The 89,264-nt window shown below is 45.5% G+C and carries 74 protein-coding genes; 37 read left to right on the top strand and 37 right to left on the bottom strand.

Translation table 11 applies throughout. The annotated features are described in order from the left end of the window. The first annotated feature begins 212 nt into the window (after positions 1 to 212). The 3 genes from B9N89_RS26980 to B9N89_RS26970 all read left to right on the top strand — a co-directional run bounded on the left by B9N89_RS26980 (position 213) and on the right by B9N89_RS26970 (position 2,355). Positions 213 to 968 (top strand): hypothetical protein, encoded by a 756-nt coding sequence (locus B9N89_RS26980; protein ID WP_132324672.1) that lies wholly within the window; start codon positions 213 to 215, stop codon positions 966 to 968. Between the two features lie 41 nt (positions 969 to 1,009). Then, entirely contained in the window at positions 1,010 to 1,705 is a 696-nt protein-coding gene (locus tag B9N89_RS26975) for a type 2 periplasmic-binding domain-containing protein (protein ID WP_143478287.1), read from the top strand. A 128-nt stretch (positions 1,706 to 1,833) separates the two neighbouring features. Further along, a complete protein-coding gene (locus tag B9N89_RS26970; protein WP_132324668.1) occupies positions 1,834 to 2,355 on the top strand; it encodes a hypothetical protein in 522 nt (173 codons plus the stop codon). Between the two features lie 9 nt (positions 2,356 to 2,364). Here the strand turns inward: B9N89_RS26970 and B9N89_RS26965 are convergent, their stop codons facing one another. Next, positions 2,365 to 5,193: a 7TM diverse intracellular signaling domain-containing protein gene (locus tag B9N89_RS26965; protein WP_132324666.1), complete on the bottom strand. Its 2,829-nt coding sequence runs from the start codon at positions 5,191 to 5,193 to the stop codon at positions 2,365 to 2,367. Between the two features lie 237 nt (positions 5,194 to 5,430). Next, positions 5,431 to 7,044: a phytoene desaturase family protein gene (locus B9N89_RS26960; protein WP_132324664.1), complete on the bottom strand. Its 1,614-nt coding sequence runs from the start codon at positions 7,042 to 7,044 to the stop codon at positions 5,431 to 5,433. A 126-nt stretch (positions 7,045 to 7,170) separates the two neighbouring features. Here B9N89_RS26960 and B9N89_RS26955 point away from each other — a divergent pair, with 126 nt between their 5' ends. Then, on the top strand, positions 7,171 to 7,770 hold the full coding sequence (locus B9N89_RS26955; protein ID WP_132324662.1) for a TetR/AcrR family transcriptional regulator: 600 nt from the start codon (positions 7,171 to 7,173) through the stop codon (positions 7,768 to 7,770). Here B9N89_RS26955 and B9N89_RS26950 read toward each other — a convergent pair. The 3 genes from B9N89_RS26950 to B9N89_RS26940 form a co-directional block, all read right to left on the bottom strand. Further along, complete coding sequence (locus tag B9N89_RS26950) at positions 7,764 to 9,089, bottom strand: response regulator (protein WP_132324660.1); 1,326 nt, start codon at positions 9,087 to 9,089, stop codon at positions 7,764 to 7,766. The two genes, B9N89_RS26955 and B9N89_RS26950, sit on opposite strands and share 7 nt — an antisense overlap. Positions 9,090 to 9,325: 236 nt before the next feature. Beyond that, the gene (locus B9N89_RS26945) at positions 9,326 to 10,507 is read right to left on the bottom strand and encodes an ATP-binding protein (protein ID WP_132324658.1); all 1,182 of its coding nucleotides are present in this window, start codon (positions 10,505 to 10,507) and stop codon (positions 9,326 to 9,328) included. Beyond that, on the bottom strand, positions 10,401 to 11,252 hold the full coding sequence (locus B9N89_RS26940) for a 7TMR-DISM family protein (RefSeq protein ID WP_132324656.1): 852 nt from the start codon (positions 11,250 to 11,252) through the stop codon (positions 10,401 to 10,403). The genes B9N89_RS26945 and B9N89_RS26940 overlap by 107 nt, the downstream gene beginning before the upstream one ends. A 344-nt stretch (positions 11,253 to 11,596) precedes the next feature. Between B9N89_RS26940 and B9N89_RS26935 the strand changes: the two genes are divergently transcribed. The 3 genes from B9N89_RS26935 (at position 11,597) to B9N89_RS26925 (ending at position 15,530) form a co-directional block, all read left to right on the top strand. Then, positions 11,597 to 12,046: a CBS domain-containing protein gene (locus tag B9N89_RS26935; RefSeq protein WP_159455665.1), complete on the top strand. Its 450-nt coding sequence runs from the start codon at positions 11,597 to 11,599 to the stop codon at positions 12,044 to 12,046. Positions 12,047 to 12,180: 134 nt separating this feature from the next. Then, positions 12,181 to 12,951 carry a hypothetical protein gene (locus tag B9N89_RS26930; RefSeq protein ID WP_132324652.1) on the top strand — a complete coding sequence of 257 codons (771 nt, stop codon included), beginning with the start codon at positions 12,181 to 12,183 and terminating at the stop codon, positions 12,949 to 12,951. Positions 12,952 to 13,067: 116 nt separating this feature from the next. After that, positions 13,068 to 15,530 carry a hypothetical protein gene (locus B9N89_RS26925; protein ID WP_132324650.1) on the top strand — a complete coding sequence of 821 codons (2,463 nt, stop codon included), beginning with the start codon at positions 13,068 to 13,070 and terminating at the stop codon, positions 15,528 to 15,530. Positions 15,531 to 15,545: 15 nt separating this feature from the next. Here the strand turns inward: B9N89_RS26925 and B9N89_RS26920 are convergent, their stop codons facing one another. Together B9N89_RS26920 and B9N89_RS26915 are read right to left on the bottom strand one after the other, a co-directional pair. After that, positions 15,546 to 16,205 carry a ZrgA family zinc uptake protein gene (locus tag B9N89_RS26920; RefSeq protein WP_234996174.1) on the bottom strand — a complete coding sequence of 220 codons (660 nt, stop codon included), beginning with the start codon at positions 16,203 to 16,205 and terminating at the stop codon, positions 15,546 to 15,548. Positions 16,206 to 16,325: 120 nt separating this feature from the next. After that, the gene (locus tag B9N89_RS26915) at positions 16,326 to 17,000 is read right to left on the bottom strand and encodes a hypothetical protein (RefSeq protein WP_132324646.1); all 675 of its coding nucleotides are present in this window, start codon (positions 16,998 to 17,000) and stop codon (positions 16,326 to 16,328) included. A gap of 444 nt (positions 17,001 to 17,444) precedes the next feature. On the opposite strand from B9N89_RS26915, the gene B9N89_RS26910 reads away from it, so the two are divergent. The 4 genes from B9N89_RS26910 (at position 17,445) to B9N89_RS26895 (ending at position 24,333) form a co-directional block, all read left to right on the top strand. After that, positions 17,445 to 17,870 carry a c-type cytochrome gene (locus tag B9N89_RS26910; protein WP_132324644.1) on the top strand — a complete coding sequence of 142 codons (426 nt, stop codon included), beginning with the start codon at positions 17,445 to 17,447 and terminating at the stop codon, positions 17,868 to 17,870. 591 nt (positions 17,871 to 18,461) lie between these two features. Then, positions 18,462 to 21,221 (top strand): hypothetical protein, encoded by a 2,760-nt coding sequence (locus B9N89_RS26905; protein WP_132324642.1) that lies wholly within the window; start codon positions 18,462 to 18,464, stop codon positions 21,219 to 21,221. A gap of 196 nt (positions 21,222 to 21,417) precedes the next feature. Beyond that, positions 21,418 to 22,494, top strand: a complete 1,077-nt coding sequence (locus tag B9N89_RS26900) for a hypothetical protein (protein WP_132324641.1) — start codon at positions 21,418 to 21,420, stop codon at positions 22,492 to 22,494. Positions 22,495 to 22,527: 33 nt separating this feature from the next. Next, positions 22,528 to 24,333, top strand: a complete 1,806-nt coding sequence (locus B9N89_RS26895; protein ID WP_132324639.1) for a TIGR02147 family protein — start codon at positions 22,528 to 22,530, stop codon at positions 24,331 to 24,333. Here the strand turns inward: B9N89_RS26895 and B9N89_RS26890 are convergent. Both B9N89_RS26890 and B9N89_RS26885 read right to left on the bottom strand, forming a co-directional pair. After that, entirely contained in the window at positions 24,330 to 25,181 is an 852-nt protein-coding gene (locus tag B9N89_RS26890; protein ID WP_132324637.1) for a hypothetical protein, read from the bottom strand. The two genes, B9N89_RS26895 and B9N89_RS26890, sit on opposite strands and share 4 nt — an antisense overlap. 15 nt (positions 25,182 to 25,196) lie before the next feature. Next, positions 25,197 to 27,230 (bottom strand): methyl-accepting chemotaxis protein, encoded by a 2,034-nt coding sequence (locus tag B9N89_RS26885; RefSeq protein ID WP_132324635.1) that lies wholly within the window; start codon positions 27,228 to 27,230, stop codon positions 25,197 to 25,199. A gap of 406 nt (positions 27,231 to 27,636) precedes the next feature. On the opposite strand from B9N89_RS26885, the gene B9N89_RS26880 reads away from it, so the two are divergent. From B9N89_RS26880 to B9N89_RS26865, 4 genes are all read left to right on the top strand, one after another. Beyond that, positions 27,637 to 28,431: a hypothetical protein gene (locus B9N89_RS26880; RefSeq protein ID WP_132324633.1), complete on the top strand. Its 795-nt coding sequence runs from the start codon at positions 27,637 to 27,639 to the stop codon at positions 28,429 to 28,431. A gap of 124 nt (positions 28,432 to 28,555) precedes the next feature. Then, on the top strand, positions 28,556 to 29,755 hold the full coding sequence (locus B9N89_RS26875; RefSeq protein ID WP_132324631.1) for a pyridoxal-phosphate-dependent aminotransferase family protein: 1,200 nt from the start codon (positions 28,556 to 28,558) through the stop codon (positions 29,753 to 29,755). Positions 29,756 to 30,032: 277 nt separating this feature from the next. Further along, positions 30,033 to 30,872 (top strand): hypothetical protein, encoded by an 840-nt coding sequence (locus B9N89_RS26870; protein WP_132324629.1) that lies wholly within the window; start codon positions 30,033 to 30,035, stop codon positions 30,870 to 30,872. Positions 30,873 to 31,064: 192 nt separating this feature from the next. Beyond that, positions 31,065 to 31,442 carry a hypothetical protein gene (locus B9N89_RS26865; RefSeq protein WP_132324627.1) on the top strand — a complete coding sequence of 126 codons (378 nt, stop codon included), beginning with the start codon at positions 31,065 to 31,067 and terminating at the stop codon, positions 31,440 to 31,442. 14 nt (positions 31,443 to 31,456) lie between these two features. Here B9N89_RS26865 and B9N89_RS26860 read toward each other — a convergent pair whose 3' ends face one another. Further along, a complete protein-coding gene (locus B9N89_RS26860) occupies positions 31,457 to 32,686 on the bottom strand; it encodes a GGDEF domain-containing protein (RefSeq protein WP_132324625.1) in 1,230 nt (409 codons plus the stop codon). A 150-nt stretch (positions 32,687 to 32,836) separates the two neighbouring features. Further along, positions 32,837 to 33,451, bottom strand: coding sequence for an HD domain-containing protein (locus B9N89_RS26855; protein WP_132324623.1), 615 nt, complete (start codon positions 33,449 to 33,451; stop codon positions 32,837 to 32,839). A gap of 35 nt (positions 33,452 to 33,486) precedes the next feature. On the opposite strand from B9N89_RS26855, the gene B9N89_RS26850 reads away from it, so the two are divergent. Then, entirely contained in the window at positions 33,487 to 34,146 is a 660-nt protein-coding gene (locus tag B9N89_RS26850; protein ID WP_132324621.1) for a hypothetical protein, read from the top strand. 142 nt (positions 34,147 to 34,288) lie between these two features. After that, positions 34,289 to 35,296, top strand: a complete 1,008-nt coding sequence (locus B9N89_RS26845) for a nicotinate-nucleotide--dimethylbenzimidazole phosphoribosyltransferase (RefSeq protein WP_132324619.1) — start codon at positions 34,289 to 34,291, stop codon at positions 35,294 to 35,296. 45 nt (positions 35,297 to 35,341) lie between these two features. Here B9N89_RS26845 and B9N89_RS26840 read toward each other — a convergent pair whose 3' ends face one another. Further along, positions 35,342 to 35,740, bottom strand: coding sequence for a hypothetical protein (locus B9N89_RS26840; RefSeq protein WP_132324617.1), 399 nt, complete (start codon positions 35,738 to 35,740; stop codon positions 35,342 to 35,344). Between the two features lie 316 nt (positions 35,741 to 36,056). On the opposite strand from B9N89_RS26840, the gene B9N89_RS26835 reads away from it, so the two are divergent. Both B9N89_RS26835 and B9N89_RS26830 read left to right on the top strand, forming a co-directional pair. Further along, the gene (locus tag B9N89_RS26835) at positions 36,057 to 37,058 is read left to right on the top strand and encodes an SGNH/GDSL hydrolase family protein (protein ID WP_132324615.1); all 1,002 of its coding nucleotides are present in this window, start codon (positions 36,057 to 36,059) and stop codon (positions 37,056 to 37,058) included. Between the two features lie 136 nt (positions 37,059 to 37,194). Beyond that, complete coding sequence (locus tag B9N89_RS26830; RefSeq protein WP_132324613.1) at positions 37,195 to 37,413, top strand: hypothetical protein; 219 nt, start codon at positions 37,195 to 37,197, stop codon at positions 37,411 to 37,413. 16 nt (positions 37,414 to 37,429) lie between these two features. Here the strand turns inward: B9N89_RS26830 and B9N89_RS26825 are convergent, their stop codons facing one another. After that, positions 37,430 to 38,215, bottom strand: coding sequence for an MBL fold metallo-hydrolase (locus B9N89_RS26825; protein ID WP_234996173.1), 786 nt, complete (start codon positions 38,213 to 38,215; stop codon positions 37,430 to 37,432). A 158-nt stretch (positions 38,216 to 38,373) separates the two neighbouring features. Between B9N89_RS26825 and B9N89_RS26820 the strand changes: the two genes are divergently transcribed. Together B9N89_RS26820 and B9N89_RS26815 are read left to right on the top strand one after the other, a co-directional pair. Next, on the top strand, positions 38,374 to 38,622 hold the full coding sequence (locus B9N89_RS26820) for a hypothetical protein (protein WP_132324609.1): 249 nt from the start codon (positions 38,374 to 38,376) through the stop codon (positions 38,620 to 38,622). A 206-nt stretch (positions 38,623 to 38,828) separates the two neighbouring features. After that, entirely contained in the window at positions 38,829 to 40,175 is a 1,347-nt protein-coding gene (locus tag B9N89_RS26815) for a hypothetical protein (RefSeq protein ID WP_132324607.1), read from the top strand. Positions 40,176 to 40,185: 10 nt separating this feature from the next. On the opposite strand, the gene B9N89_RS26810 is transcribed toward B9N89_RS26815, so the two are convergent. Further along, positions 40,186 to 42,489, bottom strand: a complete 2,304-nt coding sequence (locus B9N89_RS26810; RefSeq protein WP_132324605.1) for an efflux RND transporter permease subunit — start codon at positions 42,487 to 42,489, stop codon at positions 40,186 to 40,188. 132 nt (positions 42,490 to 42,621) lie between these two features. On the opposite strand from B9N89_RS26810, the gene B9N89_RS26805 reads away from it, so the two are divergent. From B9N89_RS26805 to B9N89_RS26790, 4 genes are all read left to right on the top strand, one after another. Continuing rightward, positions 42,622 to 43,569, top strand: coding sequence for a UbiA prenyltransferase family protein (locus B9N89_RS26805; RefSeq protein WP_132324603.1), 948 nt, complete (start codon positions 42,622 to 42,624; stop codon positions 43,567 to 43,569). Then, positions 43,569 to 44,339, top strand: a complete 771-nt coding sequence (locus tag B9N89_RS26800; protein ID WP_132324601.1) for an outer membrane lipoprotein-sorting protein — start codon at positions 43,569 to 43,571, stop codon at positions 44,337 to 44,339. Before B9N89_RS26805 ends, B9N89_RS26800 begins: the two co-directional genes overlap by 1 nt. After that, a complete protein-coding gene (locus tag B9N89_RS26795; protein ID WP_132324599.1) occupies positions 44,329 to 45,597 on the top strand; it encodes a hypothetical protein in 1,269 nt (422 codons plus the stop codon). Before B9N89_RS26800 ends, B9N89_RS26795 begins: the two co-directional genes overlap by 11 nt. Positions 45,598 to 45,918: 321 nt before the next feature. Then, complete coding sequence (locus tag B9N89_RS26790; RefSeq protein ID WP_132324597.1) at positions 45,919 to 46,956, top strand: M48 family metalloprotease; 1,038 nt, start codon at positions 45,919 to 45,921, stop codon at positions 46,954 to 46,956. Between the two features lie 23 nt (positions 46,957 to 46,979). On the opposite strand, the gene B9N89_RS26785 is transcribed toward B9N89_RS26790, so the two are convergent. The 11 genes from B9N89_RS26785 to B9N89_RS26735 form a co-directional block, all read right to left on the bottom strand. Beyond that, entirely contained in the window at positions 46,980 to 47,771 is a 792-nt protein-coding gene (locus tag B9N89_RS26785; RefSeq protein WP_132324595.1) for a class I SAM-dependent methyltransferase, read from the bottom strand. A gap of 57 nt (positions 47,772 to 47,828) precedes the next feature. Continuing rightward, on the bottom strand, positions 47,829 to 49,490 hold the full coding sequence (locus B9N89_RS26780) for a nitrilase-related carbon-nitrogen hydrolase (RefSeq protein WP_159455662.1): 1,662 nt from the start codon (positions 49,488 to 49,490) through the stop codon (positions 47,829 to 47,831). 98 nt (positions 49,491 to 49,588) lie between these two features. Next, entirely contained in the window at positions 49,589 to 52,315 is a 2,727-nt protein-coding gene (locus B9N89_RS26775) for a phosphotransferase (RefSeq protein ID WP_132324591.1), read from the bottom strand. A 17-nt stretch (positions 52,316 to 52,332) separates the two neighbouring features. Beyond that, positions 52,333 to 53,910, bottom strand: coding sequence for an AMP-binding protein (locus tag B9N89_RS26770; protein ID WP_132324589.1), 1,578 nt, complete (start codon positions 53,908 to 53,910; stop codon positions 52,333 to 52,335). Continuing rightward, complete coding sequence (locus B9N89_RS26765) at positions 53,907 to 56,612, bottom strand: phosphoenolpyruvate synthase (RefSeq protein ID WP_132324587.1); 2,706 nt, start codon at positions 56,610 to 56,612, stop codon at positions 53,907 to 53,909. Before B9N89_RS26765 ends, B9N89_RS26770 begins: the two co-directional genes overlap by 4 nt. Then, the gene (locus B9N89_RS26760; RefSeq protein WP_132324585.1) at positions 56,609 to 57,694 is read right to left on the bottom strand and encodes a DUF3419 family protein; all 1,086 of its coding nucleotides are present in this window, start codon (positions 57,692 to 57,694) and stop codon (positions 56,609 to 56,611) included. Before B9N89_RS26760 ends, B9N89_RS26765 begins: the two co-directional genes overlap by 4 nt. Position 57,695: 1 nt before the next feature. After that, positions 57,696 to 59,048, bottom strand: a complete 1,353-nt coding sequence (locus tag B9N89_RS26755) for a cytochrome P450 (RefSeq protein WP_132324583.1) — start codon at positions 59,046 to 59,048, stop codon at positions 57,696 to 57,698. 112 nt (positions 59,049 to 59,160) lie between these two features. Then, a complete protein-coding gene (locus B9N89_RS26750; protein WP_159455661.1) occupies positions 59,161 to 60,420 on the bottom strand; it encodes a tetratricopeptide repeat protein in 1,260 nt (419 codons plus the stop codon). Positions 60,421 to 60,571: 151 nt separating this feature from the next. After that, entirely contained in the window at positions 60,572 to 61,291 is a 720-nt protein-coding gene (locus B9N89_RS26745; protein ID WP_132324579.1) for a hypothetical protein, read from the bottom strand. 173 nt (positions 61,292 to 61,464) lie between these two features. After that, the gene (locus B9N89_RS26740; protein WP_132324577.1) at positions 61,465 to 61,749 is read right to left on the bottom strand and encodes a hypothetical protein; all 285 of its coding nucleotides are present in this window, start codon (positions 61,747 to 61,749) and stop codon (positions 61,465 to 61,467) included. 285 nt (positions 61,750 to 62,034) lie between these two features. Then, complete coding sequence (locus B9N89_RS26735) at positions 62,035 to 62,628, bottom strand: hypothetical protein (protein WP_132324575.1); 594 nt, start codon at positions 62,626 to 62,628, stop codon at positions 62,035 to 62,037. A 298-nt stretch (positions 62,629 to 62,926) separates the two neighbouring features. On the opposite strand from B9N89_RS26735, the gene B9N89_RS26730 reads away from it, so the two are divergent. Continuing rightward, positions 62,927 to 63,586 carry a PA14 domain-containing protein gene (locus B9N89_RS26730; RefSeq protein WP_132324573.1) on the top strand — a complete coding sequence of 220 codons (660 nt, stop codon included), beginning with the start codon at positions 62,927 to 62,929 and terminating at the stop codon, positions 63,584 to 63,586. 36 nt (positions 63,587 to 63,622) lie between these two features. Here B9N89_RS26730 and B9N89_RS26725 read toward each other — a convergent pair whose 3' ends face one another. From B9N89_RS26725 to B9N89_RS26715, 3 genes are all read right to left on the bottom strand, one after another. Further along, positions 63,623 to 64,450, bottom strand: coding sequence for a class I SAM-dependent methyltransferase (locus B9N89_RS26725; protein WP_132324571.1), 828 nt, complete (start codon positions 64,448 to 64,450; stop codon positions 63,623 to 63,625). Next, the gene (locus B9N89_RS26720; RefSeq protein WP_132324569.1) at positions 64,447 to 65,010 is read right to left on the bottom strand and encodes a hypothetical protein; all 564 of its coding nucleotides are present in this window, start codon (positions 65,008 to 65,010) and stop codon (positions 64,447 to 64,449) included. The genes B9N89_RS26725 and B9N89_RS26720 overlap by 4 nt, the downstream gene beginning before the upstream one ends. 229 nt (positions 65,011 to 65,239) lie before the next feature. Next, positions 65,240 to 66,406: a tetratricopeptide repeat protein gene (locus B9N89_RS26715; RefSeq protein WP_159455660.1), complete on the bottom strand. Its 1,167-nt coding sequence runs from the start codon at positions 66,404 to 66,406 to the stop codon at positions 65,240 to 65,242. A gap of 462 nt (positions 66,407 to 66,868) precedes the next feature. Here B9N89_RS26715 and B9N89_RS26710 point away from each other — a divergent pair, with 462 nt between their 5' ends. Then, positions 66,869 to 68,632, top strand: a complete 1,764-nt coding sequence (locus tag B9N89_RS26710; RefSeq protein WP_132324565.1) for a lipoxygenase family protein — start codon at positions 66,869 to 66,871, stop codon at positions 68,630 to 68,632. An 11-nt stretch (positions 68,633 to 68,643) separates the two neighbouring features. Then, complete coding sequence (locus tag B9N89_RS26705) at positions 68,644 to 68,919, top strand: hypothetical protein (protein WP_132324563.1); 276 nt, start codon at positions 68,644 to 68,646, stop codon at positions 68,917 to 68,919. Positions 68,920 to 68,978: 59 nt separating this feature from the next. Here B9N89_RS26705 and B9N89_RS26700 read toward each other — a convergent pair whose 3' ends face one another. Further along, a complete protein-coding gene (locus tag B9N89_RS26700) occupies positions 68,979 to 69,626 on the bottom strand; it encodes a hypothetical protein (protein WP_132324561.1) in 648 nt (215 codons plus the stop codon). A 337-nt stretch (positions 69,627 to 69,963) separates the two neighbouring features. Between B9N89_RS26700 and B9N89_RS26695 the strand changes: the two genes are divergently transcribed. Both B9N89_RS26695 and B9N89_RS26690 read left to right on the top strand, forming a co-directional pair. Then, positions 69,964 to 70,620, top strand: coding sequence for a TVP38/TMEM64 family protein (locus B9N89_RS26695; protein WP_132324559.1), 657 nt, complete (start codon positions 69,964 to 69,966; stop codon positions 70,618 to 70,620). Continuing rightward, the gene (locus B9N89_RS26690) at positions 70,613 to 71,341 is read left to right on the top strand and encodes an endonuclease/exonuclease/phosphatase family protein (RefSeq protein ID WP_132324557.1); all 729 of its coding nucleotides are present in this window, start codon (positions 70,613 to 70,615) and stop codon (positions 71,339 to 71,341) included. The genes B9N89_RS26695 and B9N89_RS26690 overlap by 8 nt, the downstream gene beginning before the upstream one ends. On the opposite strand, the gene B9N89_RS26685 is transcribed toward B9N89_RS26690, so the two are convergent. Continuing rightward, positions 71,338 to 72,174, bottom strand: coding sequence for a phospholipase A (locus B9N89_RS26685; RefSeq protein WP_132324555.1), 837 nt, complete (start codon positions 72,172 to 72,174; stop codon positions 71,338 to 71,340). The genes B9N89_RS26690 and B9N89_RS26685 overlap by 4 nt on opposite strands. A 340-nt stretch (positions 72,175 to 72,514) precedes the next feature. On the opposite strand from B9N89_RS26685, the gene B9N89_RS26680 reads away from it, so the two are divergent. After that, positions 72,515 to 73,408: a mechanosensitive ion channel family protein gene (locus B9N89_RS26680; RefSeq protein ID WP_132324553.1), complete on the top strand. Its 894-nt coding sequence runs from the start codon at positions 72,515 to 72,517 to the stop codon at positions 73,406 to 73,408. An 82-nt stretch (positions 73,409 to 73,490) separates the two neighbouring features. Here B9N89_RS26680 and B9N89_RS26675 read toward each other — a convergent pair whose 3' ends face one another. Continuing rightward, a complete protein-coding gene (locus B9N89_RS26675; protein ID WP_132324551.1) occupies positions 73,491 to 75,041 on the bottom strand; it encodes a bifunctional GNAT family N-acetyltransferase/carbon-nitrogen hydrolase family protein in 1,551 nt (516 codons plus the stop codon). Between the two features lie 328 nt (positions 75,042 to 75,369). Between B9N89_RS26675 and B9N89_RS26670 the strand changes: the two genes are divergently transcribed. The 3 genes from B9N89_RS26670 (at position 75,370) to B9N89_RS26660 (ending at position 76,974) form a co-directional block, all read left to right on the top strand. Further along, complete coding sequence (locus B9N89_RS26670; protein WP_132324549.1) at positions 75,370 to 76,011, top strand: TIGR04211 family SH3 domain-containing protein; 642 nt, start codon at positions 75,370 to 75,372, stop codon at positions 76,009 to 76,011. Between the two features lie 10 nt (positions 76,012 to 76,021). Next, positions 76,022 to 76,438: a type II toxin-antitoxin system HicB family antitoxin gene (locus B9N89_RS26665; protein WP_132324547.1), complete on the top strand. Its 417-nt coding sequence runs from the start codon at positions 76,022 to 76,024 to the stop codon at positions 76,436 to 76,438. 185 nt (positions 76,439 to 76,623) lie between these two features. Continuing rightward, positions 76,624 to 76,974, top strand: coding sequence for an Hpt domain-containing protein (locus tag B9N89_RS26660; protein ID WP_132324544.1), 351 nt, complete (start codon positions 76,624 to 76,626; stop codon positions 76,972 to 76,974). A 23-nt stretch (positions 76,975 to 76,997) separates the two neighbouring features. On the opposite strand, the gene B9N89_RS26655 is transcribed toward B9N89_RS26660, so the two are convergent. Continuing rightward, on the bottom strand, positions 76,998 to 77,624 hold the full coding sequence (locus B9N89_RS26655; protein ID WP_132324542.1) for a leucine-rich repeat domain-containing protein: 627 nt from the start codon (positions 77,622 to 77,624) through the stop codon (positions 76,998 to 77,000). Between the two features lie 361 nt (positions 77,625 to 77,985). On the opposite strand from B9N89_RS26655, the gene B9N89_RS26650 reads away from it, so the two are divergent. Continuing rightward, entirely contained in the window at positions 77,986 to 79,824 is a 1,839-nt protein-coding gene (locus B9N89_RS26650) for a pyruvate kinase (RefSeq protein ID WP_132324540.1), read from the top strand. Between the two features lie 15 nt (positions 79,825 to 79,839). Here B9N89_RS26650 and B9N89_RS26645 read toward each other — a convergent pair whose 3' ends face one another. Both B9N89_RS26645 and B9N89_RS26640 read right to left on the bottom strand, forming a co-directional pair. Beyond that, positions 79,840 to 81,258 (bottom strand): YfcC family protein, encoded by a 1,419-nt coding sequence (locus B9N89_RS26645; RefSeq protein WP_132324538.1) that lies wholly within the window; start codon positions 81,256 to 81,258, stop codon positions 79,840 to 79,842. Positions 81,259 to 81,397: 139 nt separating this feature from the next. Further along, positions 81,398 to 83,392, bottom strand: a complete 1,995-nt coding sequence (locus B9N89_RS26640; RefSeq protein WP_132324536.1) for a 7TM diverse intracellular signaling domain-containing protein — start codon at positions 83,390 to 83,392, stop codon at positions 81,398 to 81,400. A gap of 129 nt (positions 83,393 to 83,521) precedes the next feature. Between B9N89_RS26640 and B9N89_RS26635 the strand changes: the two genes are divergently transcribed. After that, positions 83,522 to 84,832: a hypothetical protein gene (locus tag B9N89_RS26635; RefSeq protein WP_143478282.1), complete on the top strand. Its 1,311-nt coding sequence runs from the start codon at positions 83,522 to 83,524 to the stop codon at positions 84,830 to 84,832. A gap of 14 nt (positions 84,833 to 84,846) precedes the next feature. On the opposite strand, the gene B9N89_RS26630 is transcribed toward B9N89_RS26635, so the two are convergent. From B9N89_RS26630 to B9N89_RS26620, 3 genes are read right to left on the bottom strand one after another with little or no spacing between them, the layout of a single operon-like run. After that, on the bottom strand, positions 84,847 to 86,910 hold the full coding sequence (locus B9N89_RS26630) for an ATP-binding protein (RefSeq protein WP_132324532.1): 2,064 nt from the start codon (positions 86,908 to 86,910) through the stop codon (positions 84,847 to 84,849). A 6-nt stretch (positions 86,911 to 86,916) separates the two neighbouring features. Then, on the bottom strand, positions 86,917 to 88,134 hold the full coding sequence (locus B9N89_RS26625) for an ABC transporter substrate-binding protein (protein WP_132324530.1): 1,218 nt from the start codon (positions 88,132 to 88,134) through the stop codon (positions 86,917 to 86,919). Further along, entirely contained in the window at positions 88,131 to 88,592 is a 462-nt protein-coding gene (locus tag B9N89_RS26620) for a BLUF domain-containing protein (protein WP_132324527.1), read from the bottom strand. Before B9N89_RS26620 ends, B9N89_RS26625 begins: the two co-directional genes overlap by 4 nt. Before the next feature lie 375 nt (positions 88,593 to 88,967). Here B9N89_RS26620 and B9N89_RS26615 point away from each other — a divergent pair, with 375 nt between their 5' ends. Next, entirely contained in the window at positions 88,968 to 89,141 is a 174-nt protein-coding gene (locus tag B9N89_RS26615) for a MerR family DNA-binding transcriptional regulator (protein WP_143478281.1), read from the top strand. Positions 89,142 to 89,264: the final 123 nt, after the last annotated feature.

The following is an 89,264-nucleotide window of genomic DNA, read 5'->3' as shown; positions in this document are numbered from 1 at the left end:
GCGGCAATGGTACTGCTCTAATAAGAGTGGGAGAGTAGCTCGACGCAGCCTAAAAATATAAAAACCCTCTGGTCTCGCGATCAGAGGGTTTTTTGCGTTCACGAATCATCATTGATTAGGTCATTGTGATAGGCCTACCAGCCAGTTGCTGCATTTATTCCAAAAAATCGATAAAATGGTGAGACAAACTCAGGCCATGATGAAGGTTAGATATGAAACTGATCTGTGTACTGCTCCTAGTGTTCGCTAATGAAGTGTCTTATGCTCGGATCAAGCTGTTGGTGGGGGATGGCAATCAGAAGCCATTTATCCTGAAGAACCAGGTTGGGCTCACTCAGAGAACACTCCAGCTCTTTAATCGCCTCCAAAGCAAGTTTTTGTTTGATCATAGCCCCTTACCGGTAAAAAGGATGCGGGTGATGGCCAAGAACGAAGAAATCGATTTGGTAGCTTACGATAATCCAGCGTGGGGGTGGCCTAAGGGTAAGCTAGCCCCCAGCCAAGCACTTCTCCGCAACCAAGATGTATTCATTACAAACAAAAACTTTCAGGGTCGTGAGGTTTTTAAGCGCCTGGGGGAGGTCCCCATCGTTACAGTTAGTGGCTTTCATTATCGCTTCGCCAATTACCAGCATGGCCCCGACATCGTCGAAAAGTATAAAATGATTGAAGCTATTAGTGAGTCTAATGTCTTGAACATGATTTTACTCAATCGTGCTCCGCTCGGAATTATATCGACCTCCTATTTAAATTACACGAAGGTTTTCGAATCAAGCTCATATGAGCAGATCCTCATTGGCAAAAAAGAAGATCAATCATACAAAAGGTTTTTTAACGTGGTTGCGGGAGCTAAAATAAATCTTGAAGAATTAAATGCTATTATTGATAAAGCTATCGTTAGCGGTGAGTTTGAAAAGTTATTCCAATCATTTGGCTTAAAGGATGATTTTTTATCGCGAAACCTCTGATACATAATTTCACTATATACTCAGTCAGTGAAAGGATTTGAATGAAGCTTTGCTTTGGGTTGCTATTAACTTTACTAATGGTAGCGACAGTGAGCTTTGGATCAACCGAATTGGTCATGGGCTCGTCTTCAAGCGCAGCATTTTTTGGTCTTGAGGTGAAGATTTACAAGGCACTTTCGGATCGCCTCCCCAATATCAACTTTAAAGTAGTGCACTTGCCCTTAAAACGATCTCTATTTATGGCCAATCGAGGTGAGCTGGATGGTGATGCTGGTCGAGTCTCGGAAATTAAAAGAATATATAGTGTGCCTAATGTTATAGTGATTTCTGAGCCTATCTTGGAGCTGGGCTTATACGTGGTTAGGCGAAAGGACTCCTATCCTGTAGTTAGCTTGAATGAGCTGAAACGCTTCAATATTAGCTTCCTGCGCGGGATGATCTTGCTCGAACACGTGCTGGGCTCGAAAAAAGCCTACCTCGTGAATGACGCTAGCGATGGCTTACGAGTATTACGCGCTGGAAGGATCGATTACTATATCATCGATGGGATAAAGAAGCCGCCTTCGCGACCCGAGTTTGAGGGCCTAATTGTTGATCCAAAGCCAATCAAAGAGATACTCCTTCATCCCGTACTTCACGATAGCCATAAGGACAAGGCAGCAGCCATAACGAAGGCTATTGCCAATATGAGGTTGGACGGTAGCCTAGCCAAGATTATCGAGCAATCAAGTCTATAGAAACTGTTCGCCACAGGTGAACAAAAGATTTCCGAAAGTGCGAAACGTTTATTGTCTTTCTTGGTCTTCAATTGTTATGTTCCCCCCCTTGCAAATTTTGCCATAAGGCAAGCTAAAGGAGGAAGTCTATGAAATTGATGTCTGTAGCTCTAGGAGCGGTTCTATTTACTAATATTGCAGCTGCGAACACGGTACCATCAGAGAAGCTTCTAAATGTTGCATCTAGTCAGCAAGATGATGGCTTTAACCGTGAAACCATTTCAGCAAGTCGTGGATTCTATGTGAAAGCAGATTCCCATCGCATCCAATATCTAGGGCGATTGAGTCGAGACTATCAGGCCCTCGTCAGTATGAAACTCAAAAGCTTGAACATGAAAGCGATTTCTGAAGTTCCTGTGATCAAGAGTGACGTTGCACTCAAAATTCTGACTCCTGGCTGGGGCGGGACGCTTTATGAAAATGAATTCTTCTCTTGGACTACAACACCCGCATTTGAGAATAATGAACTTATTCTAAATGATGTTGAAAGTGTGTTTGGCAATAACCCAGGTGATGAAGTCGTTTCAGACGTATTTGTTTCGATCTCGACGACAGATATTCCCATGTATGTGAAAAATATCTCTGTTGAATTTACTACTTATACAGACTAATCTTGTCGCTTAATCAGTTCTGAGCTGTATCACGAAAGCAAGATGAATCTTAGCGGTTTTGTCTTGCTTTTGCAGCTCTACTGATATTGAAGCGCCAATATCTTGCAAAGCTGATTTAATGGCTGCGAGACCCATACCCTGACCAGAGATGGAACTAACAGTTTCTTTAGTTGTGAATCCAGGATGAAAGAGTAGATTCAAGATATCTTGTTCAGAGCGTTGACTGCCAGTTATAAGGCCTAGCTCATCCACTCTCGCTTGAAAACTAGCAAGATCTAAACCCTGACCGTCGTCTTCAAATCTGATCATGGTGATTCCTTGGTCCTTTGAAACCCGAATATGAATTTTTCCTATTCGGCTTTTGCCAGCCAGCAAACGAGTCTCATCAGGTTCGATACCGTGATCGAGTGAATTTCTCAATAGGTGGAGTAGGGCTCCTTTTAATACTTGAGCTTCCTTATTCCCAATTAAAATATGGCCGGAACTATCGATGACAATCTCTGATGGGGCCTTACCTAGCTCAGCAGATATTGAAGGAATCTGTTCAGCCACTTCATTGATAATCTTAGTGATGGCTTTGTTTGATCCAGATACTTCTGGAAGTTCGTGCTGCAACTCTCGAACTAAAAGATTAAGTTGCGGATCACCGAAATTTGATTTCTCCTCAAGAGTTTTGATTAGTAGGTGTATTTTCTCCAGAGCTTGACCTTTATCTTGTAAGCTATTGCGACGAGATAGCCCTAGTCGTTCTTCACTTAAGTAGCGATACCGCTCAATAATTTCTTGCACCTTCTGATAGGATGTTAGCATGTTCTCCTGATTCCATGAGTTGATGCTCTTGGTAACATCTTTGCAAATTTGCTCGGCTTGGTGAATTTGGTCGGTTAATAGCTTTAGTTGATGAGATCGAGCAAATGCTTTCAATGAATGATAATTGATAAAGATAGCCTTCAATACGTCATGGCCCCCCTTGGGGTTGTTTTTGATAAGCCTGAGAGTTTGCTTTTGGAGTTCAAAGCAGTAGTCGATGAATTCGAAAAATACGGGCTGCGGTATCGATAGTATTTCTTCGATACGTTCCATTTCTTCCTTGTGTAGGAGGGTCTCGTGCTCTAATTCCCTTAGTCCAGTGATATCTCTCACTACCACGAGGATTTTTTCGGTGATACTCTCTTGATTTTCGATGCTTTGCCAATTCAGCTCTAGTATTTTATTACGGTAGACGACCTCTGTTGGTAAGTGGCTACTGTTGATGGCAAAGTTCATGGAAAGCTCATTCAAGGAGCTCCGTAATACACTATCTATTTTAGCTAGTTCGTCGGATGATAAGTTGGTCTCCTTTAAGAAAAGCTCAATCGGTTCTCGCCCGCCTATATCCGAGTGACCTAGAACTGATTCCAGGTGCTTTGAATAGTGATCTTCGATAGTCCCATCAGGCAAGACAGTGAATATTCCATGATTGATGTGTCTCATCACTGAGTCTATGTGTCTTGTTTTTGATTCGACTAGCTCTTCCACAGTGCCTATATATCGCTCAAGGCTGATGTTTACGATTCTTAGTTTTTCTCCCATGGAAAGTGAGAGCAAGAACCCCTCAAGGAACGCGCCAATCTCTACGGCAAGCAGCAATGCGGGATGTTTGGTGATAATCCCAAGTGCTGATAAGGCAAATAGTATAGTGGCTATCAAAATCGCTGAAAACGCGATCAGGTAGAAAATAGCTTCTTTTCGTTTTTGGCTGGCTAGATAAGTGGCGATAATCAACTGACAGATATAGATGGACAAGGATAGGAAAGTTAGCACAAATACTGGATCAGAGCCGGAACCTTCTAAGTAGAGAAACACTGTGGCAACTAAGATCAAGCAAAATTTAACAAACCGATCGGTTCGCGGAAAGCTCGAAAGCCTTAAAAAGTTGCGAAAGAATAGTAAGCCAAACACAAGACAGAAACAGATGCTAATATTGAATATCGGCTTCCAAAGCACAATATTGTCATCAGGAAACAAGGCAACCCAAAGGTGATTTTTAAAAAGAAGAAATAGAAATGCGAACATCATATAGCCAACGTAGTAGAGATACGTTAACTCTTTGGATATAAGAAATATGCAAAAGTTATAGAGAATTAGAGCTATAAAAGACCCAAAGTAGACTGCATATAGAAGATAGTAAACGTTCTTCTGTGCCCTGAATTCACCGTTTCTGAAAATCTGAAAGTTCAGGGAATTTGGTGAGCCGTTATTGCGAATAAAGATAGAAACTTCCCCTTGGTCGGAGCGAATCTCAAGTGGAAAGACGAATTCGATGCTAGGGTCAGGGTTGGGGCGCGTGGATAGGGGATAGACTGTTCCTGAACGCATGGTTTTTAAAAGTGTCCTGGAACTATCTAAGACATAGATTGTGATGTCATGAAGAAAACCTTCAAAGTACAGCTCGACGAGTTTTTTTTCAGCATTGCCCGTGTACTGGAGCCGAGCATGGTACCACACTGGGGTGCCTATGACTCCAAAATTTGGAATGGCCTCATCAGACAGGGTGAATTTGCCATCATTCTCGGCCGAAATAATATCGGTGAGCGTAGGCTGGCCGGTTTTTAGATACTGTTGATCATAACGATCTCGTAGGAATTGGAACTTTCTTTCTGTAGTTTCTAAGGCGAAGAACTCCCCTGTGTCAACTGCCATGGGCTTCACTTGATGAGGGGATACAAAGTAGGCCAGATCACCTGCCTGGGCTTCATAGTGGTGAAGACTATCGTCAATTTTGATCAGCGTTTGTGCAAAACTTGAGGTGGACTTTCCCCAAAGAATCAGACAGACGATTGGGATCAGGTGTTTCATGGCTTTCTCTCAGGTCGAACGGCGCCCATTCTCACTGTCGGAAAAAATGCTCAAGAACAGGCCTACAAAATTTGCCTAGTACACCATATGAATCGCCTTCTGACTAGTGCCTAGTCGATTTGAAGCCTCGGCGTTGTTGACTTTGTCACTCGCTCGCCACCGTACCCAGCATGTACTGTCTCCTTGCTCGCTTCTTGTCGCCTAGCCGAGAATTTAAATCGACTAGGCGCTAGTATCTTAAGATTTGGATTTTTGAGGGCTCATAAGCTGTAAAAGAGGCATACCTTTCCGTGGTCCTAGCATCGCGATACTGGTAAGAACTCCTGCGCTCAATGCACCTCCCACGCCACAGGTAACGAGGTCCTGCCCCGTAAAGTACAGGTTTTTGATCGAGGGTCGTGCTCGGAGCCAACGCTGCTCAAAACGCTCGGGGGTATGATCGAGGCCATAGATCTCGCCCCGAGAATAGCTACAAAAATGTTCTGTTGATAAAGGAGTTGAAAGCTCAGTATAGTCAACTTTACCTTTTAACTGAGGAAGTTTTTCGTAAAGGGCGTCTAGTAACCGCTCTGTAATAGATGACTTAAGTTCGTTGTATTCTGCGCCACGTTTCTGCCAGTTCTTTTCCTTCCAAGGCTCGAACCATTCATAAGGCGCAGGAGCGACGATTTCAATCGTACTTCTTCCGGGGTAGTTCGTTTCCCAGTCTGGATCTTTGCTAGAAGGGAACGAGATGTAGACAATCGGAAATTCTTTGCTTGTCCCATTCTTAAAGGCTTGAACATTGCCGTCATGGTCGCGGTCTCGATAGACCCAAAGGTTAGCATTATCGAAGCCTAGTTCAGCTCCATTCGCTTTGATGCCGATATATAAACAAACATGGGAGAAGGATGGGCTAACACAGTCTTCCTTGTATGTGTAAGGGTTATCTTCTTGGCTTTTGGATTCGATCAGATTCGAATACGAGTTACTAATACCGATGGCGCTGACAACTCGTTTAGCCCTAATTTCCCTGCCATTTTCAAGAAGGACTCCACAAGCTCGGCCATCTTTTATCAAGACCTTTTCGACCCCAGCATTGGTGATCACCTGTCCTCCGCTTTTCTGGATGACAGGCTCAATGGTTCTTGCGATGGACGATGAGCCGCCAACAGGGTAGTTGCCGCCAGCTAAAAAGTGTTTGGCAACCGTTGCATGCATTGCAAAGCTAGATGCTTTGGGTGGGAGTCCATAGTCACCCCATTGACCAGTAAGGACGGCGATGAGCGTTTCGTCCTGTGTCATGCTTCGAAGAACATCATATGTTGATCGCTTGGCAAGCTTCAGGTAGTCCCTAGTGAGTTTGTTATATAGAATCTTACTGAGCCAGATAGGAAGTGTCTTTTCCATAAAGTAGCCAGAGGATACCCGACTTACTTGCCGAATCATGTCAACATATTGCTCAATAGCTCGCTCCTCCTTGGGAAAGTAGCTCACCATACGCTCTTTGAATTGCTGGGGGCCAGCAACATAATCATAGGCATCAGGACCTAGATAGATTCGGTCGTAAACAGGCGGCATCTCAGACCACTGAAGGGCTCCATCAGAAACGTAGTCGAAAACTCTTCTCATGACAGAATGCTTTCGATGGACCTCGCCAATATAGTGAACACCAACATCCCACTCATAACCTTTCCGCTGGAATGTATGGGTGAAACCTCCGGCCGTGTAGTGTTTTTCAAGAACTAAAACTTTCTGCCCCGCCTTGGATAGGCAGGCGGCAGTCGCAAGCCCTCCCATTCCCGAACCAACCACAATACAATCGTATTGGTCATCGATTGAAGCTCGATGCCATGCTGTTCCAACATTCATCCCTGACCCCTTTCCCGTAGGCGCTAGAGTTCTTCTTTGATTGACTTGCCTACGAAATAGCTACAAGATGATGTTGTCGGCGTCAACATAAGACTTGAATTTTTCATTTTAAACTCAGAGAAGATAATGCCCGAGCAATACCATCATGGTCAGTTGAGACAGGCCATGCTTCAAGAAACACTGAATATGCTAGCCCGTGACGAAGCTCACCTTATCGGCTTTCGCGAACTCGCAAGGCGCCTCGAAGTATCCCGTGCGGCACCCTACCGTCACTTTCAAAGTATTGATGAGCTTTTTGCGGTGGTTGCCGAAGAAGGCTTTACGACCTTTGTTGAAAGCTTAGAAAAGGTTCAGCAACATTCCTACGAAAGTTCGAGAGAAGCCCTTGCTTCCCTAGGGCAATGCTACGTACACTTTGCTCTCGATCATCCGGCCCACTATAGATTGATGTTTGATCAGCGCTTCTACCATTCAGATGACTACCCAAAAGTCAAAGCTCTTGCTAAGCGTGCCTTTTCAATTTTAAGGGATAAAGCAGTGGTTATGGCGCGAGACGATGAAACGGTGGATGAAGTTGAACTGGCCAGTGTAGCTTGGGCTTGTGTTCATGGTCTAGCGCAACTAGTAATAGATGGGCAACTTAGTCATATTCCACAAGTTAGACAATTCGTGAACCGTTCATGTCGTCGTCTTGCAGGTTTACCAACAGATCATTCAGCTCAATGATCTAGTGGGCTAAGTGATTCATCTTCAAACTCAGCTTGCAGGGTTTCATTTGGAAAGTCATCGTCGTCCCCAGCTGCTCCGTCATCGCAGTAAAGAGTTTTTTGGTTGTCGACAGCCAGGCACTTTCGAACTCGATCTAGATAGCAACGACATTTCTCATATTCAGGCCAGTGCTTCAGTGATTGATCTAGCCAATCCTTGGCATCATCGTATTGAGAAAACCGTAAGTAGCCAAGACCAAGATTGAAACAGACCAAGGCTTTTACATGGTGATCGGAGATGTAGCCCAGGGCTGCTTGGTAATGATTGATACCACCTTCGAGGTCGCCGCTTCTGATCAAACCGACCCCGATGGCATTGAGGAGACCAGCGAATGTTTCGGGAATATTACTTGGGTTGTTATGTTTGAAAAAATGATCAAGCTGATGGCTCAAAGTGAGTCCGTGTTGGGCATCCTCTGAGTCAGGATCGATTGCGGCGGCACGGTTGAAGTAGTGCTGGGCTTGATCGGTGTCTAACTCTTCCAAGTTGAGGCGGCCTAGATCGCAAAGACGTTCTAGGTTGTTGGGCGAACGATCAAAAGATCGCTTCAGGTGTTTTTCGGCCTGTTGCACATCGCCTAGGCCTAAGAAAATCTTCCCTAGCTCGCAGTCTACATTGAGAGCACCTGGGCGATACTGCTGAGCCCGAAAAGCAAATCGAGAGGCCTGTTCGAAGCTAAACATCTCTCTGAGGAGGCGCGAACAAAGTAGAAGCATTGGGACGGGCCTTGGGCAACTGTCGAGAAAAACTTCAATCTTCTGATCTAGGCGAACCATATCTTGTTCGTCTTTGAGATCCTGAAGAAGCTCGGCGACATTTTTTTGCTGCTGAAAAAACCATCTTGCCTCTGAAAACACATCTTTTACAGAACGAACAAGTAACTGAGCGCGAAATGGTTTAAGCAGTGGGCTCGTGAAATTGAACTCTTGCATAAGATTGAAGTCAGCTTCCTGAAGGTAACCGGAAATTATCAGCATGGGAATGTGACGGTAATGAGAATGAGATCGGAATCGGTTTACCAGACGAAGCCCGCTCAATTCCCCGGCGAGACGCCAGTCTGTGATAATGAGATCGAAAGTCTCTTGCTGCGCCTTCTGCCAAGCTTCCTCCCCTGACGTACAAAAATAGAAGCTCACATAGGGAAAGGTGTTTTTGATTGGATCAGCTATAACAGAGTGGATCGTCGGGTCATCTTCGATGATGAGTATTCGGCTAGGAGTATCTGAAAATTCAAACTTGGGGGGATTCTCCGTTATTTGGTTTTGGACCTCTGTCATAGCTAGTCCTCCTTCATTAGCCTATACTTCTCCATCGGATTCTTCAGGTATCCTTGAGTAGTATTCAAAAGAGGTTGAATTTTAGTGCCTTATGAAGACTATTACGATACTGATGAATTGCAAAAGCTTTAATTAAGAAATTTTAGGAGCTATAGATGATGTCTTGAAACAAAAATCTTACCAATGGTATCGATAAAGAGATGAGCGAGATGAACTGATATTCCGCCATCTCGTGTTTAGGACACACAATCCTGCAGAGCTGTCAGATCGATAAACTGGGCTGGAATTGAGAGAACGATTGAAAATTGGTAGAACTCCTGGTCTTCGATTGCTGGTGGCTCTAGCTTCAACGAGACCTGGCCACGGTTTTGTTCTAAATATTGTCGGACAGCGTTCATGCCGACGCCGCGGCCCGAGATCTGTGAAACCTTCTGAGCTGTTGAGAAGCCGTGGGAGAAAATAAGCTCTGCAATTTCATCTGCAGTAGAGCCGCTCTGAATCATTCCGCGCCGAAGCCCCCTATCACGGAGAGCAGTAATATTCAGACCTCGTCCGTCATCACGGAGTTGGATTGTTATGGTACCAGATTTTTCAGTTGCTTCGATATAGATTGCACCCTCTTCAGGCTTTCCAGCATCTAGGCGTTGAACTCGATTTTCGATCCCATGGTCGAGGCTATTTCTTAGGATATGAATCAGGCAGTTGCGAAGAAGAACATCTTGATCGTGGGTAATAAAAATATCGTCTGTCTGTATAGATATCTGGGGTGGTGACTTGCCAAGATCTTTGGCGATTTTTTCGGCTTGACCGGACAAATCCTGGAGCATCGAAGCGAGGGACATGAAAATGTGATTTGTCAGTTGATCGCTGTTTTCACGAATAATATCTCGCAGGGAGTCGGGCAGGACGACACCGGTTTCGATAAAGCGCAGCAGCCGAAAGCTATCTTCCAAAAATCGCCTATCGATCGTAACCTTCGACAGATCTTCACCCCGACCCAGGGTATCGCAATTGATCTTGAGATAGCGATGAAATAGGTCTTCTGCTTCCTTCATATCAGCTTCCAATTCAACCTGATCAGGGTTAAGCTGCTTTTTTAGGATTTCAGAGTAGCGTGTCTCTAGTACATGAAAGCGATCTGAAAGGTTCTTGAACTTTAGTGTTCGAGCGGCCCCTTTTAAAGTGTGTAAGTTTACAAAGATGATTTTAAGAGTATCGGGGTCTACGTGCCCACTACGCACAAGCCGGAGGTTTTCATCAATAAGAGTTTGCCCAGAGGCAAAGAACTGAGAGGCCCGCTTCGGGCCTGCTTCAACAAGTTGTTGGATGACTTCGAATTCTTGACAGGTATCGTGTCCATAGCAGCTCTGGGAGTCGCAAAAAACTCCGCGCGAATAGGCTAAACCAGAGGCAGGCATGACCCATGATTAAGCTGGGAAGAGGGTTGCTTTCCCGAATCGAAGTGTACTGAAACAAGACTTCATCATACCAGGCTTGAAAAATCCCTAATGCGGCCACGTAACCGATATATTGTAAATAGTAGGGCTCACGAAGGTTTAAGTAGATGAGAAAGTTGTAGAGTACCATTACGAAGACCGTTCCATAAAACCCTCCCATCAGAAACAGTTCAGCTAGCGCAAAGTTCATAAACGCTCTAGGTTCCCACAAATCTAAAGTCGCATGAAGTGCAATGGTTCTTCTGAGTCGGATATAGTGGGTTCGTTCTTGGCTCTGAATCGGGATATTAATGACGGGAAAGCGATAGTCAACCCCATTCATTTCGGACATACGAGAGTTGCGAATTTCAATCGTGTGATAGCTACCATCGCCTCTTTGAACGAAGTAATCGGTTTCATTGATAAAGCCCTTTCGCGTGACCAACATCATATTTCGGGGATGCTTGCTTCCTGAAACTTTGAATCTTAACCAAAAAGTTGATTCCGTTTGACCGAACGCATGTTGTGATTGGCGACTTTGCCGCCAAGTCTTAGCGGACTTGACTTCTTCAAAGCTAAGGGCTCCAGATGAATCCTCTAGAATTTCAAGGTAGTGACCAAGGCGGTAGAAGTCTTCCCCTCGGTCCACATCGAGCAACTGTGGATTTGCCCCCGCTATGCCGGCAATGGCCCAGTAGATAATGAAGCTGGGAAAGAGATACTTCAATTCTTATCCATTTTCCGTTTTTTAAAACTAGCCTTAATGCGGTCATCGGGTTCCAGGAGGCGAACTAAAGTAGAAAATTTGTAATAGTTATGTCTTATGGCTCATCTCTAAAGCGGGATTTAAATATTAATAAAAATAGATAGATATAGGTGTGTGATGAACAGATCAAGCCGCCTTTGCTTTGAACATGCGCATCCCAGCCGAGGGAGCTTTTGAGAGACGGCTTTGAGTTATTTAGCGCACTTTAAACTTGATGATTTGCAATTCCGCATTTGCTTGTAGTGCCCTTGACTTCAAGCTATAAAATATTGATTGAGATGATTCGAGAATGCGGGAGGATAGAGATGAAAACAAGCGATGTCATGACCAAAGATGTTATCACGATTGATAGCCAAGAAACAGTAGAAACAGCTGCGAAAACGATGCTTAAACACAACATTGGTGGGCTGCCCGTTTTGGAAAAAGGAAAAATAGTTGGCATCATCACGGAGTCTGACTTTATTGGTAAGCGTGTAGAGGTGCCTCACGCTATCGGCTCGATGCCGGAACTCCTGGGGCACTGGTTTGAAGGCGTTAGCGTGGAATCGGTCCTTCAGGATGCTCGCAAGCTGCAGGTTCGCGAGGTAATGACTAAGAACTTGGTATTTGTAGGGCCAGAAACACCCCTGACTCAGACAGTGAAGACCATGATGCAGCGTGATCTCACCCGCTTGCCAGTTTTGCAGGATGGCAAGTTAGTTGGGTTAGTTGCACGGCGGGATGTGCTGGGGGCGTTTGATAAACTGGCGGATTAGAATAGAAATAAGAGCCAGTGTGGATAGGCTTAGTATCAGTATTTATTGCATATAATAGAATTTCATTGCTAATATGACGTGGTTAATATAATCTAGCATCTAAGTTTCACCTTTGAATTCCAAAAAGGTCAAAAATGCTTCGATTTATCAGTCTGTTAGCGGTTCTTGCTTCCTGCCAATCCAAGGTAAACAATCAGTTTTCAGAAACTAAGCTTGAATGTGGTGCGATAGAAAACCAATCAGCATTTTGGATTCCCATCGTCGACGAGCAGGGTCGTAAGTTAGCAGGAGAGAATATATCGGCAAGGATTGATGGCAACGGCCAGAGTCAGCCCCTCCGCGTTTCTGATAAGGGTTGCGTAGGTTTTGAATTCGACCCCGGACATGGGGACGAGCTTATTATTGCAAGGGATAAACCTGGTGAGTTGAAAGGCTTTATCGGCCCAGCAAAAGAGGTGTTTGATTCCTATTCAAGTATCAGTATGGTTTCGATCCAACAAAAGGCTTTCGATTTTTCGTGCCCAGTGAACGGTGGTTTACAAAATCTTTTCATCACGTCCAAAGCTGTTCAGCTCAACTACAGAATTGATGAGGCTCTCAACCACTACGAGATGAAAATATATAGGGGCACAGACGAAGTGCTGAGCCCTCCAAAGCTATTGGCGGGCCCTTATCTCCTACCATTGGAGCAGCTGCAAGAAGGTGTGAATGATATAGTTATCGAACTGCGCTCAAAACTTAGTGATAGATATACTTACCAAAAAGTCTGCAAGGTGGAGAAAGACACTGTAAAGCCAAGAGTTACACTTACGACCAATAGTGAAAGTCTGGAGCTAAGGCCTGGTCAAAGCTTAGCCTTGACCATAGAAGGAGCAAATCGGTTCAGTACTGCTTCGCAGAGCTAGGGCAGGACCGATGCAATACCTACCAGAATGGCGACAATATTCTAACAGCACCTGCCTTTGGAGAATGGAATCTGATTGCTTATGCTGAAGATAGCGCTGGAAATGTTTCTGAGCCGTTGAATGTTCCAGTAACGATTCTCGAGGATGACAAGTACGGGCGGATAGAGAATCTGCTTGAATCGGCTGCTTTGCACCGTAGCTTGGGTAATCAAGTGGAGGCAGCTGTTAGTGCACTGGAAGCGGAAAGTGTACGTCGTTCACTGTTTTTAGAAGAAGATAAAGAATTGTATTGGAAGGCTACCTTAAATGCCCTTGTAAATGCTAAAAATAAGTTAACTATCAGAAACAAGGTTCTTGATAGGTCGGGAGGTAAAGGTAGGTCAGTATACCCTCTTCAAAACGGTGGCTTTATTTTTGTTCGCTATTCAGAGTTAAGTTCTTTGGTTAGAAGCTTTTCTAATACTGGAGAACTGAAAGCGACCTTAGAAGTCTCAAACCAATTGACTAGTGAGCAAGTCGTAAATAACCATATTCTTATCGGTACATCTAAAAATGAGTACTCGCTACTTGATTCGAATCTAAGAAAAGTACAATCTTGGATAGTACCTAGTAAATCCATGATAAAGATATCAGACGATCTATCAACCGTTATTGTTGTCTCCAAAACCATAGATATGATTCGCTCGGGGAGGAAGATTAAACTTGCTGAGTATCCAGGTCCCGTATTTGAAAAGTTCAAGAACCTAAGTATCCATCCGAATGGAGAGCGTATATACCTAGCAACCAAAAATGAACTTGTCGCTTTTGATAAGAACGGCCAGCGCATTTATACTCGGATGCTGAATGACAAGCATATTACTGAACTTACTCTTATATCATTTGATCAATACTCTAAAGACATTGTTTTTGTAAATGGAGTTCGCTCGACTGATACAGAGCTATTGGTTTTTAAAGAACTAAAAAGTGGATTGCTGGAGAAAACTACATCTAAAAAATTTCCGTCTAGAGTTTTTCATAGCGATCTAAAAAAAGGTAAGAACTTTTTTTACGGCCAGCTAGGGAAAAAGGTATTTCGCTTCGATCCTTCCATTGATGAAGTTTCTGAGCTAAATTTGCCAGAAGGATACCTGACATGGGCGTATGATGAACGTGTGGATGGCATATTTGTTCATTCAAGTTCTGAAAAGTACATTATTTCACCTGGTTTTGATCGATTTGATGTTAGTAGCTACAGTAATGGCTTTCCCGCTGGTCGAACTGTAGAAATAGTTAACTTACAGGGAGGTCAATTCTTTAAGGTCATTGACAGCGAAAATAGTCGATTTAGCATCATAGATCGGAATCTTAATAGATTATATTCAAGTAATCTATCCAATAGCGACTGGAGTATCGCGGTATCCTATAAAAAGGATTTTGCCTTAGTCTATGGTAAAAATAATCAGGAACTGTTTTTCGAAGATCTACAGCCATTCAAAAGTGTCACTACAGAGCTTGGAACGACTTGTGTCTCTCCTGATTCTGCGAGCAGTACAATGGACTACATAATTTTCAAGGACTGTAAAGGCCGGCCTTTTGTATACAACGCGAAGTCACGAGAAATGTCCTTCAATGGCAGCTTTTCAAAAGAAAGAGGCTTTTCAATTATCCAAGCTCAGAAAGGAAGTGGTCAACACTTACTAACAGTGTCAAATAATAAGCTGAGCCGATGGAAAATTAGCGAAGGGTTGCAAAAGGATGGAGAAATAAGCTTCGGTAGCAATATTAAGAAACTTCTTTCGTTAGGCGAAGATTTTCATCTGGTGTTTCTTGTAGGGGGAACTGCTATCCGTATGAATAACAACCTTTCCAAAGTAGAAACATTGGTTGAAGGGTTGCCAGTTTTTTACTTTAATAGCTCAAGCTCTAATGGCAATATTGTTTATGATTTTGATTCATCTAGCCAAACAGTTTATCTTTCAGCAGTTCTAGATGATCTTCCAGTATTAGTGGTCCATCGTCCAGGGAATACGAAACTAATACAAGTCCAAGACTATCTTCCTAGTACCGATACTCCTACTCTAGTTAATGCTACTATTGAATCTATTTCGGTTGAAGAGGTTGAAGAAAGAATAAATCTAGGATTCCATGATGGAAATGTTCTGATTCTCGATTTGCCTTCGAAAAGTGCAAGTGAAGTGGTTGCTCAGTCTGAGATTCTTTTCTCACTTGTTAGTTCAACGCGAGGGGTTGTTGGCTACAGTGAAGATCAAACTGTTGTTAGGTATAGCGAAGGTATGACAGAAATCTTGGATCGGTGTGAGGGCTGCTATTTTGTTAAGTACTATCCTGGAGTGAGCTACGTAACAACAAACGGGAGGCAGCCAAGCCTTCGTACTGCTGATGGAGAAGTTATTTTTGCACTGGAAGGCGAAAGAAGTCTAAAACAGCTCTTTTATCACGATCAAGGCGCAATTTTATTGAAGTCAGAATCGCTAGTACACTTAGACTTGAATCATACTAAGCTAGTCAAAGAAATGTGTGGCATTTTGAAGTCCTACCTTGTTCAGCACAAGCTTGAAAAGAAATTATGCTCAATATAATAGGCTACTATGTGCTTACTTCTCGATTGTAGTTTTTACTTTATTATTTTTAGCTTCTTTTGGTGCCAGATCCTTAGTGCTTGATTTTTCGCTAGAAACTGATGGGTTCTTTTTTTCAGAGCTTGATTTCTCTTGTCTAATTGTGATTTTCTTTATTCCTTCAGAGCGTGTGTTGAAAAATATATTAACCTCTTGGAGAAATGGTGCGAGAGTAAACGCTCTGAAATTCATCTTCTCAAATTTTATTGGTTTCTTACAAACTAGCTTGTACTGAGCTGTAATGCTAGCGAAGTATTCAGCATGCTTGTCTTGTTCTTTGATAGGAACTTCTTTTCTTGACATTTCTTGGCTGATAGTCCTCAGTTTTTTACCGTAGATAACTGTAGGTTGATTGGCAAGGGCACATTTGAAAGATTTCGTTGAGAAAATATGGGCGGGATTCTTTAGTTTTTCAATGATCGATTTCGTAATCTCGCTTTGACTCATAGCATGTTTATCAACTTGAGTAAAGTTGTAGAGAGGACTGATAAAGGAGACAAGGTAGTTTCCTGCTACTTCATTGATTTTTAGAGAAGCAAAACCTTTACTCTTTTCGAGCTCATACTTGGGAAGCTTGAATGTTTCATGCTTTCCTTTGTGAGCAAAAGATGCCGAACTTATCAATAGAATGATCATCACAGATAGAGTTGATCGCATCATTGAAACACCTCAGGAGGAAGCTAGGACTAAATATGCAAAAGGATCGGCTCACTAGAACCAATCCTTATCGGTATATTTTTCCCAGCTAATCAGTGCCTACTGAATGTACTCAACGAATACAGTTGAGCCATTTTCATTTCCATTGTGATTGTAAAGGTCGCCAGGTGCGCGGCCCACAGCTGCAGCCCCAATGACTTCCGGATAACCAAGGTTGAAACTACACTGCCCAGCATCCAATTGCTGTGCTCCACCCCAGTGATCGAAAACACCACCTTGAGCATGGATTCTTAAGCGTGCATTGGCGTCAGAAGAAGCATGATTACAGAAAACTAGCTTTTGGCCAGCCTTGATCTGGAGGAGATTATTTTGATCCATATCTCCGATAGCGTTGATAACTGCAGCGTTACTGATGTCGCCAGCAGCTGTGACTTTAGTCGCTCCAACGTCACTTTTAAAAACAACACTGTCGTCAGCAGCTACAAAAGCCGTAACAACAACAGTATCCATCGCAAGTAAGTCTGCATTAGTTAAAGGAGTCGGTGCCTCAACCACTGGAGTTTCTTCAACCGCTTCTTCCTCTTCAGCTTCATCAGCTACTGGAGTTTCATCGGCTGTGTTGTCAGCGCTTTGTGTGTTGTCACTAGAATCTTGAGCAGGTGTCGCATCTCCTGAAGTTGCAGTTCCTGGCTTCATCTCATACTCGAATGATTGTGTTTCACAACCAAACATGGCCATTAGAATGGCAACTAGAGAAACAGTGCTAAGTCTCATGTTAAGTACCCCTTTAGGTTTATCGTCCCTACCATCACAAGTAGGAGTTTAAGTCTCCGTGCTCTTTCTGTTGTGCAAAGAGCATTCCGCAAGTTTCTTACCAGTAAAGCACCAAAATTTTTGCTGTCTAGAGGTTGTTTGCGTGTCCAAGCGTTTGACGTTGCCTTCAACTTAGCCAAAAAAATTAGGTCCTTGGGCAAGGATACGGTTTTGTAATCCCACTGCCTTATCGGCAGATTTATGGCAATGTTTAGTGAAAATATTTAGACTCATAAATTAGTAGCTTAAGTCTAATGATTAGCTTGTTGTGAAGATAGAGCCCTAGAATTTAAAAGATAAACAAAATCGATAAATAAAAGATTAATAATCTTAGGCGTCGAGCCGATAGACAGTTATGGGCAAATCGCTTAGGCCTAGGCATATTAATATTTTGGGGATAAAGAGATGAAACTCACGGGGATCATTTGGAGTTTGTTCGCTGTTTCAATCTTAGGTAGTGCTTGTGACAGCAGTGAACCAGTCGCAACTCAGTATAAAAAGAATCTAGCAGCTGGTGATGCGACTACCGGTGGTGCAACCGATGGTGGTGGCGCGACCGATGATGATGCTGGAGCCGATGAAGGAAGCGCGCCCGATGGTGGTGGCGATGTAGACCCCGCTCTAGCGGAGGCTGGGCTTGCTTTTTTCAATGAGAACAATTGTGCTGTCTGTCATGTAGAAGGCGGTGGGGGAGCCGGACCCGACTTGAATGGAAATGTAGATCCAGATCCCGTACAGTTAAAGTCTAATTACGATGGAGAAGGATCACATACAAACTTTCCAATCTCCGACGAACAAGCACAGCAGCTAGCAGCAGCGTTCACTGGTTGATGTAATACTTATCCACCATAGCATGTTGGGTTACGATCTACTGCTATGGTGCCTGAAACACTAATCCCAGACTCAACCCTTTCAAGATATCTCTCTCTTTGACGAAAACTAAGGAAATATCGACAAGAGAGTGCGATGAAATACTTAGTTCTTTTACCAGTGCTGCTTTTTGCTTGTGAAAAAGTCTCAAATATTTACCACCAAGAGATTTATGACTGTGGAGAGGCCTCAAGCGAGAAAACTCGGCTTGTCTATCCTTTGATGAAGCTTGACCTAGATAGGTCTAAGGCCTTTATTGTCTCGAAATCAGAGATCAATCTACTGGAATTTAGCTCGAAAGGTTGTATCAAAGTCGACCTGGAAACTTATACCGAGGGAGAAATTGCAGCGGTTTTTCGAGAAGGCCCACTTGTATACTTTGGGCGTATCAGTGTTTCAACTGCAAAGTCGGCAAACCCTTCGATTGAACTAATAAAGTATGAGAGGGAAAATTTTTCCGAGCTTAAGTTGCCTCGATCAGGGGAACTAGTATTAGGCAACATTAGGGATAACTTAGGGCTTACTTTAGCGGGCCAAGGGTTTGCTGACAAAGTGCTGAGCCTTACCATAAAAGGGGAAAATTCTCCCAATCATGCTGTTTGGTTCGATGATTTTGAGCAGAAAACACTTAGCCTTTCAGCACAGCTAGCTGACGGAATCTACGATATCGAGTACTCCTTCATAGACCTCCTATCTGAGGATTCGGTTAGGGCCGGTCATTTTAAGTACAAAGTTCAACGTAATGCACCTACATTGCTTGCTAATGTGAGTCTTTTAGATGAAATCGTTAGATTGAACCCTCAGGAAGAAATTGTATTCTCATCATCTGAGGGTAAGGACCTTGAGTACTTTTATTGCTCAGCAGATGAAAACTTCGGTCTAGATGAGTGCAATTTTCGAGGCTTTTCAGGGGCACTGCAAGCACCTAAGAGAGGCCAGCACAACTTTTTCATCAAGGGAGTTGACAAACATGGTAACGAAACAGGTTTGGTTCGCCTGTCAATCGAGATATTCGATCAAAGAACTTTGGATGAGATCGAAGTTCTTTCAGCGCGAGCTTTGTCAGCATCTGAAGCTCACGATACCGCGGCAACCATAAGAATCTTAGAAGAACTTACACAACGTCTAGGTGGTTTAGAAGGCAATGAAATAGCTACAATCTATGAAAAGCTTAGCAATACCATATTTAAGGTTGGACAAAACCTACATATTCTTGGTGAATACAGATCATCTCAACTAAATTTAGACGGGATTATAAAGGGGAAATTAGTTTTCCACGAAAATGGGAAGTTGAAGTCAATTGATACAAAAAAGCCAGATGAAGTTGTCATAATTGGAGACGATACCAATTCATTTTATTCGTTCGTGGATGAAGAAGGGATTTTGGCAAATAGCGCATCCGACGGAGTTTGTAGATATCAGCTAGATCAGAAGCAAAATGAATGCATACTGCTTAACGCGAATTGTAAGCAGAAACTCTACGATGCCAATGTATACGAGATAGCGTGTATCAATAATGATTCTGATAGAATATATATTTCAAGCTTCGTTTCAAAAGTTGAAGCTAGTATGGCGATTCCTGGAGATTATAAAAGCCCAACTCCAGTGTTGTTTGATGGAGTCTCAGATGAAGTTTACATAAGTTACTATAGCCCTAGCAAGGAGCGATTGGTAGCAATATTCGACCTTAAAAATCAAGTTGTGGAAAACCTACCATTTCCAGCTGTTGGTGTCGGCGCCTTGAACTCATCATCAAGTATCGCTGTCTTAAAAGGAAAGGATGAGTTCAGCGATAGTGTTACCTATGTATTCGATCGAAATTCAAAGAAAGTCCTTAGAAAAATAGGACTAAAGAATCCTCAGTTCCCGCAGAAGTCTACTTTTTACAATGGCATGATTGGCGTATTAGAAGAGAATGGAATTTCTTACTTCTATAATGACACAGGAATTGTCTCCTACAAGCCACAAAATGGCTATAAAATGGCATTTTGGGATTTTGACCCGGGTCGACGTAAGTTTGTCTCTGGCCACTACTTAGGAGGAAGTATCGTGTGGTATGGAGAAGAACCCACTACTTTCATAGAGAGCGGAGGAGGGAGATTAGCAAAGGCGATGTTTGGACCGTTACGTGCCAATCCAGTTTTTTTCAGCCAATCTAAAGACTCAATAGTGGAGATAAAGGAAACAGACTTCCTGACTATTCAATCGCAACCGACTGAATTTAAATTTTCAAAAGCCCTAGGCCGAACTGAATCACTTCTGGGGAGAGGAATCAAATTCGTTTTGCTCGCTTCGGAAAAAAATAGTCTGTTTTCTATTTCTCTATCTGGGGATGTCGTTGAGGAATTTTCATTTGGTCAAAAAAAGGACCTAATAGTAGATGGTTGTATGCTTGAAAATGGACAAGTTGTGACACAGCATCAGGACGGGTCAATAAGTAGAGTCAACCTTACATCTAAAGAGTCTGAACTGATTTGGGCATCCTCACTCAAGGGAAGGAAAAAATCAAAACTCCCTCTAATGGAATGTAATGAAAAACATGTTAGCTATGAATTTGATGGGAAGTTGTGGGTATTGAACTTAAAATCTAAGAAAATAATCGAAAACCACGCACTTTCGAAAGGTGGCTACCTCTTCAGAGATTTTACAGATGGAATCGCTTTTATTAATGAAAAAGAAGAACTTGTCCTTAAGTACTACAAAAAAGAAGGCGTAGTAAAAATGCCAAGATTCCGAACAACGTCACGTGCGTTTCAACCCTTTTATGTTAACAAGAGCGATAAAACAATAGCGTATATCGCAGATATGAATTTTGTAAAGCTATACGATTTGCAAGAGGAAGAGCTTGTTGCAAGCCAGGAGCTGGAGACGGATTATGTATTGGGTGTTTGGAGTCGAAACCGTAAGATGAGCGCGGTAAACTTAAATGGCTTTCTTTTGAATGAGGGAGTTTCAGATAACTCTGCTATTGGAAAGCTGGGCCTAATTAAAATATTCGTTCATGACGATTTCCTAGGATTCTTAACTAGAAGTGATTTAACTCTTTATTCGAGCATGGGCAATCAATACGTTAAAATTGGCTACATCCCGAACGAACTGTTCGTGGACTGTACTGAGGTCTGCCAGGTTGTGGATGGAAAATACATGGTATTTGCTCACGAGATAGGAAAACGATCCAAAGTCTTACCCAGAGATCTAGGATCAAAGTCAGAAGTGCTGGTTTTTCCTCTGGACCTTGAAGCAGCATTGTCAACGATTCAAAGAACTTACTCGCTCCCAAACATTGGGGATATACAAAAGAAAGGACAGTAAAACGGTCCAAATCTTCATAAATAGCCATATAAAAGCCTAAAACATATAGATAAATTAGAAGTACTAAAGGACAAATAAATTCTCCCGATTAGTATTTATAACGGCGTCTTGATATATGATCTGTCAAGTCCTGCCCAGGAATATACCTAAAAATTGTGCTATATTAACCAAAGATATCTCAAACAAGGAATCCATCATGAAGAATCTGATCTCCGGTAGAGGCCTGAGCTTTCTATGTACTTGTATTCTTATGGTTCAATGTGGTGTCTTTGTGGGAAACCCAGCTGATGAAACTGATGGAGTGGAAGCTGATGGTAGTATACCAGACGACTCCACGGGAACATCGAGCTCAATGACGCTGACCTTATCAGCTGATAGCTCGGCAACCCTGCAGGGAGCGTCGACACCCTTGATTTTGCCGAATGGCTTGACTATAAATTACGGCCGCTTGACTGTGAGTCGCTTGAGAATGGTTCCTAGTGCTGAGGAGTCTGAGTTTGAGCAAGGCCTAGACGAACGCCTCTCTCAAATTGAAGAGCAAGAAGATCCTGGTAAAGCGACTACACGAGAAGAAAAGGAAGGCTCCATAGAAAGCATTGAAGCTGAGTATGATGAGCTTATTGCTGCTGCAGCGACTGAGGAAGAAAAAGAAGCACTTCGTGAGCAAGAAGATGAGGAGCGGGCAACTCATGAAGAGGAAGTCGCTAGTATTGAAAAAGAGTTGCAAGATGAGAAAGATGCATTGGAAGATACCGAAGATAGCTCCCTGAAACTTAAAGATAATGACTATGTTTATGATCTTCTTGCCAACACTGTTACACCAAGTATTGATTCATTCAGCGCACTCGATGGCTCCTACCAACGAGTCGAGTTCGAATTAAGACCCTTACGGGAATCAAGTGACCCTAAACTTCTAAATCGGGCAGCCTTAGTCGAAGGCGTCATCGAAATTGATAGCACTACAAGGAGGGTTGAAGTGGAAGTTAGGCAACTAACACCGATAAAACTCAAGGGTACTGGTGGTCTCCAGGTGGATGCAGACGATACCAACGACATGATCATCAAGTTTGCTTTGGGTGCTTGGTTTGTGGATGTCAATTTGAATACGGCTACGGTCAATACCCGAGGCGAAATCCACATCAATGAGAAAGAAAACCGGCCATTGTATGATGCGATCTTGCAGAATATCCGCCGCTCCACAAAGTTTGGAGAGGATCAAGATACAGATGGTCAATTGGACGACGACGAGCTGGTTGGCGATGGTGATGATTAGCAGAATAGCCTTCCTAAAGGATATGGAAGATCAATGGCAAGGCAGCCAAAACTACAAAAAGTGGAGAAGAGCCTTCATGTAGAACATGGGCTCGTCACTGTAACAATTGATCCTGAGATGGTCGAAATTCTTGAGAATGCTCCTCAGCAAGTGATGGGGCATGCTCGCTTGCTTCTGGCTGGTTTGAGAAGTGGGGGGAAGATCGATGCATTTGAACTGATGCCCGATGATCTCAAAGGCGTTTGGGATCTATTGAAGGTTAAAAACCTCCCCCGTCCTCTTTCAATTTTAATAGGCCTCGGTGGGCCGAAGATTCAAGAAATCAATATCGACCTAAGCCCAAAGCATAAAGATTATGCATTGGTGACTATTGATCTAAACAGTGAAGAAATGAAGAGGATTCACCCCTACTGGTTGGAATATTACTTAAACAAGCGGCTTGAAAAGAAAAATTGTGATTGGAAACTTGATCCGTCGTGCATTCAAAGCATCTGGGAACGCAAAGTTCACTCTAAGGAAGATATTCGAAATTATCCCCTTGCTAAGAAAACAGAGTACAATCCGCGCCGTCATGGAAAGCGGTTTGCAATTCGAATCAGGCCATACTCTCTCGATATCTATGTTATTCTTGGTGATCTGAAAGGCTACGAAGAAGAAGAGCTTAGCCAAGCAATTATCAAAGATATTCAAAAGGCCATATTCAAGCTATCCGTTGATCCTCGGAACTCAGGAGTATTTAAGGTGTTTGTTGGTCATATCCAAAAACAAATTCACCTTGCCTATCACGGTCCCGCCGCTATGGGGTATGGCTTTCCTATGACGTTCCTGGGTGGTTTGGCATTTACGCGAACTGTTAAGGTACAAGGCGTAGATCCCCTCCTTCCCATGGCCTATCTTAAAAGCTTGGAAAGTAAGCTTGATATTCGTGGGCAAAATCTTCTAGGGATCGCAAATAACGAGCTTGATATCGAGCGATGTGCAAAAGCACTTTTACGGAAACGGCTGATTCGTTTGAATAAGGAAAAGGATCTTCAAGTCATTACGGGGCGGGTTCTCCTCCGCGGCTTTATTGCAGCTCGGCAAGACCACGACTACTGTCGTCGCGGTATGGAGGTCGCACAGGAAGGGCTTACGGTAAAGAAAGCACATCGTGATTACAAGACTATGATGATTGGAGTTGCTAAGAATGCGATCCCAGAATATATGGAACTCTATCAAAATTTCAAACGAGAGGCTACCTTGTTGCTTCAGAAGAGCCGAGGGCGTGATCTCTACCACTTTAATCTACAGTTTTTTCCCTTGACTCGCATTGCTCCTAAGCCAGTGGAGCAACTTCGCGAAGAAAATGAAGATTTTCGCGATAGCCGTTGGTGCAATTTGCTGATACGTGAGATGGTGGGCTTGCCAGGAGTAAAAGATGATCCCACATGGTTCGGTTTGCATATGAACCCAGGAATTCCCATCAGTGATATCAAGTCTAGCCTATCAATGCTTAAACGCGGCGGGTTTCTGAAGTATGATCAGCTCAAAGGTCGACTAAGCCAAACGACGAAGGATATCATCGCTGAAGAGCCAAGCTATTTGCAGGGCATTCAGTTTCATACGGATGTATTGAATCTTGCCTTGCTTTCTGAAGCGTGGAAGCAGCCAGACCAAGGAGATTTTATTTCGATAAGCTTTACAACCGATGATGCTACAAGAAAAGAAATTCAAAAGGTGTATGACAGGTTTTTGTATCAAATTTTTGAACGAGCTAGCAAAACCTCAGAGCCCAACGGAATCTATCAGCTCAGTGTCCAGCTATTTCCCCTCATGAGAGGCTCTGACTTGCCAGGTTAGTTTTGGCAGGAACAGAGTCTTTGCATGCCGCCTTGGGAGGCGTTTGCATCAATATTCTGAACGGCTGCAACATACAAGATTCTCAAGTCCGGTCGGTACAGGCAAGCCCAGGGGCGATTGGCGAAGCTTAGAAGATCGACAGAGTCTACAGTCAGATTCAAACTCGTGAGTACCTGACTACAGAATTGAGCAGACGAGAAGTCTTCCATAGCCTGCTGGTTGACACCACCCCGATTTTGGCAAGTCGTCAGGCAGTTAATCCCTACGTCTCCCAAATACCAGGGTTGAGTGGCAGCCATAACAGCATCTTCCGTTGGTGCAAAACTCTCGTTGATGATCGATGGAATCTCGTCAGAAATACTCACAAACTGGTCTTGATTCGCCAAACCTTGAATCTGGCTGCTTGCTTTTACCTGTAGTGCCAACAGAGGAGTTAAGGAAACGTCTGTAAGCCAATGATAGTTTGGGTCTTGATTAGCAGCACGGAAATTGATCTGAACCAGAAGGCCACCTAAGTCGAAGGCTTGAATCTGCTGATCAGCTATCCCCGATAGGTTCTTTTTAGTATTCGTCTCTGGGTTATAAACTCCGCATCCGACTTGATTCTGAACACTTGGGTCGACGTAGCTACAATGAAGAAAACCACCACCTGCCATAACGGGCTCATTGACCTGAGTGTCGATCACAGCGCTTTCCGTTTCACTGGGGGATTCTGTAGGGCTTACACCTTTGGGCTTACTATTCTCATCGTTACGACTCACATTCAGTTGATTGCAACTCAAAAGAAGTGCAAAGCAAAGGGTGGAGTATCCTGAATGGTATAGTGCTGTTCTATCCAAGTTCATCATAGGGAGCCAATCGAATTATTCGTCGTCGAAACCGGGGTTGTCAGAAGATGGAATATCATCGAAACCAACCACCCGTTTTTTAGATGCGGCTTTGCCAGTTCCTTGATCACGACGAAGTTCATGAACGTTGTCATTGACATCGATCTCATCAAGGCTGTCTTGAAGATCGTCTTCAGCACTGCGCTTGCTATCATGCGCTGCAGGGCGGCTGCTGTTTGTCTTGCCCATGCCAAAAACTTCAGTATCGAGAAGCTCAACAGCACTAGCGAGTGAACGAGACTGAGTGGCTAGCTCGCTGGAGCAGCTTGACGTTTCATGAGCCATGTCGGAATTAGAGTGAGTGGCTTCATCCAGTTCGTTCATTGCGATTGAAATATTGTTCACACCTTCCGCCTGTTCTTTTGAAGCGTGGGAAATTTCGATCATAAGCTCTTTAACGTTGCTCACATGCTCAACAACTTCACCGAGAATCTCGTCACAGCGGTTGGCGATATCAACACCAACGCTCACTTTATCGCTACCTTCGTGAACCAAACGACCCATCTCTTCTTTGGAGCGCTTCACGATCTGCTGCACTCGTTCGCTGCTATTACCTAATAATTCAGAGATTTCCTTGGCTGCATTGCCACTCATTTGAGCTAGGTTACCAACCTCTTCTGCAACGACAGCGAATCCTTTGCCGTGGTCACCAGCACGTGCGGCCTCGACCGAAGCGTTGAATGACAGAAGCTTAGTTTGAAAGACGATGTCATTAATCACAGCTGTTTTGCTCGATATTTCGCTGATAATCCTGACAATATTTTCGATTTGTTCGTTGCTTTCTTCCACTTGGCTCATCATGTTGGTAATAGAAACTTCGATATCCTTCATAGACTGGCGCATATTGTTCACTGCCTCTCGCCCTTCCGTAGCGATCTCATGGGATAGGTTTGCTTTTTCGGTGGACGTGTTCGCATTGTCAACACTTTTGTTTACCATGGCCGTGATTTCGTTCAGTGTTGCAACGGTTTCTTGGATGGCCGAAGCTTGTTCGCTTGCTGCTTTAGAAACCTTGTCGGATGCACTTTTTAAGGTTTCGCTACTGACAAAGGTATCATGGCTAGATAAGCGAATTTTATTTGAAATATCAGTCATACTACGGGATAAATTGTTGAATAGGACAAAGGCTCCAGCAGTAATTAGAATTACAACGAAACTACCTATGATCATCCCAATTTCGATAAGGTCAGCCGCATCATTCATCTTTTGAGCCTGCTCCGTCGCTTTTGCCTTGAGCAGTTCAATACCCTTCAGAATACTTTCTTCGGCCTTCATAAGATGGAGCTGGATACTTTCTACATTGGAGGTCGCGGCATCGTGGAGCTGTGCGACTTCTTTGAGAAGTGATAGGTAAGCCGATGCCAACTCGTAACCTTCGCCGGATCTGACGGCTTCAGCAGTTTTTTCTGCTCGTTCGAGATATTCAGGATTAAAGCTGCCGAGGAAGTTGCTACCCTGAGCCTCTAGTTCGAGAAGCTTTACCGTTTCCTGATAGGTTGCAGCCGATACATTATTGCCACCACTGCGTTTAAGTGCGTACTCCTCTAAGCGACTTCCCTGGCGTCGAGTTTCGGATATCTTTTCTGTTTCCTCCATAGTGAGTTTCACGACGTCTTGAAAAGCGTTTCGGTACGCACTAATACTGGTTTTAATATTTTGTAGCATTTCAGCAGACACGACTTCCTGGTCGTTTTCCAACATTGCTGTGAATGCCTTATCAAAGTTGTCGAAACTTTCGGCCATGAGGTCCACAAAAATCTCATCTTTACTCGATATAAAGTCTTTCTCCGTTCGCGTCATTTCAAGCATTTGAATTCTAATAGTTCGGAAATCGCTTTCCATACGCTTGTAGTGGTCTAAGGTTCGTTGGTAACCGTTAGTAATGTAGTTCATGAGGGAAAAAACACTTATAGCACCCAGAAGAACGATGGTTGTGATGGTGCCGAGTATGAGCCAAACCCGTCCTTTAAGAGAAAGTCTTTTCAACGTTGTGTTGATACCAAAATTCATGGTCGATATCCTTTCAGCATTCTTCTGACGTCCAAGATATCGGCCCAACTCCTAGAGACCTAAGAATTTCTAACTGAAGATGCTCCAGTAGTTTAAAAATACTCAAAAATTTTCCCCTTATGATGACCGTCTGGCTTAAGGGATAAAAAATCACTTATGAATAATGATGCAAAATTAGTAAGCTACGCAAGTGAAGGGGATCTTGCTGTACCCTTAAAGGGGCACAATTCAAGCTTCTATTTCTTTTGTTTTGGTAAAGGTTTTGGAACTCTGCCACTGGCGTCTCAATTTAGCGTCCAGTTATGTCAACGACGACGCAGCGTGCAGGGCGTTTCTTCACAAGACTTTTATCTCCCCATGAAGTTCCGCCGATGACAGGCAGTCAAGGACGTTAAAGGAGACAAGCTTGGCTGTCAAAGCTAGGAAAACCTATCGCGGATGCTTCATTCTATACTGTACTACGATGTGGTACTACTTGAGTATCTTCCCCCCAAGCGCTTTGGCAAAGCCTTTAAAACCGGAAATACCAGCAACTCCTACGAAAAATCAGAATGTGAATTTCAAGGAAACCAAGGCTACCGCTGCGCCCAAGACTCCCAGAAGCAGAAAAAGTCGACTCAAGTCAAATCCAGTGGTCAGAGAAAAGAAATCAAAATTGAGAATGAAAAGTATGCATCTTCCCTATCGCTTAGGGTTTGCTGTGGGAGGAGCCGGGAGTCATGCATCGGGGCCAATGGTGGCAGGGCACTTGAACTGGCGACGCTGGCAATGGTTTGTGAATGGGTCTGCTCACCAACTTCAGCAATTGAATGGCCTGGGAGAGGTTGTTATCGCTCATAATCGCTATTCAGCTGCTACAGGTGGTCGGTATGTCTTCACGAGTGGGCTGAGTATTGGCCTAGGATACGAGGTCTCATGGTTATCATTCGAGTATCTAAATCCAAGAGCTGACCCCAATGCGGCTTTTACGTTTATCAGCTCCAGCCAATCAGCCTGTTTAGACTTTGCCTGGCAAAGCCAGGGATCGAGGTTTTATCTGATTGTGGGTATGAAGCCTTCTGTGCTTGTCAAGGAGTCAGATACCTTCGAATGGAGTCAGATTACAAGTGACGGTGACTGGCGCCAGTCAGCTGAAACACTATGGGATCGTAATATCGATCCATCTTACCTATACGTAGCAATTGGTTTCTATGTCCTCTAGTCTTGAAGTGATGTCTGGGAGCTGTTGAGAGGAATGGCTAAAAAAGATGTCGGCGTCCTAAAGAAAACGTAGTATCCTTCGTGCCGTCATCAATTGCAGATTTATCAAGACAACGGGGGATCATATGTCAATCCAACAAGCTCCACAGGTAAAGTCGCTCAACCCACCTCGCCGAGTTCTTATGGGACCTGGGCCTAGCGATGTTTCCGATCGGGTTCGGGAAGCTATGGCAAAGCCACTTGTAGGGCACCTTGACCCCGAGTTTTTAAGCATAATGGATGATAATCAGTCAATGCTTCGCTATGTTTTTCAAACAAACAATGAGCTGACGATCCCGATTAGTGCCACTGGCTCCGCCGGAATGGAAGCTTGCATTGTGAATCTAATCCAAGAAGGCGACAAAATCCTAATTGGAGTCAACGGCGTTTTTGGCAAGAGAATGGCCGATGTGGCGGAACGGGCAGGGGCAGAAGTTGTCACCATTGAAAAGCCCTGGGGCGAAGTCTTCTCATTGGCAGAGGTAAAGAATGCTTGGCAAACTCACAAGCCTAAGTTTTTAGGACTTGTACATGGGGAAACTTCAACTGGTGCATTGCAGCCTTTAGATGGCATTGGTGAACTCGTTCATGGAGACGATGGATTTTTGATTGTCGACGCAGTGACCTCGCTGGCAGGGGTGCCTGTGATGGTTGATGAGTGGGGAATCGATGCGGTGTACAGCGGATCGCAGAAGTGCCTTAGCTGTCCTCCTGGGTTAGCACCAGTTTCCTTTAGTCAGCGAGCGGCTGATGTCTTGAGTTCACGGAAGAGTAAGGTACAAAGCTGGTATCTCGACTTAAGTATGGTCATGGGCTATTGGGGAGGAGAACGGGCCTATCATCATACAGCTCCCGTGTCGATGAACTACGGTTTGCATGCAGCCTTGCAGCAGATCTGTGAGGAAGGATTGGAGACTCGTTGGCAACGGCACGACAATCTTCACCGTTGCCTCGCTGCAGGCTTGGAGGGCTTAGGCTTACAGTTCATGGCTGACAAAGCTCATCGGCTTCCACAATTGAACGCGGTGGCTATTCCTGATGGTGTAGATGATGCGAAAGTGCGAAGGCGTCTGCTACAAGATTTCAACATTGAAATCGGAGGGGGACTAGGTGCGTTTAAAGGCAAGGTCTGGAGAATTGGTTTGATGGGGGATGCCTGCGGGAAGAATCAGGTTCTCACTTTGTTAGGGGCCCTTGAGTACTGCTTGAAAGGCGAAGGTCAGAAAGTTGGGGCTGGTGCAGGGGTCGGCCCAGCATCTGACATGATGTTAGAGCTTGGTATATAACGGAGGGTCGGTGCCACCGGTTCTTCAGCTCCGATCACGTGGATGAATAAAAATCATAATCTTTTGATTTCTTTATAAGAACTTCGGGTAAATAAGTTTCCCAGAAGCAAGCTGTGTGAGGCTTGCTGATTTTTTCTCTTCAATCAGAATTGCGCTGTTCCGATAGACTGCTAAATTTCCTTACAAAATTGAAAAACTGCCATCGGTGACAAGGTTTCTTATTTTTGCCTCTTATCTTACCGAAAGACTTCTTGGTCATGAACTTGGAGGTCCTATCATGGCAGACTTGCGATTTAAAACTTACTCCATACTCGCAAAAGCCATCTTGCTGAATGGCTGCTCAGGCGATGGTATAGGGTTCTCAGGGGTTGATGTTGGTGGCGGCACCTTCAAAGGTGATACGAAGACCGAAGAGGTCGTCGTTGCTCCGTCATCCTCCGATGCTATTGTGGTGAATCCCTCTGAGGAAGCTGCCGAAGCTCTTGAGTCGGAAGGTTTAGTTGAAAGTCAGGATGTTGTCGATCTATGCTCTCAACTCACACAAAAAACTGTGGTGCAGACTCTTTCCTTCCCTGCAATTAGTGAGTGCGCGTTTGGCGAAGGTGAAAATTTAGGGCGTGTGAATGGCAGGATTCAAGCGGTGTCCCAGCAATTCTCTCAAATTGAACTGCCAGGAACGGAAGCACTTGTTTGCGGGCTTTCGATGACTTCACAAAGCTCGCAGCTCCAATACGACGATCTGCTAGTAATGACCTTGGAGAGTTTTGTGATCATGAGTAGCAATCGCAGCTTCTTCTCTCGTTTGAGCCAAAAAGAAGGACTCTACTTTTGGGAGTTTGAGTCAGTCAGGGGCATGGCTGTTGATTTTGATGCTGATCCATATTGCTTGGGAGCCAACTCTGGCTGCGAGATTCCAGAGACGGATACTTTTGGGCAGTTGGCAGTGCAATATTTTCCAGAGGATTTCGCGATACTATCTGCAAAGCTTTCTGGTCGCGAGACCTTAATGGTTTCATTGGTAGCTACTGGTGATAACGACAATGGAGACTGTATGCACAGTGATTTTTCCATGACTTATGCTGTCAGCTATGTGGATCTTGCAGTGGGTGATGAGTAGTTGTCTGGCATAGTATCGTAATTTTTAGGAAAATTTGATACCTTAGAATTCTTTGTATTTTCGGGTCTAAACTTCCGATACGGGTTTGTCCTAGGGAAAGCTGCGTTCTGCAGCAAATCAATTGTGGCTTTTAGTAGCTAACTTGGCCCTAGTTGTATCCTCTCCTAAAACTGACTGAGGAACCACTGTCCTATGAAGTTTAAGAGCGATCCCAAGAATGCAGGCAAGCTATTAAAGTTTCCAACAAACTATAAGCCCCCGGAAGAAAAGCCCAAAGAAGCAAACTTTGCGATGTTTGCCTTTGCCATTGTCGGAGGGCAGATTGGAATCGCGGCGCAGATTCTGGAGCAGATCTTGAATCTAGACGAGAAGAACGCATATCATGCAGCCGAGTATTATCATGCCTGCTATCAGAAAGATCATGGTATCCAAAGCCGGGCCATGCAAATCCGAATACTCATCCAACAAGGCGATAATAATGGAGCTCTCATGGCGATTCATGAGTGCTTTGGGCTCCAAGGGCCTCCTGCTATAACGGTGCTGGAGTCGATGCGCGCCATGCTTTCCTAGTATTTTTCGAAGGCTTAGCGGTATTTCTTGTGAGTTTTGTAGTATTCCTGCTTATCGAGTGATTCCCGATGATCTGCCTCAGCAAGAACTTTACTGGGCTCGAACTCGTCGGAGTCAGCCACACCCAAACTCATTCGAACTGAAACAGACTCAGTAGCCCCTGTCTCTTTGTGGGTGAACGTGAGCTTGGTCTCTTGCTCATATTTGCGAATTCGGTCCACGATTGCGATGGTTTTCTCAAAGTTGGTATTGGGGCAAAGAATGATGAACTCATCGCCGCCGGAGCGAGAGATCACATCTGTTTTGCGGCAGGAGCGTCTAAGGATATCACCTACGGTATTGATCAGCTTGTCACCTGCCTCATGGCCGAAGGTGTCGTTCACATACTTCAAACCGTTAACGTCAATGGCAATGATGGCAAATACAAACTCATCGGTCTCCCGAGCCATGTGCTTGTATTGCTCCATGGAGGCATCGAGTCCCCCGCGATTGACAAGCCCTGTGAGCGCATCGGTATTGGCTAGCTTTTCTAGCTTGTTCTGCAAGAGATGGTTATGAATCAATGCTGAAACCAGGCTTAGAAATAGACGAATGGTAGCGAGTGTTTCTGAGTCGATTGTTACGCCGCGGATAAATACCTTTAGTTCGTGTTCTTCTCCAATGTTACCCGGCATGACCATCCATTCAGCATCGCCATCAGGGGCAAGGATTTTAGAGACTGCTTCCTTATCACTACCATACACATAGTTATGATTATCTGTATCCTCGTCCACATCTACCTTGGGCTTCTTATCGTCTTCCGTTTCAGCAGGGCCTACAGTAAACATGAAGTCATCGTCTTTATCATCATCGAAGAATAAATCGATGTCGTCGTCGTTCATGCCGCCTGTTTTAGCGATGTCATTGGTGATGATCTCATGGTGAGAGAGTACCAATCTTTTGGAATCATTGCCTAAACCAAGAAAACCCATATATTCGATAACAGTGGGGCGGTCAGCGTTTTCTATAAGTAGGGCAAATCCCCATGGGCGATAGGTGTTGTAAAGTCTTTCCAAGACCAGCTGGATCATCTCGTTGAGACTTTCGATCTCGGTCATATCACGTGTTGTATAGAGCAGGTACTGGAGATTGGTACGATCGTTGATCGCTTTCTCTTCCCGTTCTTTGTAAGATTTCAGTTCTCTCCGGAGTTTCTCAAACTCATCCTCTGGAGGTAGATCTGTTTTTTTAGCCTGTGAACTCAATCTTTTTTCCTACGCAAATGACCGTGAAGTCAACTTCGGCGAGTCTTTGCAAAAACTTATGATTTGAGATTCAACTTATTGAAATAAAATATAAAATACTTACTTGTCGAGGCCTTAGGTAGTGGGTGATTCCATTTAAGAGGGTTTGATTTAGGTTTTATTTTCAAGGTATTGAATCACAGCTTCTATTTTTGGCCAATAGCTTGGGAGTCCTTTGGGGAGAGGTGGCCGACCACTCAAGTCAGCCTCAACAAGTACTTTGAGCAAGTGAAAGGGTGCTGGTTGCAAGCGGGAAAGCAAACGTCTTACAGCCCTCTCACTAGGGTCTTTTAGGTTTGCATGGCTAAGGTGCTCGCGAACCAATGGTACTACGAGGTCAATGGTCTCCTGGGGGCAATTAATTCGCTGTAGTAATAGTCGTGTACTGCGCTCACCTACGGGGCCATGTTTTGGTGAGCACCAGCGACCCTTCCAAAAGTGAGTGCAAGTTGCTTTGCCTAGATCGTGACAAAGAGCTGAAAGCAAAACAGCCTGAGTTTCCTCCTTGGAAAGACCGTAGCTTCTTGCCAGCCTTTCGGCCTCGATACACACGAGCTTGGTGTGGGTCCAGACGTCACCCTCTGGGTGCCATATGCTATCCTGGGGTACCTGGCGCAGGGCTCCAAGTTCCGGATAGTCGCGAAATCCGTTCGCTTCCACAGCATCAAAAAATTCCTGTGGCTGTTCAAAAAAGCCATGTTCTTGCCATGTAGCCCATTTTTTCATAAATTAATCTCTCCTTGAAGGGGGGCTTGTGTGCTATGAGTCAAAAATCATTATCGTACCATCAGTTTCATCAGTGGCTGTTGAGCTTTCCGCCGAAAGATGCGACTTATGATATTCACATTGATGAAATCATGATTAAAGATCAGGCTGGGGAGCACTGTCTTGAAGTGCCTGTGGTTCTCCGGACGGGGGAGCTAGCCTATCCGTCACGATTGCTTAAGCAAATCGAGGAAAACCAGCCATTTATCATCATTATCATGCAAGCTGGTCGTGCTGCAATAGGAATCGCAGAAGGGGACCGCTTGATCCGATCGAAGAATATCCAGAAGTATATGGTTCGTAAAAGTCAGGGCAAGTCTCAGCTCAGCTATCTGGCACAGAAAGGCAAGTCACGGCTCGGCTCACGGATTCGATTGAGGCAGGCGGCTGAATTTTTTCTGGACTTATCCCGGTATCTTCAACAATGCATCACAGAATGGCCAGATTCTCTAGTTTTTTTAAGCTGCACTCCACGTTTAAAGGGGGCCTGGTTTCAAAGCTCCGATCCCCCACCGCTAGAGCGCAAAGATCCTCGCTGGCGCAAGATTCCGTTCTACTGTCACAATGCCCGCTTGCAAGACTTAGAAGATATTCATGAGAAGCTGTCATCAGCTATACGGGTAAGCCGCAAGGTGTCACCTTCCACGGACAGTTGATTTTCCTTGTCAGACAAGGTTTATTTCTAGGAGTCAAAAGTCTTCGTTCTCACCCTGCTGTGCTACCGGCTCCGTGCAGCTATCTTTGCTGCTGTGGGTGTGAACCTTGTCTGAGATTGTCACCAAATAGGAATCGCAGATCATGAACATCCCATTTGAAATTGCAGCGATGAGCCGCTCGAAGCAAGAGCAGATCGAATCTTATATCGCTCATAAAGTCCCCCCCATGGGGGCGATGGGCGTCGTCAGGGATGTTGCCTTGCGCCTAGCCTTGATCCAAGGCACGCCAAAACCTTTCTTGAATCAACCGTCCCTGTTTCTTTTTGCTGGAGATCATGGAGTTGCAGAGGAAGCTATTTGCGCTACACCACAGCTTTGGTCACGACATCAAACCTTAAATGTTGCTCAAGGTGGAGCTTCCGTGTGTGCCTTTGCGAGATTGAATCGAATGATGCTGCGGGTTGTAGATGCTGGCTTGAAGCAGCCAGTCGACCATCCCCAGGTTTTGTCGCGGCGGATCGGTGCCAGCACAAAAAATTGCAAACGCGAGGCAGCGATGAGCCATGGACAGCTTGAACGAGCTTTGAGGCTTGGTGGAGATTTGGTGAGGGCTCGTTGTAAGGCTGGCACCAATGTCCTTGGGCTCGGAACCTGTGGGGTCGGTGGCAGGCTTTCCGCCGACTGTATCCTGGGCTATCTTCTGGGTGATGGAGAAGCAAACCTACTAAGACAAAACGAAGAAGATTACCAACTTTTCTTTAAAGACATCCAGCTGGTTCATGGCGATATCCAAGATCCATGGGAAATCTTGAGGCTGTTTGGAGGCTTTGAGTTTGCAATGATGCTTGGAGCCATGTTGCAGTGCGCTTCAAATCACATCACCATATTGGTAGATGGCTATATCGGTGCGGTGATGGCATTACTTGCCAGTAGGGTTGCCCCTGAAGTAGCAGACTTTGTCTTCGTTTGTCAGGATAGTGCCCACCCTGGGCAGGCTCTGGCACTCGATCAACTTGTTCAAGAATCACTCATGAGTCTTGGTCTGGACTTGGATGATGGCAGTGGAGTCGCACTAGCGTTCCCTCTGTTTCAAGCCGCTGTAACCTTCCTTAATGAAGTGGCGAGTTCTGATGATCGGCCTCTAAATTAGCGACTGTTCACGTGTTATTCGAAAGATATGCATTGCCAAAGAAGGCTATCGTGCTTTCTTTTCTTTGCAGCGAATGATGTCGTTGAACGTGCGTCCCTCGTGTTTGAATGTCACATGACCTTGCCCCGCTTTGTTTGGAAATTTGGCATTTTTCTCCACGAGCCGGATGTGAAAGCCCCCTCTTAAGGGGTTTCCAGACCTCAAGATTTTGCGAGACTCCCCAGCCCCACCTGGCTTATCAACGCTCTTGAAAGGTGATACTGTCCCCTGGCGAAGGAGAGTATTACCCTCATAGATTTTCCCGATTATCTTTCCAGAGTCGGAGCTAACCGTAACTTGTCGATTGGGATTCAGAGTTCCCTGACATTCCAAATTTAAGGCTAGGATTGGTGTGGAGAAGAGCCAGAAAAAACAAGCAACAAGGCCGATCGTATAACATGTCATAGTGGAGTCCTCCCCTGGTGTTTCTTCATTGATACCAGGGATACCAGCCTCCACTCGTAAAAATCAAGGCTCTGTGAAAGATGTGTTCTGTCGCTGTGATGCTTCAGTTTTAAAAAAATTAACTTCCAGAAAAAAATGTGTTCAAACTATATCCAGCTAATATTACTGCACAAAATTAGGCTGTAAACCTGGTATATCGTGACTCGTTTAGAATCCCAGCACAGGTGACGTGATGCACCAATTTTATTCGTTGTCATGGAGGGACTCGCGGTATAATTACAAGCACAGTTCAATATGGAATTACGGAGGCTAAAACATGATCAGGCAAATGTGCACAATTCTATTGTCTGTTGTTTTAGTGTGCCAGATTGCGGGCGCAAGTCAGCGTGTGGAAAGCATGGTATTCGAAGGCCAGGAGCTATTGCTCACCCCCTTCCCCGATCCTAATATCGCGAGTCGATACACATCGATTTTTGTCTTCGGTGATAGCCTGAGCGACGAAGGAAACCTCAATCGTCGGACGTTCGGGATATGGGCGCCGGGTTCGGTTTACTACAAGAACCGGTTCAGCAACGGTCCTATTTGGATCGATTACGTCAAGAGTGCTTTGAACGCCAAATCTCATAATTTTGCTGTGGGGTCTGCAGAGACTGGTGTCAAAACAGGAATCCGATCCTGGATCATACCAAGTACGGAGCAGCAGATTCGTCAGGCTAAAAGCAGGCTTGAAAAAGTGGATGTGAATCGATCCCTGGCGGTGCTATGGGTTGGCTCGTTTAACTATCGTAACTTCAACAACGATCGACCCCAGAAGGTGGTGGATCAGATATCGGAGCAAATTCAAACCATATTGGAGCTTGGATTCCGGACGGTCATGATTGGGACAATTCCCAGCCTAGAGCAAGGGCCAGGATTAAGCCATAAGGAACCAAGGCCAGATGCGACGATGAAAAGCCTTGTTGTGAAGCACAACGGCCAGCTCCGGCAAGTTGTTCGTGATTTTGCCAAGGAAAATCCTAGATTGAAAATTGGTGTATTCGAGGCGTTCGCACTTAACCAAGCCACTCAGAAGAAGCCAGGTTACTTCGGATTCTCCAATACGGAAGAGCCCTGTTATGATGGTGATCCTACTGGCTCTTTTTATGGTAATCAAAAAGACTTTTGCAATGACCCTTCCGGCTATAAGTACTGGGACTACTTGCACCCCAACTCTAAGATGCATTGCTATTACGCAAGTCAGTTCCTACTAGACCTTTCGACTCTCCACGATCTGGACTTTCTGTTCGAAGAATCTCTGCATTCGTGCATGTCGCTCTAGCAGTGAACGACCTGCAGCTCGCTCATAGGTAGGGCTGCTGTCGATCTATAATTCACTGAAATTCAACGAAAATATTTCTATACTGTAAAGTTTTCATAATATGTTCCGATTAACTTATTTGGAAGGGAGCATATTTATGAGCAAGGAAGTCGTTGAATATTTTGCATCAAAATCAGCCTTGGTGCTCTGGTTTGCTCTTTCGTCTGTGTTCTGCCTTCTCCTACTGATTCGTATCAGCACCTCCTCAGCTGAACTTTCGGTCGTGAAAATGATCTTTTTTGTGACCGATATGATTCACTTCTGGATTCCTATCTTTGCCTGTAAGTATCTTGACCGTATCAACAAGAATAAGTAGCTCGCTTATCCCTGAGTTACAAGTCAGGGTCGTGGGAACAAGTAACAAAGACATTGGCCTGGTCTTGGTGAAGTTTAGCGATGCGATTGACGTTCTGAAGCCTCGCCTGATTATCATAGGCCAGCTGCTCGGTGATGATTTTTTGAAGTTTTGGGATAGTGCGGCCTTCGATCTCTTGCTTTACGAAAAATGCGTCACCAGCATGGAAGTGCCAGGAATCCTCTTCGCGGACCGCAACTCCCATCGAGCCTGCGGTGTGTCCGATGAGTGGCACTAAGAAAATATCTTCGTCGACACCGTCTAGCTGGTGACAGGACTGGAACCCGAACCAGATGTCTCCAAAGTTGCTATAGGTTTGCCAAGTCTTGACATGCCCCCACTGTGTCGGCCGATAACGTCGATGACATGGCTGATGGCTGACCTCATCCCACTCTTTTTGGTGAATGTGAATGCGAGCACCAGGGAAGTCGCTGAGGCCCCCAGCATGGTCTGGATCTAAGTGAGTGACAATGATCTCGCGAACATCAGCAGCCTTATAGCCCATTCTTTCGATCTGACGAAGCGCAGATTGTTGGGGATCTAGCTTTGGACGCAAGGTGATGTGATTGTCGAGACCAAATCGCCCACGATAGACTTTAAGATCATCATGGCCAAGCCCTGTGTCCACGAGTATCAATCGATCCTTGCTTTCGATAAGAAAACAGCGACAAGTAAGACAGCCTGGGCTTACTAGACTCCCACGTCCCAGTAACAGCCTTTCGGTGACAGGCGGGCAAAGGCTACCACAATTGAGTCGAATCACTTTCAATATAAGTCCTCCCTAATAGATCATGCCTTATCAGAGGTCCACTTTCCAGCTTTCCAACCGGTTCTCTCTTGTGGCTGAAGAAGTCTCTGGCAAACAGTGCTCCAATCGCGTATTGATGTTTTGATTTGTAAATTTCGCGTGTAGGTCAGATTATGGATCTAAGTCAATATATTTCCCAGGCCCTTGCTTTGACAATCGAAAATCCAGCCTTCGTAGAGATGGATATGTCGGAGCTAGAGTTTGCTAAGCTTGTCAAAGAATCAGAGGCAATTTGCAAGAGCATTGCTAATGAGCATGGGCCAGAAGGGCTTGAAGAATTTTGCGCTCAGCTAGGTGACAAGGAAGAGTGGCTACAGGCTGCAGACTTTTTTGATTCTTTGTGCTTCGATGACGACGACTAGCTCTCAATTGGCGGCCTTTGGTACCGAAATCCTTCCCTAGCTTGGTCTAAGGGAGTCGCTATACTAACATTTAAGTTAACGTATTAACTGGACTAAATGGAAGTCCTTAAGAACTCTCTAAAGACTCCCGAAACGAAGGATAAGACAAGCAGAAAACCCTTCCCCAGATAGTCGCTAGATGATTACTGATTTCTTGGGGAACCATTATGAGACTTATACTCATCACATGCCTATTGCCTATTCTGGCTCTGTCCTGCGGCAAAAAAGGCGGAGGTGACGACACAAGCCAAGCCGAAGAAGTTCCGGTGTCTGGAAAAGCCCCGGAAGCACACTCGCCGGGAGAGCTAAAATCCCAGGCTGTTGATACTGATCCAATGGGAAGCACCGTGGGGAGCAGTGACCAAGAGCATCAAGAAAGTCCAGAAACAATTCCCGACAGCATAGTTGAGGCTATTGATCAGACAGAGATCCTTGGTTGTACAGACCCATTAGCATTTAATTATGATGCTGCTGCAACAAAAAATGATGATAGCTGCGTCGCCGTGCAGCTAGGTTGTATGGATGCTGCCATGTTCAATTTTAATCCCAATGCCAACATTGACGATGGTAGCTGCGTCGCAATTGCCTCCGGTTGTACCGATGCTGATGCCTTCAACTACAATTCCGCCGCGAATACAGATGATGGATCCTGTATGGCGAAGGTGATGGGTTGTACCGATTCCAACTATATAGAATTCAGCCCAGCAGCAAATACCGACAATGGCACTTGCCTAACAGCAATCGTGCAAGGTTGCACGGATGGGATGGCAAGCAACTATGATGCTCTCGCCAATGTGGACGATGGTAGCTGTAATGTGGTGGCTGTGAACCCCGCAGACTCTTTACCGGTAGCAAATATCGCTGGCACCAACAGTTCATTAAGTCTTGGTGAAGGGGATGCGACGGTAAGCGAAGGTGAAGAAGGAATTTTGGGCGGTCAACCAGCCTACACGATGGATGGTGATGACTTGCTTGTTATTAGCAACAGCAATACCTTCAATACTGGTGGTCCGTTCTATGGAAAGACGTTTGCTGTAGCTTTTCGAACCGGCAGCGATGTGACGAGTACACAAATGATCTATGAAGAAGGCGGGGCGATCCGCGGGGTGAGCCTTTATATCTCAGGGGGCTACCTTTACTATAACATCTACAACATCGTTAGCGATGGTGGTAATGCTCCTTGGGGACCAATCAGCGTATCTGTGGCACTCGAAGCCAATACAGACTACGTTGCTACTTTGCTCTACGATCAAAGCCAGGGCACTCTGGGTGGTTACTTGAACGGCATTGAAGCAGGACAGGCGACCGGTGTTGGAATTCTTTATGCACACTCCGATGGAATTGGTCTCGGTGCTGTGAATAGCGATACAGTCTTCGCCGATGGGTCCGTAGAATACAACGGTGGGTTTTACTTCACTGGCTTGATTGCAAGCTTCAAATACTACAATGAAGCTGTGTCTGCTACGAAGCTTGATGCTCTTCATCAAGAGATGTTGAGCACCTACCTTCCATAACTCAGCAGCCTCAGGTTTCTTGGGCCTGAGGGCGGGGTTTGTGAAAGAACTTCAGAATACATGGCAACATAAACAGATCGGCAAGTAAGGCTAGGAATGCAGCAGCACTTGTCAGAATGCCGAAGTACTGCACAGTTTTTACTTGGGCTAGAAGTAGCACAGGGTAAGACCCCATCAGGATCAAGCTGGTTACCAAGGCTGCTTTACCAGCATGAGCGAAGCTGTGATCCAGGCACTGTTCCCAATCTAGCCCCAATCGCTCTCCTTCGCGCCAGCGAAACATAAAATGGATTGTATCATCCACAGCGACCCCCATGACAATCGCGGCAATGGTTGCTGTGGCAATATCTAAATCGATTCCCAGAAGATGCATTAGGCTAAACATACCAAGCACCGGAAAAAGGTTTGGAATCAAACTGATCAAAGCGAGCCTCAAACTGCGAAGCCAAACAATCATGAGTAAAAAAATAAGGACTAGAGCCAAACCAAAACTGGAAATTTGTGATTCCATGGCATAGTCGATGATCTTGATGTAGAGGGGGGGATAACCGGCAGGCTTGAGGAGATAGTCGTCTCCAAACGACTTCTGACCTATTTTTAAGATCCGATTCTTTAACTGATCTGCTTGCTGAGCGCTTAGCATCTTACTTGTAAAGGTGATGCGAAGAAGGTCCCGATCGAAGTTGATCACAGGGGCCAAAATGTTGTCTAAATACTCATCATCATCCGGTTCCCAGACTCGGTGCTGACTATTTAGAACGAATTTGAGCTGGGCAATCTCTTCTTCACTCCAAGGGGATTTCGTGGGTATATTCATGACTTTTGCGAGTCGTTGATAAATGTCTAGAATCGAAAAGCTTCTAAAAATCTCATCTTGCTTCATGACTTCTGCTTGAAACCCAGCAACACGATTGAAGGTATCGGCAGTTTCGATGAAATCTTGGGATTTTAATCTGAGAGTAAATTCAAATGGCTGGTAATAGCCCCAACGAGATTCGATCGTCTCATGATCCTGAACTACTGAATGATCTGAAGGGAGGTAGCCCAGGGTGTAGGTGTCGATGTTTTGTTGTACGCTTAAGATCAAGGAAAGCAGAAATAGGGGAATGCAGATGATGCTGATTAGCTGAGGTCGTTGTTTCACCAGGCTCTTGATTTTATCCAAGACGTTCGAAAGAAACGAGTGTTCTCTAGGATCGGGGGCTGACTTAAGCTTCTTAAGGCCCAGATAAAAGATTGACATCAATAGCCCGCTCAGTAAGAAGGCTAGCAAAACCCCAATCCCTGCATAGATTCCGAGCTGCCTTACAGAACTCATGGGAGCTGAGGATAATGCAAAAAAGCCAACCGCTGTAGTCACACTTGTTAGAAGGCATGGAACTAAGATCGATTGTAGTGATTTAAAAACGATCTCGTACTTAGAGCTTTGGGGGTGTTCCATTTCCAGTCTGCGAAAGGTGCTTGGGAAGTGAATCGCATCAGCGATCCCCAGTACTAGGATCACCGTGGGCAGCACCACGGTTACCATATTGACCTGAACCCCAGCCAAGCCCATGAGGCCTAAGGTGATGCTGGTGCTGAGGCTGACAATCACCAGGGTGGCAAGAACATAGCGAACTGTTCGAAATGAAAATCCTAGAAATACGAACATTAAAAGATAACCCAACCCACCTACTGTTGCTAAGTCCTGAGCTGTGAGTAGGTTGAGGGCGCTGTATATGACGCCAATGCCCCCACGGGGAGCATCAGCGAAACCGTGTTTGGCTAGCAAATCGTAACAGTGAGCCAAGACTTGATCCCTAGCTTGATCGAAATTTTCCATGGCAGCCATCTGTGCCCAGACAAGTGTTTTTTGGCCATTGCTGTTGATCAAGCGGTCTTTGAAGTAGTCTGACTCCATCGCATAGGTTTGATAATCATCCAGGCTCAGCTGCTCGGAGGCCTTTCGGAAGATAATCCCCTCCTCTGTATCAAAGGCATCCTGTACATTGGCAATGGATGTGACTTGAAAGACACCTTCGAGGCTTTCCAAGTCCTGACTGAGAGCATCGATACGTTGAAAAAAGCCCTCGTCAAAAACGCTAGCGTTTTGATTTTCAAGTAGAATGAGCAAGACCTCGTCATTACCGAAGGTATCTTGAAAGTGTTCATAGTCGAGTAGCGTGGGGTCGTCTTCTAAAAACCAAACTTTAATCGAGTTATCAGGAACAAATGCTTTTTGTGCATATGGCCCTAGAATGAACGCAAGAGCTGCAAACACTAAAAATAGAAGCCAGCGAAATCGAATCAAAGCAGCGATAGACTTATTCAACATGACATGATGTCCTCGGGATCAAAAGTGAATCTCATCGGTAGGAAATCCTCGCATTCTAACGTTTCGTATTATCCTGTGTCGAGCTATAATTCCCGCGAAACACGATAAGATTCTTAACGGAAAGGTTACTTTGTGAGTCATCCCGAAAACCAAAAACCCCTCTTAGCCCGCTATCTGATTTGGTCAAAAACCCGGTATCCTTTCAAAAATTGGATATTCAGCACCCTCGTTTATATTGCTATTGCCATCTATGTACGGTCTCTAGCGTGGCAGGATCATCTAGTTCTTGGCTCAGATGCCTTAATGGCGCTGGCTGTAGGGTGCTTCTTCCTGCTCCTTCGCATTTATGATGAGCATAAAGACTACGAAATCGATCGAGAGTTTCACCCTGATCGCCCCGTGGCTCGTGGCGTTGTGAGTTTAACAGAACTTAAATATCTGTTTGCAGGGGCTTGGCTCGTTCAAGTTGCCATTACTATAGCATTCTATGGATACGACAGCCCTGCGTTTATGGCTTGGGCGATAGCCTTCGTCTGGTCTTTATTGATGGCTAAGGAATTTTTCTGCGGAGAATGGTTGCAAAAGCGACTGCTTCTCTATGCCTTGTCCCACATGATCATTATGATTCCTCTAGCTTATTGGATGATTTTTTTGGCGAGCCAGGCGCTGCCTTGGCAGAGACCCCAGGCTATCGTCTTGTCATTCATGGTTTTTCTTACAGGTGCTATTGGCGAAGTTGCTCGTAAAACCCGTTCGCCTCAAGACGAGATCTCTGGCGTCGATTCCTATACCTCGGTTTTGGGAGTGACGGGCACTGCAATTTTGCTTCTCATTCTTGACGGCTTGTTTTTTGCTGGGTTGGCTTACTTGCTCAACTGTTTGGCGCGAGCTTCTGGGTGGCTTGTCTGGGGGGGAGCCGCTCTTACAGGCTTGACAGCGCTGATGGTGATCGTCAAGCTACTAGGTTTTGTTAAGGAAACTGGGGATGGTCAGGGTAAGGCTGTAGAAGATAGCCAGGGTCTTTTGATCCTAGTGGTTTTCTTGATCCTCATTATCGTGGGAACAATTGGGGGATTGTGATGCGGATACTTTGGCTTTTGGTAAGTTTAATTTTTTCGGCTAACGCTCAGTTAATCGCTAAACCAAACGCTCAGACGATTGTTGATCGCTATACCGAACGAAATGCTCTCGGTATACATATTGGTGAGGCAAACCTCAGCATGTTAATTCGTGATCGAAAGGGGCGCGAAAAAAATCGCGAGATGACTCTGCAAGTCTTTGAAAATAGCGAGGAGCGAGCGAACCTGCTTCGCGTTATGGAGCCTTCCGAGCTAAAGGGAACCACGTTATTATTTCGCGAGCAGAGAAAGGTCGACCAGTCTCAGATGCATCTATTCTTACCTCAAGCTGGTAAGCCGAGGAGAATAGGCGATAACCAAAAAAAGAGCCCCTTCGTTGCTAGCGACTTTACCTTTGGTGATCTTGATAGTTCGTATCTGAATGGTGCTGCCTTAAAACTTCTAGGCAGCCACAAAGTAGATCAGAATGATTGCTATGAAATTGAAGTGCTACCTAAGCAGAACACGATCGCAAAGAGAATTGTGCTCTATATTCGAAAAGATAGCTATCTTGCTGAGGCAATCAAATACTACGATACCAAGAATCAACTTTATAAAGTATTTAAGCTGATTAAAAGTGAAAAAACGGGAGATCAGTGGCTGGCTCGTCAATCACAAATGTGGAATAAAAAGACCGGATCTGTGACCGCCGTGAAAATCACTAAAATTGATGCTAAAGCCAAACTTCAGATAGAGCTATTTACTCCTGAAAGGATGACTCGTGCTCTGTAAATTCAAACTTTACATCTATGCCTTATTCAGTTGTTTGACTTTTTCATCAGTGGCTTTTGGAGCTTCCGATCCTGACTTGGAAGGTATGCCCTTGCTGTCCATGGAATCCACAAAACCGTCGGAACCAGTAGCCTCTGACACTCTGATAAAGCTGGGCTGGAAAACTGGTGTTCGGCAAATGCGAGATAAGCAGGATGTTCTCGGGTCCCTTAAAACCAGTGCCGATGCCAAGCTGGGTGCGCATGCGTCAGCTCATTGGGATGGTGAGCTTCGCTATCAAAAGACGTCCACACCGAGCTGGCAAGATTTTATTCACGAGGCTGCAATCACGTGGCGCTCGACGCATTGGGATCTGAAAGTCGGCCAGCAGCGGCTTCCTTGGGGAGTGATGGACTTTACCAGCCCTAGCAATCGACAGAGTGCTCAAGATTTAAGCCAAGGGGTTTCGCCAAGCTTGGCAACATTGAATCGAGGTGCGCCGGCTGTGATGGTGCGCGGTACTTGGGGAGGGGCGTTTGCGGAAGGCTTCTATCGCCCGTTCACCACTGCAACTTTGCTACCCGATGAAGGGTCTCCGTGGGGACAGTTTTCACCAATTATCAGACTCTTACCGGAAGCAAAACCATATGCTCAGGATGAGCGATACCGCGGTATCGGTGGCCGGATTGGATTTCGACTCGGAGCTTTAGGCATGAGGCTTGGCTCATACTCAGGTTATGATCAATGGCGTATCAACGACCATCAGGCCTTGGCAAGTAAGCCGAGTCCTCTCCGTTATCATAGCATTGATTTTGATGTGAGCCTCGGCTCTTGGGTTCTAAAGGGCGATCTTGCCTGGGGTGAAGCCCGGCGGTATCAGCTGAATCCCATTGGCTTAATCGAAAGTTTTGATGATCAGTGGCTGGCATCCGCAATTGGCCTTGACTACCAGTGGCAAGACTTCTCTCTAGTACTTGAAGGAGCCCGGATCGAATGGGATCAGGAGATCGAATCCCTGACAAAAGCCCTTGATAGCAGGAGTACTGCATCGATGGCGATCCAGCAGTCTTTTCTTAAGAGCGACTTGGACATTCATGTTATTGCTCAATATGGACTCGATGAAGGGGACTGGATAAAAATTCTAAAACTGAACTACAAACTCATAGATCATATACTATTTGAGGGTGGGGTAGTTGATCTAGAAGGGCCGGTTGATAGTCTTGCCGGGCTTTACGCAGATCAGGATTACTACTACCTGGAAATTCAGCTCGCCTATTAATACCATAGAGCTTAATGGGACATAATCGCAACTTAGCGAAAGTCTGCTCAATTTCAGTAGTTTCTACGACAGTGTCTAAATTTTTTGGATGAGACACTAGCAAATTTGCCGTAAATAAGTGCGCATACTTCGATTTTTCCTATCTTATGATTATATCTATTAAAAAATCGATGGCAATCGAGCCAGTCGAGTGTCCTTAAAAAGAGATTTCCTTTCGGGATCTTAGTGGAAGAGCAGGTCAGCAAGGGGGGATGGGTATTCAAATTGCTTAGAGTCACCAAGAGCTGAACACACAAGGATTTGATTAATGAGGAGTCTCACATGAAAATTTTTTGGACCACACTAATGGCCTATATATTATGCGTATGGTCATGTAGTGCCAAACAAAGTGATCGAAGGGTTGATATTTCAAAACAAACTAAACCTGATAATCAAGTGGATACCGTAGACGAGCAAACTGAAGAACCTGCGTCAGAGACCAGAGACGAAGTTACATTACCAGATTTTGCATTTTCAATGGATGAAGTTAAAAGTCTTGGGCCGATATTTGAAGAACAGTTGAGTGAATCACTTGAGGAAAGCGATGATGGTCAGTTCCAGGATGTGGAGCTTAGAATTGAAGGTCTCATCAACCGTGCTCTAGAAGCCCCCGATTTACAGCCTGGGCGGCAAATGAAGGTCGTGATTCAGGAGAATGATTTCCCAGGAGCTAATACCCTCATCAATATTCTTACGATCCGCAGTGCTACGCTAAGTTCTAACTTTGATAATAAATCTCGGCTTGCTGTACTCTGTCATGAAATAGGGCACACAGCGAGAAATCACTCAGACAAGTATACGGATAAAGTGATAGAATCCGGCGGTGATCCCTACAATCGATTTAGTCAAATGCCGGACTTTACTAGCTATCAGCAGGCAACACTATCGGGAACAACCTATACGCACGACTCAGAGCGATATAAGAAAGTCATTGCTACTTGGGAAAATTTCTCGAAAGATCTTTCTGAGTTTAAACAGAGGCAAGAATTTGAGGCAGATATTATAGGTGCTGCTATTTGTGGAAAGATGGGTATGGATGCAGCTACTTACCATGCTTCAATCATCACATTTCTAAAGAAGGCCTATGATATCGCCTCAGGCGATTCCTCTTCATCATCTGAGCCAGAAGATTTTCAACTGGAACTAGAGTCACAAGAGCGGGTCGACCTTTATTATAGAACGCTTTTTGCAATCAAAAGCCACCCTTCCAATGAGGAAAGAGATCTCCAGCTCAAAGAGGTCGAGTCTGCATTAGATGGATATTGGGATGCTGATGCCCCGTTTTATGAGGAGTTTTTAGACCTAGATATTGATATCTAGGTCAGTGCTTTCGTCATATTAAATTATATCGCTCGACTAGGCTTCTGACAACGTGTTGCCATATAGCAGCTTAGAAACTGGTCAGCTGGGGACCCTGAATCATTCCAGTCGTCTTCATAAAAGTCGATCATCACAAAGCCAGCTGCAAGCTGGCCTCCAATCTGGTCTTGGAGGCTATGACCGAAGCTCAATGGTTCGTTTTCTCCAAAGTATTTTATCCGGTCTTCTTCTGAAATCGAATCTAGATCGCTGTACGGGATCTTATATTTTAATTGCGCAATGCCCTGCTTCTCTAATTCGGGATCTAATGTGAATATGATCGGGTTACAAAATCCAGATACCATAATTCCACCTGGTTTTAGCACCCTAAAGGATTCACGCCAAACGGGTTTAATATCAGGTACAAAACAATTTGAGCAGGGATGAAATATAAAGTCGAAACTCTCGTCAGGAAAAATCGAAAGATCACTCATATCCCCTTCTATTGTTTCTATGGTCAATTGATCTCTCGCAGCAACCATGCGATCTTGGTCCAACTGCATAGGAGAATTGTCGAACACCGTGACTTCCGCCCCAGCTGCTGCCATCAGTGGGACTTGCTGACCTCCTGCTGAAGCTAGTGCAAGGATTTTAGACGACTTCCAATCTGGGTACCAATTTTCAGGAACTGGCTTAGTTGGTGTTAAGACGATCTTCAGATCGCCGTTTGCGGCTTTCTGTACCTCATCGCTTGATACAGGCTTAGTCCATTGATTCTCTTCTTGAACCTGGATATTCCACGCTTCTTTATTAAATTTTACTGGATCGAGTCTCATATTCTATTCCTAAAATAAGTTCTATGACTGGGCTCAGGTTTAGTCGTGGGTGAGTCCTTAAAACCTCTGATAAATGACAAGGGAGTGGAGTTGACTGAACTGATTCTCCTTCCCGCCGTATATTTCATAATGTCCAGTTTCTTTGCGGTAGAAAAATTCATATTCATTCGCCTTGAGCAAAAGACCGCGGGACGTCGATACCATGGGTATCGTGGGATAGACGTCCGCAGGATCGCCTTTGAAAGACATCTGTAGTGAATGAATTGTGGAGTTGCGAGATATCCCACTCCAGTCAGGCAAGCAGTCGATGCTACCGTCAGCCAAAGTTTTTTTCCTGCAAAATATCAAGCCACAGCCCCTTGCAGACCAAGATGGTGTTGTAAACGGAGGTTGCCAGGTATTTTGAAAAGCTATTAAAGCGAGGCTTAACTCTTCGTTTTCCCCTGCTTCTAAGCCTAAACTGACCTTCACGGCACACCGGTCTGGGATGATAAGGTTTAAGCTTACCGAACCGATTCCAAGATCATCAATATTTTTGATCGCGCAGAGACCACTGAAAGTATCAGTATACCCCGATGCCTCGTACCAGGTCGTGCATTTCTGATCGACTGTGCTAGTAGCTGTTGTTAGCAGTTTGGGAACTGCGTTCGTATCGATGGGTTCTTTGTCCACCAATGAAATAGGAATGTCTGCTAGTAAAGGGCGGTCATTGGAGGCTTCGAACCCATAGTCAATGGCGATGCCGTTCACGAATATGCCACTGCCATTGTCAAAGCTATTGGCCCCAATAACAGCAACTTCAAGTTCACGTGATAGGCCTTGCAACAACATGGGCACATTGTACATGGGGGGAGAGGGAGTCCAGGCAGCAGAAAATGCGATGTGCCTGATTCCTTCTTCCTGCACGGAAGCCATGATTGGCTCGGAAAAGTAGAGATCGTAGCAGATCACCATTGCTATTGGGATATCATGGCTCAATCCATTGTTATCGAGGATGTTGATGGTAAATCTACCATCGTTCTGAAATGCGACAGGAGGTTGGTCTATTACAGTCGCCTCTCCATAGAGGTGGCGTTTGTGATAGAAGGCAAGGATGCTGCCATCTTTGGCGAATGCAACATTGGTATTGAATATGTAGAAGCCATCCGCAGGGCATTCTAGGCTATCGCTACAGTTGATCTTGCGAGCTGTGTTCACAACCAGGTTGATTTTGCCAGCCTGCGCTACACAGCTATAGGCAATCGAAGCTTTTATTACACTTCTAGCTTGCCAGGCATTACAGTCTTCTTCGGTAGCTTGCCATCCCTTTGCAGGCCATTCTTCAGCTAGCTCCAAAAGGGTTGTCCGAGACCATGCTCCCCACTGGTCTCCAGGAGACACTGCCCACCCCCATGTAGCAGTTTCTGATAGGACGGCCAGCTGAGCACCTTGTTTTGCACTATTGGTTATCAATTCTTCAAGATTCTCAAGATCCCAAGCGAGATTTTCACGGATGGGGAGCGCATAGTCCGCTGTGCTAGCATAAGGGATGACAGCACTTCGAAATGATGGAGGGCTACTGATGCTTAGCTCTGTATTGCTTGCTAGACTAGCTAAGTCGTTTAAAGATTCATCAGATTGTGCGGGCGTTTGATCTACTACAGCTGCATAAGATTTATCTATCTTTAACCCATGTGAGGCAGCGACAAATAAGCAGTAAAGGGTTAATAGTCTATTCACGAGGCGAATCTCCAGCAATGAGTCACAAAATAATCTCCCATTAAGAATACAAACCTTATAAAAGCTCTGATAAAAAGGCAACATAACCGTCTGCCTGATCAACTCCAATCTTTACGCTGAGGATTCTCTAGGATAAATCGACTGACGGACTGACAGAGTCTCTCTAGAAATGGGAAACGAGCGATGTTGTGAGCCAGGCAGTAAAGGTTGAGTCTCGTAAGCGCAAATACAAGACCGTTGTAGTACATAAGCTCGGCAAACTTAGGACGATCCAAATCGAATTGGATATATGACTCAAGATACCTACAATAATCGTCAACATAAGACTGCCAATCTTCTATAGGGCGATCCGGGCTAATGACAAAGCCAAGAAACTCAATAAGATCTCTCTGGGGGTTGTGAAACTGTGCTAGTTCCCAATCGAATAGGCAAAGGTTTAGCTCTCCTTCGGAACGCCTGAAGCAAAGATTCCGAGGGTTGAAGTCACCGTGGGTGAGTGTTTGATGGTAGCTCTGCATGATGCGCCCGAAAATATGGATACGCTCCAGAGATGCTCGCATGTGCTGGCTGAGGTCTCCCATAATATCAGGGTAACGTTGACCTACGTAGCGGGTTAGCTCGTCTAAGAAGGTTCGGCCATCAATGATGTGACTCGCATCAAAGTGCTCGATATGTCCCGGGGGAAGTGAGTCTGGTTGATTTAGATGTTTGCTATGAATATGCGCCATAGCCTTCAGGCAAGCCTGGATGTGATCTTCAGTCCATGAGTTCATTTCGTTTACCGAGTTCAATAACTCAAAAGACGACATGTCTTCCATGGCAATAGCATAAAGCTCACGCTCAGGCATGCTGATGCAGCCCAAAGTTTTAGGCAGATACTGCCTTATGTCCTGGTGAAGCCCTTGAAAAATTTCTATCTCGCGGAGGTGGCTGTGTTCGAAACCAAAAATGCGATAGTGCAGCTCAAATAATCCAGGTAGGCGATCTTCTCCAGAGAGGCGAATAAGATTGAGCCCAAGTTCCACAAGCTCATTGTCAGGGCTTTTGAGCTTGATCACAACAGGTACTTCTTCCCCAGATTGGGTATTGAGACGGAACTTAAACAATCCTTTCGAGCCCTGCCGTTTTTCCGACATAAGGCTGGCGGTAGCGCCACTATTGTTGGAAAACTCGACCTGTTCGCAGTGGGTAATGACATCGTTGGGCAATGGCAGCACGCTATTAAAAAATTCGGCACTGACTTCCGATAGCTTAAAGTATGCCTTGGGTCGGTTACGACCAAGCTTCTCATGGGCCGATACAAATTGTCCTGCTGCGATCGCTGCTCCTGTGGATAAATCGAGGGCGAGGCAGGTCGCGGCAATGATTTCTGCCATCCGAAACGCTCGATCTGTGCCCGCACAGTCCATCATTTTCAGACACTCTTGTTGAGTGGGCAGAGCGGTACCGCCGCCGACAGTTCCAATAACTAAGGAGGGAAGGTAAGCGCAGATATACAGGGCTTGATCCTTCTCTTTCATATTCAAAATACCAATAGAGGATTCATGGACGCTGGCGATGTCTTGGCCAGTAGCTGCAAATATCCCTCCCACAACATTGGCAAAGTTGATATTGGCTCCCACCATTCCAATCTGTCGAGCACCAACATTGGCAGCCATCCAGCCTTCGATCATATCGTGCAGTTCGACTTTCAATACTTTTTTAAGGATATCTTCTGGGATCAGGCATTCAGCTACTGCAGCAATCCCGCGGCCTTGAATAAAATTTTGGTGATTAACTTTCTTATCACCCGAAAGATTGCCTTCAATATTATATTTAATAAAGCCCATGGTGGATAGCTTGCTAATTTGCTGCGCAATCCATTCGCAAGCCATAAAAGTGCAGGCCGTTGTCATGTTTTGCCCGGCTGCATCCCCAGTAGTATAGAAAAATTTTACATGGACCGTATCACCAAAAATAAAGTGCTGAATGTCGGAGACCTTTGCAACACTGGAAACGCTTTCCGCTTGTGCAATGACTGCCTCACGGTTGCCATCGAGCCAGTGGGCGAAGCCCACAGACGCCTGCATGTGTCTGAAGTGAAAACTAGGAGCCCTTAGCATGGTTTGGTGGATGACATGGGTTCTAATACCACCAGCGAGAGCACACGCCCTTGCTCCCCTTGTAATGGAACTGACTAATGCGCCTTCCGTTGTTGCGATGGGAACGGGAATATGAGCGTGGGTATAGAGCCCCTTGACATGAACTGGACCGGCGATCCCTACGGGAATCTGCACAGCTCCGATATAGTTTTCAATATTGCCAGCGAGGTCTTCTGGGTTTAGGTGATTATCCCGAAGGTGAGGGAAACGATCGTTCCACTTCTCCTCAAGCCAATCATGGCGTTCTTGAATGGCCTCTTGCTTGAATGGGTTGGCCCGCGATGATGAAGGCAATCGATCAGGTTGGAAGAGCTTGTGCTCTTGAGACTTGGCACTTCCTTGCTCCGTGATTCGTAGCATTACATCATGGAGGGATTTAAGAGCCTCTTCATGCTTGGCTTGAAAACCGAGTCTTAATCGGCTAGTGATATTATCATACTCGATATAAACAACTTCGAGACCATGGATACAATAGTCGTCATCTGTCTTGTGAACATAAAGTTTGGGCACGATGGGATCGTAGTCTAAGCTGCGCTCATCCTCAAAGGGCACGAAAACACCCAAGCCGATGCGACTCCAATCTGCAAGCTCTCCTGTTAGAATCCGGCTTCCTAAAGCAAATAAGACCCGAGGCCGACGACCACGGTGATAGAACAAGCGGGATTCAGTTCTGGATTTTTTCATGTCACTCTCTTTATGAATTATTTTATCAGACGACGCACTTGGTTTCGATCGATCTTGCTATTGTGGCGTCGATCGACTGGAATTTGGTCTAAGACCACTATCTTAGCATTAATATTTCGTCGCTCTAAAATGGAAAGTATCTTGGGTTTCAAGGCCTCGTCAGTAGCTTTTGGTTCGAAAACTAGGGTGATTACACCTTGCACTTCAAGCAAGGCAGACCTTTGGACTCCCGGGATTTGGTCGATCTCTTCTTCTATAGGAAACGGAAAGATCAGGTTTCCGTCGCTATTTCGCAACTCATCTTTCGCCCGTCCCACGAGACATAGTCGCCCCCGTAGATCTCGGTAGGCGAGGTCGCCGGTGCGATGCCATAGGTAGCCTTCCTGGCTTCTGATTTTGGTCAGGCGGTTGGCTTCAGGATGATTTAAGTACTCTTCCACTACATGTGGGCCACGAACCCAAAGCTCGCCCACTTCACCGGGAGCAGCTTGGATCTGTCGAAGCTCAGCCTCGGAGGGCTGGTGGCTGGTGGCCTTAGGGATTAGTCTTACAGTTGCAGCGTCTACGATAGTTCCAACCAAGTAGCCTGCTAATTTCTCTTGGATCACAGATTCCATTGATGTATAAGCGATCGGTTCAGCTTCGGTGGAGCCGTAAAGAATCAGATTTTGACTTTCAGGTAAAGTCGAGATGATTTTTTGAGCTAGTCTTGTTGGGGTTGGTGCTCCCCCTGTCACAACTGTTCGCAGTTTCTTTATTTCATGGGTCGGTGTCATCTCGTCAAAAACCGATTCTAGAAATGCAGGGGCTCCGAAGAGGCTCGTCACTTGGTCATCGAGCATCTGTTGGACGATGACCTTGCCCTTCGCTCGACCTGGCTTGGCAAGATCCAACGCTGGGAAAATGCAGGTGACCCCGTGGCAAATATAAAAGAGACTTGATATGGGAAAGCAAGTCATGGCGACTTCATCCGGTGCGGGTGTCCAGACGCTATTGAGAGCTTCATGCTGGCCTTGAAGGATAGCCCTAGTTCGGTTTGCAGCTTTGGGCCTGCCACTGGTACCTGATGTGAAGGTGATGATGCCTTCGTCCCCATCCTCTCGGGTTCGATCGATTTCCCAGTCAGTGGCACCAGGCAGCAAGAGAGCTTCGAGTGCTTGCTGAGAGTTTTTCCGCCAAGGATAAGCCTTGATGGATCTTAGTGCTGGAATGAATCGCCGCCACCGAACGATACCAGGCAAGGTGACAATGGCCTTGGCCTTGCTGCCTTTTATAGCTTGAAAGGCTCGGCGCAATCCCATCCCTGGATCGACGAAGGTCGGTACTGCACCTCTAGCAAATAAGGCGATCATCAGGCATATCATATCCACAGTTACTGGAAAGAGTAAAATCACCCGATCACCAGGGCCAATACCCTCGCGCTTTAGCCCCTGAATCAGCTCAGCTACTCTTGAGCCTAGCTCGCCGTAGCTGAGATTGTTGCTGGCTGTCACTTGCTTGTCATCCCAAGACTGTGGGATGGAAAGAGCGAGCCTCTCTGGTTGCTCTTGGACGTGACTCCATATCATGTCGACAAAGCGAAAATTCTGACTCAAGGCTCGACCTCCATATGAATCAGGCCTTGAGCCCCATCCATCTTAATCTCTTGACCGTCAGCTAGCTTCTCAGTTAGTTGAGGGATGCCAACGATAGCAGGAATTCCGAGTTCGCGGGCAATGACTGCACTGTGTGATAAAGTCGAGCCTCGTTCTACAAGAATTCCAGAAGCTGATGGGAAAAGGGGAGTCCAGCCAGGATCTGTGCGAACAGTGCATAGGATTTGACCATCGAGATTTAGTTCGTCTTGTGGTGAAAAAATCTTCCGCACCTTGTTTTGGACAATGCCTGGATAGCAGCCAATACCTTTTAAGCAATCCCCGGATTGTTCTTGAGCTGCGCTGTGCTCTGATTCATAACGATAGTCATTGTGATGATAGACTGGACCCCATGTTTTGAAATGGTGAGGCAGGTCCTTTGCTTCATATTGCTGCCATTCAGGTTTTCGTGCGGCCACGAGAGATTTCAGCTCCGTATGCACGCTCCGACCCTCGTGATAGGCATCAAGCTCATCAACGGTCAGATAAAAAACATCCCGGCCATCTTCCAGAAGTCCATAAAATGCCAATTGTTGACCAATTTCGTTGTACAGATCGCGGAACAGACCGAAAGAGCGCGTTCGAGAGAAACGCATATTTTCACGATATTTAACTGCTTTGCGAAGGTTCTGAAGATCCTTCTTGAATTTTCGCAGCGCCCGTGATCCTCGTTTATGGCGAATCCGGTGGAAGGCTTCTTGTTCTGCCTCTTGGCGCATTTTCAACTCTTTGGCTTCGATCGCCTCCAGGCTAAGCTCTGGTTTTGCGATAAAGTTACGGAGAATAGCGAACATGAAGCTAGGGTCTTGGCGCAAACTGATTGATTCTAGTTTTAGCTCACCCATGCAACGATCGCCGTATAGCTCGATATAGATCTCACATTCTTTGAATAGCTCCGGCTCTCGGCTCCGAAATACCTCCCATAGGTCTGGGTCGTCCCAAGTCTCAAATAAGTCTCGCGCTGAGCCTTGCCTGATTTTTTCCGCAAGGCGGATAAGAAATTTGGTAGGTTCAGTGGATTCCACATCTGGTTCGCCAGACATGAGGTTATTTTGGATTAAATCTGGATTATCAAAGCCGGCCTTCTTCAAGTGGCGATGAACCTTGCCATTGGTCATCATAACGAAAAAATCGTTGATGATGGGCGTATGCCATTGCTCTAAGAGGTTTTTCGTTAGCTGCTGAACCAGCTTAAATAGCTCGGAAACTTCCAAACGGTGAAGGTTTGGCCGATCGATTGATTTGTACTGCTCGTGAAAATGGCTTAGAAAATCTGCTACAAGGTGGTCGATTCGGGCAAAATTTCGTAGGAAGGACATAAGGAGTAAGATCATTTGCGGCAGCTTCTTGATCTTCTCCCACAAGCTCAACTCGGCATCCTCAACAAAGTCGACGGGGTCTTGAAGCCCCATCATCTTCTCCATGTCAGCCTTATTGGTTTTGAAAGAAGGCAGTAGGCTGAGCCCCTCGTACCAATGGTTGATATTGTAGTAGACACGGCCATGAATTAGGCCCAGCATATTCGATAAGCCTTTGTCTTTCTCTTGAATCACGGATTCAGGAGTTCCCAATATTCTCAGGGTTTGGGTGTAGACTGATTTATAAGCACGGTTTGCATGGCTGAATGTGAGTGGGGTTGTCACTCCGCAGTAACTCTCTTGAATGTTCGAATTATCCCAAACAATCTCGTGACCAAGAGGCTTTTGCGGCGGTGGCAGGTGTGTGATGGGGCGTGTTTGCAGAATGAAAACCTTGCTATCAGCAATGGCGAACTCAATATCTTGTGGCGATCGTTTCAAGCCAGAAATGCTCAGCCCTAGCTCCCTAAGCTCTTGGATCTGCTCACGAGAAAGGCTCGGTAAGTCCTGTAGCTCCGTATGAACAGCTTGCTCTTGGGTGCCCATATCCGGCGCTGCGACTAGCATGATGTCTTTATTTGCAATCTTACGTTCTCGTTCAGTTCCGTCTTGATCGATACTGAACTCATCCGCATTGCAAATCCCTGAAACCAAACCCTCACCCTGTCCAAAAACAGACGTGATCAACAATGTGCGCCGTGAGCCTGTAATGGGGTGGGCTGTGAACATGACTCCAGAGCGTTCACTGTCGATCATTGTCTGCACGATTGCTGCGCCCTTGATTGTATGGATCGGCCGCTGATGTTGCTTTCTATAGGCAATAGCATGATCAGAGAACATGCTGGCCATGGTTTTCAAATAGGATTGCTTGATAGCACTGAGACTTTTCTGAAAAAGGAAGGAGTCCATTTGCCCGGCAAACGAGGCTTCCGCCGAATCTTCATCAGAAATCGATGAACGCACAGCGTAAGGGGCTCCGTCTTCAAAGCCAATCAGGCTAAGTTTGGCGAGAAGTAGGTGCTCAGAGTCGACAGACCATTGAAGGCCTTCGATGAGACGACGAATATCGCTAAGCATGGCACTATCGCTTTGAGACTCGTTTATTTTCTCCAGCATCTCATCAAACTGATTTTGGCAATGATTGCTCCGGAGAAGTTCGTCGAAAAGCGATGATCCAAGTATAATAAATGGAGGGACGCGAAAACCGTTTCTAACCAGCCATGAAAGGTGGAAGCCTTTGCCACCAGCAAGATCGATTTGGCTAGCCTGGGGGTCATGAGGGGAAAATATTTGCTCTGTGGTCATGAGCCAAGCCTCTTATAGATGTCGATGAAATACATTTGTGTCTGCTCCTCTCGAAGCAAGCTTTGGTAAGTTTGGGTGCGGCATTCGAAACCTTGGGTATCAAGGCGGAATGGAATCCGGATATAACTACGAAAGATAACCGTTGCATGCTCGCTAAGCCCTGCTTTTAAGGCCTGAAGGAACGATTGCTCCATGGGAGGTTTCAGGTAGGACGGAACATTGGAAAGAGATACATAGTCCAAGGGCTTATCAATTTTCGAAGCCTGGCTGATCATGCAACCGAGCTTGTAGCGTACCTCGCAGTCTTTCAAAGTATTTTGAGCTAAGGAATATACACTTTCCTGGGCTTCAGGAGGGCGGGCGCAGGGAAAGCCAATGCGGCCAAGAAATAAGAGGTTGAGGTAGAAGTTTTGCCTTGCATAATGCTCTGAAAAAAGCCTTTGGAAAACCTTCAAATAGAATCGGTAATAGCTATCGGGGATATTCTTTTCAGGGAAGCTACCCCGATATAGAATGCTATTATAAAAAAGGCTATTCCCTAGAAGAAATACTGCTGCTCGAAATCGATTTTGCGGGAAACTACTTTCTATAAACCGTTGCTGATCAGCGAGATCATTTTGCTCAAAAAGTTCATCCGCTGCAGATCCAACAAACTTTCTTACCACTTTATTCATCGTTAACATGAACTTTTCCCAGCGACCTTCGTAGAGAATGGAGTGCCACCCGTGCTGCTCAAATAGTTGATGAAGGTAAGCTTTTGCATCACTGGAAAGGGACAACCTTGAAAAAAGCCTCATGCGTTTGTTTGGGGGACAAGGCTCGTATCCCAGAAATTCAAGATAATCCGCGTAATCAAGGGTCCGAACGGCCTCCACCCTAAGTTCGCAGAGATAGAGCTGCTCCTGACTTACGTCGTAACAACTAAGGATCTGAGGCTTGCGGCTAAGGAGAGGAATTGCACGACTGCCAGAGCCAGCAACCACTGCCACATGACCTTGCTCTAGGGGGAGGACTTGAGTTTCAACGCTGGCATCTTCATTTGCAAGGCTATAGTTTAAGCTTGCAAAATAACTCTTGGTCATTCTACTTCCGTCTCTTCAATTTGAGGTTTATTTCGTCCTTGGGATAGACAGTGACTCCTGCCATAGGAGACGTCTTAAGCCCAGGGTTTGGGATCAGGTCAAACGATTGAAAGATCGTCGCAAGGATTGTCATCGCCTCAAGCATAGCGAAATTACTGCCTATACAGGTTCGTTTGCCACCACCAAAGGGAAAGTAGGAAAACTGGGGGCGCTCTTTTTTGAGCCCAGCCTGCATCCGTTCTGGCCAAAATCGATCCGGGTCTTGCCAGTACTTTGATGAGCGATGAGTCGCCCATTGACTTACCATGACCATGGTGCCTTTTTCAAGCTGGTATCCACCAATTTCCACCGTTTTTAGAACGGTTCGGCGGTTTGCCCAGGCTGGGGGATAAAGCCTTAGAGATTCTTCGATCACCATACTAAGATACCTCAAGCTAGGAAGATCACTAAAGGCGATTGGTCTATCAGCCAATTGCTCTGTAAGCTCTTGACATAACTTCTGGTAGACGTCGGGATGGCGATTCAGTAGGTAGAGTGTCCAGGAAATTGCATTGGAAGTTGTTTCATGACCGGCTAACATGAAGGTCATGATTTCATCGCGAATTTGTGTTAGGGTCATCCCTTGCCCTGATTCATCCTGGCTATGGACAAATTTTGTCATGAGGTTTGCGTCAGGATTTGATTTGCGCTGCACCGATTTGATCATTTGATTCGTAAATTGATCAAGGGTGGTAATCTGTTTTCGAATCCAGCGATTCTTTTTTGTGGGCACCCACAACGGCGACACTATACCTTTCAAACTTCGCTCCCCAAACTGATCTACAACGGCCCTAACGGTTGCGTGGATATTTGTAGGTGCCTCATGTTCATCACCTGTAAGAAAAAAGCGACTTAAGATATGTAAAGTGAGATCAGCGAGGGTATGCCTTACGGGAATCATCAGTTCGTCAGTCTCACCATCAACTGCTTGGCTATTTAGGTAATCTCTTGTCATAGACGCAATAATAGGGATAATTCCACTCAATTCCCGCCTGTGAAAGTGAGGAGCTGCGAGCCGTCGTTGTCGCTGCCAATACTCACCCTCAGAAAGCAATAGCCCATTTCCGAGCAGTGGTGTCAGTCGTTTTGCAGCCTTGCTTTTGCCAAAGGTGTCGTTGTCTTGGCGATACACCCGGGCGATATCCTCAGCGTCTGAAATCAATATAAATTCGAACCCAGCGAGATTGAAGCGACTCATAGGGCCGTATTGCGATGCAGTTTCTTGTAGAAAGCTTAAGGGGTTGCGTCGGAATTGAGGGTAAACCCCTAGAATGGGTAGCCCCTTTGGGCCAGGGATATCTTTTTTTGTTGCCATAACGGTTCCCGGAAAAATGAGAACAATATCAGTTTTTTCAGGGGATGTACCGTGAAAACTTTCAGCAAGGCAGGTTTACAAACGGTCGTTGGCAAGGCTTTAATACCTTCGATTAAGAAGACTTACCACCTTTGTAAAGCGGCTCATCATCATCCAAAAAGTTCTGACCTTCCAGTTGGATTTGTCGACTGCCGATTTCAATATGGTTTTTATCGAAGTAGCGTTCAAGTCGAAACACATATTGGTGTGCTTTGTTAAACTTTTTCTTACCATGCTCTTGAGATAACTGGAACCATTGATGGGCATCCTTCAAATCATGGTGACGCAAGTATCCAAGCCCAATATTGAAGCTTACCTTGGATTTTAATACAGAGCACTTGAGGTAATTGAGCGCTTGCTGGTAATGAGCAATAGCATCATCGAGACGGCCCTGATGAACCATCGAGATTCCCATGGTGTTGAGAAGGCTAGCATAGCTGGCTGAAAGGGATATTTCTGGATTTTGCTGAGATTGCTCCTCCATAGTTTTGGCTAGTTGAAGGCCAAAATTTGCAGCTTTATCATGTTGGTCGAGGCTTAAAGCTCGTGAGAAGCTTTTCTGGGCCGCCGCACAATCTTTGTTTTTTAGCTCGATCTTGCCGAGCGCACATAAGCGTTTGGGGTTCTTGGGGTTTAGAATATCCGCAGCTTTAAGGACTTTGTAGGCTTCTTGGTGACGGCCAATGCTAATATAGAGCTTTGCCAATCTGTTGAGAGCGCAGATATTGTGATTGTCATGTGCAATGAGGGAGAGGAGCATGGACTCGGCTTCGCGGCTAAGGTTCGCTGCGGCGAAGGCATCTGATAGCATTACCCCGAATGGAACGGGGTTTGGTGAAGTTTTGAGGCGATCTAATAACAGTGTGGTTTGTTCGCGAACGTCAAGTGTTTCGTCTTGAATCAAGCGAAGCACCCGCCCATAGTTTTCTCGATACCAGCGTTCCTCTTTATGAAGGGTTCTAGCGAGAGCTTTGAAAACAGAAGATGTCATGGGCTTCTCAAGGAACTCGGTACAAAAGTGTTCCTTTGCAAGGCTGGTTTCAGAACCAAGTGGCAAGCCGGTGAGGATCATGATAGGCGTGAGCGCAGTTTCTTGGCATTGCCGGATTCGGGAAATGATTGCTGACGGAGATAAGGAGCCTTTGTAGGCCCAATCGATGACGAACAAATCATATTTTTCAAGCTGTTCTGGGCTACTTAAGAATGGGAAGGCATCCTGGCAGTCATCGACCCCTTCGTAGCCGAAGGCGGCACAATATTGTTGGATGATCTCGACCACATGGGGATCGTGGTCAAATATAGCAACTCGTTTCTTTTCGACTCCTGGTGGCATGATATACACCCACAAAATGATGAATGCCGGAGCTGAGGAGTTCATCTATAGAGAGTCCTCAGGATTTATGCCTTCTACGGAACAATGAGCAGGAACCTGACCAGTTTTTTTCTGGTCTGTTTAACCTCTAGATCTTAGGCCCTTAGGGCTACTAATGATGGCTAATTAAATTGGTTTGCGACCTAGGGTTCATATTTTTGAGGGCTATGCGGATCGCTCCGTAAACCTGGAAAGAGACGCAGGCTGCCTGGCAGTAAATGAGAATCTTTTGGGCTGTGACTTGCACAGTCAGGCCCCATTCCGTATCCGCTTTGGGGCCGAAAAAGAGGATGACAAGATAAATTGTTAGCACGCCGCAAAAGGCGATGAAGGCCCAAGCGTATCGGTTGGGGTACTCTGGATTGCGGAAGATCGCGATGGTATACAGGATTACCGAAAGCTCGAACGATAAAAAGGTGACATGAACAAAATGTAAATGCAAGGCCCCAAACATGTCCCATGGTGTCAATGCGATTCCTAAGTAGCCAAGACCAGTCATGACACCAAAAAAACTGCCAAAGAATGCTAGAGTGCGACCGCCTGCGCGAAAGAAGTTTGGAAACATCATATAAAAAAGTACTTGGCCGATGGCAGCCAGGGTCAACGCTGAAACGAAGATAAGCATCGGACGGTATTGGGGAGCGCCATCAAAGCTTGTGACCCGCCCGAGGTCGCTGAAGAAGTTTTGGAAGAACTGATAGCCTTCAATGTGGGGATTGGTATTGGTGCCACCAGGGTAAGCAATCATCGCGACGACAGTGAGAAGGAGGAAGAGTACTAAAGTTGCTTTGGCTAAAAAAAGAGCTCGAATATGTCGCAAAGTTAGATTCATCTCATCTCCAAGTCGGTCGTCCCCATGAAGCGATCGGTAATGTCGTCAGCATACCCGAACGGAGCATGTAAAGCCCAGGGCTCATTGTGCTATTGAGTCTTTAGTAACAGTTTTCGCAAGGGACAAAGCCTCGAAAAATAGTCAATTTGTATCATTTTTTGCCCACACCTGGGCTACGACATGGGGACAAGACTGGGTTTGTATGGCGCTGCCTCATTTTCGTCCACATAGCCCTCATCATCCTCGTCCTCCACATCAAAATAGTACCCTCGATCAAGCACCTCTAGCTCTTCACCGTAAAAGTAGTGAAGCTGCTCGGTACCATCACCATCGATGTAGCCACAAAAGCAACCGGACTCAGGACAAAGATAAGTCAAAATTGCAGTCTCGCCTTCATAGAATCCCGATTTCACAAGGACCCGATCTCCGAATCTTAATTTCTGTCTTTTCTGTATCATCTCAAACCCCTTTTGTAGAAAGGATATCAGATTAGTAGACAAGGAAACTTTAAAAAAACTTAAGAAGGAGATAGCAGTTTATTTTCATTGAATAAAAAAAACATGCAGTAAATAAGACCTGGTAGAGATGTATTTATCATCTCTATTGGCATGTCATAATATTAGAGAAGAGATAAATTTGCAGCCTCTGACTAGGTTTCTTGAGTCATCAACTGATATCTGCTTTAAGTGGCCTGATGGTTTGACTACAGGCCTATTGAAATACTGCAACACCAAGGTCTGGGCCTATTCATCAAAACGATAGACTAGCGATACCAAGGTGCTATCAAAGCTCCCCACAGAGTCGATAAAAAGCTCAGTGCGACTCGTCTTGGTTTTACTTCCATCTGCATTCGTGACTTCTGTTGTTGATGTCAGCTCACTTTGAAAAAATTGGCTTTCTAGTTCTATGTGGAATGCTTTGCTCAGAGCTAGCCTTAAACCGAACTGCCCGCTGTAGAAAATACCAAAGACTTCTGTGACCGCATCAGGCTCTGTTGAATTGATTAAGGCAACCCAAGAAAGGTAAGGAATTAAGCGTTTATGTAGTCGGCTAAAAAAGTACTTGCGACCTCCACCAAGGCTGATGCTTTGAGTGCCTTCCGGGGCGTTGTCACCACTATATGAGGTCTGTGTTAGAGATGCTTGGACAAACCACTGCTTCCGGTCTTCCGTTAACAAGCCATAGCGGGCGCCTAATGTGATCTCTGATGAGGAAACGCCATCATCAATATCCTGACTGCGATAAAGTCCTTGGATCAAACTGATGTCCTCAGCTAAGGCATGGGTCGAGAAAAGAAAGGAGGAAAGGAGAGTCATCATGGCTAAGACGAGTTTCATAGGGAACTCCTGTGGTTGCTAGTTATTGCAAAAAAATCATGAAATTACGGTATATTATCTAAATCCTGCTGATCAGGCTAGCCAGACTTCACCTGTTGCACCATTGATGACTGTGAAGCTATTGCCATTGTTGGCTTTTCAGCATGATTACTCTAGCGTGCGATCAAACCGGTTTGGCTTTTGAGCACTCAAAGGCCCTATTTATTCCAGTAATTCTCTGACATTCCTGTTCGATCGATCTGATCTGAATCTTGCAGTGCAAGAAGTAGGTAACACGCTCGAATGGGGGGAGCAAAGAATGAAAATCTTACACAGAACGATAGTTTTGCTTACCGGCCTGCCATTGGCTTGCTCGGGGGGAAGCTTTAAATCAGGAGCTGTAGCGTCTCAGGAAACACCACCTGTAGCTGAGGAAAAAGCACCGCCAGTCGAGGAACCTCCGCGGGAGAAAAGCTTGGATCAAAAACCTGACGAGCCGTTCTATGTTTGCGATGATAACTCTGTGATTACAGCCAACGTCTATGAGCTTGAGGTTGATACCCAAAATCTTCCCGACTTCTCGACAATGACACCGTCTACGGAAATTTGCCTGTACGACTACAATATTGCTGAGAGGCCATTTGAGGCAGGGTTTCCTGGGGAAGAAACATTGATCGAATGGTTTGCTCTGGAATCGAAAACGCAGTTGCTTATCCCTAAAAGTGGTGAGTACGAATTTATTTTGAACAGCGACGACGGCTCGAAACTCTATATTGATAATGTCTTAGTGATCGATAATGATGGTCAGCATGCGACCACGCGAAAGTCTGCGATCCTAATATTAAATGAAGGGCTTCATCAAGTCCGCGTAGACTACTTCCAAGGACCCCGGTATTTGATGGCTCTTCAGGTGGGTTGGGTGAAGCCAGGTTCGACTCAAGAGGAGTGGATTCCACGGGATGCATTTCGAGCGCCATAGCTGACATTCAAGGACTCCCGAACTTAAATCTATTTACTAAGCGAAGGTTCCAGAGTCACCGAAATGATGACGTTTCGTTAAATTTGTCTTCGAGCGCATCACCAGGGCGCCGCCGAGCAGCTTGGCGAAGTCCTGCCATCTCCGTTTTCCCTCTGGTGACAGGGCCGTACTCAGCAGCTCTGTGCTAAGAAATAGGCCACAACCCTTAGGCACAAAGGCTGATTTTCTTGTGGTAGGCCAGTGAATTTCGATACCCGAGACGGGAAAACGATCACATATGTCGTTGGGCTTGTTTGGGCCGTATAGTGGGTACCAAGCCAGGCTTGGGGGTGAGTCAGAGGTACTCTGAAACCACGAGGAGAGTTTGAGCCAATCATCTCCCAGACCATCCTTCAGGCTATAGGCTGGGTCCATAAAAATGAAATCAAATTCGCGGTAATGCTGGTGAAGCCAAGCAAAGGAGTCAGTTTGAACTGGGGTGACGTTGTTATGGGTTCCATGAGAGCTATCGATTGCAGCGACTACGTCTGGGTTATGATCACAGACGGTGAGCTGACGTGTACTCTGCAGGTGGGCTAATTGAACCCACGAGCCCCAATATATCCGCTCCTGAAACCGCTGCCATACCCCAGAAAACCATTCGTCGTGCAGCCAATGGGAGGATGCCAGGTGGCTAACACTGATCTCACCGAGTCCTCGCTTCCACTCTTGACCAGGTGCTAGACTGTAGTAGCCAGCTCCCCCGTGGCAGTCTAAGATTCTCGCGGGCTGGTTTAGTAAGCCGATGACTTCGTGAAGAATAAAGTGCTTCCACAAGTCGCCTTTATTGCCGGCGTATCGATGATGCCGATAGTGAATGGTCATGAGGATCGTATGGGCCGAAGCTGCGATCTTTGTGGGTCAGATGTTGGGCTGTAATATCTAGTTTGTGATTTGCCCCTGTCTTTAGAGCTTTTTTGCATCTTAGCGAGGCGAGCAAGTCGGATCTCTTCTTGCTTGCGCTCGTTTTCAAGTCTTTGTTCTTTGACATAGCGAAGGTAATAAAAGCTCATTGCAGACGCCATCAGTGTCATTGCTGCTAGAGCACCGGCAAAGAGATGCAGAGCAGGAAGTTTGAGAACCGCCACTAAGAAAAATAAGACTAGCATGAAGACGAAAAATTTCACGACCCCCAAAACCATGGCAAAGCCCTTGAGGTGCTTGGAAATCTGCTTTTCTCCCCGCGAAGCTAAGGAATCGATGAGCAGACCCCCGAGGTAGGCTAGGGCGCTAATATTGGCCCAACAGAAAACATAGCCCGCTGATATCGCTTTGCTGGCTTGCGGCTCAAGCAAACTCTGGGCAAGGGCTGTAGTGACTAAAAATCCTACGAGCGTGACGATAGAAAATTGCTTGAAGGGCAGAACACGTTCTAGAACATTCACGAGGTTAACCTTTACTATTTCACAAATTGAGCGCCAAGAACTACTTAGGTCGAATCATGTAACAAATAATCGATCAAATTTCAGTAAAAAAAGTAGATTGTGACGTGGAGACGTGGCTTTTGCTACGACTAGACCCACTCACGAGTCGTTCTGAAATGAACGTAGACTCGCGAAATCCTAGCAAATTATGTAAGTCTGGGGGAAATCCAGCTGTTGCAGTTGATTTGGCTTACGCAGCACTTTTAGATAGCTTATTGAGCATGGCGCTGGCCTTGCTAAACGTTGGGATGTATTCCAAAGTTTTTTGTAGGTGTTTTTTCGTTTCTTCCTTGTTCTCCAACTTTTGGTACGCTAGTGCGAGGTTGTAGTGGACCTTGCCCGCAAATTCTTTGTTTTCGATGTGAGCAAGGCAATCGAGGTAAATCTTGATGGCTTCGTCGACTTTGTTTTCCTTAGAAAGTTTGATGCCTGCGCTGTTAAGAAGGCTGACTAACTCCTTTTCGCTCAAACTTTTTTTCAGATCCTCAGCGAGACCAGATACCTGACCTTCGTCAATTTTTACTTTGGTCATCACAGTTGCGGCTACCTTGCTCTCTGGGACGTAGTCCTGCACTCGGGAAAGGTATTTTTTGGCTTTCTTCACATCCCCAGTTTCGTAGTTACTTAGACCCGCGTTTTCTAGAACGTCGATGTGATCAGGGTTTTCCTCAGCAAGTTTGTTCAAGATTGATTTGGCTTGATCGTATTCTTTGTTCGCAACCATAGTTGCAGCAATCTTGTGTTGGGCAGCCAGAGATTTAGGATTATTGTCGAGAGCTTTTTGATAAAATTCCCGAGCCTTCATGATCTCTCCTTTGGCCAAAAGGATATCACCCATCAGGACTTCAAGTTTCTCGCTGGTACCGAATTGCTTGAGGGAGTCGGACGCCATTTCCCAAGCCATATCTTCCATCTTAGATTGAAATGCAGCCTTGGCGTTTCTGTAGGCAGACTCCTGGGGAGAAAGATTGGACTCCTGCTTGAAGACGTAAAACAGCTTGTTGATGATTTTCTCGGGAGAATAAGGCTTCGTGATCACATACTCAATGTCGTGCTCTGCAAATAAGTTCATGGTTGCGCTGTCTACAGATTCACCAACAAACAGATAGGGTTCCATCCCATAGTTGCCGCAATTGCGCAATCGTTGGAGCAGTACGATCCCTGGCTGATCGTTTAATTTGACATTCGTTATGAACAATTCAAACTGTGAACGGGTTGCCGTCTCATAGGCTAGGTTTGCACTGGTGAATGCTGAGATGTTCTTAATTTTATTTTGAACCATAATCGATTTGAAAAGATCGACTTCACTATCGTTTTTAAGCACCATGCAAATTTTTGCGCTTTTGTCGAGACTCATGCAGCAGTCCTCCTTGTCGGTAAACGTTATACCCATCGGCAGGATTGGAGGAGGAAGATCTTACTTTGAGCAAAGAGTTTGCTTCAGTTTTTCTGTCTAACAGAATCGTTTAGAAACTGAAAGATCTTACCTTGTCATTGCAAAAACCATTTTGGAATTAGTGATTTAACAGGTCTTACATTGTAATTTATTTGTAAAACTTATGTATTTAAATTCCTCTAAGAAAGTCATATAACGTGCTCATAAATTTGATTCCAAAAACAAGCAAACTATTGGGTTGTTTGTATTTCTATATCCAAATTTATGCTCTCAGTCTTTGCTTAAATAGAAATTAATATGAATTTTTAATAAAGCAAATCTGAATATATAGCTTCCACTATAAAAATTAAAGAAAAGTTATCCTCGCCCAAGGAAAACTCTTAAATACGGCAACTACCTTCAATATCTATATGGAGATTTGAAATGACGCTTTTTAGCCAAACTAGCTTGCCTCAGTTTGACTCAAAGCCCGAGAAGCGGCTTGAGAAACTTGAGGAGTTTCGACAAAAATTTCAGTACGATTTCTCGGTTGTAGATCAGGTGCCCATTTCCGCTAGCATACCAGACGAAGCTAAGGCCGGAACTTTATGGAATCTTAAGATCGTTGCAACCCAGTATCAGATCCGTCGAAATTGGGAAAAGATTTTGGAAGATAAAGACTACGTCTTTGAATTTCCGCTTCCTGAAAAGCCGGTTTCTGAAATCGCTAAGATGTTGATCGATGGTGACCTGTTGAACTATATCCGCTACACGAACCCGGATTTAGGTGTAGCTCTTAAAGACAAGCGCCCTTCCAGCTTCACACAGTACTACGAGCTGTTTAAGCAATTTGATATTCCAGAAGGCGGAGACAAGCTGTTTGACGACGGTGAGTTTGCCGACTATTTCGTTGCTGGTCTTAATCCAGTGATGATCCAAAAGCTTACTGCTCTTCAGGATAACTATGGTTTTAATGATGATCATGTTAACCAACACCCAAAGTTTGCTGATGATTCTATCGAAGGTATGATCGCTGATGAGCGCCTCTTCGTCGTTGATTACTTCGAACTTGCGTTGCTCAAAGATGGCCAGCATCCAGACCAACCAAAGTATGGTTACCGACCGATCGTCTTCCTTGCGGTTCCTAAGAATGGTGACAACCTTGAAATCCTTGCTATCCAAAATGAGCAAGGCGCTGATGCTCTTGTTTTGACGCCTTTCTCAGGCAAGTGGGACTGGCTCATTGCTAAGACTATGGTAAAGGTTGCAGATTCTAACTACCATGAAGTTGTTTCACACCTTGGTCTAACACACTTATTGATCGACCCTATTGTTATCGCAACTTTCAGGCAGTTGGCTCCTCAACATCCTTTGCATACATTACTCGTTCCTCACTTCGAAGGGACTTTGCCAATTAACGCCTTGGCTGTTAAGACTCTTCTTCCGAAGGGCGGTACTGTGGAGCAGCTACTATCAGCTGAGATCGAAACAGGTTACGAAGTGCTTCGCATCAAGCGTAACAGCTTCCATTTCCGTGACAACCTTCTACCAGCTAACCTGAAGGCTCGTGGTGTTGATAGCTCCAGTAAAATCAAAAATTACCCTTACCGAGACGATGGTCTTCTAGTTTGGAACGCTATTCAGGACTGGGTTTCTGACTATGTTGATCTGTACTATAACAGCGATAGCGATGTCGCCAACGACAACGAGCTAGCAGCTTGGACATCTGAAATCATGGCTCCTGACGCTGGTCGAGTGAATGGCTTCGCTCCATCTGAAGGCATCATTACAAAGCAAGTATTGGTTGAGACCTTAACAATGATTCTCTTCACATGCTCTGCGCAACACGCTGCTGTAAACTTCCCTCAGGGCCGTGCTTCAGCGGTTGCTTACCAGCCACTTGCTGGCTACCAGCCGGCTCCTACGACTGAAGGTCTCGACGAGCAAGGCGCGACTGAGTTCTTGCCACCACTCGACCGTGCGATCAAGCAAGTTCATACGCTTCACCTTCTTGGTCAGACGTATTACACGCAGTTGGGTCAGTACAATTTGGGCACGTTCTCTGATAAAAGAGTTGTTCCTAAACTATGGAAGTTCCAACTAGCCTTAAGAGGTGTTGAGAGTACTATCAAGGATCGTAACAAGACGCGACGTACTAGCTACGAGTACCTAGTACCATCTAAAATCCCACAAAGTATCAATATCTAGGAGACTGTGACATGATAAACAAGACTATTTCTAGACGTAGCCTGTTAAAGATCACAGGAGCTTCATTGGGTGTGGCTGCTGGAAGTTCAAAGGCTTTCGCATCTGCTTCTTTAGAAGATGATCTTTGCCAAGCAATCTTTGCAAACGTTCCTGGTAGCGTTGACGATGAAAGCAATGTTCGTCAGTTTGTTAAGGCTTTTATCAAGCGTGAAAAAGCTAAAGCAACAAAGCGAGATCGCCTTGAAGAGTTTGTGGTTGTTGAATACATGACTCGGGATGCTCAGTAATCCTGATTAAGGGGAAGCCTCTCGGGCTTCCTCCTTTTCCGCATATTCTTAGCCGTGTGCTATTTACGGTTGAAGACAATGTCGCGGTTTGCTTCTTGAGGCCGCTCAGACTCAGAAGCTGCAGCTGGGCTTAAAGGGGTTCCGAAGTACAGTTTATCATCCTCGACCACGATTACATCGTAGCCTTTCTCGCCCATGTTCTGAGGAACCCGGCAAGCACCTTCGCCTAACTGACCTGAAATATCCGTTTTCTTATCTACTTTCCAATCAGAAATTCCACACCATCCTGCTGTGTTCAAGGCGTCTACCAAAGATTGGTTTGATGGGGTAAGGTAAGCCTTGTCGAATTGTAAGTTGATTGGGTAGACATCACTGGATTCATCTTTCAGTTCGTAGTTTCCTAAGAACTCTAGGGAACCGAAGCTGTCTTCGCAGCTATCGTCACTATAAATTGAAAATGACCTTGTGACGTCCGTATTCGCAGCGTTGAAGTCCCAAACCTCCTGGCTTGAACTTGAGATGATATTGGCGTCGAGAACGTTAAAGCCACGACATGTTGTTGCCCAAGTGTTACCCGGTTGGCCTGATTGTTTCGCTAGATTGAAACCAGCATCAACAGCTTCCTGGACGGGATTTTTATCATCACCGTCGTCATCACCACAAGCTGCTAGGGCACCACATAGAAGTACACTCATCATAATACGCATTCCAAAATCTCCTCAAGTCTAAATTGGTTTTTAAAGACGTGGTGTTTCACGTCCGCCGATGTTCTCCTCTTTGCAACCCGAGTGCCAAAGTTAAAAAATATTTATAAAAAAATTCAAAACACATTCAGAGCAGGGGGTTTAGTAAGTTTTTGGGTGAGCAGCTGGGTTTCTGGGTAATGGGTGAGCGTCACCTACAGGCCTCGTCGACAAAGGTTTACTTGATTGGGACCAGCCCCTGAAATTCGAGCAAATTATTGATAGAACAGCTTACAGTGATCACGACTCATCAGGGAGTATCTTTCGTGGCACGTCGATCAGGATCATATCACTACTAGTGATGGGAGTTGCCCTTGCAGCGACCCTTTTCTACTTAGATCTCGATCTTGCGAAGTTTCAAGATTGGCTTCGGAGTGAGTTGAACTTGGCTTCGTCATCTGGTTGGCAGGGAACGCTACTAGCGGTCCTCATATTTGCCCTGAGTGCCATGTTGTTTGTTCCCGTAAACCTTTTGATTCTAGCTTTCGCTAGTATCTTTCACGGTTATGAAGCGGTGACTTATATTCTATGTGGCGTACTAGGAGCCGCAGCAGGAGGCTATGTTCTGGGTCAGCTATTGTCTCAAAAATTATTGCATCGTATGCTGCCAAAAAAGCTTCTCACCATTGGTGAGAAGATCAAAGGACGACATATTTTGCCACTGGTACTTGTTCGGCTGACTCCTGTAGCCCCTTTTAGTTTGGTCAACATCGCAGCTGGATCTGTGAAAGTTCACTTTGGGATTTACATCCTCGGCACGGCCCTGGGGATTCTACCAGGAACAGTGAGTCTGGTCTTTTTTCAAAATAGTCTCTTCGAACTGATTAGCGAACCCAGTGCCGAGAATATCGCGTTATTTGTGGGATCAGTGATCGTGGTTCTTGGAATATTTTATGGCTTGAATCAAAGGTTTTCTCAAAAAGACCAAAATATTTCAGAGGAGAGTGCTCATGCCTGATAGTCAGGATATCAAGATAATCACCTATAATGTTCACCGGATGAAGTCGCCGTTTAGGCGGCGGCCCACCAGCAATGATATATATAAATTGATGAAGCTTACCGAAGCCGATGTTATTTGCCTTCAAGAAGTCTGGCGCAGTCACCGGTGGCGACGGTCAGACCTTGAAGAGCTTTGTAATGAGCTGTGGCCTCATAGCTCGTTCGGCTACAATGTATCCTTTCCTGATGGCAACCAAGGGAATGCTGTATTAAGCCGCTATCCGATTCTTCTAGAAGACCGAGTGAGTTTGAAAACGGATACAGGGGAACCAAGAGGTGGGTTATTTTGCCTTCTTCGTTGCGGTGATCAAAGACTCGCCATCTTGAATACTCACCTGGGTCTCAGTGAAAAAGAGCCGCTGAGTCAATGGCAAACGCTCAAGTCTTATTTAGACAACTTAGGTAGCCACCATCCACTAGCTCTTCTAGGTGACTTCAATGACTGGAATCAGCGTCTGCACAATGAAATTCGAGATGCTGGCTTCGTGGAAGCCGGACAAAGTTTGTCCAATCGTTTGCCGCGAACATTTCCTTGCCCAACCCCCGTGCTACCTTTGGATCGAATCTATATGAAAGGTTTTTCAGCGATCGACGTTCGAGTCCGAGGCTTTGGTAGGCAAGGTTGGTCGTCAGACCACCTTCCATATCTAGCGCAGCTACAATTTCATGAATCGGCCTAAAGCAGAATTCCAAACCGGTAAGCTTTCGTGTAGTCCTGATACTCCAAAAGTGATTCTTTGTGGCCGTAGTATACTTGAAACATGAGGTAAGGGAAGAAGCCAAAGATTCTAGTTCTGAACTTAAAGCCCAGCTCTTGGCCGCCTTGGCTTAAATCCACTCCGTAAGGACCACCTGCGAAGACATTCAGGTAAGCCTCAACTTTATAGGCCAGTCGATCACCGAACAAGTCAGCGACAGAGACCCGTGCTTCCCAGAAGCCAATATGTTCGCGAATGTCTGGATTGGTTTTGTCTACGGAGAAGACGTTCTGAAGCCGTAAGCTCCAGGTGCCCGGGATGTCGGCGATCTTCCACCGACCATCGCCTTGAACGAAAGCGGCATTGTAGGCACGGGACTCTTCCTCAGCCTTACCATTGGATCGATGATCCAAGCCGACACTCAGGAATTTGAGAGAGCTATCGGATGCGGTCATTTCCTGAGTGTAAAAGATTTCTGGATTGTATGTGATATCGCGAAAGGGGTTAGAGTCTTTCCTAAGCAAGTCCCAAAACATTTTCTGGGTGTAGCCGAAGTATAGTGGTTGAGACTTCAGCAGCTTGAATTTAGCGCTTAGCTGAACCTTGGTATTTGGGTTGCCTCCCAGCATGTAGACATCCCGCAGGCGGTAGATATTCTCTGCCTGTTCTTCGCGCATTTGATTGATGATGAGATCCTCCGTATCATCGACCCGGTTTTTCTGCGTATTCATGCCTTGCACAGCCCATGCTTTGCTTGGGCTTAGGTTGAGAAACAGTATCCATATAAGAAGTCGCCGCGATGAATTGGGTGTCATATTGATTATCTTGATTAGTTGATTGCTACAGAGAGACGTTCACTCTATCTCACAGCTGCGGCGATGCAAAGCCTGTGCCCTTTGGAATAGCTTTACAATGGTGTGCTCCTACCCATTGTATGAAGGCTGAACCATACACTAGCCAGCCAAGGCAAAGGGACAATGCTACAGCTTGCAGCGGTCAGGAGTGTAAGGTTCTGTTGGCGAACGCAAAATGCTCGTGGTATACCCCTTGCAGCTCGTAGCATCAAACATGGGCACGGTCTGACGATAGCGGTGGAGCTATCGGTCCGCAGCAGAATAATTGACATGGATAGGTACGGAAAGGAATCGTTTTAATATGGAGTCGATACAGGTTGCCTTCGAAGCATTGAACGATAAGTTATGGGGCTGGGTAGAAAAGTTTATTGAGAGCTTGCCGAATATCGCAGTGGCGTTGGTTCTCCTAGTTACTTTCTGGATTCTAGCGCGGTGGACAGCACGTATTGTGTCTTCGGTTATAGGTCGGACTGTGGTGAATCCGAGCCTTTGCAATCTATTAAGCTCAATGGCGCGGGTGTCTGTGATCGCGGTAGGGTTCATTCTCGCACTAAGCGTGCTCCAACTTCAGCAAGCGGTTTTTTCACTCCTAGCTGGTGTTGGGGTCATGGGTTTAGCACTTGGTTTTGCATTCCAAGACCTAGCGGCAAATTTTGTTTCAGGCATTATGATTGGCATCAGAGCGCCGATTAAACTTAACGATGTAATCGAGATCGATGGTGAACTTGGCACTGTTGTGGATGTCAGAATTCGCGATACTGTGATGCGTAACTTTTCGGGGCAGGAAATTGTGATTCCCAACAAGCATTTCATGGAGCGAAAGTTTACCAATTACAGCAGCTATGGCCAAAGACGGATCACACTCAATATTGGTGTTAGCTACGACGCTGATTTGAATCAGGCGAAAGATCTCATTTTGGAAGCTGTGAAGGGTTTAGATGATGTTCTAAATGATCCTGAGCCAACAGTTTTCGTGGAAGGGTTGGGTGTTTCATCTGTAAACCTGGTCGGCTATATCTGGATCAAGTATCCCGGTGGTCCTAGCTTCCTCGATGTGAGACATAAGGCGATTGTTGCTGCTAAAAAAGCTCTTGATGGCGCTGGTATCGATATTCCATTTCCAATCAGAACTTTGGATTTTTCGGAGTCTGCAAGCGAGGCTTTAAAGGCTGCTATGCCTGGTAAAAATGGCTGAAAAGGCGACCATTAAGTTTATCCATCGATTAAAAACTCCACGGGTTCGAATGACCCGTGGAGTTTTTTGGTAATAAGGGTTTTTACTTTTTCCAACGGATCGAATAAAGATCGTGGCGCCTGTTTTTAAGGTTCTGCACCGTGCCGCTGTTCCTAGCATAAGTAAGGTCATCAAAGCGAAGGTCAGCCATGGCAACAGTCTCCACATTAGGTGTAGTATCCGCTGCAATGCCATCACGAGCAAAACTAAAGTCACAGGGGGTTAAGATACAGCTTTGCCCATATTGAATATCCATGTTGGGAACCCCCGGCAAGTTTCCTACGTTGCCAGATAGCACCACAAAACATTGGTTCTCCACAGCACGGGCTTGAGCACAGTAGCGGACGCGCAGGTAGCTTTGCCGTTCGTCCGTGCAAAATGGCACAAATAGCAACTTTGCACCTTGATTGATCAGGTGACGGCCCAACTCGGGAAACTCGGAGTCATAGCAGATCAAGACTCCGATAGGCCCGCAGTCTGTGGGAATAACGCTTACCTCATGGCCCCCTCTAATATTCCACCAATAGCGTTCGTCTGGGGTAGGGTGAATTTTATACTGTTCATAGATCTCACCTTGGCGGAGGAACACGTAGCAAACATTATAAACTTCGTTGCTATCGTTGCTATCGTTGGTTTTGGTGGGGTGGGAGCCGCCAATGATGTTGATGTTGTAGCGAATTGCTAGTTCTAGCATGAACTCTTTAAACGGCTCGGTATAGCGAGTTAGCGTTTCCATGGCTTGAGCCGGGGTGAGATCAGCCTTGTTATCGATTGAAAGCAGTTGAACTGTGAATAACTCTGGAAAGGTCACAAAATCTGCTTCGTAAGAGGCAACCACATCCACAAAGTATTCAACATACTTTTTAAAAGTTTCAAAGGAATCCAAGGATCGTTGGCCGTACTGAACCGTTGCTACGCGGACTCTTTTGTGCAGCCGTTGACTGCGGGTGCTTTCATCGTCCAAGGTTCGTGGCGTACCAGGCTCGATCTCTGGATTGCGCCATACCATAAGAGTTGCATAGCCACGAGACTCCCGATCATCAGGGTGATAGCCTGGCAAAATCCCCCTAAATTCGAAGCCTTGTCTGAGCTGAAAATTGACCACGGTGTCTCGAAACTTCCGTTGCTTGACAAGCTCGACATACTCTTCAGGGCTTTCCACAGACTTTTCGCGGCGGCCATAGCCGGGAATTCGACCACCGAAAATGATGCCTTCAAGCCGTAGGTACTGGCAGAGTTTCTTCCGAGCGTTATAAAGGCGCTTACCGATGCGGAGGTGCCTGTAACTGGTGTCCACACAGACTTCCATGCCATAAAGGTAATTGCCCTTAGGGTCGTGGGTACTGGCGAAGCCACCACCGCTTACTTCAATCCAAGTGTGAGGGTGCAGGGCAACATTGCCGGATACAATGAATGTGGCGCAGTAGCCGACGATCTTACCTTCGTATTCACAAACAAACTGACCCTCGGGGAAGTGGTTGATGTGACCCCGAAGCATCGCCAGGGTGTATGGAGGCTCAGTAGGATAACACTTTTTAGCCAAGTCACGAATAGCGACGATGTCTTGGGGTTTCGCCTGTCTCACCTGCAGCATAGAACGTCCTTCCCGAATTACGATTCAATTTCATAGAGTGAGCTTTCACGCTTACGTTTTACCATGGGGCGCTCTTTTGGTGAAACAGCCATGTGAGGCAAGTCATCTGATCCTTTGAAAAAATTAAGCTGTGGCAGAAAGGATACAGGTTTTTTGTGGCGGGTAGTCCTGTGGGCTGGGTCTTGGGGCTTCTGAAGGTGTCGAACTGGTCATGGAGGCGGGAAACTCTTGTCTGGCCGGAAATCCCTGGCGTTCGATAGTTTGAAATTTTTTGGCCCTATGCTAACTAGCAAGGATAGACGGAATTTATTGCCACAGAGGGACAGTCATGAAATACATCGGCCTTATCACATTGCTCCTTATCTCCATGAACTCATTCGCAGCACGCAAGTATGTTTCTGATGTCTTATACATCCCAGTTCGCACGGGCCCGTCTAATAAGCACAAGATCATCGGCTATCTAAAAAGCGGGACTCAGGTAACGGCTCTCAAGTCGGCGGATGAATATACTGAGATCAAGTCACACGGAGAAAAGCAGAGGCAAGGTTGGGTTAAAGCTCGATTCCTTCTTGATGAGCCAATCGCTGCCATGAAGCTAGAGCAACTGAATGACGACATGAAACGCATGACAGAGATTCGCCAGGAGCTAAACCAATTTAAGTCACAGGCAGAAAGTCTTAAGTCGGAACGAGATGGACTGGTGAATCAATTGGAGCGGATTAAGAAAGTGTCATCTTCAGCTGTGGAAATTGATCAGGAAAATCAAAGCCTGAAAGCTAAGGTTGTTCAATTGGAGAAAGAGCTAACTGACGTCAAAGAGAAAAACTTCCTTTTGGAAGAAGATCAGCGAAATGAGGGCATCAAGCTAGGAATCTTTGCTATTGCTCTTGGCACCTTGGTAGGTTTTGTTTTACCTTACATGAAACCCAGAGGCCAGAAGCGCCGTAACTCTGGGATTCGACTGCGATAAGGAAACATGAATGCAACTCAATGGTATAGTATTCGAGGACGCTGGCTGCTGGCTGGCAGATGTACCGGGTCTTGATTTGATGGTTCAGGGGGATAGCAAGGAGGATGCTTTTAACGAGTTAAAGGAAGTTTTTTCAGAGGAATTTCCTGATGTTATCGCAACGTTCGACTGGCTCCACGAGCTTCAAGGTGTTTTTGGTGTTCGCTTCAAAAAACCCGGCCAAATACTTCACGTGATGATCAAGCGCCACCGTGAGACAGTAGAAGAGCCCCTAAGTCGCATTGCCTCTCGGGCGAAAGGTGTTGATTCAGAACTGTGGAAGGAGATTGAATCAGGCTCTCGCCAGTCTACTGCGGCTCAATTCTTTTCCATGCTGGATGCTTTGGGGCTCGATGTGATTGTAAGTGTCAAGAAGCGTACCGATTAGCTGACCCATCTATAGTCCTGATATAATTTAATAAAGTGGCTTCTTACGAAGCCCTAGTTGCTTGGCTCTGAGCCTTGCTTCCTGCCTATTTGTTACCATTCTGAAAGAAAGTCGTTTTTTAAAGAAAATTTTGTGGTGTTTGTCGATGAGCAAGAAGACAACGGCAAGAACGACGGAATTTGACTATGACAACATACATCGATGAAGAACAGTTTCTATCTGAATACGAAGATAGCATGGATATTATTGAGATGATGCTGCCCAAATTTGAAGTTGGAGTAAAAGAATCAGTTGTCAAACTAGAAGGTCTTTTGCAGGGTACAGACTATCATGCACTCAGCGAAGAACTCCATAGCCTCAAGGGAATGGTGGGAAACTTTTACTGCCCCAAGCTCTACGACTTGGCTTTGGGAATGGAAACAACGGCTAAGGCAGGAACCGCCGATGGCATTACAGATTCACTTAAGGAGTTCTCTGAACTTTATCCAAAAGTGATTGCCGAGGTGGGAACCCTTTTACAACGTTACGCCAGCTAGCGAATCAAGCCAAAAATCGATAATCAGTAAACTAATGAGTTATCAGCGGGCGCAGAATGATCCTCGTCGCTATGATCGATGAGCTGTAGCCCTCTGATTCCCTTGATGGGTGATAGGTCTTGGATATCATTGCCAGTGATGACTACGGTTTTTAAGCGTTTCAGCTCACTTAGGTCGTCGATATGATCAAGCCTCTGATAGCTTAGGTCGAGATACTCAAGATTGGGCAAGTAGCGTAGAGGCTCAAGGCTACCAACCACGAAATGAGGGTCATTGAGCTTCAGGCTTTTCGTGCGCTCAATCTCTTCAAAAGCTTCACGACAAGACTTTGCTTGCAGGCTATTGACGATGATCGACATGGTTCGAAGAAAATCATAGGAGTGCTCCGACGATTCACAGCGATCGACAAAGTTTAATGGTTGACAGTTCCGAGATTTCTGATCAAAGCGGAGGCCCTGCCGCTGGCAGCTTTCCTTATCCACGTAGCTTCTGATCGCCTTACATGTCATGGAGGCCTGGTCGAGGTACTCCTGTTCGGCACAACTAGGAATTGTCAGTAAGCAGGCTTTCCAAGTATCGTTCCAAGATTGACCTTCCGGGCAGGCAGCCTTTTCTGTCCCATAGCTACTAACCGAATGAATAAGCGACATTAAAAACAGTATTCGCAATCTTATTGAATCAATCATGGCAATCCTTCGCTTCTGTTCGTTACCAGAGACGGTGAGCATAAAGGATAAAACGGAAAGAGCAATTACTTCTGTGAGAACTGAAAGCTCTTTGTTTCCTTAAATAGATACCTTACACACTGGTAAAGTGACATAGCGAACCGAACTCGTCAATAGTGCAAGTTATCCGGAGTGTAAAAAAGAGTGCGGTTCTTGGAATCGTGTTTTGCCTCCTTTGGAGTCCTTTCATTCGTTGCTTGCTTTATTTGACAATTGAGATCATGGTAAACCTAGCTTCGATCCTACGCTCTCAAGGTACTGCAAACTCGATACCAAAGGAGGCGTTATGAAAACTTCGATGACCAGCCGTCTTGCTAATATGCAGCAGCAGCTAGCCGAACTGATCGAGCAAATGGACGGTGCTCGCACCAATCTTAGCGGCTCCCTGCCAGGCAAGCATCAATCCCTTACCAACTTTCTTCAGTATCTTTGTGTTCGTGATGTCGACCTAAGGCCATTGCAGGACGATCTTCAAGCGGTCGGCTTATCATCCTTGGGGCGCAGCGAGCTAGCCATTCATGGGAGCATGAAAGCGAGCCATGCATGGTTGCTGAAATTCACCGATAATGACTTTGACCCGCTAAACGCCATTGAAAGTGTTGATGATGAATTGAAACAAGGGAAAGCACTATTAGATGATCATACCGAAAAACTGTTAGGCCCCAAAAGAGGCGACCGTCGCCCTAGAATTATGGTCACTATCCCAAGCGATGCCCATCAGGACCAAGAGTTAATAACTCAGCTTATGGATGGTGGTATGGAGCTCGCAAGAATTAATTGTGGTCATGGTAGCATTGAAGATCAGTTCAAAACCGCTCTAGAGGTCAAGCACCTAGCACGTAAAAAAGACCTCGATATTAAAGTGATGTGTGACCTATCTGGCCCTAAGATTAGAACACGATCACTTGGTCAGGGGCCAGGGGTTTTTAAGCTAAAAACCACTAAGGATGCCTATGGCCATGTGCTGACGCCGGCTCGTGTACACTTAGTGTCCTATCCTCTGGTAAATCATAGTGAGCCGTGCTTGCCCGTTTGTGGTCAATTATCGAGCCTCAACGATGGTGACGTCTTGCATTTCCGTGATTTGCGTGGTCGAAAGCGTCGGGCAGTGGTAGAGGTTTTTGAGGATCATCGATTCATAAAGTCTTATCGCAATGCTTACCTTGGAAATGTTACGAGACTGCATCGCGGTCATGATCTGGTTCTAGCAGTGTCTCACCTGGAGCCCTGGGAGATCCAACATCGAATTCACCAAGGGGAACTTTTCAGTCTTTGTTTATCTATGAACGACTACCACGGAGAGCATTTCTGCATCGAGGCTAATTTCGAAGCCTTTTGGGACACTCTAGCAGTGGGAGATCCAGTGGTGTTCGACGATGGACGTCTAGCAACCGTGGTTCATGACAAGGATGAAATCTCTGGTTTTGTTGTTTTGAAAGTACTTCGCGCACCTAGCAAGGGCTTTGTTATGAAAGGCGATCGCGGTATTAACTTCCCCGATCAATCGCCTCAGCTTGCGGCTCTCACCGCAGACGATCAAGAAACGATCGATCTACTTCACGGAGTTGCAGATATCTTCGCGTTCTCTTTTATAAAGCACGCTCAGGATGTCCGTGAGCTGAGACAATTTCTAAACTCCAGGCAACTGGATCAGAGCAAGGGTGTGGTTCTTAAAATAGAAACCAAGCAAGCAATCAATCACTTGCCTAGCATTATTATCGAGGGATTGAAGCTTGATCAGCTTGGCATTATGATTGCTCGCGGCGATCTAGCTGTTGAAGTGGGCTTCTCTAGACTTTCCGAACTTCAGGAGGAAATTCTCACCCTTGCCCGAGCAGCCCATGTGCCGGTGATTTGGGCGACGCAAGTTCTGGAGTCTCTGGCAAAAAGCGGGCTCCCGAGCCGCGGTGATGTCAGTGATGTCAGCCGAGGCGAACGAGCAGATTGTATCATGCTCAACCAAGGGGACTTCATCCTCGATGCTCTTCAAATGACTCATGATGTTTGCTGTCGCATGGCGGGGCACCAGAGGCAGAATACCACCTTGATGAGAGAGCTGGCCATCGTCAAGGATCGGCATCTTGATTCTTACCAGCATGGGTCCGAAAGGCTCAATTGGACATGAGGTTTTACGGGAGACTTACTTCCCGTTGATCGACAGCACAGGTTGCACGTCTGCTCCATAGTCAAGTAGCACTGCTGCAACCAACACAATCGCTGCTGCGACCATAAGCTTTGTCAGAAGTGGCAAACAGAATCGAAACCACAGATGATAGGGAATCCCTGCCATTCCGATGATGCCCATGAGCACGGCGTTTGTTGGTATGATCATATTAGAAAATCCGTCACCAAACTGATAAGCAAGCACAACCACCTGCCTGTTAACACCGACTAGGTCCCCAACAGGTGCCAGTAAGGGGATGGTGACATAGGCTTGGCCGCTGCCTGAGGGAATGAATAAATTCAATAGAGTCTGCATCACTAGCATACCCACAGCGGCGATCTCAGAACCGACGTATGATAAGGGGAACGACATACCATAGACTAAAGAATGAAGGATCTGACCATCTTCTAGAATCAAGGCAATGCCTCTTGCTACGCCCACTAACATAGCGGTGTTCGCAAGTTCCTTCACTCCCTCGATGAATTGCTCTGCAGCTTCGTCGGCATTTAGCCTGCCAACGATGACAGTGAACAGTCCCCAGAGAATAAACAGAGCACCAAGCTCATCGAGATACCAACCATGCTGTGAAATGCCCCAGACCGCAGTGATGATGGTAACAACCAAGCCAAGTAGAATCAGTTTGTGTGCCAAGGTAATTTTAGGGTAATTGGCTTTGTCCGTGCCTTTAAGTGGGCAGGGAATGTGTGCTGTCAATGATGCATCTGGGTTGGCCAGTACTGTTTTGGCATAAGACCAGACATGATGAAATCCGATCACTACAAAGGGTACAAAAATTGCCAAACGGAGCTCGATGCCTGAGTATATGGGTACATTCGAAATGCTCTGGGCAATCATCACGGTGAAAGGGTTGAAGGCAGACACACCATAGCCGATACCATAGCCAGTTACAGTCATACCCACTGCGGTCATGGCATCCAATCTCATGGCCCGGCACAGGCCCACCAGGATAAGAATAAACGGAATATATTCGCCTGCTGCGCCAATCACGCCAGAAGCCATTGCAAAACTGAAAATCACCATGAAGATTAGCATGTGAGGTTTCTTGCCGAAGCGTTCCAGTAGACTTCCGATGAGGGCATCAATAGTCCCCGTCGACCGAGCGATGGCCAAGACTCCTCCGATAATAAATACAAAGAAGATAACATCCTGAGCACCGGCAAAAGCTCGTGGAATTGCGACGAAGAAATCCATGGGAGTGAGCCTTGTTTTTTCCTCACTCAATTGGAAGGTGCCAGGAACGACGGACTGGCGGCCATTGTCTAAGGTGATGGTTTCAAAAAAACCTTGGGGAACGATCCATGTGGCTAGGTATGCCACAAGCATCATGGCGAGCAATAAAATCAGGGTGTGGGGGATCTTTATTTTTTCTGTCATTGGTGCGTTTCACTACTAACTAAAGGATTCAAAAGAAAATATGAGCTTGAAGCATATGGCTTCGAGCACCAATACCATACACGCTATCGCCCATCAACCAAAGCCCAAGTACACACTGACCGAGGTGTGTCGGTTTTCTTTAAGAGGCTTTTTGGCTGAGATAAGTCGATCCAGTTTCAGAATTCCGAAGATCTAATACGTAAAGAGACACAGCATCGGGGTCGTCCAGCTTTTGCGCCTGAGGTCGTGTTAAAGCTACCTCGGTAAATTCTTGCCGTAAGGGCTCAGGAAGGCTGAGAAAGACAGTTTCTTGCACCGTGATTGTACTACCCTTAAACAGATCAATTGGATCAAGATCGATCTTCCTCGCTGCTTCATACCGAGTGGCAAGGACTAGAGCCGATCCCTCTAAATCGTATTGAATGGGAGGGTGTTGCGTATAGAGGCCCTGGACCGGCCCTAGCACCACACCCATACTACAATTGATCTCATCGATGTAGTCGAGCTTTTTGGCTTCTTCCTCAAAAATTTTGTAGAAGTCGAGACATAGCTTTAGAGCTTGCTCTGATGATCCGCCTTCAGGAACCTGAAAGGGGTAGCCAACAGAGCAAAGAAAGCCATCTCCCATTTCTTTCACACGAAACCCGCGGGAACGAAGCTTTCTATCATCGTAGCCCTCTAATAATTCTTGGTGACAGCCTAGCAACACAGCGCGAAAAAACTGCTTGCTTCGTTCGTGGCGAATCTGGCTGCTATTAACAATGTCAAAGCAGATCACACAGGCCTTTCCCGGGGAGGTAGGCATTGTCTTTTCGACAGTACCTCCTTCTTTGATCAAGCGAATTTGGTGCGGATAAAAAACCTTTTCTAGCTGGCGGTAAGAATGCATAGAAATCCGTTGTTCCACCTCAAACCCATCAACGGTCCGCTTCATCTTCCCTCCGAGGGATAGAGAAAACAGGACCAGCTCGCCTACACTAACGAACAGGTGAACGTGTACGGTAAACCAGTTTCTCTCAATATAGCCAAACGAAGTGTAAAGAGCTGTCACCCCTCCGAGAACATAAAGCAGCCACCCCGCTGCATAAATCTTGATATAAGTGTCATCCCTGGTTCTTATGATGCCCATAAGAGAGGTATAGATAATGAGAATGGTTGCAATGGTTCCACAAATGAAAACAGCGGTGCTGGAGTGCTGGTGTTTTATCGAGGAGGCTAGAATAGAGACGATTGTTAGTAACTCAAAGGCTGACCAGGTAAAACCTAGCCAACTCTTCCTTGGGATCAGAAAGAAACTGCGAATAAAGAAAGACGATACCAGCAATCCGATCATGATCAAAGTGGAGCCTAATATGGGTGGAATTAATGAGATATGAAAAAACTTATAGGCAAATACTTGCATAATACCAAAGGTGTATGAAAGATGGGCTACTTGTGTGAAAGTGAATAAGCTATAAGTTGAGAAAGTCGAGTCTCGTAACAAGACTGCGATGATCAGATTATATATCGCAATGATGAGCATAGCCCCAACGGCCATACCAATAAGAAGGTTCCGACTATCCTGATAGAGGTCTAAGCCTTCCTCCGACCAGATCCTGAGGGGAATATTGATGGTGTATTTTCCACCCACCTTGAAGTCAACTTGATTGAGTCCTTTCTCAAGACGAACTGGAAACAGGAACGATCGAGATGGGATGGGGCGTTCGCTCATATCAACGCTAGCTCCACTCCGCTGAAAATGCTCACGAGCACTCGGATTAAGGACTCTGAGTTCGATGAACTCAACAAATCGATGATTGATACTAAGGAAGATCAGATCATTATCGGTGCTTTCTATAAACAGCCGAATATAAGCTGAATCGTCAATTTTTCCAAGATTCGCGGCCTTATCCTGAAAACTGAAGGAATTTTGCGGCAAAGTATCGAAAATATCATCCACTGTTTGGAAATCGAGATTTTCCCTATGGAGACGGATGTCGGCATAGCGATTGATATAGGCTCCACTCCAAGCTTGTTCGTTTTCGTCCAGGGACAAAACTGGGGCGGTCAGGGGTTCGACTTCTGCTCCCAGTAGTGTATTACTACCTAGAGCTAGGCCTAAAACGATGAGGAGACTGTTTATTAACTGGTACATGAATGCTCAAAGTATAGAAAATCTCCATTTTTTTTCGGTAAGCTATGAGACTAACTAAAGCTTGTCGCGCTCCCATTCAGGAAACCCATAGAAATCCCGATCATTAGGCACGAGGAGATTGAAATCTTGATGTCTTGGTCTAAGCTAAACCGTCAGTCTAAAATTGGTATCCTGATGTCGTTATTTGGCATTGTAGGATGGGGCTTAGTTATTGTTTCAATTTATGTTTTTAGCTTTATCTTTGATTCTCCAGCAAACATTAATTTTATTCACTTTGCTCTGGTGCCTGGTGCTCTCGTTTTCTTAGGTTGTGTTTTAAATACTCCATTTATCATCGATAAGCTGTCCCTATCTCCTAAATTTGTAACGTTATGTCTTACTGCTGCCCATGGGATCTGGGGGCAATTTGCAGGTCTACAAGCTAACCCTGAATACAATGGCTTCGTTCTGCTTTTTCTATTCTCATTTGGTCTTTTATATATAAAATCCAACTTTGGCTTTAGCAAAACCTTAGCCTTTGCACTTGCTAATTTGTTATTGGCTATCGTTTTAATCTATGCTCTTTCGATCGACTTTGGTGTCGATGAAAAGCTATTTCTGTTCTTCTTTGCGTTTTCAGGGATAAGTACAGCTATCAACAACGCTGTTCACCACCGCAAAAGCCGCGAGTATTCTAGCCTGCGGCGGGAAGTCACGCATAGCTCAAATGAAGTGCGTAAAGTTTTGTATCCGCATCAAGTAAGCATGATCTCAGGAGGGCAACTTCTGGAAGAAACGATGCCAGTGAAGGAGGGCGCGGGTTGCTGTCTAATCTTTCAGATCAACGATTCCAGTTCGGTAAAACATGAACAGGCTCAGTGCATTTTTCGTGAACTATTTAGCAACTTTAGCAGGATGATCCTCGCTGAGGGGCAGGATCATCGTATTGGTGAGGGGCCGGTTGTCGATGCTTATCGAGTGAGTGAGTTCGGCGACAAATTCGTTTGCACCATCGGTTTTCCATTTGCCTGCTCTGAAGATCAATCGCCATCAGAACTTGCACTGACCCTTGCTGAGAAGTTTAATGCCAAGTTTCTAGAGCTGATTACTGGGCTCTCTTATCCAAGACACATATCATGCACTATCACCATCACAAGAGGTCAATTAGAAGGCTATTATACCCAAGGTTTACCCGTGGAGTATCAACTCTATGGAGAAGCCCTGATCGTTGCAGAGCGTATCAATGAGCTACGCTCGCAGCTATCACAGGCACTCCAAGAGGATCGTTCATTGCTGATAATCCAGGAGCTTGTATACAATAGCCTACCGAACCGAGTTCGTGATCAGTTTCAAGTTCTCACACTCCAGGATCATGGTTTGATTCTTCGTGGAGCGAGCCACAACAAACAGGTCTTCCACAGGCTTCTCGACGAGCCTCAAATCTTGTCAAATTCAGCGTGACGACCTTTGAACGCTCATTGGTTACTTCTTAAGGGGGTCGCTTCTACGTGATTGTCAGCTGGTCTGACGTGATCTAGGATCGCCTGAATGATCATCTTCTTCTTGAAAGGTTTTGTGATGAAGCCAACCATTCCTGCTTCGATTGCGCGCCTTCGATCCTGCTCAAAAGCGTTAGCAGTTAGGGCAATAATCGGGGGACGGGTCTCGCCTAGTGCCGCCACAATCTGTTTCGTGGCCTCAACTCCATCCAGCTTGGGCATTTGCATATCCATGAAAACCACATCGAAGCTTTGTTGGGATACTTTTTCCACCGCTTCAATGCCGTTCTCTGCAAGATGGATCTTATAGCCAAGTCTATCAAATATACTTACAGCTAGCTCTTGGTTGATTTTATTATCTTCCACGACAAGAATTTTTAAGTCCGGAGGAAGTACCTGGTTTGAGTTCCTAGCCAATTTCTCGCTAGGGATTTGGTCTTGTATTGGTGCTTGAGCCTCTTTTAAAGGTATGAGAAAGGTGAATTCACTGCCTTTGCCAAGATCACTCTGTAAAAAAATCTGACCACCCATGAGTTTTACCAGCTTATAGCAGATGGAGAGACCGAGGCCGGTTCCGCCAAACTTTCGAGTTGTAGACGTATCTGCCTGGGTGAAAGCTTCAAATAGCTTCGCCTGATTGGCCTCAGAAATTCCAATTCCCGTATCTTTTACCGACACAGAGAGATTTTTGGAGGCATCCGCTTTCTCGTATACTTTGCAGGTCACTAAAATTTCGCCGTTTTCAGTGAATTTGATCGCATTGGAAAGAAGATTGAAAATGACTTGCCGCATGCGAACCTCGTCGCCCACTATAAAATCAGGGACTTCAGGCGCGATCGATAGAGTGATGGTATTTTGACCTTCTTGTGCCTTTAGCTCGAGTAGGTGCTTGCACGATTCAATCAGCTCTTTGAAAGGGAAAGGCCGCGCCTCTAGCTGCAACTTTCCGCTCTCGATTTTAGATAGATCAAGAATGTCGTTGATAATGGTGAGCAAAGCTTCACCAGAGACAGAAATCAATTTAAGCATGCGTTGTTGTGAGGCTTGTAGCGGAGTGTCCTGCAATGACTCTACCATGCCTAGAATACCATTCAAAGGGGTTCTGATTTCATGGGACATGTTTGCAAGGAACTCGCTTTTTACCTTCTCAGCATTTTCCGCTCTTTCCTTCTCTCTGTTCAGTTCGATGTGAGGAGCGACGATGAGGCTAAAACCAGTGCGACTGATGAGAAACGCAGCGATGATCACAATGAAAATCAGAATAAGGAGATTTTGCGAAAATAGCCTGACCAAGGCACTTGATGCCAATGAAGTATTCAACGATAGTTTTAAGATAAGACCGTGTTCCTTGATAGCCTCGGTAAATTCGATATCGAAGGATTCATCCTTAGCTTCGGGTTTTTTAAAACTCTGGACCAGTTGGTGTTGGCTGTCTAAAACCTCGATCTTTCGTAGATCCTGCCTCAGAAAACCTTTGAAGACGTCATCAAACTTTGGCTTCCCTATGGTTACGAGCACTCCTTCTATAGAGTTTTGGTATTTAATGGGGTGGAGAATTGCTAAGACGTGATTCTGGTCTGACCTTTGGATATGGGTTAGAACATGGTCAAGCTTACCGTTAATTATAGGCTCTAGCTTGGTCTCGATGGCCTGCCACTGGTCGGGCTGGAGGTTGAGATCAGGGTGGATGGTCTCTAAGATAAGCTTGCCTTCGAAATCGTAGATACGACTTTGGCTCAGATCGTCGATGATGGTGAACTGTTCCAAGAGATCCTTTAGGTAGGCTTTATGTACGGACTCCTGAACCACCGCGTTGATGATTTCAGTGTGAGCAGCCTTCTCCCGGTGAGATCGTTCAACTGACCTTAGAAATGTCTTCAATGATTCGCGAAAGGTTTGAATTTCTGAGCGTCCCTGCTGCTGAAACACCAGGTCTAGAGACGTGGATAGGTTGAATAGGAACAAGCCAAGAAAGCAAGAACCTAAGGCAAAGATAGAGCCGAAGATATAGATAATAAATTTATAGGTCAGCTTCTTCACGGCAAGTCATTCCACGTTTAAGATCACGTTGTCTTTGCTGTAGTAACCGATGGCAAAGTCTTCTAGGGTCAGTGCTTCATGGGCATCAGGATTGTCTTTTCGATATGGTTTAAATGGGTTTTTGTAGGATTTAACCAAACCATCGAACCTCAACGGCTTTGTTTCCAAGGAGTGCTTTAATTGCTCCCTTAGCTTGGTGATAGGTTGCGATAGATCCATGGACTGGAGTGCAAGTAGCACAATCGATGTCAAGTCATAGGCATGACTGACACCAGTTCCAGCCTTAATGTCACTGCTGGACCGAATATCTGGATTTGTCTGAATAAGCCTGTCGAAAACTTGCTTTTTTCTAGTGCTTTTTATCTGGTTAAAATTAAAGGAAGTCTGGATAAATTTCAGATTTAGGAGACTGCGAATGCTATGAGGCACAACTTCATGAAAGTCACCACCTGTGATTCCCCAATGGGATAGTACGGGAATTTTAGTGGGCTCTGGGTGATGGGCTAGGGCGTTGATGAGGATCGCGCCCTCCTTTGAGTTCGCTACCAAGAGAATTAAGTCGCAGTTTGCATCGTAAAGTTTCGCAGCAATATGTTTTGCTTGGTTGCTTTTAATTCCCCATTGAAAGCGAACGACCTTAGCGATCTGAACCTTATTTTCTTGAAAGCCTAGCCCCATAGTTTTTAGGTTGGACGTGCCCCAGCCAGTGTCTTCCAGGAGCAGGCAAGGGCTGGTCGATTTCAAAGTCCTTGCCGCATAGTTGCTTAAGAATATTCCGGCTTTAGAGTCGTCTATAGACAGTCTGAAGATATAGTTTGATGGGCCTTCCGCTCGGGTGATTGGTCCAGCAGCTGCCCAAGGGACTAAAAATGGAACTTTTTCCTCATTGATCAATTTTCTGTGAGCTAGAAGGGGAGGAGAGTGAATACCACTCATCATTGCTAGACCCTGTTCACTGGTCTTAAAGCTCTGAATATTCCGTTTACTCCGTTTGCTGTTGCCACGGTGATCGACTCGCTTAATAATGATCTGGCGTCCCTGAATTGCGGAACCGTGGTTTTCAATGGCAAGTTGCGCACCCATTTCGATCGCTACAGAAGATTCACGATAGTTGGTGAAATCTGCATCAAGCCAGATTTCAAGAGCTGGCTTGTCCTCGGATCTGAGGCGATCAGGAAGCCCAATAAGACCTGATAGGATAAGCAGGGTAAAGTGACCTTTCATAACTGCTCCCTGATTTTTTTAAGGCTCTCAAAATACTGATGTTTCTTATCACCCAGTTTAAGTAAATCGTCCACCCAGTGAAGACCAAGCGTATTTAGGTTTTTGTATGCCATAGACCAGTCGCGAAAGATTCGGTCGCTGGCGAGAGATTGAACGTAGGGTTGAATATTATGATGCCGAGGATCTTTTCGGATACGATCGAAAAGGTCTTTCACTCTGTCTTTCTCCCCTTCGAGAATTTGGAGGAATAGATTGTTTTCATAGATGAGAATGCCACTGATATCGTTCTTTTTATTGTATTTGCGAGCCACCTTTAGAATGGCAGCAATATCTTCATCGTTTAGGCCGTCCCTCGGGGTGCTATAGTAGGCTAGGTTATAAATCAATGGCTGACCACTCCTTCCTGCTTCGAGGCAACCTGTCGATGAGACAAGTGGTCTGGGTAGACCGGGCTTCAAGCTGACTCTTAGTTTTCGGTTGTTCCAAGTTTAATAGAAGTTAATTGATTCTGGGGGAATCATTTTTCTTCGTAAGAATTTATTTTGCGAGACGAACTTTGGTTGGAGGGCTAGCTATTTTGCGTTTGATAGGTGATTTGAGTGGGTAATATTAGGTTGCTAGTGAAAATGTAGGAATCAAAATATCGTACCACTATCGAAAACGTTCCCAGAATAGCCTGCCCAGGGGGAAAGGATACGGTGAACCCCATATCGCCCACCTGAAGGAAGGCGTTTTACGGTGTATTGAATAAAGAATCCCAGGGGGCTAGAAGCAGCTAGAAATATTCTAGATTAGTCTTGACATGACTATGCTAATTGCATATATTTTTCGATATGAAAGTACGACTGACACAAGCAGCAAAACAACTCGGAGTTCATCCTGATACTCTTAGAAGATGGGCAAACGCTGATAAGATTAAGGTTGCTGGCACAACACCAGGTGGGCAAAGACTCTTTGATCTGAACGAGATCGCCCAAGCGATTAACCCAAATCCGAAATTTTATTAGACAACCCAAATCCGAAATTTTATTAGAAAAGCTACCCTAAAACTTAACTTCTAGATTTTTTTCGCTCCTAATGTATTAGTCGACCTGAGTATTCGGGTTCGAAATATGGTTTCAGTTTTATTT

The organism is Pseudobacteriovorax antillogorgiicola (assembly GCF_900177345.1).
In the GTDB taxonomy this organism is placed as follows: Bacteria; Bdellovibrionota_B; Oligoflexia; order Oligoflexales; family Oligoflexaceae; genus Pseudobacteriovorax; species Pseudobacteriovorax antillogorgiicola.
Note: the sequence above shows the minus strand (reverse complement) of the source record. Positions and strands in the feature narration are given on the sequence as shown.

Coding starts and splice junctions, on each gene's coding strand:
- B9N89_RS26980 (WP_132324672.1), top strand. CDS start 213: ATGAAACTGATCTGTGTACTGCTCCTAGTGTTCGCTAATGAAGTGTCT.
- B9N89_RS26975 (WP_143478287.1), top strand. CDS start 1,010: ATGAAGCTTTGCTTTGGGTTGCTATTAACTTTACTAATGGTAGCGACA.
- B9N89_RS26970 (WP_132324668.1), top strand. CDS start 1,834: ATGAAATTGATGTCTGTAGCTCTAGGAGCGGTTCTATTTACTAATATT.
- B9N89_RS26965 (WP_132324666.1), bottom strand. CDS start 5,193: ATGAAACACCTGATCCCAATCGTCTGTCTGATTCTTTGGGGAAAGTCC.
- B9N89_RS26960 (WP_132324664.1), bottom strand. CDS start 7,044: ATGAATGTTGGAACAGCATGGCATCGAGCTTCAATCGATGACCAATAC.
- B9N89_RS26955 (WP_132324662.1), top strand. CDS start 7,171: ATGCCCGAGCAATACCATCATGGTCAGTTGAGACAGGCCATGCTTCAA.
- B9N89_RS26950 (WP_132324660.1), bottom strand. CDS start 9,089: ATGACAGAGGTCCAAAACCAAATAACGGAGAATCCCCCCAAGTTTGAA.
- B9N89_RS26945 (WP_132324658.1), bottom strand. CDS start 10,507: ATGCCTGCCTCTGGTTTAGCCTATTCGCGCGGAGTTTTTTGCGACTCC.
- B9N89_RS26935 (WP_159455665.1), top strand. CDS start 11,597: ATGAAAACAAGCGATGTCATGACCAAAGATGTTATCACGATTGATAGC.
- B9N89_RS26930 (WP_132324652.1), top strand. CDS start 12,181: ATGCTTCGATTTATCAGTCTGTTAGCGGTTCTTGCTTCCTGCCAATCC.
- B9N89_RS26920 (WP_234996174.1), bottom strand. CDS start 16,205: ATGATCATTCTATTGATAAGTTCGGCATCTTTTGCTCACAAAGGAAAG.
- B9N89_RS26915 (WP_132324646.1), bottom strand. CDS start 17,000: ATGAGACTTAGCACTGTTTCTCTAGTTGCCATTCTAATGGCCATGTTT.
- B9N89_RS26910 (WP_132324644.1), top strand. CDS start 17,445: ATGAAACTCACGGGGATCATTTGGAGTTTGTTCGCTGTTTCAATCTTA.
- B9N89_RS26900 (WP_132324641.1), top strand. CDS start 21,418: ATGAAGAATCTGATCTCCGGTAGAGGCCTGAGCTTTCTATGTACTTGT.
- B9N89_RS26895 (WP_132324639.1), top strand. CDS start 22,528: ATGGCAAGGCAGCCAAAACTACAAAAAGTGGAGAAGAGCCTTCATGTA.
- B9N89_RS26890 (WP_132324637.1), bottom strand. CDS start 25,181: ATGATGAACTTGGATAGAACAGCACTATACCATTCAGGATACTCCACC.
- B9N89_RS26885 (WP_132324635.1), bottom strand. CDS start 27,230: ATGAATTTTGGTATCAACACAACGTTGAAAAGACTTTCTCTTAAAGGA.
- B9N89_RS26875 (WP_132324631.1), top strand. CDS start 28,556: ATGTCAATCCAACAAGCTCCACAGGTAAAGTCGCTCAACCCACCTCGC.
- B9N89_RS26870 (WP_132324629.1), top strand. CDS start 30,033: ATGGCAGACTTGCGATTTAAAACTTACTCCATACTCGCAAAAGCCATC.
- B9N89_RS26865 (WP_132324627.1), top strand. CDS start 31,065: ATGAAGTTTAAGAGCGATCCCAAGAATGCAGGCAAGCTATTAAAGTTT.
- B9N89_RS26855 (WP_132324623.1), bottom strand. CDS start 33,451: ATGAAAAAATGGGCTACATGGCAAGAACATGGCTTTTTTGAACAGCCA.
- B9N89_RS26850 (WP_132324621.1), top strand. CDS start 33,487: ATGAGTCAAAAATCATTATCGTACCATCAGTTTCATCAGTGGCTGTTG.
- B9N89_RS26845 (WP_132324619.1), top strand. CDS start 34,289: ATGAACATCCCATTTGAAATTGCAGCGATGAGCCGCTCGAAGCAAGAG.
- B9N89_RS26840 (WP_132324617.1), bottom strand. CDS start 35,740: ATGACATGTTATACGATCGGCCTTGTTGCTTGTTTTTTCTGGCTCTTC.
- B9N89_RS26835 (WP_132324615.1), top strand. CDS start 36,057: ATGATCAGGCAAATGTGCACAATTCTATTGTCTGTTGTTTTAGTGTGC.
- B9N89_RS26830 (WP_132324613.1), top strand. CDS start 37,195: ATGAGCAAGGAAGTCGTTGAATATTTTGCATCAAAATCAGCCTTGGTG.
- B9N89_RS26820 (WP_132324609.1), top strand. CDS start 38,374: ATGGATCTAAGTCAATATATTTCCCAGGCCCTTGCTTTGACAATCGAA.
- B9N89_RS26815 (WP_132324607.1), top strand. CDS start 38,829: ATGAGACTTATACTCATCACATGCCTATTGCCTATTCTGGCTCTGTCC.
- B9N89_RS26810 (WP_132324605.1), bottom strand. CDS start 42,489: ATGTTGAATAAGTCTATCGCTGCTTTGATTCGATTTCGCTGGCTTCTA.
- B9N89_RS26800 (WP_132324601.1), top strand. CDS start 43,569: ATGCGGATACTTTGGCTTTTGGTAAGTTTAATTTTTTCGGCTAACGCT.
- B9N89_RS26790 (WP_132324597.1), top strand. CDS start 45,919: ATGAAAATTTTTTGGACCACACTAATGGCCTATATATTATGCGTATGG.
- B9N89_RS26785 (WP_132324595.1), bottom strand. CDS start 47,771: ATGAGACTCGATCCAGTAAAATTTAATAAAGAAGCGTGGAATATCCAG.
- B9N89_RS26775 (WP_132324591.1), bottom strand. CDS start 52,315: ATGAAAAAATCCAGAACTGAATCCCGCTTGTTCTATCACCGTGGTCGT.
- B9N89_RS26765 (WP_132324587.1), bottom strand. CDS start 56,612: ATGACCACAGAGCAAATATTTTCCCCTCATGACCCCCAGGCTAGCCAA.
- B9N89_RS26760 (WP_132324585.1), bottom strand. CDS start 57,694: ATGACCAAGAGTTATTTTGCAAGCTTAAACTATAGCCTTGCAAATGAA.
- B9N89_RS26755 (WP_132324583.1), bottom strand. CDS start 59,048: ATGGCAACAAAAAAAGATATCCCTGGCCCAAAGGGGCTACCCATTCTA.
- B9N89_RS26750 (WP_159455661.1), bottom strand. CDS start 60,420: ATGCCACCAGGAGTCGAAAAGAAACGAGTTGCTATATTTGACCACGAT.
- B9N89_RS26745 (WP_132324579.1), bottom strand. CDS start 61,291: ATGAATCTAACTTTGCGACATATTCGAGCTCTTTTTTTAGCCAAAGCA.
- B9N89_RS26740 (WP_132324577.1), bottom strand. CDS start 61,749: ATGATACAGAAAAGACAGAAATTAAGATTCGGAGATCGGGTCCTTGTG.
- B9N89_RS26735 (WP_132324575.1), bottom strand. CDS start 62,628: ATGAAACTCGTCTTAGCCATGATGACTCTCCTTTCCTCCTTTCTTTTC.
- B9N89_RS26730 (WP_132324573.1), top strand. CDS start 62,927: ATGAAAATCTTACACAGAACGATAGTTTTGCTTACCGGCCTGCCATTG.
- B9N89_RS26725 (WP_132324571.1), bottom strand. CDS start 64,450: ATGACCATTCACTATCGGCATCATCGATACGCCGGCAATAAAGGCGAC.
- B9N89_RS26715 (WP_159455660.1), bottom strand. CDS start 66,406: ATGAGTCTCGACAAAAGCGCAAAAATTTGCATGGTGCTTAAAAACGAT.
- B9N89_RS26710 (WP_132324565.1), top strand. CDS start 66,869: ATGACGCTTTTTAGCCAAACTAGCTTGCCTCAGTTTGACTCAAAGCCC.
- B9N89_RS26705 (WP_132324563.1), top strand. CDS start 68,644: ATGATAAACAAGACTATTTCTAGACGTAGCCTGTTAAAGATCACAGGA.
- B9N89_RS26700 (WP_132324561.1), bottom strand. CDS start 69,626: ATGCGTATTATGATGAGTGTACTTCTATGTGGTGCCCTAGCAGCTTGT.
- B9N89_RS26695 (WP_132324559.1), top strand. CDS start 69,964: ATGGGAGTTGCCCTTGCAGCGACCCTTTTCTACTTAGATCTCGATCTT.
- B9N89_RS26690 (WP_132324557.1), top strand. CDS start 70,613: ATGCCTGATAGTCAGGATATCAAGATAATCACCTATAATGTTCACCGG.
- B9N89_RS26685 (WP_132324555.1), bottom strand. CDS start 72,174: ATGACACCCAATTCATCGCGGCGACTTCTTATATGGATACTGTTTCTC.
- B9N89_RS26680 (WP_132324553.1), top strand. CDS start 72,515: ATGGAGTCGATACAGGTTGCCTTCGAAGCATTGAACGATAAGTTATGG.
- B9N89_RS26675 (WP_132324551.1), bottom strand. CDS start 75,041: ATGCTGCAGGTGAGACAGGCGAAACCCCAAGACATCGTCGCTATTCGT.
- B9N89_RS26670 (WP_132324549.1), top strand. CDS start 75,370: ATGAAATACATCGGCCTTATCACATTGCTCCTTATCTCCATGAACTCA.
- B9N89_RS26665 (WP_132324547.1), top strand. CDS start 76,022: ATGCAACTCAATGGTATAGTATTCGAGGACGCTGGCTGCTGGCTGGCA.
- B9N89_RS26660 (WP_132324544.1), top strand. CDS start 76,624: ATGACAACATACATCGATGAAGAACAGTTTCTATCTGAATACGAAGAT.
- B9N89_RS26655 (WP_132324542.1), bottom strand. CDS start 77,624: ATGTCGCTTATTCATTCGGTTAGTAGCTATGGGACAGAAAAGGCTGCC.
- B9N89_RS26650 (WP_132324540.1), top strand. CDS start 77,986: ATGAAAACTTCGATGACCAGCCGTCTTGCTAATATGCAGCAGCAGCTA.
- B9N89_RS26645 (WP_132324538.1), bottom strand. CDS start 81,258: ATGACAGAAAAAATAAAGATCCCCCACACCCTGATTTTATTGCTCGCC.
- B9N89_RS26640 (WP_132324536.1), bottom strand. CDS start 83,392: ATGTACCAGTTAATAAACAGTCTCCTCATCGTTTTAGGCCTAGCTCTA.
- B9N89_RS26635 (WP_143478282.1), top strand. CDS start 83,522: ATGTCTTGGTCTAAGCTAAACCGTCAGTCTAAAATTGGTATCCTGATG.
- B9N89_RS26625 (WP_132324530.1), bottom strand. CDS start 88,134: ATGAAAGGTCACTTTACCCTGCTTATCCTATCAGGTCTTATTGGGCTT.
- B9N89_RS26615 (WP_143478281.1), top strand. CDS start 88,968: ATGAAAGTACGACTGACACAAGCAGCAAAACAACTCGGAGTTCATCCT.